The following is a 115,343-nucleotide window of genomic DNA, read 5'->3' on the forward strand; positions in this document are numbered from 1 at the left end:
TTAAGCAATCCTCAGGAGGAAGCGATCATTTATAGCGCTTCCTACCAAGAACGAGTCACAGAAGGGATGACAGAAGGGTTAAAACAATATTTCCGTTAGCAAAAGGAGGCCTCTGCGCCTCTTTTTTATGCCGAAAGAAAAAGACTCTAAACAAACTCACGCATGAGTTTATCTACAGTCTAGGGCAAGTCTATTCTTTGCTATCCATCCAGATGGTGACAGGCCCTGAATTGGTCAATGACACGTCCATCATCGCCCCAAAACGGCCAGTTTCTACACGGATGCCTTTTTCTCTAAGGGTTGCATTGAAACATTCGTAAAGTGAGTTTGCCACGTCCGGCTTGGCGGCTTTCATAAAATTCGGCCGTCTGCCCTTTCTCGTATCACCATAAAGGGTAAATTGAGACACAGACAGGACGCTTCCTTTTACATCCAATAATGAACGATTCATTTTCCCGTTTTCATCTTCAAAAATACGTAAATGTGCAAGCTTTTCAGCTAAGTACAGCACATCTTCTTCTGTATCTTCATGTGTGACACCAACGAGCACCATGTATCCTTCATTGATGGCACCTGTGATCTCATCTTCTACCTTCACAGATGCATTTGTCACACGCTGCACAACAAGCCTCATAGACGATATACTTCCTTTCTAATTCATAAATCGGCGAACAGAGTAAATGTCTTTGATTTGTTTGATACGTTCCACTACTTTATGCAAATGATTGATATTTTGGATAAAGATCGCCATATGGATCGTCGCCACTTTGTTACGATCAGACTTTCCAGAAACAGAGGAAATGTTTGTTTTCGTCTCATTGACTGCTTGAAGCACCTCATTGAGTAAGCCGCGCCTGTCATAGCCTAATATCTCGATTTCCACATTGTATTCTTTACGGTTTCGAGCAGGCTGTTCATGCTCCCACTCTACCGGAATTAACCGTTCCTGTGCTTCCCCTGTCTTCACGTTCGGACAGTCCTCCCGGTGAACAGATACACCTCGGCCTTTTGTTATAAAACCAACAATGCTATCACCCGGAACAGGATTACAGCACTTCGATAAACGAACAAGCAGGTTATCAATCCCTTTGACCCTTACGCCGGCTTCACGTTTTTTCCCGTGATACGGCTTTGATTCCACCGTCACTTCTTGGACCGTTTTCTCTTGTTCTTCCTGATCTCTTTGTTTTCTTTCTTTTTCTGTTAAACGATTCGCTACCTGGAGTGCAGTAATTCCGTTATATCCAACGGCCGCATACATGTCCTCTTCGTTTGAAAAATTAAATTTATCGGCTACTTTTTGCAGGTTTTCAGCTGTGAGAATCTCTTTGACATCAAACTCAAGGTTTTTGATTTCTTTTTCAATGAGTTCTCGGCCTTTTTCGACATTTTCTTCACGGCGCTGTTTTTTGAAAAACTGTCTGATCTTGTGCTTCGCTTGGGAGGTTTGGGCAAGTTTAACCCAATCCTGACTTGGTCCATAGCTATGCTTTGATGTCAGAATTTCAATAATGTCACCTGTTTTCAGTTTATGATCAAGCGTGACCATCTTGCCATTGACCTTGGCGCCGATCGTTTTATTCCCAATTTCCGAGTGAATCCGGTAAGAGAAGTCAATTGGAACTGAACCAGACGGCAGTTCAATCACGTCTCCTTTCGGTGTAAAGACAAACACCATATCAGAAAAGAGATCGATCTTTAACGATTCCATAAATTCTTCTGCATCTGTGGATTCATTTTGGAACTCAAGAATTTCTCTAAACCAAGACAGCTTCTTTTGGAATACGGCTTCTTCCGTTGATTCTGCTGACGCTTTTCCTTCTTTGTATGCCCAGTGTGCCGCAATCCCGTATTCTGCAATTTCATGCATTTCAAATGTACGGATCTGGACTTCAAGCGGATCACCTTTTGGACCAATCACGGTTGTATGAAGGGATTGGTACATGTTCGGCTTTGGCATCGCAATATAGTCCTTAAATCTCCCTGGCATCGGCTTCCAGCATGTATGAATAATACCGAGAACTGCATAGCAGTCTTTGATACTGTCGACCAAAATACGAACTGCCAGCAAATCATAAATTTCATTAAACTGCTTATTTTGCATGACCATTTTACGATAGATGCTATAGATATGTTTTGGTCTACCGGAAAATTCAGCCTTGATGTTGACCTCAGACACGCGGTCTTTTACTTCATTGACAACCTCGTCCAAGTATTCCTCACGTTCAGCTCTTTTGCGCTTCATGAGATTCACAATCCGGTAATATTGCTGCGGATTTAAATAGCGGAGTGCTGTATCTTCAAGCTCCCACTTAATCTTTGAAATCCCTAATCTGTGCGCAAGCGGTGCAAAGATTTCAAGTGTTTCATTTGAAATTCTTCGCTGCTTTTCTTGCGGAAGGTGTTTGAGCGTTCTCATATTGTGAAGACGGTCTGCCAGCTTAATTAAGATCACGCGAATATCCTGTGCCATTGCAACAAACATTTTCCGGTGGTTTTCGGCCTGCTGTTCTTCTTGTGATTTATATTTAATCTTCCCGAGCTTTGTCACACCATCAACAAGCATCGCCACTTCTTCGTTAAAGTACTCTTGTAAATCCTGTAATGTCACATCTGTATCCTCGACGACATCGTGCAGGAAGCCGCCCGCAATGGTCGATGGGTCCATTTCAAGGTCCACAAGAATTCCCGCCACTTGAATTGGATGGATAATATAGGGCTCACCAGATTTCCGGTATTGCTCCTTATGTGCATTCTCAGCATATTCATATGCTCGCTCTATAAATTGAATATGTTCAGCGGACAGGTATTCTCTTGCCTTGTCAATGACCTGCTGCGCCGTTAAAACTTGTTCGTTCGCCATGGAATCACCTTTTTAAATGAAAACTGTATTGTAGTTTATTATCAAGAAAAAATCGATAGATGTAAAGAGAAGAAGTCCGCTAAAAGGTTTTTGATAGGAAAAAAGCACCCTTCTTACTGAGTGCTTTTTCGTAAAACTCCATTAGTATTGCATTAACGTTAAGATATCGTAACCATCAAGCTTCTTTCTGCCATCAAGATACGTCAGCTCAATTAAGAATGCAATCCCTGCCACAACGCCGCCTAATTCCTCTACAAGCTTGATGGACGCTTCAATTGTTCCACCAGTCGCAAGTAAGTCATCTGTAATCAGTACACGTTGACCTGGACGAATCGCATCTTTATGAATCGTTAATACATCTTTACCGTATTCTAAGCCGTAATCGACTTTAATGACTTCACGAGGAAGCTTCCCTTCTTTACGAACGGGTGCAAATCCTATACCAAGCGCGTATGCTACAGGGCAGCCAATAATGAATCCACGCGCTTCAGGTCCAACAATAAGATCAATGTCTCTTTCCTTTGCGTATTCAACAATTTGATCCGTTGCATAACGGTACACTTCGCCTTTATCCATTAACGTTGTAATATCTTTAAATTGTACACCTTCCTTTGGGTAGTCAGGTACAACTGTCACATATTGTTTTAAATCCATCTTTTCCTTTTCCTCCTCGTACGTCAAAGCACCGGTGAGACTTCGCTCATCATGCTGTTCAGCCATTCCTTCAGCTCTTTGGCTGAGGAATATGTTAGTGTTTGATCGAGTTCCATCAATCGTTGTTTTGCTGTATAGGACGCTGATGCGGTTAAATCTTTTTTCGGGGCATCAACTACTATTGACAGCACACCATTCTCTATTTTAACAAAACCGAGTTCAAAAAACACCTTTGTCATAAAAATGATTGTATCTTTTGTCCAACCTCTATGCTTGGCAAGCTCCATCCCTTGTTCTTTGAGAGGAAAATTTCCCCGTTTTAACAAGAACCCATAAAACCATTTGAATTGGTCACGACTAGGGAAAGAAGACATAAAGTGATCTTCTTTTCTTTGAAAGACCGTATAAATTCTTGCTGGCTTTTGATTTTCTAAAAGCAGCTTAAGCAAGTGCTCATCTGCGGGAACATCCGCAAAGACCACATACTTGTCTTGCACATCAAACGTTGAAACATTTTCTGCATGTACATGATGAACCGGGATATTGACTTCATGTTTAGTTTCTTCATCAAAACAGAAAACAAGATATTTTTCTGGATCAAGCGTCGAAACTTTCTTTTCCCAATCCTTTTTCCCGCGTAAATCAAACAGCTGCCATTCATCTACTCGGGCATCTTTTAGCATGAGCTGAGGTTTCTTCCGGTTATTCCATTCATTAATTGACATTTCGCCAATCACGGAAATTCGGCTTCCAGGGACGAGCTCTTCTTTTAATTTACCTTGGTGAAAACCGACACAGTCAAGCAGCTTGTCTTCGTCTTTCAGAGACATTTTAATGTGATGATGATTTGCCCCAATCGTTCGGATGTCTTCAAGCTTGGCATCCTCAATCATAATGAACGGCTTTGGATTGTGCATACCAAATGGTGACAGCATCCCCACTTCTTCAATTGCTTGAACCGTAATTTCGTCTACTTTGCACACTGCATCGACCCGCTGAATCGGAATAAAATCTTCTTCTGTCAACGTTTCATTTGCATATTGATTCAATCTTTCCCTCAGTAAAGGAACATCATCCGCTCGAAGTGTCATACCTGCTGCCATAGGGTGCCCGCCGAAATGCGGCAGGATATCGCGGCATTTGCTCAAATGGAAAAAGAGATCAAAGCCTGGAATACTCCGCGCTGATCCTTTTGCCATTTGCGTGTCTTCATCTATCCCAAGCACAATCGCCGGACGAGAAAATGTATCCGTCAATTTTGAGGCAACAATGCCGACAACCCCTGGATTCCAGCCAGCTTTGGCTACGACGATGGCAGACTGGTCACCGCCTGATTCTTCGACCATTTGAATGGCTTCTTCCGTGATCGTACTCACAATTTTCTGCCGTTCTTTGTTGAGTTCTTGTACAAAACGAGCGAGCTCTTCTGCTTCCTCCATATCCTCTGTCATCAGAAGATGAACAGCCGGATCTGCCTGCTCAATTCGCCCTACAGCATTCAGCCTTGGAGCAATTTGAAAGCCGACCGTTTCCTCGTTTGCTTCTTCGAGAGTGGCTCCAGCTTCTTTCATTAACGCTTTTAGCCCCGGTCTGTTAGACTGGCGAAGCTGCACGAGTCCCTTTTTTGCGAGCCATCTATTTTCATCATGCAGCGGGACAAGATCGGCAATTGTCCCAATCGCAGCAAGATCTAATAGATGAACTGGCAGCTTATCAAGGAGTGCATGCGCCACTTTAAACGCAACACCAACACCGGCGAGTTCTTTAAATGGATACTCACAGCCCGGCTGCTTAGGGTGTACGATCGCAAGCGCCTCAGGCAGCTCATCACTTGGTTCATGGTGATCTGTGATGATCAGGTCTAATCCTATTTCTTTTGCAATACGTGCTTCATTCACAGCAGCAATGCCTGTATCGACCGTGATGACAAGCGATGCTCCTTGCTTTTTGATATATCGAAAAGCCTGTTCGTTAGGCCCATAGCCTTCTTTAAATCGATCTGGAATATAAAAATCTACCTTTGCAGATCGCTCTTTTAATGTATGTAAAAGCACAGACGTACTTGTCACACCATCCGCATCATAGTCTCCGAAGATCACAATCGATTCCTGCTCTTCGATCGCTTTGTTGATGCGCTCTACTGCTTCTTTCATTCCTTTTAATAGGAATGGATCATGAAATTCGGCTTTTTGATCAAATAAAAAAGACCTCGCTTCTTCTACTTCTTCGAGTCCTCTTTTTACAAGAAGCGATGCAGTCAGCGCTGAAATATTCAGATTTTCAGAGAGTGATTTCACTTTTTCTTCGCTTGGATGTTCATATTCCCAGCGCATTTTGGATAATAACATAAATTCACCCCTCAACCACACTATTATACTAGAGTGGCCTGAGGGGTTTCAATTTTTATTTTATGAAATTGTGCTAGAAGATTATTTTTCCTTCCGATCAAAGGACGCTGGCTGTTCGTTTAAAGGCGTGACATTCGATTTCTTTTGAACGTCTTTGTCTGCCTTTTTAGTAGAAACACTAGGTGCAGGCGTAACGGCTGCACGCTCAGCTTTTAATGTTTTTAGTTCACGTTTCAGTTTCACAATTTGGAAAATACCCGCAAACGCCACAATGAGTCCGCCCATTAGAACAGAACCAATAATGACAAGGATCAGTGGCCATTCAGCGGTTCCAAATAAGTAGTCTACTTGCACAGGCCGCACATTGATCACGGCAAATACTGAGACAATTAATACGAAAATAAATGCGAATATGATGGTCCATTGTTGTTTATTCATCTACATATCCCCCAAGCTTTTTCTTTTATTCTTCCCTATTCCTTGTCCTTCTTAAACACAGAAAGAAAATAGCGGGATATAATCTATCAGCATGGGCACGATTAGCTGCTGAGTTTTTCTTTAATGAGGTTTTTTAATTCTTTTCTTTCCCCAGATATAACAAGGGTATCCCCTTCTTCAATGACCGTATCTGGCCCTGGATTTAAAATCTTCTCATGTGATTTTCTCACAATGGCGATGACTGTTACTTGATCATTTTGGCGAACATTGAGGTCTCCGATTGTCTGCTGAGCAGCTGGTGCGTTCTTTTCAATCTTAAACCATTCAATCATCAATTCATCAATTGCTACCTCAACTGTTTCAAGCGCTTTTGGCTTATATACCATGCCGCCCAAAATAGCCGCGATTTGTCTTGCTTCTTCATCGTTTAGCAAGATGCCAGAAATACACTCTTCATGGTCGTTCTCTTGAAAATGATACATTTCTCTTCTGCCGTCATCATGTGTAATGATGGCAAGCTTCTCATTATTTCTTGTGATCATTTCGGCTTTGTGACCGATACCTGGCAGTTCAGTTTCCCGAACCTTCATAACAGCCCCTCCAATGAATAAAACCAAATGCCTCAAATGGACACTTGCTTTCTATACTGATCTAAACGTATGTCATTATAGCAAAAGACCATTTCAAGATCAATGAAACTCGAAATGTTTTTTCAAATCGTCTTATTGTTGTGAAATATACGGGTGATGAAACGAAAAAAAGACAAAGGGCTAAAATAAAGTTCATTTTAGCCCTTTGTCCATAGTCTAAGACTGCCAAACAGGCAGTCTTTCTAGATTAAATATCTTGTTCTGTGTCTATTTTAGCCGGCTTTTTCAGCTCACGGCCTTTCCAGATAAGCCAAATTTGCGCGGCAATATAAAGAGATGAGTACACCCCTGTTAATAAGCCGACAAGTAAGGCGATGGAGAAGTTTGTAATAGACGCTGAGCCAAAGATAAGCAGTGCGACAACCACAACAAATACGGTCAGCACTGTGTTGATAGATCGCGTAAAGGTTTGCTGTAAGCTTAAGTTCACAATATACGATAGATCTTCAATGGTTTTCGGTTTGCGTTTCTTCATTTGTTCACGAACCCTGTCGAAGGTGACGATCGTGTCGTTAATCGAGTACCCGATGACCGTGAGTATCGCGGCAATGAAGGTGACATCCACCTCTAAACGCGTAATACTAAAGAAGGCTACAATAAAGAATGCGTCGTATAGCAGTGAGATGATTGTTGCAATCGCCATTTTATATTCAAAACGGACAGATACATATAAAATGATCCCGATTGAAGCAATAACGATAGCGTATAATGCATTACGGGCAAGCTCTTTTCCGACAGTCGGAGACACTGTACTTACGTTAGGCTCAGTTCCGTATTTATCTTTGAAGTAATCCTTCACTTCAGCGATCTTTTCTTTATTTGGCACACCGACAAATCGAACTGCTGCCTGATTTTCTTTTTGACCCGATAACACAACACTGTCTGTCTCAAGATCTAGCTTTTTGAAGTCTTGCTCCACTTGCTCAGTTGACAGCTTGTGATCGCTTTGGATATCAATTCTTGTTCCACTTGCAAAATCGATACCCGCATTCAGCTTGAAGATAGAAAGCACAATGATTCCAGCAATGGTGATAGCTGCTGAGAAAATCATAAAGCCTTTTCGTTTGCTGACGAAATCCCATTTATCATATGGCGTTTTCGGTTCGGTATTTTCTGTTGTTTCGTGAATATTCATGATGTCTTTTTTGCGAACACCAAACCAGCCTTTTTTGCGGTCAAGATAGCGGCTTTCAACAAGAAGGCCAAGAAGGAATCTTGATAGGAATACAGCCGTGATAAAACTTGTTAAAATCGATAGGATCAGCATCGTTGCAAATCCTTTTACAGAGCTTGTCCCGAAGAAGAACAGAACCCCGCCGGCAATAATACTTGTTAAGTTTGCATCAAAGATGGTCGCAAATGATCTGCGGTTCCCTGACCTGAAAGCAGAACGGACAGATTTACCGAGCTTGAGCTCCTCTTTGATCCGCTCATAAGTGATAATATTGGCATCGACAGCCATCCCTACACCAAGAATCAGTGCTGCAATTCCAGGCAGTGTCATAACCGCGCCCATCCAGTCGAACACTTGCAACGTAATATAGATATAAGCTGAAAGTGTAATGACAGCAATAAGACCAGGTAATCGGTAATAAAGCAGCATGAATAAGAAGATAAATGCGATTCCTACAATTCCTGCGAATACTGTTTCGTTCAGCGCTTGTTTACCAAACTGTGCACTCACAGATGTTGAATATTTTTCAGTTAATTTTACTGGCAATGCCCCGGCATTTAAAATACTTGCAAGATCTTTTGCCTCTTGGACAGTAAAGTTTCCTTCAATTTGTACGTCACTGCTGTTAATCTCTTGATTGACATTCGGTGCAGATACATACTTGTGGTTTGATTTAGAGACTTCTTTTTTGAAGGAATCTCCTTTATGGTAATCAAGCCAAATGACAAGCTGGTTATTCGGTGCCATGGCCGCTACTTTTCTTGTCACGTCACCAAATTTTTTCGCGTCCTTTAGTTTGACAGTGACAATCGGCTCATTCGTTTGATTGAATGTTTGTTTTGCACCATTTTCGACAAGATCAGATCCGTTCAGGAGCTCTTTATCATTCGTATCTCTGAAGGAAAGCTGTGCTTCAGTTGAAAGAATCTCCCTTGCTCTGTTTTGATCTTTTACCCCCGCAAGCTGCACGCGGATACGGTTGTTGCCTTCAATCGAGATGTTCGGCTCACTTACACCAAGCACATTGGCTCTTCGGTTTAAAGCCTCCACCGTACTGACGAGAACACCATTTGTGATCTTGTCCTCTTTTTTCACTGGGTGTACATCATACAGAACTTCAAATCCACCCTGCAAATCCAGCCCTAGCGTCATATCTTTCGCAACAGGCTTTGTCAATAAGCCCACGCCAGTTCCGATTAACAGAACCACTAAGAAAAACGCAAGAATGCGCCCTTTTTTCATTATGTATTTCCTCCTTAAACACCTGAATCCATTAAGATGGCTTATTTCAACAGTTCATCTAGCATATTCTTACCATCTTCACTGTCCAAAAAAGCAGACGTTTTAAACGACTGAACGGTTGCATAGTTCATAAATTCGCCAATTTTCACAGATAAAATATCTGCAACCATTTCATGAATCGGATACTCTTGTTTTTTCTTCCACTTCTTATTCTCTAAGTATGACCATAATTCCTCTAAATCTACATCTTTATAGCCCAAAACGATGAATTCTTCAAGCTTACTGAACAGAAAAGGCTTTAAATGGTCTTTGTATATAGCAGCTGGATGCTGTGTCAATGTGAGGCTCCCCCTTTTCAGTTTTTTATCGAGAGACTTGTCATGCTTGGACGATATACACGCATATCTTATTGTATATGATTCTATGTCGTTTGAGAAGGCAGGTGATCTTTGATTTGACGAAGCAAACGTTTTTAAAAGGGACAATTATTTTAATTTTAGCAGGTTTTATCACGAGAATATTGGGTTTTGTCAATCGAATTGTCATCGCACGGTTCATTGGCGAAGAAGGCGTCGGGCTTTATATGATGGCTGCACCTACTTTTTTTCTAGCCGTGACGCTGACACAATTCGGACTGCCTGTCGCCATCAGTAAGCTTGTCGCAGAAGCAGAAGCCCGGGGTGACAAACAGAAAACAAAACGCATTCTGGTCATGTCCCTTGCGATCACAGGAACACTCAGCCTTATTTTCACACCGCTTTTTTTATGGTTTGCACCAATTATGGCGGAAAATATGCTGACAGATCCTAGAACGGTGTATCCACTGCTTGCCATTACACCAGTCGTACCTGTCATCGCCATCTCCAGTGTGTTAAGAGGATATTTCCAAGGAAGACAGCAGATGAGTCCACTTGCGATGTCTCAAGTACTGGAACAGGTCGCAAGAATTTCCCTTGTGGCGGTATGTACAACAGCTTTCCTTCCTTATGGAATTGAATATGCGGCAGCCGGTGCGATGATTTCATCTGTTATTGGCGAGATGATTTCACTTGCTTACTTACTGATCGCCTTTCGATATAAAAAGACCATCCGTATTCGAAAGCAATTTTTCAAGGCCATTCATGACGGGAAGGACACATTTAAGCAGCTGATGAGTATTGCCCTGCCAACGACAGGCAGTCGTTTCATCGGCAATATTTCGTGGTTTTTAGAGCCGATTGTTGTCGCACAAAGCCTTGCCATTGCTGGATATGCGGCTGTTGAAGCGACAAGACAGTATGGGGAGTTGACCGGTCTTGCACTGACCCTTTTGACACTACCTAGTTTTATTACGTATTCACTCTCCACCGCATTAGTCCCAGCCATTAGTGAAGGAATGGAGCAGAACAAACACAAAACGGTGGAATACCGGCTGAGACAGGCGATGCGCCTTTGTTTACTCAGCGGAGGAATTTCATGTATTATTCTTTTCGTTTATGCAGAAGATTTAACGCTCTTCATGTATGGTTCATCGCATGCGGCCATCTATGTGAAATTCATGGCACCATTTTTTCTTCTATATTATTTTCAAGGGCCGCTCCAAGCTGTCCTTCAAGCATTGAATTTAGCTGGTGCGGCCATGACCAATAGCCTGATAGGTGCTGTTGTGAAAACAGGGATGATCTTCGTCCTTGCTTCCCAGCCGAGCTTTGGCATTATGGGCGCAGCCGTTGCGATACTGATCGGCATTGTCCTTGTCACATTGCTCCATGCGGCAACTGTCGGAAAGGTTCTGCCTATTCATTTACCACTGAAGGAATATGGTATATGCGTCCTTGCGATCATAGGCACGGGAGCTGTCAGCTTATGGATGAAGTCTCAAGTCAGCGGACTCTTTTCTGCCCCTCTTGAGCTTGTGTTGCTGATCTTTGTCACATGCATCTTGTATGTCATTCTATTAATCTGTCTTGGGTTAGTGAAACGAGAAGAGCTGCGCCGCATCCCATTTATCGGGAAGCTGCTATAGCTCATCTCTTCTTGATCACTTCATCTTTCAAATCAATATAAAACGTTTTTTGATTAAAGCTGCAGAAAGAGATTTGGTCAAGATCATAATAGCCTCTTTTGGCAAGCTCACCTTTCAGCCACTGTTCATTTTGATTAATTTGCTTCAGATGGTCATGCTGCACGATACCGTCTGCAATAAGAGGAAGCTCAAGCGCAGCATGTATGTGCTTGTTTTCTTTTTCGACGACGGCGAGCTTTCCTGATGGCTCTAAGATGGCGTATGAGACATCCTGAATACTATCGATGTTATTTTCTCTTAATTGAATGAGCAGATCATCAAAATTGTATCTCTGTTTTCTCATCGCCCCCTCGTCTATTTTCCCATTGATGATGAGCAAGGTCGGTTTGCCGTCAAGAAAGCGCCGGACACCTTGAAACTTTAATGAGAGGTAGGCAAGTGTGATTTGAATGAAGGTTAACAGCAGGATCGGCCATACCGTATGTAACATATGACCCTCTACTTCTTCTATCGCCAGTACCGCAATTTCAGCGATCATCATAAAAATGACAAGATCTAAAATACTAAGTTCTCCAATCTCTCTCTTTCCCATTAAACGAAAGATAAACCAAATGAGAAAATATAAAATGACCGTTCTTATGGAAATGATTAAGATGTCCTGCATGTGATGTAAACCCTCCTTCTCCATCATAGCTTGTGTCAAAACACTTTATTTATGTAGAAAAGAAAGCCTCTGTTTTTATCGTGAGAAACATGTCTATTTTTTCTTCGTCGTGAATACATTTTAGTAAAAGACAAGCTTCGGTCAATTGGAGAGGAGACGAATCACATGCAGGAAACGAAACAAATAGGAAAAGGAATTTTATCCGGCTTAATTGCCATTTTTGTCGTGATGATTGTCACAAGCTTACTTGTGTCACTCATGCTTAGCTTTACAAGTATGCAGGAATCATCGTTTAAATGGATGATTATGATCTTGTCCTTCGTGGCACTTTTTTTAGGAGGGATCATTTCTGGAGGGAAAGCAAAGGAACGAGGCTGGCTCATTGGTGCCGTCACTTCTTTTATCTTTTCTCTTACTGTATTCTTATTTCAGTATTTAGGGTTTGGAGAAACCTTTTCACCAGAGCAATTCATCTATCATGCAGCCTTTTTGGGGATTTGTATGCTTGGGGGAATGATTGGGGTCAATCTCCGTGGCAAATAAAAAAAGAGCGATATGATTCGCTCTTTTTTTATGGCTATGTATTGGAGGATTAGCCTTTGTCAGCTAATTCTCTAATAGCACGACGGTCGAAAGTTAAACGGTTGTTTTCGCTTGTTTTGATGACCACTTTTGATTCATCAATTGAGTCGATTTCACCGTGTAAACCACCGATTGTGACGATTTTATCGCCTTTTGATAAAGATTGCTGCATCTGACGCACAGCTTTTTGTTGCTTTTGCTGTGGACGGATTAATAAGAAGTAAAGCACAGCAAACATGACAACAATCATAATGATTGAACCCATACCACCATCCATTCTATCTCACCCCTTTCTATATGATTGTAAAGCCTTTCGTTTATGCGTTAAAAGTTTTTCGCATTCGGTTTGTTAAAGCCATAACGCTCAAAAAACTCTTCTTTAAAATCACCTAAACGATCCTCACGGATAGCTTCTCTCACTTGCTCCATTAATTTTAACAGAAAATGAAGATTATGATAAGTTGTTAATCGAATTCCGAACGTTTCATTTGTACGGATTAAATGTCTAATATAGGCGCGTGTGTAGTTTTTACATGTGTAGCAGTCACAGTTTTCATCGATTGGTCTGAAATCACGCTCATATTTTGCATTTTTCACAACAAGACGTCCTTCACTTGTCATCAAGGTGCCGTTTCTCGCAATTCTCGTCGGCAGTACGCAATCAAACATATCTACACCGCGAATGGCGCCGTCAATTAATGAATCTGGTGAGCCGACACCCATTAAGTACCTTGGCTTGTCTGCCGGTAAAAATGGCGTTGTGAACTCCAGCACACGGTTCATCACATCTTTTGGTTCACCAACAGATAAGCCTCCGATGGCGTATCCTGGGAAATCAAGTGAAACAAGATCTTTTGCACTTTGTTTACGAAGCTCTTCGTATTCTCCGCCTTGGACAATCCCAAACAGACCTTGATCTTCTGGACGCTGGTGCGCTGTTAAGCAGCGCTCTGCCCATCTGCTTGTCCGCTCCACAGAACGTTTCATGTAATCGTACTCTGCTGGGTATGGAGGGCATTCGTCAAATGCCATCATAATATCAGAGCCGAGCGCATTTTGGATTTCCATGGCTTTTTCAGGAGAAAGGAACAGCTTGTCTCCATTTAAATGATTACGGAAGTGAACGCCTTCTTCTTCGATTTTTCTAAATTCACTCAATGAAAATACTTGGAAGCCGCCTGAATCAGTCAGAATGGCTCGATCCCAGTTCATAAATTTGTGCAGACCGCCCGCCTCTTTGACAATGTCATGACCCGGACGGAGCCATAGATGGTACGTATTGCTTAAGATGATGCCTGCATCCATTGCTTTTAATTCTTCAGGCGCCATTGTTTTCACTGTAGCCAGTGTACCTACTGGCATAAATACAGGTGTTTCAAACGACCCGTGCGGTGTATGAACGCGGCCAAGACGTGCACCTGTTTGTTTGCATGATTTAATGAACTCATAACGTATCGGTAATTGCGACAAAAATGAGCCCTCCTGTCTTTGTTGAATGATGTTATTGAATCAGCATGGCATCGCCAAAGCTGAAGAATCGGTATTCCTCTTTTACTGCCTCATTGTACGCTTTCAGTACGTGCTCTCGTCCAGCTAATGCGCTGACAAGCATAATTAATGAGGATTTTGGCAGATGGAAATTCGTGATCATCCCATCAATTGCCTTGAATGTGTAGCCAGGATAAATAAAGATCGACGTCCAGCCGCTTGACGCTTTGAATTCGCCATCATGTGCACTTGCAATGGTTTCAAGCGTTCGTGTTGATGTTGTGCCAACTGAAATAATCCGCCCGCCTTCTTTGTGCACGCGATTAAGCTCTTGAGCCGTTTCTTCATTCATTTCGTAAAACTCTGCATGCATTTCATGTTCTTCTATGCGCTCCGCACTGACAGGACGAAAGGTGCCAAGCCCTACGTGCAAGGTAATAAAAGCAATATGCACACCTTTCGCTTTCAGCGCATCCAGCAGTTCAGTTGTAAAGTGAAGACCGGCAGTAGGAGCCGCGGCTGAACCAACTTCTTTAGAATACACGGTTTGATATCGCTCACGATCGTCAAGCTGCTCTTTAATATATGGAGGCAGCGGCATTTCTCCAAGGGATTCAAGCACTTCATAAAAAATGCCTGTATACTGAAACTCGACTTTTCTTCCGCCATGTTCCAGCTCCTCTGTACATACCGCTTGAAGCCGTCCATCACCAAATGTGATGACCGTTCCTTTTTTCACACGCTTGGCTGGTTTTACGAGTGTTTCCCATTTGTCTCCTTCTTCTTGTTTCAATAGAAGAAGTTCAACTTTTGCACCTGTATCCTCTTTCATGCCAAACAGACGTGCAGGCAGAACGCGCGTATTGTTTAAAACGAGACAATCACCCTTTTGAAAATAATCCGTGATTTGTGAGAATGTATCATGTGTGATCGTACCCGTTTGTTTATTTAAGACCATCAGTCTTGATGCATCTCGTTTTTCAAGTGGAACTTGAGCAATCAGTCTTTCTGGTAAATCAAAATCAAATAGTTCTAACTTCATTTCCTTCACCTATTCTGTAGTTAACTAGTTAACGTTATTTCATACGTCCAAAGATATTGAGTAAAATGGTTAGTACGATGCTAATGACAATGCACGTAATAACGGGAAAAAAGAACGTCACATTTCCTTTTTTCACAAAAATATCACCTGGAAGCTTACCAACCAATTGAAACACTAAGCCTGCGGCAAAAAGGACACCACCTAAAATCATCAATATTTTAGGGAATTCAGTCACGAATCGGAACCTCCATCTGAAAATGTTCATACGCTTCTCTTGTGACGACCCGGCCTCTTGGTGTTCTTTGCAGGAAACCAATTTGCAGTAAATACGGTTCGTACACATCTTCAATCGTATGTGATTCTTCTCCAATTGTCGCTGAGATCGTATCAAGTCCAACAGGACCGCCTCTAAATTTTTCAATCATACTTAAAAGCAGCTTGTGGTCTATATGATCCAGTCCCAGCCTGTCGACTTGGAGACGTTCAAGGGCATCTTCTGCAATGTCCTGTGTAATGGCATGATTCCCAAGCACCTGCGCAAAATCTCTTACTCTTCTGAGTAAACGATTGGCGACCCTCGGCGTCCCCCGAGAACGTCTCGCTATCTCTTCTGCTGAGCGAACGTCGATCCCAATCTCGAACAGCTCGGCTGTTCTTGCCACAATGTGAGCCAAATCTCTTTGCTCATAGTATTCCAATCTTGCATGTACCCCAAACCTATCACGAAGCGGTGCTGTTAAAAGCCCAACACGGGTCGTAGCACCTACAAGTGTAAATGGCGGTAAATCAAGCCGTACAGAGCGCGCTGTATCTCCTTTTCCAATGACGATATCTAGACAAAAATCCTCCATCGCCGGATATAGCACTTCCTCAATTGAGCGCTGCAAGCGATGAATTTCATCAATAAACAAAACATCACCAGGTTCAAGAGATGTCAGGATAGCCGCCAAATCGCCAGGACGCTCAATTGCTGGTCCAGACGTTGTACGCAGCTGAACATTCATTTCATTGGCAATGATCGACGCAAGCGTTGTTTTCCCTAGTCCAGGCGGTCCATATAAAAGGACGTGATCCAGCGTTTCCTGCCTCATCCGGGCAGCTTCAATAAACACGCTGAGATTATCCTTTACTTTTTGCTGACCGATATATTGGCTAAGTGTCTGCGGCCGCAAACTTTGCTCAATGGCTGATTCATGGTTGTCTGCTTCAGTTGAGACGAGCCGTTCATCCATGAGACATCACCCTATTTCAACATTTTTTGTAAAGCTTTTTTCACATATTGATCGGTTGTGAGATTTTTCTCTTCTTTTAATAAAGGCAGAACCTTTTTGATTTCACGATCACCGTATCCAAGGACACTTAACGCTTCGAGCGCTTCATCTAATGCGGTTTGCTGCGTTTCGATCTGAATATGATCCTCGTGATTAAATAAGTTGCCAATCATTTCTGGCACCACATCTGCAAGCTTTCCTTTTAGATCTAGAATGATCTGACGAGCTGTTTTTTTGCCAACGCCAGGGAATTTAATAAGGAATGCTTCATCCTCACGTTCTATCGCTGAAATGACAGCGCCAGGATCACCGGAAGCAAGGATCGCAAGTGCAACCTTTGGTCCAATCCCTGTGACATTTAACAGTTTTGTGAACAACGCTTTTTCTTCTCTTGTTTGAAATCCATATAACGAAAATGCGTCTTCCTTTATGTAATGATACGTATAAATCGTTTCTTGTTTATTTACTTGATAGATAAACGGGTTTGGGGTATAGACTTGATATCCCACTCCGCCGTTTTGAATGACAACATATTGCGGGCACACATAATCAATGGTCCCTTTCACAAATTCTATCACCGTTTTCACCTCTTTGACTGTTCTTCATTGTAACATAAATCGAAGAGAAAACCGCAATAAAAGTTAACATACGTTCGCTCAGTCCATTTTTACGGTGCAACCATGAAAAACAGCTTGCGGCCCTCACACCAGCAAGCTGTCACACGCTTTAAAATGATATTTCATTTCGGTAAGGTTGCATGACTTCAAGCACATGCTCAAATTCATCCTTTGTTCGAAAAGGAATGCCTTGCTCAAGCTGCTCCTCCACATGGCTTTCTAAACGGGACGTATCAATTTGAAAGAAGAGATGAATAGGCTCCGCCCAGCCGCCTGGCCTTCCATGAAACGTAGAAATGACACCGTCCTCTGATAATCCGATATATCCATTTGCTTTACTTAATGGAGAGATATCATCAATTTGTTTTCTAAAAAGGGCAAAATCCTCTTGTTGTTCTACCAGCGTCCAGCCTTTATACTGCGTCCAAAATGTGTCTTTGTCTTCTAATGATGCCCGGTGTCTTTCAATACTCACATCGCCGTCTAGATAGACTTTTTCAAGCTGCACGGTGATGGTGTTTGACTGCTTTTGCAAGTGTTCTTTTCCTTCCATATCCGCAGCGAAAAAAAGAACACTTGTCATGATAAGTCCTGTAACGAAACGTTTCATCTTCACTTTCACTATTTACACCTCTTTAGAACATAAGATCGATGCATGACATATGTAGTTTGACCCATTTTTCTAAACATTAACCAAACCGATTACACTGACTCGTTTTAAGAGTCTTTCGTTGTATCCTTCATTCGTAAATGTTATGTTTTATACAATCCATTGCTTTATCGAATGAAACGGTTTTTTCATCATTCGTTTTTCAGCCGCATAAACTGAAACCAAAGAAGGTGAAGTCAATGTCAGATATCAAAAGATTAGCCGAATCGATTCAGTATCATGAAGAAAAACGTTTTAATAAGCTCACCTTAAAACCGGCAGAGCTTGAGCTGTGCGGCAAAGGAAGAAGTGCCTATGTATTTTCATATAAAAAAGCTGGCAAGAAAATGGCGCTAAAAGTCTTTTTCCCTTCTTATCAACACATTGCCCGCAAAGAGGCAGCAATTTACGAAAAACTTTCCGGTTCGTCATACTACCCTGAGATTTATGAGTCTGGGGATCAGTATATTTTAATGGAATATATTAAAGGCTACACATTCTATGAATGCCTGACAAAGGGTATTCCGATCAAGAAACAAATGATTGAACAAGTAGATGAAGCGCTAGAAGAAGCACGTGAGAAAGGGTTAAACCCTTCAGATATCCATCTGCGCAACCTGATATTAACAAAGGAAGGCCTCGTTAAGGTGATCGACGTTGCCCGCTTCACCCAAACGAAAACATGTCATCAATGGAATGATTTAAAAGCCGCTTACGCCTATTACCAAAAACCTTTTTTCCCTAAAAAAGCGCCGCGTCTGTGGCTTGAAGTGATTGCCTATTTATATAAAAAGAACTGGCTCTCCCGCGGCCAGCTTAACAACCGAAATGATTTCTCCGCATAACGAAAGCCGCTCTCCTTCCGAGCGGCTTTTCTGTTTTATTCTGTTTCTACATGGATACTATTTACATTTAATAGATTAATGATTTCATTATTCAGCTTAAACCATTGATTGGATTCCTCAATTTTTTTATACACATCGTAGGTAGCTGGACGTTTCAGCTCGAAATCAAGCACTTCCCCATTGTTCATATGAAATGTTACCTTGAATACTTTCATCATAAGATCACCTTCCACTCTTTCTTGTTCGCTAACTGGTAAGGTCAGCTCTTTTCATTCATTCTCTACTCAACTCGTTTCCCCTCCTTCTTTCCTTCCAAACACAAGAAGTTTAAATTTTGTTTAAATTCACACAACATCTCTATCTCTCTAATCTGCAAAGAAGTATATTGTTTAAAAAGGGGGCTGTCTTCATGAAACAGAAAAAGAAAAAGAAAAGAACATCCCCAGAGAGACAAACTGTCTTGTTTCATTTAACAGATGCCCTGATTCCGAGTATGGAAATCATGGCGATTGCAGTAAGAGCACTTTTCCATCTCGTGAGAAAAGCCTTTTCAGCCGTTTTATAAAACCCCGCACAAAAGGAGTGCGAGGTTCTTTTTTTAGGATTGATAGATTTGACTTCCTTGGCTGATAAACTCTTTTGCCTTCTTCTCCATCTCTTTTTTCACTTCTTCTGATTGATTGCGGATATCATGAGAAATTTTCATACTGCAAAACTTCGGTCCGCACATGGAGCAAAAGTGAGCGGTCTTTGCGCCTTCAGCAGGCAATGTTTCGTCATGGAACGCCAAAGCTCTTTCTGGATCAAGTGACAGGTGGAATTGATCCCGCCACCTAAATTCAAATCTGGCTTTCGATAATGCATCATCGCGCTTTTGAGCAGCAGGATGTCCTTTTGCTAGATCAGCTGCATGTGCGGCAATTTTATAAGCAATGACACCTTCTCTCACATCTTCTTTGTTCGGCAAACCTAAATGCTCTTTTGGTGTCACATAGCAGAGCATGGCTGTTCCATACCAGCCGATCATGGCAGCGCCGATAGCGGATGTAATGTGATCATACCCCGGGGCAATATCTGTTGTAAGAGGTCCTAGCGTGTAAAATGGTGCCTCTTTGCAAATCTCCATCTGCTTATCGACATTTTCTTTGATTTTATCCATTGGGACATGTCCAGGTCCTTCAATCATCACCTGTACATCATGTTTCCAGGCGATCTCTGTCAATTCCCCTAGCGTTTTCAGCTCTGCAAACTGCGCCTCATCATTTGCATCAGCGATCGAACCTGGTCTGAGTCCATCTCCAAGAGAAAAAGCAATATCATAGGTTTTCATAATTTCACAAATATCTTCGAAATGGGTATAAAGAAAGTTTTCTTGATGATGAGCGAGACACCACCTTGCCATAATAGCTCCGCCTCTTGACACAATTCCCGTTACCCGATCGACTGTAAGCGGAATATACCTTAATAGTACGCCCGCATGAATCGTGAAGTAGTCTACACCTTGCTCTGCTTGTTCAATTAATGTGTCTCTGTACACGTCCCACGTCAAATCTTCTGCCACTCCATTCACTTTTTCAAGTGCCTGATAAATGGGAACGGTTCCTACTGGGACTGGGCAATTCCGAATGATCCATTCTCTCGTTGTATGAATGTCCTTCCCAGTGGACAGGTCCATCATTGTGTCTGCCCCCCACCTGATCGCCCACGTCATCTTCTCTACCTCTTCATCGATGGATGACGTCACAGCTGAATTGCCAATATTCGCATTGATTTTGACGTGAAAATGCTTTCCAATAATCATCGGCTCACTTTCTGGATGGTTAATATTCGCTGGGATGACTGCTCTTCCGCTAGCTACTTCCTCTCTCACAAACTCAGGGCTCAGCTGTTCTCTCAAAGCGATAAATTCCATTTCAGGTGTGATGATGCCTTTTTTTGCATAATGCATTTGTGTCACACTGGCGCCATTTTTCGCGCGGAGCGGCACATGATGAAAATCAGTATGGACATGATGAAAGGACTCTTTCCCCTTTGAACGATACCCGTTATCTTCTGGTTTCACATGACGACCTTCATAGCTTTCTGTATCTCCTCTTTCTTTAATCCACGCCGCTCTAAGACGCTTTAAACCCTTTGTAACATCAATATGGGCGTTTTCATCTGTGTACGGTCCACTTGTATCGTACACACGGATCGGGTCATTTTGAATGTCGCCCGCCTGTGTCACAGTATTTGAGAGCATAATCTCCCTTTTTGGCACCAAGATGTCAGGTCTTGAGCCCTGCTCATACACCTTTCGACTTCCGTCAAAGCTTGATAGTAAAGATTGGGTTGATGGGACATTTTTCTTTTCTTTCATTTGCTGTTCTCTCCTTCTCTTTTTGTCATCGGACAGGATGGAATCAGCACCAGCAAAAAACCAGGCTCTATGTTGAGAACCTGGTTTCGTCGTCAGAAAAAAACATGAATGTCATTCATATGACACATGTATCATCTTCAACTTCCCCACGCTGGTACGAGCCAGATCAGGTCCAAAGGGTTAAGAAACTTAAGCTTCTCTCTCAGCCCACTTTAGCGGGCACCCCTAGTCACTTTTATTGATTTCCACATCAGTTTATCATAGAGACGATATGAAAAAAAGAAGATTCAGGAAAATAGTTCCTTTCCCCTACAAGCTGTACCGATGAGCATGATATGCAAACTTCTATACAACAGCTTCCCCTTTATTTCGATCAAATCAGAAATCATCATTGATCCTTTTTTCCTACTATGTATAATTAATCTAAATGAAGAATTTTTTATACAAACTACTTGTTCAAAGGAAGTTCTAGTCGATTGCAAACATTTCTAACATTTATCAGTGATGAATCGGACGATGATGAAGTGGACATCCATTATTGCTGGTATTTTATTACTTGGATTTGGCTGTTATTTCTTTTACGAATTTTATATAGGCATCAAGATATTTTTTTAAGAAAAGGCTAGAGTTCGTAATGAACTTTAGCCTTTTTTATTCATTCAACTATCGGGTCATGCCTGTTTGTCCTGTTTCAAATTGTGTTTTTCTCATATCTCTGAAGCGTGTGAATGCTCCTTCATCTTTGATGACTTGGACAGCTCTTCCATCTGCATAACGAGTCGCTGCTTCTTCTACTTGTGATACGCCCTCTTCCGTCAGACGTCCATCCGATTTAATCGCAATATAGACATTTTCATCAGTGACCATAACTTGTGAGTCTGCTACGTGATTCATTTTATTCACGCGGTTCGCAATTTTTCGTGAACGCTGTATGTTCTCTTGTTTATCGTAGCCAGAGAACGACATTTGGTTATGATAATTCATATCTCCATGACTGTAGCGTCCATCTCCGCCAGTAAGCGGCATTCTCACTTGATCCTCCGTAGGACGCGAACGATAATCAACATTCGTTGTATTTTCGTTCATCCCTTCCATAAGCTCAGAAATTGGGCCTTGGTGATCTTGGTTATTGTCTGCCGCCCGTTGATTCGAATGATAACCGACCGGCTGGCCTGATTGATTATAACGAGTATCTACACCCGCATTGTCATTTGTACCACATGCAGTTAAACCAATAGGAAGAAGCACTAATGCGATTGTTTTTTGCCATTTTTGTCTCAAACGAAAAACCCCCTGTACAAATTCAATCTCATGAGCGCGAAACTGGCTCTGTTTTAGCATGTACAGTTCAGGGAAAAATCAAGCTGTCAGTTATAAACAAAAAAAGGAACGATTGAGATCGTCCCTTCTGTCATTAATCTTCTTCGTCTTCTTCTGGTCTTGCAAAAACGGATTGACCCGGATATGGCTGCATATAAGGCTGAGCAGGATAAGCCCCCATTTGACCATAAGGAACAGGATTTGGATAATGTCCAGGCCATGGCTGATGATGATGCTTCATGCCATCATCACAACCGCAGTCTTCCTTGCCATAGGCTTCATTTGAAGCGTTTGGATAAAAGCCTTGATTCACGTTCGCATTCACGTTCGCATTTGCGCCTGTATTTGGATGCATATGGTGGTGCCAGTGATGTCCATCGTTTGCATGATGCTCATGATTTTCCCCGTAGTAAGCTGGCGCTTGATAGGCTGGATAATACGGCTGGGCCGGGTAAGGATACGGCATCATGTGATGGTGATAATAGGGCTGGACCGGATAACAAAGACCTGAACCCGGTAAGATAGGTGAAGCCGGCACCATTTGCTGCGGATATGGATACATCGCAGGCATGTAATGACCATGACCATAATAAGGATCATATGATTCATGATGAGGATGCTGGTGATGATCTTTATTTTCTGCCATTCCTCCTACTGCTGTCCCTCCAACATTCGGCATTTGTGGGAAGTTAGGAAGGTTTGGGTAATTGCTATGCTCCATATCTTTTCCCTCCTCTTTTTGAAGCGGAATATGAATAAACGGATCATATCCCTTTGCCACCTCATCTTTGTGATGATCCTTATTCTCATGATGAAAATAGTCCTTGTGATCTTTATGGTCCTTATTTTCATGATAAAAATGATCCTTGTGATCTTTATGGTCCTTCTTCTCATCATGAACATGATCTTTCTTTTCATAAAAGTGATCTTTTTTCTCATGATGTTCTTTTTTGGGAGGAGGCGTGAATGGCTGGTAGAGATTGGTCTGATAATAGTTCACATCAACTTGCGGAAAAACTGGCTGCTCGATCTTTGGCACTGGCGGTACATAAGGTACCGGTTCATTTGGCTTTTCCTTCGGTTTCGTATCTTGCACTTGCACGACATCCTTTGGCTTTTCTTTCACATACGGATGTTCTTTCTGCTTTGGCATTTCTTTCACTTTTTGGTGATCTGTTTTCACAGGAACACCACTAGATGGAATCTTGATCTTCATACCCGGCATGATCAAATCTGGATTACTGAGCTGTGAATTTAGTTTTTTCAATTCTTGAAAGTCGACTCCGTATTTCTTTGAAATTTTCCAAAGGGAGTCTCCTTTTTGCACAATATGAATTTTCAACGTTTTCCCCTCCTATTGCAAAACGTGAACGTAGCGGTTATGTCAGAAGTACAATATGTTTCAACATAAATTTATGCCTATTTACAAGCCGATATGATAAAAACTTGTTTTCTGATAGGAGGGGCTGATGCTTTATTTAATGGTGAGCATTTTATTTAATGCAAGCAAAGCCTCTTTTGTTATCTCTTCATTGACCTGAATCAAACCAACCGGCTCACCCTTCTCAATACTTTCAAGTGACCATAACAAATGAGGCAGATCAATACGGTTCATGGTCAAACATGGACACATATCTGGGTTAAGGGATTCAATTTGTTTATCCGGGTGCTGGTCTATGATGCGTTTGACTAAATTCATTTCTGTTCCGATCGCCCACTTGCTTCCTGCTGGCGCCTGCTTGATCGTATCAATAATAAATTTCGTTGAACCAGCTAGATCAGAAGCTCTTACCACCTCATGCGTGCACTCTGGATGGACAAGGATTTGAATGTCACGATCTCTTTTTCTCGTTTCTTCAATATTCTGAACGGTAAACTTCTCATGTACGGAGCAATGCCCTTTCCATAAAATCATTTTGATGCGATGGAGCGGCTGATCGGTGATGAGCTTTTCTTCTACTTGATCCCAGACAGCCATTTCTTCTAGCGGGATACCTAAATCAAAGGCTGTATTACGCCCTAAATGCTGATCAGGGAGAAACAGAATCCGCTCTTTTTGTGTAAGCGCCCACTCCAGTACTTTCTTAGCGTTTGAAGATGTGACGGTCGCCCCGCCATGCTTGCCGACAAATGCTTTAATATCAGCTGTTGAGTTGACATAAGTGAGCGGGAGTATCGTATCTCCAAATAGATCAGTGAGCTGTTTCCATGCTCTGTCCGTTTGTTTCATGTTCGCCATATCCGCCATTGAACAGCCTGCTCTCATATCTGGCAACAGGACGTGCTGATTCTTTTTTGACAGCATATCTGCCGTTTCTGCCATGAAGTGAACACCGCAGAACACTATGTATTCTGCCTCCTGATTGTCAGCAGCTATTTGCGCTAGCTGCAATGAATCACCTGTTGCATCTGCAAATTGGATGACCTCATCTTTTTGATAATGATGGCCTGGTATAAAAAGCTTTGATCCAAAAGCTCGTTTAATGTCTAACACACGCTGCTTCATCTCTTCATAAGAGCGGTGTTTATATTCATCTGGCATCATGGCCGAATGTTGATTCGCTAGTACATCAAGCATGGACATGAGTCGTTCCCCCTTTATGGCTGAATTCCATATTCATACTAAAATCGAATGATGGAGCAGAATGTGTCAGAAAACCAAGCGAAATGATGTCTACACCTGTCCCCCGGTAGCTTGGTAATGTCTCTAATGTGATGCCTCCTGATGCCTCTGTCAGGATCGTCTCTGGTGTCATTTGTTTAAAACGCTTTACTTCGGCGGGGGAGCAGTTGTCAAACATGATGACATCTGCTTTTGCATCTATGGCTTCCATGAGCTGTGCTTCTGATTCAATTTCCACTTCAATTTTCACCATATGACCGGCGTATGCTCTTGCTTTTTTTACAGCTTCACGGATAGAACCACATGCGGCAATATGATTATCTTTAATCATCACACCGTCCGATAAGCCGAAACGATGATTCTTTCCACCTCCTACTTTCACTGCGTATTTCTCTAACATACGCAAGCCGGGTGTCGTTTTTCTCGTATCACAGATCGTAATAGACGGATCAGCTAATCGCTGCACTGCTTCATGTGTTAAGGTGGCGATTCCTGTCATGCGCTGTAATATATTCAGAATGACCCGTTCTCCTTTTAGCAAGTCGTTGACTGTGCCTCTTATTTGAGCCAGTACAGCACCTGAATGAATCCAATCACCCTCCTGGAAAAACAGTTCAGTTTGAATCTGTTCACTCAGCAGGCCATACCCCATTTCAATGACTGGTGATCCTGCCAATACACCCGATTGTTTTGCGATGATATAAGCTGTTCCTTTCTTGTCTTCAAAGATGGCATCAGCTGATACATCTCCAAAGCCAATATCTTCTTTTAAAAAATGAGTGAGCATTTGTTTTAACTGTAAACGTTCCATTTGGCACCGATCCTTTCATTTTTCATGATGTGAATGTGGCCTTTTTCATGCACAATCTGTTTCCCTCGCCACAAGGCATCATTCCGCTTTGGATAATCCATTCGATAATGGCTGCCCCTGCTTTCTGTACGGAGTAATGCAGACTTAACAAGGCAAGTCGCTAATGCCCATTGATTGCTTAATTCAATCTGTTTATTTGTGATATCCTTCACATTGATTTGCTGAAAAGAGACTTGTTCTAATTCATCGAGTAAGGTCTGCAAGCCTTTTTCATCTCTAACAATCGCGGCATATGCTGTCATCCATTTTCTAAGCTGAGCCTCTGACATAGTCGGGACAGACCATACTTCTTGTATTGAAAGAGATGGGATTGTTTTTTGCAGTTTTGGCAATTGCTCAATTCGTCTTGCCGCTTTGCTTCCTAAAACGAGACCTTCCAGAAGAGAATTACTTGCCAGTCGATTGGCGCCATGTAAACCTGTACAAGCCGCTTCACCGATGGCAAAAAGCGATTGAACGGTCGTTTCTCCATATTCATTGACCTTGATTCCGCCCATTAAAAAATGCATACCAGGAGAAACTGGCAGCCGGCCGCTTGCCATATCGACTCCCGCCCGCTGACACATCGCATCAATCGCTGGAAAACGAATAGAAAAATGCGGAATATCATGGATGTTGAGATACAGATGATGACCTAATTGCTGCTCATGAAAAATAGCTCTAGCGACCACATCTCTAGGAGCTAAATCTGTCTGTGGATGAATCCCTTTCATGATACGCCTGCCTGTTTCATCTTCTAAATAAGCTCCCTCCCCTCGCACTGCTTCTGAAACAAGACCGACTGCTTTTCCAGCGATCGTCAAAAGGGTCGGATGAAATTGAACAAATTCAAGATCCGCTAATTGTGCTCCGGCTCGGTAGGCCATCATCAGCCCGTCTCCTGTTACAGAAGAATCATTTGTGTTTGTCTCATATAGAGATCCGCAGCCACCAGTGGATAAAACCACTGCATCTGCGGTCATGGTATGTACGTGTCCTTTCTCATCTTTCCACACAACACCGACACATTTCCCTTCATGAACTAATAGATCAATGACATGATGATATTCGTATAAATGAATATGTGAACCAAGCTGACTTTTCAGAAACTGCACGAGGGTTTTACCTGTTTGATCTCCTCCTCCATGCAAAATGCGATTACGGGTGTGTGCCCCCTCTTTACCTAACTGCGGCATTCCCGCTTCATTCCGATCAAATGGACAGCCTTCTGCTTCAAGCTGCTTCACAAGGCGTTTTCCAAGACACACGATCTCCTGTACGATCTGGTCATCATTATGATCACAGCCAGCAGCTAGCGTGTCTTGCACATGTAGATCAACTGAATCATGTGCTGCAAAGGCAGCAGCGATTCCTCCTTGTGCAAGCATGGAATTACTAGAGGAAAATTGTTTTTTTGTCATCATGATGACTTGGCAGTTTTCTGATATGGTTTTCGCAAAGGAAAGCGCTGCAATGCCTGATCCCACCACAATGACTTTTTTAAGTAATGACACAATCGCCCCTCCTGTCATTTACACCTGTCTTGACACATATCATTACACAAGACTACAATAAATACAAGAAAAAATTTTCACACAGGAGATGGATGGTTTGGTCTATTTAGATTATGCAGCTTCTACACCCGTTTCTGAAGAAGCTCTACATGTATTCCAACAGCTGAGCAAAGATTGCTACGGGAATGCAAGCAGCCTTCATGATGCAGGGGGAAGAGCAAATGACATATTGACTTACAGCAGACAATCACTCGCTACGATGCTTAAGGGCGAACCAGACGGCATCTACTTTACAAGTGGCGGAACTGAATCCAATATCCTTGCGATTCAATCGATCATGAACGGGCTGCCCGCACATAAACAGCATGTCATTACCACATCAGTAGAACACCCTTCCGTTCATCACGCGGTTAACGCCTTGCAACGCCTCGGCGTGAAGGTCACGATCATAGAACCGAATGAAGAAGGGATCATCACAAAGGAGATTCTCAAACAAGCTTTATTGCCTGAAACAGGACTAGTATCCATCCAGCATGCAAACTCAGAAACAGGGATTATCCAGCCATTGGCTCAATTAGCGCCTCTTTTAAAGGAAAGACACATTTTTTTTCATACAGATGCTGTGCAAACATTCGGGAAAATTCGTGTTTCCATTAAGGAGCTCGGGGTCGATGCCATGTCCATCTCTAGTCATAAAGTGTATGCACCTAAGGGCGCTGGAGCTGTCTATATGGGTGCACATGTCCCTTGGAAGCCTGTATATGCAGGTGCAGTTCAGGAAAATGGCTTACGCCCTGGAACTGTGAACGTTCCGTGTATCGGTGCTTTTGCCGCGGCGAGTGAACAAATGATGCTTCAGCTCGATGAGCAGCATAAACGAGATGAGCAGCTTCGTGATTATTTTCTTGAGCAGATAAAAAAACGTCAGCTGCCTGTCCGTACGCTTCAGGACAATAACAATTACCGCATGCTGCCTCATATTATTGGTTGTTTTTTTGAAGGGTTTGAAGGACAATATGTAATGTTAGCATGTAACCGGCATGGGATTTGTATATCAACTGGAAGCGCATGTGCTTCTGGTTACCATCACCCTTCCCCTGCTGTGAAGGCATTGCATGTATCAGATCGTGATGCCCTTCAGTTCATTCGAATATCATTTGGACGACGGTCATCAACAGATGACATCGATCAGCTTTTGCATACATTTGAGAACTTGCAAAAGGAGAAGAAAGGAGCATAAGACGTGGAGCAAGAGAGGAAGCTCATTGGCGAAGAAAGAAGAAAGGCCATATTACAGTGGCTGAAAGAAACAGATACACCGCTCACTGGAAGCTTTTTAGCTAAAAAGGCCGCTGTATCACGACAAGTCATTGTACAAGATATATCATTATTAAAAGCAAAAAACGAACCCATTATCGCCACAAGCCAAGGCTATGTGTATATGGCGCCGCTTCATGCGCCAGAAACTGAAATTGAACAAATCATCGCCTGCAAACATGATCCTCTTCGTACAGAAGAAGAACTGACATTGATTGTAGACTTTGGTGTGACGGTGAAAGACGTGATCATAGAACACCCCGTTTACGGAGAGCTGACTGCCTCCATTCGCGTCAGCACACGTAAACAAGTAGCTGACTTCGTTCATCACATTTCTAACACTGGCGCCTCCTACTTGTCAGAGCTAACAGATGGCGTACACTTACATACACTCACTTCCTACAGCCAAAAGCAGCTTGATCAAGCCATTCAAGCGCTAGATGACGCTGGATTTTTGATTAAAGACTAAAAAATAGTGTCCTACACAGGACACTATCAGATTGTTGACAAAGGGCTAAAATGATCTTTATTTTAGCCCTTTGTCCTTCTTTTCAGCGTGTTATGAAAACCCTTGAAGTCTAGGAAGGACGAGTACCGGAGCGGAGCGAATTTGACATTCGTGAGCACCGGCACGCAGACATGACAACGAATGCGAGGGTTTGGCTACACGCTGATAGTGTCCTACACAGGACACTATTTTTCATTCGTTAATTCATATGTTTGGTAGCTGCCGAGCAGCTTGACCTCACAGCCAATCGCTTCTAATTCTTGAATCGCGCCAGGGACAAGGACATCATCCATTTCTTTTTCGATATCAATGATAAATAAATAATGTCCAAGACCTGTTTTGGTCGGGCGAGATTCAATTTTTGACAAGTTCAGATTTCGCCAGGAAAAAGCAGATAGCACGCGATGTAAAGCGCCTGATTGGTCATCCTTTGGCAGACTGACAACAATGGTCGTTTTTGGCTTTGAAGAAAAACCAGAATTCATCGGAAACGACGCCTTAGGATCTTTATGTAAAATAACAAAACGTGTGTGATTGTGCGGATAATCATGAATGTCTTTTTTCGCAATGGTCAATCCGTACGTTTTTGCAGCAATTTCATTGGCAATCGCACCAACAGCTTCATCTGGATGCTCACTGATGTATTTCGCTGCATAGCCTGTTGATTCCACTGGGCGATGCGGAATATGAGGGTAGTGCTTTTTCAAAAATTGATGACACTGGGCAATTGCATGCGGATGTGACTGAATCACATCTAATGTTTCCCAGCTCTCCGCCCTCGATGGATGGACAAGCAAATGCTGCCGAATCGGTGCTGTCATTTCACCAACAATGGATAGTGCTTCTTCATGAATTAAATAATCAATCGTTAAGTTCACAGATCCTTCGAGTGCATTTTCAAGCGGAACGACTGCCAAATCTACTTCGCCCTTTGAAACAGCATCCATACATTGCGGGATCGTTGCATAGGCCCGCTGCACTGCATCTTTAGGAAAGCAAGAGCATACGGCCAAATGAGTAAATGTTGCCTCTGGTCCAAAATAACCTACAGTTAATTGCTTCATCTGCTATAATCTCTCCTTTTACGCTCCAGAACCTAGAATTTCAACTTTTTCGACAAATTCAAGTTTTCTTAATTGATTCATGACGGTATTAATATCATCTGCCATGCCAGCCGTACTGATCGATAGTGTGACATTCGCTCTTCCTTGCAGCGGAATGGTTTGGTGAATGGATAACACATTACAGCCAGAGTCCGCCACAATTTGAAGCAGCCTTGACAGAGCCCCAGACCGATCCTCAAGGTGGAAAAACAATGTGATGATCTGCTCTTTCACCATCGTATAAAATGGAAAAACAGCATCTCTGTATTTATAAAAAGCACTGCGGCTTAAATCCGCTTGTTGAACAGCATCGGCAACTGAATCCGCTTTTTTGCGATCGAGAAGCTTTTTGACTTCAAGCGTTTTTCGCATCGCATCTGGAAGGACATCCTCTCTTACTAAATAGAACGTTTCTTCTTTCACCTGTTTTCTCCCCTTTTAAAAACGGGAGAGCCCATGGACTGGACCCTCCTTTTGATCAATCAATAAATTCAAATTCAAATTCAAGCAGACGAATGATGTCGCCGTCTTTTGCACCGCGCTCACGTAAGGCATCATCGACACCCATTCCGCGCAGCTGTCTGGAGAATCGTTTAACGGATTCATCTCTTGAGAAATCTGTCATCTTAAACAGTCGCTCAAGTGCTTTACCAGTTAAGACAAACGTACCATCAGGATCTCTCGAGATCTCAAATGGTGCATCTCCCTCACCAAACTTGTACATCACACGGTTATCAGACAGCTCTTCTTCATTATAGAGCGGGAATTCTGGTGTCGTTTCAAGCTGATTGGCGATTTCAAATAAGAGCTCACGAAGCCCTTCTCTTGTGATCGCACTAATTGGGAACACTTTATAGTCATCTGTTAGTTTTTCTTTAAATGCGGCTAGATTGTCAGCTGCATCTGGCATGTCCATTTTGTTGGCCACAATGATTTGCGGACGCTCTGTCAATCTCATATTGTATTGCTCAAGCTCTTCATTAATTGTCACGTAGTCTTCGTATGGGTCACGCCCTTCAAGTCCAGACATATCAATAACATGGACAATCACACGTGTACGCTCAATATGACGTAAAAATTGATGACCTAAGCCAACACCTTCGTGCGCTCCTTCGATAAGTCCTGGCAGATCCGCCATAACAAAGCTTCGGTTATCGTCTGTTTCGACAACTCCTAGGTTCGGCACAAGCGTTGTAAAATGATAATCTGCAATTTTCGGTTTAGCCGAAGAGACAATCGAAAGCAGCGTCGACTTCCCGACACTTGGGAAACCAACGAGTCCAACATCCGCAAGCACTTTTAATTCTAAGATGACGTCACGTTCTTTACCTGGCTCACCGTTTTCAGAAAGCTGTGGTGCAGGGTTTGCCGGTGTTGCGAAACGTGAATTTCCACGTCCGCCTCGTCCGCCTTTTGCAATCACTGCACGCTGCCCATGCTCTGTTAAGTCAGCTAGTACTTGTTCCGTCTCTGCATCTGTGACAACCGTACCCGGTGGAACTTTGACGACCATTTCTTCAGCATTTCGTCCATGCTGGTTTTTACTCATCCCGTGCTCGCCGCGATCAGCCTTGAAATGGCGCTTATAACGAAAGTCCATCAATGTTCTAAGGCCTTCGTCCACTTCAAATACAACATCTGCACCGTTTCCGCCGTCGCCGCCTGCTGGGCCGCCTTTTGGCACATATTTTTCACGACGGAACGCCACCATACCGTTTCCGCCGTCACCGCCTTTAACATACACTTTAACCTGATCTACAAACATAACTTCCTCCGTTTCTCTGCATCACATATCTCGTTCTTGCCTCAAACAAAGCTAAATCATGGACTCATGAGACGTCACATGAAATTGCATTATACTCATACATGGATAGTTTGCGTCATGAAACGCATTTAACGCATCCAAACTTGTTAATTTTCCTTTGAAATCAAAATATAAGATCACATCATTCTCTTCATGATCTGTTTGGAACGTGACCGTTAAATGATTTTCAGTTTTTTGGCAAACTGATTGATCGAATATCGAAAACAACTCCCGTGATACCGTTAGCAGCTGCGATTCATATGCTGATAAGTCTCGGGCTTCACCAAGCACTTCATATTCTAGGGTGATAAAATGCGACTCCCAATTAAATGTTAGAAAGTAATAGGCCAATTGGGGAATTTTTAAATTTGAGAGTTTTGATTCATGCTGTGCTTCAATGACCATTTCTTCTATAATTTCAAACACTCGGTCATATTTTTCTAATGTCAAGTTGCCTTTAATCAGCTGCAATTTATTCATCCAGTCATGTCTTGAACGACTGAGCAGATAGATCAATTCATTTGTTAATGCAACGTGAGTTAATTTTTCATTTTGTTTACTTGATATCTCTTCCATTATCGCACTCCCAATCGTTTGGTCTCTCTTTTAGGAGTCTTATCATCAATATGTCTCCCTGAATTATAACAGAGAAGACAGCATAGAAAAACACTAGTTATGTGAGGAAAGGTTGTTTTTTCTGATCGTATAGGAGAAAATGAGGCAAAGTCAGCAAACGTTCTTTGATATTTATGGAGTGCATCTTCTTTTATCATCTTCGGTACCACTTATAAAAAGCGCAAAAGCTCCCTGAATAGTGAAAAAAACTCCAGTCAATGACCGGAGTTTTTAGCAATTATTGTGCCGCAGGATATACGCTCACTTTTTTACGGTCACGACCGAAACGTTCGAATTTAACAGTTCCGTCGATTTTAGCGAAAAGAGTGTCGTCGCCTCCGCGTCCAACGTTTTCACCTGGATAGATTTTCGTTCCACGTTGACGATAAAGGATAGAACCACCAGTTACGAATTGACCATCAGCACGTTTAGCGCCTAAACGTTTAGACTCAGAGTCACGTCCGTTCTTTGTAGAACCTACCCCTTTTTTAGATGCGAAAAATTGAAGATCTAATCTAAGCATGAAGTTCACCTCCTATTTTTTTGTTGATATTCTCACATAATCGTGATAATCTCGTTCGATTGTCTCTAAGGAAACGACCATGCCTTCTAAAAGCAGCTGGGCTTTTTCAAAGGATACTGGATCTGTATCAGCCGGTAATTCAAAAGTGAAATAGCCGCCTTCTTCTCCAATATCAAGCAGTGGATCGATTCCTGTCAGTGCAATAATTGAATTGACTGAGCCGAAAACAACAGCAGATACACCTGCACAAACGAGATCCTGACCTTTTTCAGCAAACTCGGCATGTCCAGTCATCCGAAAAGACGTAATGCTTTCATCTGCCGCTGACCGAGTAATGGTTGCTTTGATCATATCACTCACACGCCTTAAGCGTTGATTTTTTCGATAACAACTTTAGTGTAAGGTTGACGATGACCTTGTTTTTTGTGGTTGTTTTTCTTCGGTTTGTACTTGAACACAGTAATTTTCTTACCGCGACCTTGTTTTTCAACTTTAGCCGTTACTGTTGCTCCAGCAACTGAAGGGTTACCCACTTTGACAGTGTCTCCGCCGACAAACAATACGTTTTCAAAAGTAACTGTTTCACCTGCTTCAGCAGCTAGTTTTTCAACATAAACAGTTTGACCTTCTTCAACTTTAACTTGTTTACCACCAGTTTCGATAATTGCGTACATCTCTGCACCTCCTAATAAACTCAGACTCGCCGAATACAGGGGGCCATAGGCACTTTACACCTGCTCCGCGCGGTTGTAGCACGGGTGCTACATATCCATAACATTAAAAAATATATCAAACTAGACGCAGAATGTCAATGTATTTTCACCATTAGTACGGTAAAAGAAGCTCTTCCATTGAAGAGGTGGTTCTTCGGTCTGAAAAATAAGCATGAAGCAGTTCATTTTCATCAAGCTGACTCATTTTCACGCCATCCCTTTCGATAATAATCGGGTGCTTACAGCCCTTTTGAAATCGAGCCAGCACTTCGTATACTTTTTCTTCAGCACTTGCTCTAAGCGGAATGAGTTTCTCTATCTTTTGCTCTTTTTTACCGTAATACCGTTCTAGTAAAAAGCGGACCGTGACGTAATGCCGCTGCCGGTGTTCCATCACAAGTGAATAAGCTAAAAATGTGAGCAGCACCCAGCCATTGAATTGCAGCGGAGCAAAACAGAGTAACCCTGCTGTCAAAAGACTAAAAAAGACTAGGGAGCCTTTTATCGCGAGGGCATGTGCACGTTGGAAAGGGTAAAAAGCAGATAAGAGCAAAAAGAATAATTTTCCGCCATCAAGCGGCCAAATGGGCAAAAGGTTTATAAGAAAAATGGCCATATTATAAAAGGTAAACATCGTAAAGACGTCGTGCGAGATAAGAGAAGCTTCCATGAGAAGCCATGCCATGAGCTGGAGCGGCACATGCTGAAGCGGTCCGCATAAAATGACCGCCAGCTCTTCTTTTAGCGGGCGGTTCCCATGCTCTTCTACTTCTACCGCTCCGCCAAATGGCAGTAAAAAAATCCGCCGAATGCGCCAATGATAATAGCAAGCAGCCGCTGCATGTCCAAGCTCATGGACACAGACGATAATGAGCAGACAAAGCAGCGGCTTAATTTGACCTGAAAGAATCGCAAACGCCATCACAATCCAAAGAAGCGGGTGAATGTGAATTTTCGTCAGCATGACCAGCCATCTATTCAAAGGTCATCACCTGAATGGGGTCGATGAACTGTTCATTTTGCTTAATGGCAAAGTAATACGTGCCCTTCCCTTGATCATCAAGCGAAATTCGACCAATTTTTTCACCCTTATCGACAAAATCGTATAAGGCCACATCGGCTTCCTTTAATTGACCGTACCAGCTATAGCTGTTATCCGCATGCTGCACAACCACTGTAAGCCCTGTATCGCTTTTCTTTTTCACCTCTACAACATAGCCTTCTTTCATACTATCAATGGCATCTGCCGATGTTTCGACTTTGACGCCTGCACCATTTTGGGTAAATGATTCTTGCACTTTTCCAGAAGCAGGTACAGCCAGTTCATTATTGGCTTGTACGTCTTTTCGGTCTCCCTTTTTCTCAGTTAAAAAGGCAAGCGGGTTCCCAACTGTTTTCTCAAACCAAAGGTTGGCAGCAGCAAACTGAAAATCTTGCTCAAAGGTTTGACTGATCATCGGCTTCAGCTGCTGAAACGGGCCTGCCTGGCCTTTAAACGAAATGGCTGCAATCAACACGAGGGACGCAGATAGTAAACATTTAATCACAAAGGTATTGGGGTTAAATAACGGATGCCGATACTTCGTCGGCTGGTGAGACGTCGACTCATAGGAAGACGATCCAGAATGCTTTTCTTCCTCTGTCAACATAACCCATGGCGGGATATCGTCATTTTTCTTGAAAGCCGCCTTCTTAGAGGCAGCAGCTGGCTGCTTTGTTTTACGGCGCTGCGCTATTTTTTTTCGATACTCGTCCACTCTTTTCATGAGATCACCCTTTACATACAAACAGTTTGTACATTTTATGTGGCGACCTCATGTGATATGCAACAAAAAGACCGATTCTCATCGAATCGGCCTGATCTCACGTGAATGGTTATGCTCTAACACCGAAAAATGCTTTGAGCTTTGCAAACATCCCTTTGTTTTCATCTTCAAATGATTGCAGTGGAACAGATTCACCTAGTACACGGCGAGCAATATTGCGATACGCAATTGATACTTTGTTTTTAGCATCCATCACAATCGGTTCACCATTGTTTGAAGCCTTAATCACGTCATCATCATCTGCCACAATGCCAAGAAGATCAATCGATAAGTGATGTACAACTTCATCCACATCCATTGAATCGCCACTTTTCGCCATGTGTGTACGAATACGGTTGACAATCAAACGAGGCGGTTCGATATCTTCTTGTTCTAATAAGCCGATGATACGGTCCGCATCTCTTACAGCTGAGATCTCAGGCGTCGTGACGACAATTGCCTTGTCCGCACCAGATACAGCATTTTTAAAGCCTTGCTCGATTCCAGCAGGGCAATCGATGACGACATAATCAAAGTCTTGTTTCAATGATTGAATCAATTCTTTGATCTGCTCCGGCTCTACAGCCGTTTTATCGCTTGTTTGAGCAGCGGGTAAAAGATACAAAAGATCCTCGAAACGCTTATCTTTTACAAGCGCTTGGTGAATTTTACATCTTCCTTCTACTACATCGACTAGATCATAAATAATGCGGTTCTCAAGCCCCATCACGACATCTAGATTCCGAAGGCCAATATCGGTATCCACTAGACACACTTTTTTCCCTTGAATTGCTAGTGCTGTGCCTAAGTTTGCAGATGTTGTTGTTTTGCCAACGCCGCCTTTTCCTGAGGTAATCACAATAGCCTCGCCCAATTTCACATTCCTCCCTCAAGCCTTGTCAGATTAGGTCTTATATGAGCCAATTGCTGCAGGCGTTCAATGATCATGTTGCCATCTATATCTAAATAAGCACATTCCATTTCGTTTCCATCTTCTTTTTGATCTGGTGCACGGTTAAACACTTGTGCGATGCGAAGCTGAGTTGGAATCATACGAGATGCCGCAATGACAGCTTGTTTATTCCCATTACATCCAGCATGCGCCACGCCTTTTAATGCGCCGAGCACAAAAATATTTCCCCCTGCACGAATCGTTCCGCCAGGATTCACATCTCCTATTAATAAGAGATCCCCTTCGACATACAGCACCTGTCCAGAGCGTACAATTTTCGCTACAGAGGTGATTTCAGCCTCTGCTTTTAATCGTCTCGCCTCTTCAGTTGACATGACGTCACTTTCAATGGAATGAATGATGAGATGTTCATTCTCAGACACCGCTTCAGTCAAACGCTCCTCCTGATCCTCTGTTAAATACCGAAAACCAAGTTTAATATGCACATTGACCTTATGTCCTTCTCTTCCATCTGTATATTGCTCAAGCAAAAGAACCTCTCGCAAGCCAGAAAGAAGGTCATCAAACGAACAGTCATCATTTAACTGTAATGTTAATCCGTTTTTTGTACCTTTTATTGTCACAAATTGCTGTTTTTGAGTTTTCAAGATGCTCACCTCAACAACATACTCATTTCGCCGTAATTGGACAAACTCCTGCTTTTATTCGTCGATCAGTCCTTGCTTCACATTGATGAAAAAGAGCCTAAGCGGCACAACAAGTATGAGAGACGCAGCAGTATTTAAAAGAATCGTTGGAATAAAGCGTTCGATGACATACGTATTAAAAGGCATAATCCCTGGCTGAATCGTCGCTTGAACGCCGTACACATAAAACTCCATCACGGAAACAGCAATCATCGACAGAAAGACGACCACTAAAATATTCGTCTGAAGGACTTTGAAAGCTTTCGCTAACAAATAGCAAAGCGCCCCAAAGCCAAACATATGAACACCAAGTATGCCTGTATACGAAATATCATATAAAAGTCCAAAGATAAAGCCGTAAATCACACCATATTTTTGATTCACAAAAGCAGTCATAAATACAAGTGCGAGTAAGATGAAATGAGGTGCTAAAATTTGATTATCTGAAACAAATGGGAGCTTCACTAAATCGACAAAAATGCTGTCAAATACGAAGATAAACAACATGACGAAAGCAAGAAGGACACGTTTCACGAGCCTTCCTCCTTCGTCAATTCAGATGCATCTGCCGTACTTGTGCTGCGATTCACAACAATCACGCGGTCTAAATTGTTGAGTTCAGCAGCTGGTTCTACATAAATGATTTTTGTCAGTCCGTAATGGTCAGGCTCGATTTCGCTCACCTTACCAATTGTTAAGCCTTGCGGGAATACGCCCCCTGCTCCAGATGTTTCGACAAGATCTCCTTTTTTGACATCCCCATCAGCATCGGATTTTAGAATATTCATTGTCAGCATTTTTTTCTTGCTGTCATAACCGTTAATAATTCCATTGAGTTCTTCTTTGCCCTTTTTTGCAAAAATTTTCGTTGAAATTCTATTATTTTGGTCTGTAGAGCTTAGCAACCTTACAGTCGAAGTAAAATTGTTGAGCTTATCACTTTCGATTTTCCCGATTAACGCACCACTCTCATTTGTGACCGCCATATCTTTGTCAACGCCTTGTTTTTTCCCTTTATCAATCATCACAAAACTATCCCATAGGGACGGGTTTCTCGCAATAACAGTTGATAGAATTGGCGTATAATCACGAATAGAGTTCACATATCCGAGCTGCTTGCGAAGCTTTTTGTTTTCATCTTCTAGTTCTTGAAGTTTCGCCTCATACTGGGTTTGTCCATCAAGTTTTTTTCGAAGACGCTCGTTTTCATCATATGTGTTCTTTAAATCTTGTACGTTCCCATACATACCGGCAATAAATTGTGATGGTTTATGAAAGACACCTTGAAAAAAGCCTGTCGTATCCCCCACTAATTTTTCCGGCCATGAAGCACCTCTGCCGCTTTTCACTGAAAAACCAATCATGGCCACCAGTACGATGACACAGACAAGGAGCAACATTAATCTTTTATTCATAAAAAACTGCGGCATGTCTTACACCTCTTTATTTACGCCCGATTATCTTTTGATTTTCCTTTGAACAAGTGAATATGTTCTAGTGCTTTCCCTGTTCCGATCGCCACACAGTCAAGTGGGTCCTCAGCAATAATGACTGGCATTTTCGTTTCATCGCTAATGACTTTGTCAAGATTACGCAGCAATGCACCGCCGCCTGTTAAAACGATTCCGCGATCCATAATATCTGCTGCCAGCTCAGGTGGCGTTTTTTCAAGAGTGGCTTTTACCGCATCAACAATTGTTTCCACCGTATCGCGAAGCGCTTTTGCAATCTCTTCTGCCGTAATAGAGATCGTTTTTGGCAGACCTGTTAAAAGGTCACGTCCGCGAATATCCATCTCATCATGCACGTCTGGCTGTGCAGAACCGATTTCCATTTTAATCGCTTCTGAAGTACGGTCACCGATCATCAGATTATACGTTTTACGAATATAGCTGCTGATCGCATCATCCATTTCATCTCCTGCCACACGGATCGATTGAGAAGTCACAATGCCGCCAAGTGAAATAATGGCCACTTCTGTTGTACCGCCGCCAATATCCACAACCATACTTCCTGTTGGCTCCCATACAGGCAGGTTAGCACCGATTGCCGCAGCAAATGGCTCTTCAATAGGGTATGCGTCACGTGCACCAGCTTGTCTTGTTGCATCAATGACTGCTCGCTCCTCTACAGCTGTAATCCCAGATGGCACACATACCATCACGTAGGGTTTACGAGCAAATAGCCCTTTGTTTCTAAGTGCTTGATTAATGTAATATTTCATCATTTTTGCTGTCGTTTCGTAATCTGCAATGACTCCGTCTTTCATTGGGCGAAGTGCCACAACATTACCAGGTGTACGGCCAATCATGTTTCTAGCGTCATTTCCGACCGCCACTATAGACTTCGTATCAGTTTCCAAAGCTACGACCGAAGGTTCTCTCACAACAATTCCTTTTCCTTTAATAAAAACAAGCGTATTCGCTGTTCCAAGATCTATTCCAAGGTCTTTTGTACCAATTCCAAACATATGTATGTATCTTCCTTTCTTAAACCAAAATTCCCTTTAGGGAAAAACTCATAAACTCTATTATATCGTAAAACATCGAAAAAAAAAGTGTTACAAATACCCTTTTTCCTTCAAACTCACAAATTTTTGATCACCTATGACAAGATGATCAAGCAGCTGTATTCCAATCAGCTTTCCACATTCAAAAAGTCGCTTTGTGACTTCAATATCTTCCCTGCTAGGCGTCGGATCTCCAGATGGATGGTTGTGCACACATATAAATGAAGCAGCCGAACGTTTAAAAGCCTCTTTGAAAATTTCACGCGGGTGAACAATCGATGAGTTCAAACTTCCAATAAACACGGTATGTTTATGAAGAACTTGATTTTTTGTATTGAGATAAAGACAAACGAAATTTTCCTGCGTCAAAAATCTCATATCTTCCATCACAAAGTTTGCCCCATCCTCTGGCGTGCGGATGACATAACGGTTGTCCGTCGTTTGATGGTGTAATCTAGTGCCGAGTTCTAACGCAGCTAAAAGAGAGATCGCCTTCGCTTTTCCAACTCCTCGAATCTTCGACAGTTCTTCAATAGAAGCTTCTCTCACAGAACGAAGGCCGCCAAATGTTTGCAGAAGTCTTGCGGAAATTTGAAGAACAGATTCCTTTTTTGTGCCTGTCCTAAAAAGGATTGCGACAAGTTCATGATTTGATAAACTGCTTGGACCATATTTGATAAATCGTTCTCTCGGTTTTTCATCATGAGGGAAATGCTTAAGCAACATAGGGAAATGGTTAATGATATACACTCCTTTTGAATTCCTTCCCGTCATCAAAAAGGGGTAATTCCAAATGTTTCAAGCACTCTAACTGTTTTGGCAATAGGGAGACCTACAACGGAAAAATAATCACCGTCTATTTTTTGAACAAACAGTGCGCCTTTCCCTTGAATGCCATAGCTTCCCGCTTTATCAAGCGGTTCACCCGTTTCGATATAGCGGTTGATTTCATTTTGCGTAAGCATCCAAAATGTCACTTCTGTCTGTTCATAAAATGTTTCTTTTCTATTCTCTGACTGAACCGAGACACCAGTCAAGACTTGATGTGTCTTTCCTGACAATAATTGAAGCATTGAGGCCGCTTCTTCCTTGTCTTTTGGTTTCCCAAGACATTTGCCGTCAATTGCAACAATCGTATCTGCACCAATGATCACAGCTTTGGGATGTATTTTTTGAATATCATTTGCTTTTTGTTCTGCCAACCATTGGACGTTCTCAGCAGGCGAAAGGTTTCGATTTATTTCTTCTTTTAAGTGACTTGCTTGAATGTCATAAGAAAACCCTGCTAGATCAAGCAATTCTTTTCTTCTAGGTGATTGTGATGCGAGAATTAATTGGTTCATGTTCGTTCATCCTTTCAGGGTTTAGCTTAAGAAGTAAGATACCCATTCATCCTATCAAATGTACATCTTACCGACAATTGACGAAAATTCATTTTTCATGTTCCTTCATCATTATGTTGGATACAAAAGAAAAAAACTAGTCATTTTTTGACTAGTTTGCTCTCTTAAAAAATGATTTTACGTGTTTAATTGATCAAGCAGCACTTGCTGAGATTTCCACCCATTTTCAGCCGTTGGGTCATTTAACAGTTGCACCGCTTTCAGCAAACTGCTTTTAGCTGATGCGTCAGTTGTTTTGGCACTTTCCAGCTCAGAGATCAGCTGCGTGACTTCCTTTTTCTCTACTTCATCCCCTGCAATCACCTTTGAAGATAAGACAGAAGCCTTCTCTATTAAACCAGTCAGCTCATCTGGCACTTGAAATGAGAGCTCCTTACCGCCCCATGCTTCAAAGTGCTGATCGATTAGCTTCTTCCCAACAGCACTTGTCATGCCTTGTTCTGTTGCAAGCCCAGCAATCACATAATATCCATCATCCATTGAGACTTTTTTCCCCGCATATCCTGCATCTTTTAAACTGGTAACCAAGTCATCTGCTCCTTTTTCAGAGGAAAACTTTCCAGCCTGTACGACAAAGGTTGAAAAACTGCCAGAGACACTTTTTTCACCTTTGTTCTCTTTTGATTCATCTGTATCTCCCGCCGCTGGCGGCGCATCCCCTCCGGCTTTCATTGCAGATTGGTTTCCGGATGCTGTGACACTGACATGGTCACCACCTGACGGATTTGCTGTACCGTCTTTGCTTAAGCTTAGTGCAAACACGCCGAGGCCTGTCCCAAGAACCACTGCAAATACAATCGTTGTCATCACTCTCTTGAAGGGGCCGCGGTTTTTACTGAACTTCTGATCAAATGAGCCTTTTTTCTTTTGATAAGGCGTGACGACCTTTGGATCAGAGTGGTAAATATGATCAGCTGCATCGTCCCACTGGAAATCTTCTTCTTTTGGTTTAGATGGATCTTCCTGTGAAGCAGCTGTCTCCTGTTCTGATTGCCTCTTTTCCTCCCAATTCGAAAACGTCACATGATCCTCTTGCTGTTTTTTTGGCTGATGATCTTCTTCATGAAGCATTTCTTCCTTGCCATTAATATTGACCTTTAACCCTTGTTTTTTTGCCTGCCTTTTTTTCATTGTCATTCCCCGCTTTCTGACATTGTTTGTAAGAAAGACCTTTTTGTCCAATGAATCAGTGCGAATTTAACCCGTCCTTCTTTCTGTTTCACACTTTAACATAGCAGATAAAAAAAAGAACAAGACTTTTGTCGGCAGGTAAAAAAAGTGTTCGCCAATTTTTTCACCCAAATAATCCGCTGAATGGGCTTAAGACATGAGACCCAAAAAGATAAACCCAAAAAGAAAAAGCGATCGCAGGAACAAAGGGAAATGGCTCGTCTAATCGAAAGGAAAAGACCTTCGCATAGACCATTCCGCCGATAGATGAGAGGAAAAGAATGATGAGGAATGCCTTTAAACCAAAGCAAAACGCAAGCACACCGAACAGCTTCATATCAGCCCCTCCCATGCTGTTTGGCTTAAAACGATCTAAACTATAAAATAAGAGAAAACAAAAAAGCAGAGAAGCCGCTCCTTCCCACCAAATAAGAAATGGTTCTAGCGTGCGGTATATGACGAATAGAGGAAAAAAGAAGAGAAACAGCTCGTTTGGCACCCTCATATAAAGAAGATCGCTCACGACAGCAATCACGAATAAACTACAAAGAATCACAAGAAAAAGGCCTTCAAACGAAAAACCAGCGTTCCTATAAATGAGCAAAAAAAGGCTGCCTGACAGCAGCTCAATCATTGGATATAACAAAAACAATCGGGTGCTGCAATGTTTACACGACCCTCTCAATACAATATACGAAACGAGCGGAATCATGTCATACAGAGATAGTGGTTGTTTACAAACGCCGCAGTGAGAACGCGGAAAGAGTATGGACCGCTTCATTGGCAGCCTTTCACCAACTAGATGAAAAAACGATCCCATGGTGATGCCTGCAAGAAACACAAAAATGTCAATCATATTCAGTGGCTCCTTCCGGGGATAAGATAGACCGGATTGTACCATAGACATTTACGTTGAGCACCTAGTGAAAATATGATTTTATCCCTCATCTACATATCAAAAGAAAAAAGACACAAATGGCTGGGAGCCTTTTGCATCTTTTCATGATCCTAAAATACGATTTCGCATATCTGAAATAAAATAAAGGGAGCCAGTGACAAGTATAACCGCCAAGGGATCAGCGCTTTTTTTCTGAATCCATTCAAGCACAGCACGAGGGTCATCGTCATACGATTTTGTTTCTAAATGACTGCAAGCATAAAGCTTTTCCGCTGATTCAGCTCTTGGAAAATCAAACGAAACAAAATGAATAGATGAACTAATGGCTTCAAGCTTTTCAATCATTTGTTTGTACGGCTTATCTTTTAAAGCGCTAAAACATACATGCACCTGTTTACTGGAAAAATGAGCTTGTACGGTTTCGATTAAACGGTCCATCCCCTCTTCATTATGAGCACCGTCGAGATAGACAGGAGGATGATCTTTGACCTTTTCAAATCTCCCAGCCCATACTGCTTGCCGAATCCCTTCATACAAATGCTCTTCTGTCACGCTGATATGGCCTTCTTGAACCAGCCATTCAATCAATAGAACGGCAAGAGATGCATTTTGCCTTTGGTGCGTTCCAATTAACCCTGTTTCAAGCTCTGGATACTGCCTTTTTGGGGTGCGTAACGTGAAACGTTCACCTGTTTCTGTCGGCTGCTGCTGATCAAAGGTACATGTATCATGTAACGAGATGCATACGGCATTCTTTTCTATTGCAGTGTTTTGAATGACAGCTAGTGCCTCTCGTTGATGAACAGCCGTGATCATTGGAATACCATCTTTTATAATGCCTGCTTTTTCAGCTGCAATCTGTTCAAGTGTATCGCCTAAAATCGCCATATGGTCATGGCCAATTGACGTAATGGCCGTTAAGATCGGCACTGCAACATTTGTTGAATCAAGCCTTCCGCCAAGCCCTGTTTCCAATAGGACAAAGTCTACTTGGCGCACATGGGCAAAATAAGCGAATGCACATGCTGTAATGATTTCAAATTCTGTTGCTGCGCCAAGCTCTGTTCCATCTAATTCATCAACATAAGGCTTTATCTCATTCACCAAACTCAGCCATTCTTCATCCTGAATAGACGCTCCATTTACGCTGATTCGTTCATTGAACGTTAAAATAAACGGAGAGGTGAAAGTTCCAACTGAATAGCCGGCTTCCTGTAAAACGGAACGAGTAAACGCAATCGTTGATCCTTTTCCATTTGTACCAGCAACATGCACCGCTTTTATTTTTTGTTCTGGATGGTCTAGTCTGTTCATTAGCCACTTCATTCTTTCAAGACCCGGTTTTACGCCAAAGGCCAGTCTGCTATGAATCCACTCAATGGCTTCATGATAGGTTGTAAACAATGTCATCTCTCTTTTCATACGAAATTTTCAAAAAAGACGACTCCATTCCGTTAGGAGCCGTCTTTTCAACATTATGCTTTCAGCTCTTCAATCCGCTTTTGAACAGCTTCGCGTTTTGCGACATAATCACGTTCTTTCGCACGCTCTTCTTCTACGACACTTTCAGGCGCTTTTTTCATAAAGCCTTCGTTGCCAAGCTTTTTCTGTACTCGTTCTACTTCTTTTGTCAGCTTATCAAGCTCTTTTTGCAGACGAGCAATTTCTTCATCTAAGTTGATTAAGCCTTCAAGCGGTAGAATGAGTTCTGCTCCAGAAATGACAGCCGTCATCGCTTTATCACTAGCTGGGACATCTGTGCCAATTTCAAGAACACTTGGATTCGTGAAGCGCTCAATATATGAACGATTCTTCTCTAAACGCTCCTGAACATCAGATGTGGATGCTTTGATGTAAAGCTCAACTTGCTTGCTCAATGGCGTGTTTACTTCACTGCGAATGTTACGAACAGAGCGAATGAGTTCAACGAGCAGCTTCATGTCAGCAGAAGCTTGTTCGTTCGATAGCTCCGGCTTCACTTCAGGCCATTTCGCAACGGTAATGGACTCACCTTCATGCGGAAGATGCTGCCAGATTTCTTCTGTTAAGAACGGCATAAACGGATGAAGAAGTCTCATCGTTTGATCTAAGACATACGCAAGGATCGAACGAGTCGTTTTCTTCGCAGCTTCATCTTCTCCATAAAGCGGAAGCTTCGCCATCTCAATATACCAATCACAGAAATCATCCCAAATGAAGTTATATAAATGTCTGCCAACTTCGCCGAATTCATACTTGTCAGCAAGCTGTGTGACACTTTCAATCGTTTCATTTAAGCGGGTTAAAATCCATTGGTCAGCAACTGATTTTTCACCTGTCAAATCAAGTTCATCATACGTTAAACCATCCATATTCATTAAAGCAAAACGGGATGCATTCCAAATTTTGTTCGCAAAGTTCCAAGTGGATTCAACCTTTTCAAAACTGAAGCGAAGATCCTGACCTGGTGAGCTTCCAGTGGCTAAGAAATATCTTAATGAATCCGCACCGTATTTGTCGATGACCTCCATTGGATCAATTCCGTTGCCAAGCGACTTACTCATTTTACGCCCTTGTTCATCGCGGATGAGCCCATGAATAAGGACATCTTTGAACGGTTTTTCTCCTGTGAATTCAAGACCCTGGAAGATCATACGAGATACCCAGAAGAAAATAATGTCATAGCCAGTTACAAGCAGGTTTGTTGGATAGTAGCGCTTAAAGTCTTCACTGTCTGCATCCGGCCAGCCCATTGTAGAGAATGGCCAAAGCGCTGAACTAAACCATGTATCTAGGACATCGTTATCTTGTTCCCAGTTCTCAATATCTTCTGGCGCTTCCAGTCCAACGTATACTTCTTTCGTTTCTTTATGGTACCAAGCCGGAATGCGGTGTCCCCACCATAGCTGACGAGAAATACACCAGTCACGGATATTTTCCATCCAGTGTAAATACGTCTTTTCAAATCGATCCGGAACAAATTGGACTTGGTCATCACCTTTTTGCAGGTTGATGGCTTCATCCGCCAGCGGCTGCATTTTCACAAACCATTGTGTAGATAAATATGGTTCAACTACAGCTCCGCTTCGCTCACTATGACCAACTGAATGCATATGATCCTCAATTTTGAATAAAATACCTTCTTCTTGTAAATCTTTCACCAGCTGTTTACGGCATTCGAAGCGGTCCATTCCTTTGTATTGCAGCGCATTTGCATTCATTGTGCCATCTTCATTCATAACAAGAATTCGCTCTAGCTCATGGCGGTTTCCAAGCTCAAAATCATTCGGGTCATGAGCAGGTGTAATTTTCACAGCACCTGAACCAAACTCCATATCGACATAGTCATCACCGACGATTGGGATCTCACGTCCTGTAATTGGTAAAATGACTGTTTTTCCAATCAAATGCTGATAGCGTTCGTCTTCAGGATGCACAGCTACTGCCGTATCTCCAAGCATTGTTTCAGGTCTTGTTGTCGCAATTTCAATTGAACCTGTTCCATCTGCCAGCGGATATCTCAAGTGATAAAACGCCCCTTGAACATCCTTATAAATCACTTCAATATCAGAAAGTGCAGTCTTTGTTGCTGGATCCCAGTTAATGATGTACTCTCCGCGATAGATAAGCCCTTTTTCATATAATTGGACAAACACTTGGCGTACAGCTTTATTCAGACCTTCATCTAATGTAAAACGTTCACGCGAGTAATCTAGGCCAAGACCCATTTTCGCCCACTGGCTGCGAATAAAATCAGCATATTCTTCTTTCCACTTCCACGTTTCTTCCACAAACTTTTCGCGTCCGAGGTCATAACGGCTCACGCCTTCTTCGCGAAGCTTTGCCTCTACCTTTGCTTGAGTGGCAATACCGGCATGGTCCATCCCTGGAAGCCATAGAACGTCAAAGCCCTGCATCCGTTTCATGCGCGTCACGATGTCTTGAAGTGTTGAATCCCACGCATGCCCAAGATGCAATTTTCCTGTCACGTTTGGTGGAGGAATGACGACTGTATATGGATCTTTCGTTTTATCATTTTGCGCTTCGAAGAATTTCCCTTCAAGCCAGTACGTATAGCGGTCTTTTTCAATCGCATTTGGATCGTACTTTGTTGGCATTTCTTGATTATTTGTTCCCATTTGTGTTACCTCCACATTTTTTCGGCTGATGAAACATAAAAAAAGCCTTTCCATCCTTATAAAAGGACGAAAAAGCTTTTTCGCGGTACCACCTTTTTTCACGGAGCACATACATGTGTCCCGTACACTCTAAAGGATAACGGGGTTCTCCCGAATTTCTCTACTTGTTCATTCAAGAAATTAAGCTCACAGGCGACCTTCCAAACAAGCGCATCCTAGGAAACCTTTCAGCTATTGGTTTCCCTCTCTTTAGGGTCTTGCTCGTACTCTTCCTGGTCCATGCTTACGATATATCACGTTCATCAGCACATACTCATCTTTTATTAATATTACTAAATGCCTTTTGTTTTCGTCAATCATCTTTTCCGCTTTTCTTCTGCTTTATACAAATTGGGCAGGCACCCTTCGCTTTATTGCCCATATGATAATAACAAAATGAAGAAGGAGGGCGTTTGATTTTGAAGAAGTTCAATCCTTACACACTTCCCCCCTGGCTTAGACAAATTCGGGCAGTTGCCTCCCAAGTCGTTCTCCCGATCGCCATATTTCAAGGGTTTCGTACGATCATTTTCCCCACAACATTTGACGTCCTCATCCTAGGTATTCTTATTTTTCTCGCTTGTGCCTTTCACCTTGATTGGTTTTAAAAACTCACGTTTATGTATCGGTCATTCCTTTACAGAGAAATGATAAAGCCAACACAAAAACGCCTCGTCATTCTGCTGATGACGAGGCGTTTTGTTCTTCTTCAAGGCGTCTAGCCTGCTCAATCTCGTGAATCTTCATGACGGTCGGCTCTGAATTTTTCATTTGCCAATACGCTCTTAATAGCTGCTGACAGCTTTCCATCTCATCCTGCCCGCCTGCTTCATAGGCTTTCACCGTATCAAACAGACCTTGCGGATAAGCAAGGTAGCTTAAGAACAAATGAAGCTCTTCCTCCCGAAGAGGATTTCCTTTTTGATACGTATAAAACAAGGAAGTGCATTCAGGACAAGACGTAGGATAGGTTTTGAATGTCCGAAAGTAAAAGGTCAGAAGGTCATAAATGGGGGCGGCCTTTTTGGACCGCTCAAAGTTGGTGAAATGTCCTGTTCCTACATCATTATACAAAAAGTGATGGATCGATAATTGTCCATGATTTAACACAACACGTGTTGTCTCTTGATCTTTCATTTCCTCGTGCCAATCCTCTAATCGTTCAAGCGCAAATTCACTGGCAGACATAGCTTCTGAAAAATACATAGCAGCGGCCAGCTCAAATGGCGACATATACCAAGTTTGCTCTGCCCGCTCTATGAATCGTTCATACATGTCTTTCTCTGTTTCCCATTTGGCCTTGATTTGTGTGTAGTGAGCTTCAATTTCTTGCTCTGTGATGTCCACCATCACTTCAGTTCGTTTATGAAGTCTTGCAATCTCTTGAAATAAATATTCATGTTTATCATCCTGCTCTTCTCTCTTTTCATTCGTCAGCCATGGCATGAGATAATATGCGTACTGGCTTTCCCGATGACTTGAGAAAAAGGAACCGCTCTTCGTCCGATAAATCGGCACAAAGGAGCGATAACCTTTTGATTCTAATTCAAGCATTTGCTCTGTAAACTGCATTTGTCGATTGGCTTTTACTCGCTTTAGTGCAAATACACCCTGCTTTGTATACACCTTGACGACAGCAGGACTGACAGGTTCAATGTATTCAGCCTCAAGCCCGTATTCGTATAGGACAGATTGAATTTCATCCACGTTCACTCACCACATTTTCTCGGTCGGTCATCGCTTGCTATGCATTGCTTTTTTGATATTCAGGAATATAAAGAACCTGCCCTTCTTCAAGCTCCGCATCGACCGATAATGAGTTCGTTCGAAGGAGCTGCTGCACATTCAACTGATATCGCTCACAAATACGATCGACCGTATCTTCTTGCTGAACTATACAAATTTTCATGCGAGAAAAATCTTCCTCCTCCTGCTTAGCGAACAGCTTCGTTAAATAAAGAGAATTCTCACTGCCAGACGTTTCTCTTACTTCATTTTCAGGCTCCTCCGCTTCTTGGGCAGACTCATACACCTTTGGTTCTTCCCGTTCATATAATCGCTCTATTTGGTAAGTGTCATCCCGCTCCTCCTGCACCGGTTCCATATGATAAGCAGGTGGTTCAAATGCCGGATAAGCTGGAATCGTTTCTTCTTGCTCTTCAGCTGCTTCAGGGTCTTTTCTCACTTCCACCTCAAAGAACGTCTCATCTCGCTCCTCTTCTTCTAATAGCTTAGGCGGTTCAAAAAATGGCGGCTCTAGCACCTGAGCTTCGGGGAAGGAGCGATAACCAAGTGTCACTGCTTCTGCTTGGTCCTCCGGTTCTTCCCGTTCTTCCAATTCTTCCGTCTCTTCCTCTTCTTCCATACTCAACTGCTCTATTTCAATTTCTTCCTCTTCTTCCTGATCTTCTTGTTCGGTACGTACGTCTTCAATTTGTAATGCAGCCTGTTCCTCATAGTCCTGACGTTCATCGCTTTGCAGCTCTTCTTGTTCCTCATGTTCCGGCTGCGCCTGATATTCATAGGTCACATCACCATATTCCTCTTCAGTACGATAGACAAATTCATAAGGCTCCTCTACAGGCACTCGAGGCGTTTCTTCATCTAACAGACCTTCAATCGCTAGATCAGCCTGAATGGTGAGCAAACGGCTTTCTGTCAGCTGGTAATCAAACGCATCAATAAACACAAACACATCATTTAAATGACTGATTTTGTTCTTAGGGATGGTGATATCAACTGGAAATTGATGCAGAAGCTCGGCTGTTCCGTCCTCTCTTACCTTCACCTCATCAGCTTGCCTGTATGATGCATAGGAACTGGATTCACCCAATTGCTCCTCTTGATTTATGTTGTATTCTCCTGTTAGCTCGAGTGAACCTCTAATGGAAACATAATCATTCACTTCTTGAACGAGAATGTCAGGATCGAGAGAAATTGACAGCAGCTCACTGACTTCCTGTCCGTTTTTGAAATAAATGGATTCTTCTACCGAAAACTGTAATCGATTGTTTTGAGACAAGTCGGTGTCCTCCTTTCATCTAATCCTTCAAAATAAAATTAGATGTCAATACAGGTGTATGTGGGAGGCGGTGAAAATATGATTGGTTTTATGCAAAGCAAAAAGCCGATATGTCTCCATATCGGCTCTTGTTTATCGACGTAGTTTTTGAAAAACCTTTTCCACTGTCTCAATCGTATATTCGATGTCTTGATCAGTATGAGCAGTTGATAGGAACAGCCCTTCGAATTGAGAAGGTGGAAGGAAGATGCCGTGGTCAGCCATTTCCTTGTAGAATTCAGCGAATAAAGCGAGATCAGCTGTTTTCGCTGTATCATAATTTACGACTTGTTCGTTCGTAAAGAAGAATCCGATCATGGAACCTGCACGGTTAAATGTTAATGGAATCCCATGTGCTTTCGCCGCTTTCGAAATTCCTTCTTCCAAACGATCTCCTTTGCGTCTAAACTCTTCATAAGACTCAGGTGTCAGCTGTTTTAATGTTTCAAGGCCTGCTGTCATCGCAAGCGGGTTACCAGATAACGTTCCTGCTTGATAAATCGGACCGCTTGGCGCAATTTGTCTCATAATGTCCGCTCTTCCGCCATAAGCGCCGACCGGGAGACCGCCTCCGATTACTTTGCCAAGGCATGTAAGGTCAGGCGTAATGCCAAAATAGCCTTGCGCGCAGTGATAATCCACACGGAAGCCTGTCATGACCTCATCAAAAATGAGTAAAGAGCCATATTGCTCCGTGATGTCTCTCAATCCTTGCAAGAAACCTTCTTGCGGAGGGACAACGCCCATATTTCCTGCAACTGGTTCTACAATGACACCTGCAATGTCGTCTCCAAATTCTTGAAAAGCGACTTTGATGCTTTCTAAATCATTGTATGGAACGGTGATCGTATTGCTTGCCGTACCTTCAGGGACACCAGGGCTATCTGGAAGTCCAAGCGTTGCCACACCCGAACCAGCTTTAATGAGCAAAGAATCACCGTGGCCATGATAGCAGCCTTCAAATTTCACAATTTTATTTCTGCCTGTAAAGCCGCGTGCTAGACGAAGTGCACTCATTGTCGCTTCTGTTCCAGAGCTGACCATCCGAATAACCTCAATGGAAGGAACTCGTTCTGATACAAGCTTAGCTAACTCATTTTCAACTAAAGTAGAAGCACCGAAGCTTGTACCTTGTTCAGCTACTCGCTGAATGCTTTCAACCACACGGTCATTCGTATGTCCTAAAATGAGCGGTCCCCATGATAAGACATAATCAATGTATTCATTTCCATCAATATCGTATATCTTTGCGCCTTTACCTCGCTCCATAAAAATCGGGTCTGTGTTGACGGATTTAAATGCACGTACAGGGCTGTTGACACCACCAGGCATTAAATGCTGCGCTTCTTCAAATGCTTGCTTAGATTTTTCATAGCTACGTCCCATTTCAACGTCCTCCTGTCTATCCGTTCTTTATTCTGAGAGCCATTTTGCCGCATCTTTTGCATGATACGTAATGATTAACTCTGCTCCTGCACGTTTCATGCTTGTCAGCATTTCAAGTACAAGCTCTTTTTCAGAAATCCAGCCATTTTGAGCTGCGGCTTTAACCATTGCATACTCTCCGCTCACATTGTAAGCGACAACAGGGAGTGTACATTCATTTTTCACATCACGCATAATATCTAAATAAGAAAGAGATGGTTTGACAATCAGGAAGTCAGCCCCCTCTTCGACGTCAGATTGCGCTTCTCTCAGTGCCTCTAAACGGTTTGCAGGGTCCATTTGATACGTTTTACGATCTCCAAACTGCGGTGTACTATGCGCTGCATCACGAAACGGACCGTAAAAAGCACTTGCGTATTTCACGGCATATGACATCACAGGCACATGAATAAAGCCAGCTTCATCAAGTGCCTCACGGATTGCGATAACAAAGCCATCCATCATGTTTGAAGGAGCGATGATATCTGCACCTGCACGCGCTTGGCTAACAGCTGTTTTTGCTAAAAGCTGAAGAGATTCATCATTTAAAATTTCGCCATCTTCAACGATTCCACAATGTCCATGATCTGTATATTGGCATAAGCAAGTATCTGCAATGACAACAAGCTCAGGGAAATGCTTTTTGATCTCAAGCGTTGCTCTTTGAACAATGCCATGATCGTGATACGCCTCACTGCCCACATGATCTTTATGATCTGGTACACCAAATACAATGATGGATTGAATGCCAAGATCCACAAGCTCTTGCACTTCTTCTTTCACAAGATCCACCGAAATGTGATATACCCCCGGCATTGAAGGCACTTCTTTCCGGACATTTTCTCCCTCAACAAAAAAGATCGGATAAATGAAATCAGATGGTCTTAAAAAAGTTTCTCTGACTAGTTCTCTCATTCCTGCGCTTGTACGCAATCTGCGGTGTCTATTAAATTTCATCATTGGTTCAACTTCCTTTCAGATAGATGGCACATCAAATCCAGCATCCCGTCTATCGTATAAATATCTGGGGTTTCTGATGAAATCCCGTATTGAAGCAGTGCCTCTTTTGTAAGAGGACCTATCGTCACAAAACAAGTGTCAGATGCAGCTAACTTCGCTACATCTGCCTCCATGGCATGCATAAATGAATGAACAGTGGATGAGCTCGTAAATGTAATAAAATCAAATGATTGCTCCATCATTGCCGATTTGAGGGCGGCAATTCCCTCCTCATCCTTGACTGTTTCATATAAAATCCATTCCTTTACTTCTAAGCCAAGCGGAACGAGGGTTTGCTTCACCACATCTCGTGACAGGTGGCCTTTTGCTACAAATACACGCTCTCCCGGGAGCACATGGTCAAGTAAGGCATCTGCCAGCTCTTCCGCTATAAATCGTTCTGGGACCACATCAACCTTGAAGCCATGCTGCTCAAGATAGGCAGATGTTTTCTCACCTACAGCAGCTACTTTCAAGTGGGATAAGCTCTTATGTAAATGATGCTCCTCTATATAACTAAGAAAAAAAGACGCACCATTTACACTCGTGAAAACAAGCCAATGGCTTGCTTCTAAGTCTTTTAAAAATGCCTTCGCTTTTTCTTGTGTGAGCGTAGGCTCAAACCTGATAAGAGAGGTTAAAACTGCATGACCGTTCAGTGCTTCAATTTTCTGCTGAAACACACCCGCTTGACGTTCATTTCGAGTGACAAGCACCGTCTGTCCGTAAAGCGATTTGGCTATCGTCATTGGGAAGACAGATCCTTTTTCACCTTGTCGATCAAATCCTTTGCTCCCTTATCAGCCATCTGCTTCGCGCACGCTGTACCAATTGCCTCAGGGTCAGTGCCTGTTACGGTTTCTTGAATAATCGTGTGCCCGTCAGCAGATGCCACAAGACCCGTCAGTTCAATTTCATCATGCTCATTCATCGTTGCATAGCCAGCGATCGGCACCTGACAGCTTCCATCCATTTGTTTGAGGAAGGCTCTTTCAGCGAGGACCGTTTTCTTCGTATATTCATTCGTAAATTGAGCAAGGAGCTGCAATAGCTCTTCATCATCTCCGCGGCATTCAATCGAGAGCGCGCCTTGTCCAACGGCAGGCAGGCAAGTATCAGGAGATAAAAATTCCGACACGACCTCTTTGCTCCATCCCATTCTGGACAGGCCGGCAGCAGCTAGAATAATGGCATCATATTCTTCATTTTTCAGTTTCTCAAGTCTTGTGTCAATGTTTCCTCGAATCCATTTAATCTCAAGATCTGGTCTCTCCTGAAGAAGCTGGGCACTGCGCCGTAAGCTGCTCGTTCCCACAATGGCTCCCTTTGGCAGTTCATGAAGGCGGAGATGATCCTTTGAAATCAGTGCATCCCGCACATCCTCACGCTCAGGAATACAGCCGATGACTAAACCTTCCGGAAGAGAAGCCGGCATATCTTTCATGCTGTGCACCGCCATGTCAATGTCATGGTTCAGCATCGCCTGTTCAATCTCTTTGACAAATAGCCCTTTTCCGCCAACCTTTGATAAGGTCACATCTAAAATTTGATCACCCTTCGTTACAATTTCTTTAATTTCAAAAGAATAAGAAGGGTTTAGCTCAGACAGCTTTTGAATGACCCATTTTGTTTGTGTAATCGCAAGTTTGCTTCGTCTAGAACCTACTTTAATTGTACGCATTACGTCTTCCTCCCGACAATGCCCTTAAGACTCATCATTATTGAAACCAATGAAAGGTTGATAAGCTACCAAGCAGAAAATAATTGATCATCAGCACAAGAAATGAAGCGACATTCCAACGTGCCACGATTTTGCCCTGCATATTTCTCACCAATCTGATATATAAGTAAAAGCCGTATAAAAACAGCATAATAAACGAACCAAGCACCTTTGCATCTGTCCAGTACAACGTATCATACGAAATATATGCCCAAATAATGCCGAGAATTAAACTAAGCAAAAGCATTGGCACACCAATAATATTTAAGACATACGCCATATGATCAAGCTTGGATAAGTCTTCAATTCTCAAAAGCCATTTTCCCCATTTTTTCTTTTTTAGCAAACGATATTGAAAGAGATAGAGAAGCGAAAAAGCAAATGAAAGAGAAAAGGCACCGTATGATAAAATGGCCATCGTAATATGAATCACGAGCAGTTCACTCGTCAGCTTCCCCGCCAGTTCCGCCGAATGGAGATCAGATGGTGTAAAGGTGTGAATCGCCATCATGGAAAAACCAATTACATTTGTAAAAAAGACAATAAACTCAACGCGCAATACTTTTGTGAGAACGAGTGAAAGTGTCACAAGCACCCACGTATAAAAATATAACCCCTCTGCTACATTCAACACAGGGAATCGGTCTGTTTCCATCATAATATAGAACATGTAGACTGTTTGCAGCAGCCAGACAATAGAAAGCAACCAGAAAGCCATTTTTCCAGCCTTCCGGTTGTGTTGAAGAAAATCTATGAAATAGAACAAGACACTGAGTGCATAGATCAAGATCGTCGCTTCGTTGAGTCTCGCTACAATGGGTTCCATCATCGCTTAATCACTCACTGGCAACTGTAGCAAAGCCTTGTGCCATATTTGGTTTGAACAGCTGAAATGACCCTTGCTCTACCTGTACAGGCTCTTCCTTTTGCTCTTCATCTTCAACCTGTAAATCAAAGATTTCTTTAAAGAGTAAAAGTTTTTCTTCTGCATTCGGCTCCCCGGCAATTTCTTTTGCCTTTAAAATAGGATCTTTCAGCATTTGATTGATGATGCTTTTCGTATGTTTATTTAACAGCTTCATTTCACGGTGTGTGAGGTTTGGAAGCTTTCGTTCAATGCTTTGCATCGTATCCGCTTGAATCGTGAGCGCCTTTTCTCTTAGAGCAGAAATGACAGGAACAACACCAAGTGTATTAAGCCATTGCTTAAATTCCACAATTTCAGCTTCAATTAGGAGTTCCACCTCTTCAGCCACTGCACGGCGCTCTTTTAGGTTGGCTGCCACAATGCCCTCAAGGTCATCAATGTCATACAAAAAAGCACCTTCTACTTCAGAAATGGCTGGATCTAAATCACGCGGTACTGCAATATCCACCATGAATAGAGGTCTGCCTTTCCGCTTTTTATTCGCACCTTCGACCATTTCTTTTGTAATCACAAATTGTTTAGCACCAGTCGAGCTAATCACAATGTCCGCTTCAGATAATGCTTTTTCTAATTGGTTTAAGCTTTTAGGCTCTCCTGAAAAACGTCCGGCCAATTCTTTTGCCTTCTCATACGTTCGATTAATGACCGTCACCTGACCAATTCCTTGGCCTTGAAGGTTTTGTGCTGCAAGCTCGCCCATTTTACCCGCACCAAGAATAAGGACATGCTTATCAGAAAGACGTCCAAAGATTTTTTTGGCAAGCTCGACAGCTGCATAGCTGACAGACACAGCATTAGACGCAATATCTGTTTCCGCATGAGAGCGTTTTGCAACGGTGACCGCCTGCTTAAATAAATAATTGAAAACGGTACCAATCGTCTTCTCCTCTTGAGCTGTTTTAAAGCTGGAGCGCACTTGACCGAGTATTTGTGTTTCACCAATCACCATGGAATCAAGTCCACAGGCCACACGGAATAAATGCTCAACCGCTCCATCGTTTTCATAAAACTTCAAATATGGAGAGACATCCTCTTTTTCTAAACCGAACCAATCTGCTAAAAATCTTTTTATATAAAACCGACCAGTATGAAGCTGATCTACAACTGCGTAGATCTCTGTTCGATTACATGTTGAGATGACGATATTCTCTAGAATGCTTTTTTCTTCTTTAAGCTTGGACATCGCTGCTCCGAGCTCGCTCGGTTCAAAGCTCAGCTGTTCCCGTATCTCAACAGGGGCTGTTTTATAATCTAAACCCACAACAAGAATATGCATAACTTCAGCTTGCACCCCCAACGCCCTGTCTAATTTATAATAATTATAATATAGAATTTATTATTTATAATGATTATAACATATATTCATTTTTAACTGGATAAAAATTGTGAACAGATTTCAAAAATGTTGTGATATAGTAGAAAAATGTTCGACATCGATTATGCCATATCATCACTTCAAGCAATTTACCAGATTTGGCGCGTGCGGACAAATGATCTGCTTAAAAGAAGGTGACATCTTTGAAGAAGAAATCCATTTTGCTGCCGCTCACTTTGCTGGCTGTAGCGCTATATGCCATTCTCTCAGGAGGTCAATTTGACATTTGGAAGGATCAGGAGAAATGGTATACACTTGTACTGCTTTTTGGCCTTGCTTTCTTATATCAAGGAAAGAAGGAGCAGGAAACCTCTCATGTGTTTATCGGTATGCTCATGACAGGCCTTGCGCTACACTTTATCCTTCAGCCGAAATTGGACCATTGGCCAGACACATTTACGATGATTGTGTTCATCGTCGGCCTTGCGCTTTTGATGAAATCATCTCAGAAAAAGGAATACCGTATAGAAAGTGCTGCTTTAATTGCACTCGGTCTGTTTCTTTATTTCTTTCAGCAAATTACAAAACAGCTTAGCTCACTCTCTATCCCTACTTCCGGCTTTGAATTGTACTGGCCCTATGTACTGATTGCTGTCAGTCTCCTCTTATTATTTTTAAAAAGGAAATAACTTATACAATAAAAAGGCATCTGCTATGTGCAGATGCCTTCTTTTAGCTGTTAATCTTTGCAAGGATCGCATTCCAAGCTTCATCTTTTCCCTTTTTCGTTTCAGAAGAGAATAAAATTAATTCATCTGATGGGTCAATGTCGAGCGTCTGTTTGACGACTTTCGCATGTTTTTCCCATTTGCCTTTTGGAATTTTATCCGCCTTTGTCGCAATGATGATCACAGGAACTCCATAATATTTAAGGAATTCATACATGTTCACATCTTCTGCTGATGGCTTATGACGCAGATCCACAATTTGGACGACTGCTTTTAATTCTTCACGCATCGTAATATACGTTTCGATCATTCTGCCCCAAGCTTCACGCTCTGTTTTTGATACTTTGGCAAAGCCGTAGCCCGGAACATCCACAAAATGGAGCATATCATTAATAATGTAGAAATTAAGCGTCTGGGTCTTTCCTGGTTTAGAAGACGTACGTGCTAAATTTTTACGATTAATTAATGAGTTAATGAACGAGGACTTCCCAACATTTGATCGTCCAGCAAGAGCGATTTCCGGTAGTCCCCCGCTTGGGTACTGCTCTGGTTTCACCGCACTAATGACGATATCTGATTTTGTTACTTTCATCTTCCCTCTCCTACTAACGCTTTCTCAAGCACCTCATCTAAATGTGAGACTGGGATAAAGGTTAGTCCTTGTCTCACACTTTCAGGAATATCATCAATATCCTTCTCGTTTTCCTTCGGAAGAATAATGGTTTTCAGCCCTGCGCGATGTGCGCCTAATGCTTTTTCTTTTAATCCGCCAATCGGAAGCACTCTTCCTCTTAACGTAATCTCTCCTGTCATACCAACCTCTTTTGACACAGGACGTCCTGTGAGTGCTGATACAAGAGCCGTCGCAATGGTAATACCAGCTGATGGCCCGTCCTTTGGAACCGCACCCTCTGGAACATGGATATGAATATCATGCTTTTCATTAAAATGAGGATCAATGTTCAGTTCATCTGCTTTCGAACGAATATAACTGAATGCCGCCTGCGCAGATTCTCTCATGACATCACCAAGCTTACCTGTTAACAAAAGCTTGCCTTTACCTGGCGAGAGTGATACCTCAATGGATAAGGTGTCTCCACCAACTGTAGTATACGCAAGTCCTGTGACAACGCCCACTTGATCTGTCGTTTCAGCCTGACCATAACGGTAAAGCCTTTTTCCGAGATATTCAGATAAGTTCTTTTCCGTCACCGTGATGCGTTTGCGGTCTTCAGCCACAATCGCTCTTGCCGCTTTTCGGCAAATTGCCGCAAGCTGACGCTCTAATCCGCGAACTCCTGCTTCTCTAGTGTAATAGCGAATCATATCGTAAATCGCTGCTTCACGAAGCTGTAAGTTCCCTTTTTTTAATCCGTGCTCCTTTAGCTGCTTCGGCAGAAGGTGATCTTTCACAATTTCTGCTTTTTCAACCTCAGTATACCCTGCAATCGTGATAATCTCCATTCTATCACGAAGTGGACCTGGAATGGTTGCTAAATTGTTGGCTGTGGCGATAAATAACACTTGAGACAAATCAAATGTCTCTTCAATATAGTGATCGCTAAAGTTATGATTTTGCTCTGGATCTAACACTTCAAGCATAGCAGATGACGGGTCCCCTCTAAAATCAGAGGACATCTTATCAATTTCATCTAAAAGGAACACGGGATTCATGGTGCCTGCCTTACTCATACCACGGATGATACGGCCCGGCATCGCACCTACATATGTTCTTCTATGTCCACGAATCTCAGATTCATCACGTACACCGCCAAGAGAGATACGGATAAACTTTCGATCAAGTGACTTTGCAATGGATTTTGCAAGTGACGTTTTCCCTACTCCAGGAGGTCCTGCCAAGCAAAGAATCGGTCCTTTTAATGAATTTGTCAGCTTCTGTACAGCAAGATATTCAAGCACACGTTCTTTCACTTTTTCCAGCCCATGGTGCTCATCATCTAAAATTTGGCTTGCAAGCTTTAAGTCTAGACGATCTTCTGTATAGATGCCCCACGGAAGATTGATCAGCCAATCAATATAATTTCGAATCACAGAGCTCTCAGCAGAGCTTGAAGGGATTTTTTCATAACGATTCAGTTCTTTTAACGCAGTCTCACGAACAGAATCCGGCATGCCGGATTCTTCGATTTTAGACATTAATGTACTGACTTCACCTGTTTTTCCTTCTTTGTCTCCAAGCTCTTTTTGAATGGCTTTCATTTGTTCACGCAAATAATATTCTTTTTGCGTTCGTTCCATTGAACGTTTGACACGCTGTCCGATTTTCTTTTCAATCTCCAGCACTTCTTTTTCATTGTGGATCAGGCTGATCACCCGGTTCAGCCGTTTTTTGACATCTACTGTTTCCAGTACTTCTTGCTTGTCTTTTAATTTGAGCGGCAGGTGAGAAGCGACGATATCTGCCATTCTTCCCGGCTCCTCGATATCCGTCACCGTTGCGTATGTTTCAGCTGAGATTTTTTTTGAAATTTTTATGTACTGATCAAAGTGATCTAACAAAGTGCGCATGAGTGCTTCTGCTTCTGCGTCTTTTAATTCTTCTTCTGCCAATTCTTTAATATCGACTGACGTATAGTCCTCTAGCTCCACATATGATTCGATCTGTGCTCGATTTAAGCCTTCAACGAGTACACGAATCGTTCCATTTGGCAGCTTCAGCATTTGTTTAATTTTTGTGTAGGTGCCGACTTTGAAAATTTCTTCTTCACCTGGTTCGTCTATTGAAATTTCCCGCTGCGTTGCTAGAAAAATCATATGATCGTTCATCATTGCCTGTTCTAATGCTTGAACAGACTTCTCGCGTCCAACGTCCAAATGCAAGACCATTGTTGGATAAACAAGCAAACCTCGCAATGGAAGGAGCGGAACATTCTTTTTGATTTCATCTGCCATGTTGATTGACACCTCCGTCACTAGTATGAATCATTATAATATACCTGTTTCAGTCTTGTACAATGTAAAAGACCTGAGAAATGATGATCTTATCGTAGTATACCCTTTCTTTTTATCTTGAAAAAGAAAAAAAGATCTATTTCATTAAAAAATCCCCATATGTGATGGGGATTAAACAGATTTTCTTTTCATTTCTTCTTCTAGTCCATCTTTCTTCTCGTCTGGCGGGTTGACCAGACACTGATCCAGCACCTCTTGGAAGTGCTTCACAGGCACAATGGTGACCCCTTCAATCTCTTTTAAGATCGACTGCTGGTTATCATAAGGGATAATCACTGTTCTGGCACCAGCTTGTTTGGCTGCCTTAATTTTCGGTATCACTCCACCGATCGGCTTCACCTGACCTTGCAATCCAATTTCACCCGTCATGGCGGTTAGATGATCGATCGGGATTTGATGAATGGCTGAGAAAATCGCGGTGGCCATCGCAATCCCAGCAGACGGCCCATCGATAGGGGCACCGCCTGGAAAATTAATATGGATATCATATTCATTTGTGCGTATGCCTAAGTTTCTAAGTACTGTTAATACATTTTCAACCGAGCCTTTGGCCATACTTTTTCGTCTGATGGATTTAGACTGGTTGCCAATGCTTTCCTCTTCTGCAATACCTGTAATGTTGATACTGCCTTTTTCCAGCGCCTTACATATATTCACTTCAATCTCAAGCAGGGCGCCGCTATTTGGTCCATAAACGGCAAGGCCATTTACTACCCCCACTTTTGGCTTTTCCGGTACTTTTTGTTCATACCTTGGCGTCAGCTGGCTTGAATGAATGACCCATTCTACATCAGCTATCGTGATGTCTTTTCGGTTTTCAGTGATAGCCATACCAGCCGCTATCTGCACCATATTGACCGCTTCACGTCCATTTTTCACATAGGAGGTTAACAGGCTTAGCCCTTCTTCACTTAATTCCTTTTGAATTTTTTGGACAGCCTTGGCAGCGACGATTTTCAGCTCATGCTGATCAAGGTCTTTAAAGAATATTTCCAAACATCTTGATCTAATCGCTGGTGGAATTTCGTCCGGCGTTCTTGTGGTGGCACCAATCAATCTAAAATCAGCCGGCAGCCCATTTTGAAAAATATCATGAATGTGATTTGGGATTTGGGTATTTTCTTCACTGTAGTAGGCACTGTCTAAAAACACTTTCCGATCCTCAAGCACTTTCAGCATTTTATTCATTTGGATTGGATGCAGTTCTCCAATCTCATCTATAAACAGAACCCCGCCATGAGCATGCGTGACTGCTCCTTGTTTCGGCTGCGGAATGCCTGCTTGTCCCATTGCCCCTGCCCCTTGGTAAATCGGGTCATGCACGGAGCCAATTAAGGGGTCTGCAATGCCTCGTTCATCGAATCTCGCTGTTGTGGCATCAAGCTCTACAAACACCGCATCTTTCTTAAACGGAGAATCAGCATGACGCTTCGCTTCTTCCATGACTAGACGGGCAGCGGCTGTTTTTCCAACACCCGGCGGTCCGTAGACGATGACATGCTGAGGGTTAGGTCCGCATAGTGCCGCTTTTAGTGCACGAATGCCGTCTTCCTGCCCTACAATATCTTGAAAACCCTTTGGCCGGACTCTCTCTGATAAAGGTTCACTCAATTTGATCGATCGCATCTTTCTGAGTGCTTCCATTTCTTTCTTTGATTCTTTGTCTATCGTCACCTTTTGTGTGCGCTGATTTCTCAGTAAGTTCCAAAAGTACAGCCCGATGACGATACCAAAGAACAGCTGTATGAATAGTACGATTCCTGTCCAGCTCAATCGGTGCTCCCTCCTTCATCTATCGTATGTATGGTTTCTGTCTGCTAGTATTTCCTAGAGCTGGACGGAATAAACACGTCTTCCACGATAAATAAAAAACTCCTGAATCAAAAAGATTCAGGAGTGATCACTTCTCTTATGCAGATGTTTTTGTATCTTTATTAACGACTGTGCCATCCTTTAACACAAGACGCGGCGGTTCAGCATCGGCAACCGTTTCACCAGTGATGACACATTTTTCAATATCATCACGAGATGGAAGGTCAAACATCACATCAAGCATGATGCCTTCAATGATGGAACGAAGACCACGAGCTCCTGTTTTACGCTCAATTGCTTTTTTCGCAATCTCGCTGAGAGCATCTTCTTCAAACTCAAGCTCCACATCGTCTAGCTCAAGCATTTTTGTATACTGCTTGACTAGCGCATTTTTAGGCTTTGTCAAGATTTCTACAAGTGCTTTTTCATCTAACGGCTCGAGACTTGCAATAACCGGCAGACGACCGATGAATTCTGGAATTAAACCGAAGCGAAGCAAGTCTTCCGGCAGTACTTTTGATAGAAGGACTTCTTTTTCAAGGTCTTCGATTTTATTATCCGCACCGAATCCAATGACTTTTTGACCTAGGCGGCGTTTGATGATTTGCTCAATGCCGTCAAAGGCTCCACCACAAATGAAGAGGATATTTGTCGTATCAATTTGAATGAATTCTTGATGAGGGTGCTTACGTCCACCTTGAGGCGGTACGCTAGCAACTGTTCCTTCAAGAATTTTCAAAAGGGCTTGCTGTACACCTTCCCCAGATACATCACGAGTGATAGAAGGGTTTTCTGATTTTCTTGCTACTTTATCGATCTCATCGATGTAGATAATGCCTTTTTCCGCTTTTTCTACATCATAATCCGCTGCTTGGATCAGCTTTAGTAAAATATTCTCTACGTCTTCACCAACATAACCTGCTTCAGTTAATGATGTTGCATCTGCAATCGCAAATGGAACATTTAAAATACGAGCAAGCGTTTGAGCAAGTAATGTTTTACCGCTTCCTGTTGGTCCAATCATAGAAATATTACTTTTCGAAAGCTCAACATCATCAATCTTGCTGTTGGAATTGATCCGTTTATAGTGGTTATAGACCGCTACAGCTAAGGATTTCTTCGCATTCTCTTGTCCGATGACATATTCATCAAGAATCTCCCGAATTTCATGAGGCTTCGGAACATCCTTGAATTCAACTTCTTCCTCAGTGCCGAGCTCTTCTTCAACTATTTCCGTGCAAAGCTCGATACATTCATCACATATATATACGCCAGGTCCTGCGACCAGTTTACGCACTTGATCTTGCGTTTTTCCGCAAAACGAGCATTTTAATTGACCTTTTTCCTCGTTGAATTTAAACATTCTTTCACCCCTTATTCTTCTTCACTTGCCTGTAGCTAGCAGTCAGCTACCTTTCTGGGTCCAGTATGTATGCATTTTACCATACTTTCCTAAAAGACGGTAATGATGTGTTTCTAACACTGCATATTGAGATATGTATGACAGAAAGATGCGACTTACACTATCGTTTCCAAAAGAAGCGATGATAAGTCAAAAATTGTACAAAACAAGGCACGAGTCACTCGCGCCCTGTTTTATTATTATGCACCATATTAACGGTTTTCTACAAGAAAATCAATTGCTTTGCGAACTTTTAGATCTTCTTTCATTGCGTCAGTAGATCCAATCGCTTGTTTGATATTTTCAACTGGCATGTTGTATGCTTCAGCCATTTTTGAAAGTTCTTCTTCCACTTCTTCGTCAGACACTTGTAAGTCTTCTGCAGCAGCAATTGCTTCAAGTGTTAGGTTAGATTTCACGCGTTTAGCAGCATCTTCTTTCATTTGCTCTTTCAGCGCATCTTCATCTTGACCAGAGAATTGGAAGTAAAGCTCAAGGTTCATCCCTTGCATTTGAAGACGTTGTTCGAATTCTTTCATCATGCGGTCTAGCTCTGTGTCAACCATCGCTTGTGGGACGTCAACTTCCGCATTTTCAGAAGCTTTCGCTACTAGCTCTTCACGAAGTTTTCCTTCTGCTTCGTTTTCTTTTGCTTCTTCAAGACGCTTCTTCGTTTTTTCAGTTAATTCAGCAAGAGTTTCTACTTCTTCATCAACATCTTTAGCAAACTCATCGTCAAGTGCTGGAAGTTCTTTTGCTTTGATTTCATGAATTTTCACTTTGAATACAGCTGGTTTACCTGCAAGGTCTTCAGCATGGTATTCTTCTGGGAATGTCACTTCTACGTCTTTTTCAGCGCCAGCTTCAAGACCAACTAATTGCTCTTCGAAACCAGGGATGAATGAACCAGAACCTATTTCAAGAGAGTAGTTCTCAGCTTTTCCGCCTTCGAATGCTTCTCCATCAACGAATCCTTCGAAATCAAGAACAACTGTATCGCCGTTTTCGATTGTGCCTTCTTCTTTGACAACAAGCTCAGCTTGACGATTTTGAAGTGCTTTTAGCTCTTCTTGTACATCTTCATCAGTGACAGTTGTATCGTCTTTTTCTACGTTAAGACCTTTGTAGTCACCAAGTTTCACTTCAGGCTTCACTGTTACTTTTGCAGTGAAGATTAAGCTTTCGCCTTTTTCGATTTTCTCAACATCGATTTCAGGGCGGTCAACTGGCTCGATACCAGCTTCGTCGATTGCTTTTGGATATTCAACTGGAAGAAGAATATCTAATGCATCTTGATAAAGAGATTCTACACCAAAACGCTGCTCGAAAAGACCACGTGGTACTTTCCCTTTACGGAATCCAGGAATAGATACTTGCTTGACCACTTTCTTAAATGCATCATCAAGTGCTTTGTTAAATGTTTCAGCGTCAACTTCTACAGTTAAGACACCTTCGTTACCTTCTTGTTTTTCCCATTTTACTGACATGTGTGTTTCCCTCCAAAAATCTATTCAGATTGTGCGTTGTTACATTCTAAAGCATCATAAAGACTTCGTCCAATCAAAAACCACGCACTCTGCTAAAGAAGCGGTATTATGTATACAACATTTGACTTGATTATACATATCGTCTTTCAACCGTTGGAATCTTACAACTGCACTATATATGCACAAATACAACCATTATATTATAACATAACAAGTCCGTCTTTCAACTAAATCGACAAATTACAAATAAGAAATTTCTTCAATATCTTTCAGCATTGTGCAAGCTTCTCTCAGCTCTCGTTCATTAAAATCATACAATAGATGCAATTCTTCGAGGTCAATCTCAATCCCATGCATTTCATAGCCGACTTTATGAAGAGCCGCAGCCCAAAGATTCGGATCTGTGTATTTAGGAAGAAATGGGTAAAGCACAAATAAGTGCCGGCGCCATAACTCCTCCACGCCTTGATAAAGGGTTGGGTTCTCATTGCCGAGCGTGTCATCGAGCATACGCAGGACCTGCTGAAGAAGCGGCATCTGCTCTGGCTTTACAGCCTCAGAAGGAACAAGTGTTAAAGAATCACCGAATTTCGTCACATGAACCGGCTTTGCCACATCATGATCTGACAGAAGCTGCAGGATCAAGGATTTGACCAAAGGGTTTCCATCCGGTTTTTGTAAGATCGTATTTAATAGACCCATATGCGGTGTAATATTCCGGTCTTTCAATGAATGGATGAACTGCACCTGCTCTTCTGGCCGCTCCAGTATATCATCTATATTGATTTCACCGCGATCACTCTCGTCTTCGTCTAAGATCTCTTCAGGCGATTCAATCATCTTCCTGCTAAATTCGAGCAGCTTGTAAAAATGCTCCGCGCTTTCTGCTGGAAGGTGGTTCTCCTCGAGTACAGCCTCAATCGTCTGTTTGACTTCCTCGTATTCTTTCAGCTGAATTAAGATGGTCATATACACTTGAAGCACGGTGAAATAGTGTCCATACCCTTCATTTAACATCTTTTCACAAACACGCTTTGCATCCTGCAGCTCACCCAGCTCCAGAAAACAAATCGCCATGCCGAGGTGAATATCGGATTCTTCATCGTCATCATAAGATTTCGCTTCTGAAAATAACTGAAGCGCCTCTTGATACTGTTTATCTTTTAATGCTGCCATTCCTTTTTCAATCAGTCTTTCTTTCAGACCAGGAAACAAAATGACATTATCTTTCTTCTTGTCATGTTTCATGCTTACGTTCCTTTCGGGCGCATATTTTTTATCAGTTTACCAACGAAGGTTAGTAAACACAAGTAACGAGAGGTTTTCATGCAAAAAAGAAGCCGTCACACCTCGGTCGGACGGCTTCTCGTTGTTTATGCACGCAGCCAGCTGCTGCGCTTTTCTTCAAATGCCTGAATGTCATCTTCTAATAATAACGTTAATGAAATCTCATCATAGCCATTCAGGAGCATTTCTCTCCAGTGAGGGTCTACTTCAAAAGGGGTCATTTTCCCTTCATGGTCTTGAATCTGCTGTTTTTCCAGATCAACCGTCATCTCATACCCTTTGTACTCATATGATGCTGCGAATGTTTTCCACACATCATAATCAAGACGAATCGGAAGCATCCCATTTTTAAAGCAGTTTTGATGAAAAATATCTGCGAATGATGGTGCGATGACAATTTTGAAACCATAATCATCAAGTGCCCAAGGGGCATGTTCCCTTGATGATCCGCAGCCAAAGTTTTCTCCTGCGATCAAAATGGATGCTCCTTCATAAATCGGCTGATTCAGCTCGAAATCAGGATTTGGGCTGCCATCGGCTAAATACCGCCAGTCGAAAAAGGCAAACCGGCCATATCCTGTTCGTTCAATTCTTTTCAAAAATTGCTTCGGAATAATTTGATCTGTATCTACATTTATACGGTTAAGCACAGCGGCTTTCCCTTTATGAGTGACTAAAGGCTCCATCTATGACAACTCCTTACACGACTGTTTTCTCTTGATTAAACTTCCTGACATCGACAAATCGGCCATGTATTGCAGCCATTGCAGCCATTGCCGGGCTGACAAGATGGGTTCTTGCACCCTTCCCTTGACGCCCCTCAAAGTTACGGTTTGACGTGGACGCGCAGCGTTCGCCTTCTGGCACCACATCATTATTCATACTGAGGCACATACTGCAGCCAGATTCTCTCCATTCAAAGCCTGCTTCAAGGAAAATTTCATGAAGACCTTCTTCTTCTGCTTGCAGTTTGACACTTTGAGAGCCAGGCACCACAATCGCTCTGACATGATCAGCTACTTTTTGTCCTTCAATCATAGAAGCTGCTTGGCGTAAATCAGTCATTCTTGAGTTCGTACAAGAGCCGATAAAGACATGCTCGATCGTAATGTCTTCAATACGCTGATGCGGATGAACACCCATGTACTCGTAAGCTCTGAGCGCTTCTTTTTGATCATCTTCTTGTGCAAAATCCTCAGGTCCCGGGATCGATGCATCCACAGGCAGCACCATCCCTGGGTTAATTCCCCACGTGACCATTGGTGAAATCTCATTCCCATCTAAAACAATCGTTTTATCATAGGTTGCACCCGGATCTGTTTTAAGTTCTTCCCATTCTTTAATGGCTGCTTCGAAGTCTTCTCCCTGCGGTGCATATTTGCGGCCGCGGCAATATTCAAAGGTGACTTCATCAGGTGCAATCAATCCTGCTCTTGCGCCTGCTTCAATCGACATATTACAAACGGTCATCCGCTCATCCATCGTCATGTTTCTGAATACTTCCCCAGTGTATTCAATGACATAACCTGAACCGAACTTCACGCCGTGTGCACCAATGACTGCTAAAATGACATCTTTGGCAGTTACCCCTTTTTGCAGCTTTCCGTCTACTCTAATTTCTAGTGTTTTCGGACGCTGCTGCCAAAGTGTTTGTGTGGAAAGTACATGTTCAACCTCACTTGTACCGATCCCAAAGGCAAGTGCACCAAACGCGCCGTGAGTTGATGTATGACTATCTCCACAAACGATTGTTTTCCCCGGAAGTGTCAAACCAAGCTCTGGTCCAACGACATGGACAATTCCTTGGTCTACACTGTGAAGGTCAGCTAGACGGACACCAAATTCAGCACAGTTGCGCTCTAGAGCACTCACCTGCTTTTTAGCAATCTCATCTTTGATCACAAATCGATTCACAGTCGGGATGTTGTGATCCATCGTCGCAAACGTGTTTTGAGGTCTTCTCACCTTGCGTCCTTTTTGTCTTAATCCTTCAAATGCTTGAGGTGATGTCACTTCATGCACCAAGTGCAGATCAATATACAAAAGGTCTGGTTTTCCCTCGCCGCTTTTGACAACATGCTGATCCCATATTTTTTCGATGATTGTTCGAGGCATAACCCTTTTCCTCCCTCTACCTAATTCAACAAGATTTCTATTTATACAATTGTTTTCGCACGTTTTTTCAGTGCGTCTACAACTGCTGTGGTGATATCGTCAGTCGTTTGATATGTTCCCTCTTTTGCTGCTAAATCCTTTGTGCGTTTGCCAGAGGCAAGAACAGCTTCCACGGCTTCTTCTATTGCAGCCGCTTCATCTTCTAATGCAAAGGATGTTCTAAGCAAGCTGGCTGCTGACAAAATGGTTGCCAGAGGGTTTGCGACATTTTGCCCCGCAATATCGGGTGCTGAACCATGAATCGGCTCATATAAATGAAGGCCTGTGCTTGATAGACTAGCAGATGGCAGCATACCGAGTGAACCAGTAATCATAGAAGCCTCGTCACTTAAAATGTCGCCAAACATATTCTCTGTCACAATGACATCAAATTGAGCGGGCTTATAAATCAGCTGCATGGCGGCATTATCAACGAGCATGTGCTCATATGCAACTTCTGGATATTGGGATGCAACTTCTTCTACCGCATCCCGCCATAGTTTACTGGAAGCAAGAACATTCGCTTTATCCACAGACGTCACTTTTTTCCGTCTCGTTAAGGCCATGTCGAACGCTTCTTTTAATACACGGACAATCTCTTCCTTTGTATAAAGGAGTGTATCAACAGCAGCTTCTTTTCCTTCATCATCCGTATAGCGCTCGCTTGGTTCACCAAAATAGAGGCCGCCTGTTAATTCACGAACGATGACGAAATCTACTCCGCTAATATGATCTTGTTTTAACGGCGACGCCTCGCTTAAGCTATCGAACACTTTGACAGGACGGATATTTGCAAATAAGTCCAGCTGTTTACGAATGGCGAGCAAGCCTTTTTCCGGGCGAAGTTCTGGCGGGTTTTGATCCCACTTTGGTCCGCCAACTGCTCCTAATAAAATCGCATCTGCGCTTTTGCACACATCTACTGTTTCCTTAGGGAGCGGATTATTTTTTTCATCTATCGCTATACCGCCAATGAGCGCAGTTTCGAATTCAAATTCGTGTTGAAATTGAGCCGCTGTTTCTTGCAGGACAGCGACTGCTGATGCTACGACTTCCGGTCCGATTCCATCGCCGGGCAAAAGTGCAATTTTCTTTTTCATGAGGACCTTCCTCCTTTCCTATGAGATCGCGTGATGTTTCTCAATTTCAAACAAATTTGATTTAAAGATTAAATGCCTGTTCACTGCATTGACGTAAGCTTTAGCCGATGCTTCCAGTACATCTTGCGCCACACCTCGGCCTGCTGTTTCTTTTCCTTCTATTGAAACAGTGACATATACTTCTGCTAGCGCGTCTCTGCCTTTTCCATTTGATTGAATACGGTAGTCTAGCAAATGAATTCTTTCCTCCATACAGCGCTCAAGCGTGTTGTACACAGCTTCTACACTGCCTGCACCTGTAGCTGCTTCTTGAATGACTTCCTGCGTTTCTTGATTTTTAAGAGAAACCGTTGCTGTTGGCATTTGTTCTGTACCATAATGTACTTGAAGGCTTTCAAATTCGTAGCCAATTTTTCGGTCTGCTACTTTTTCTTCTAATATAATAGAAATCAAATCATCATCTGTGATTTCTTTCTTCTTCTCTGTTAAGTTCTTGAAGGTTTCGAAGAACTTATTGATTTCTTCTTCAGTTAGCTTAAAGCCTAGTGTTTTCAAGCGGTCTTTAAACGCATGTCTTCCGGAGTGTTTTCCAAGGACAAGCACATCTGTTGTGACGCCTACAAGCTCTGGAGAAATAATTTCATAGGTTGTTTTTTCTTTGAGGAAACCATCCTGGTGAATACCTGATTCATGTGCAAAAGCGTTGTTTCCAACGACTGCTTTATTGCGCGGCACAATCATTCCAGAGTATTTGCTCACTACATCACTTGTACGCTTAATTTCATTCAATTGAATTGTTGATTCGACCTGATAAAAGTCTTTTCGAATATGAAGAGCTACTGCAATTTCTTCTAAAGCGGCATTCCCAGCTCGCTCTCCGATACCGTTGACTGCTGTTTCAATTTGATCGGCTCCATTTTCGATTGCTGCAAGTGAGTTTGCCACAGCCATGCCAAGGTCATCATGACAGTGTGCTGACAAATTCACGCGATCAATATTTGGAACGTGTTCTTTCATGTATTTAAAGATATTTCCGTACTCTTTTGGCGCTAGGTATCCAACTGTATCAGGTAAGTTAATCACACTTGCCCCAGCGTCAATGACCTTCTCTACAATTTCCGCTAAGAAAGCAAGATCTGTACGGCACGCATCTTCTGCTGACCACTGGACAACCGGGAAGCGTTCTTTTGCGTATTTCACCATTGAGACAGCCTGTTCTACAACTTCCTCACGTGTTTTCTTTAGTTTATGCTTCAGGTGAATGTCAGAAGTCGCAATAAAGACGTGAATTCTTGGTTGAGCCCCATCTTTTAATGCTTCCCATGCAGCATCAATATCACCTTTCACACAACGTGCAAGCCCTGCAACTGAACAGTTTTTGATTGTTCTTGCAATTTCTTGTACACCTAAGAAATCCCCTCGGGATGAAGCGGGAAAACCCGCTTCAATGATATTAACCCCAAGGCGCTCAAGCTGCTTTGCAATGATTAGCTTTTCTTGTGCATTTAAGTTCACTCCTGGTGATTGCTCTCCATCTCGAAGTGTTGTGTCAAAAAAATTAATTTTCCGCACCGACGCTCACCGCTTCCTTTTTCTTTCCTTGTTTGACGAAAGGCATCATTTCACGAAGCTTTCTTCCGACGATTTCAATTTGATGCTCACTTTCACTTTCATTAATAGCATTGAAACGTGGACGATTCACTTGGTTTTCAACAATCCATTCTTTTGCAAATGTTCCATTTTGGATGTCGGTCAAGACTGCTTTCATTGATTCTTTTACTTTTGCATCAACAACGCGTGGTCCTGATACGAAGTCACCCCATTGTGCTGTATCAGAGATTGAATATCTCATGCCTTCTAGTCCTTCTTCATACATAAGGTCAACGATCAGTTTTAGTTCATGCAGACACTCGAAGTATGCAAGCTCTGGCTGATAACCCGCTTCTGTTAACGTTTCGAACCCTGCTTTCACTAGTGAAGTAAGACCTCCACAAAGAACTGCTTGCTCACCGAATAGGTCCGTTTCCGTTTCTTCTTTAAATGTTGTTTCAAGTACGCCTGCTCTTGCTCCGCCAATTGCTTTTGCATAAGCAAGTGCTTTGTCTTTCGCTTGACCAGATACATCTTGATAGATGGCAAATAGTGCAGGTACACCAGCGCCTTGCTCATATGTTCTTCTCACAAGATGCCCTGGACCTTTTGGTGCAACAAGATAAACGTCTACGTCACTTGGAGGAACAATTTGATGGAAATGGACGTTAAATCCGTGTGCGAATACAAGTGAGTTGCCAGCTTCTAATTGATCTTTAATTTCTTCGTCATATACTTTCTTTTGCTGTTCGTCTGGAAGTAATACCATCACCACATCTGCTTGTGCTGCTGCTTCTTTTACTGTGAACACTTGATGACCGTCTTCTTGAGCTTTTGTATAAGAACCACCTTTTCTCACACCAACAATCACGTCTACGCCGCTTTCTTTTAAGTTCAGTGCGTGTGCATGACCTTGTGAACCGTAACCAATGATGGCAACCTTTTGACCATTTAATACGTTTTCTTGAATATCACCGTTATAATATACTTTTACCATTTGACTCTCTCCTTTTGTTTAGACAATTGAAATTGTTTTATTTGATTGCGGCTTTTGCTGATTATCTCTCGCAAAGGCCGTGGTGCCAGTTCTGGCGACTTCTTTAATGCCGTATGGCTTAAGTAATTCAATGAGTGCTTCAATTTTTGAAGACTCACCTGTCACCTGAATGACGACACTCTCTCTGCTTACATCTACAATAGAAGCTCTAAACGGTTCAATGACCCCTGTGATCTCCATTCTAGATGATGGTGCAGATACGACTTTTATCAAAGCCAGCTCTCGCTGAACGATTGATTGGTTTGTAATGTCTGTTACTTTGAGGACATCAATTTGTTTGTTCAGCTGTTTTGTCAGCTGTTCGATGTCTTTCTCTTGGTCTACATGGACGACGAACGTGATGCGTGATACATCTTGAATCTCAGAATGGCCGACCGTAATGCTTTCAATGTTGTAATGTCGTTTAGTAAAAAGGCCAGTGATTCGGTTCAGTACGCCTGATCGATTTAATACAGTCAACACAATAATTCTTTTCAAGGTTTCACCCCCACCATCTCATGAAGTCCTTTCCCCGGTGCAACCATCGGGAATACTTTTTCATCTCTCGCTACATTGACATCGATGAAAACAGGCTCTCTAGAGGTTAGCGCTTCTTCAAGCTTTTCTTTCGCCTCTTCGTCTGATGAGATTCTGATTCCTTTAATGCCATAAGCTTCAGATAATTTAACGAAGTCTGGCTGCTCTGAAAATTTAGAATACGAGTAGCGTTCTTCGTAGAAAATTTCTTGCCATTGTCTTACCATTCCAAGGCTGTGATTATTCAGAACAATCACTTTCACTGGAAGGTTCAGCTCACGGATAACGGCAAGTTCTTGCAGGGTCATTTGGAAACCTCCGTCTCCTAAAATGGCCACAACCGTTGCCTCTTGATCAGCTAGCTGCGCGCCAATGGCTGCCGGTAATCCGAAGCCCATCGTGCCAAGCCCGCCAGATGTGACCCATTTATCTGCATTTTCAAATGGATAGAACTGCGCCGCCCACATTTGATGCTGCCCGACATCAGTTGCCACAATGGCTTCACCTTTTGTGAATTGATGAATGTATTCAATCAGCTTTTGAGGCTTAAAGCCTTCTGCTTCGTTTTCGACGTACCAGAGTGGATATTCTTCCTTCCACTGATCTAATTGGTTTTTCCATTCGGCTGATTCCCCTTGCTTCCCGTCCTGCTTGATCAGCTCTTCAAGCACTAGCTTACTGTCTCCAACAACCGGGATATGGGTGTGAATGTTCTTGCCAATTTCTGCAGGGTCGATATCAATATGAGCGACCTTCGCATGTTTTGCAAAATGATTCAGGTTGCCTGTTACCCTGTCATCAAATCTAGCTCCAATTGAAATGAGCAGATCACATTGATGAAGGGCCATGTTCGCTGCATATGTGCCATGCATGCCAGCCATCCCAAGGAAAAGAGGATGCTTTGCCGGGAACCCGCCAAGACCAAGCAGTGTATGAGCGACCGGAATTTGCTGTTGCTCTACATACTGCCTTAATTCTTCCGACGCTTTCCCATGAAGAACGCCAGCTCCTGCTAAAATGACTGGTTTCTTTGCTCTGCTCACAGCTTCTACCAATTTGCGAATTTGCAAATAGTTCGGCTCGATTTTCGGCTGATAACCAGGTAAATCAATGGGCTGATCGTATTCAAACGTTCCTTCAATGCCCGCAACATCTTTTGGAATATCAATCAAGACTGGACCAGGTCTGCCTGTTGTTGCGATATGGAACGCCTCTTTAATGACACCTGGCAACTCTTCTGGACGTCTTACTTGGTAGCTGTGCTTTGTGATTGGCATTGTGATGCCGAGCACATCCGCTTCTTGGAAAGCATCCGAGCCAATGACTGAGGTCGCCACCTGCCCTGTGAATACAACAAGAGGAAGTGAATCAATCATCGCATCTGCAATTCCCGTGACAAGGTTTGTCGCACCAGGTCCTGACGTTGCAATGACAACACCCGGTTTACCAGATATTCTTGCGTACCCTTCTGCTGCGTGAATCGCTCCCTGCTCATGCCTTGGCAGGACATGAAATAAACCAGAATCGTAAATTTTATCGTAAATCGGTAAAACCGCTCCGCCAGGATAACCAAAAATGACTTCTACTTTTTCTCTTTTGAGTGCTTCAATTAACATGAGTGCACCGTTCATCGTTTGTGGTGCTTTTGATGTTTCCGTCTCCACTTGTACATTTGTCCCCATTTGATTTCCTCCTCTTTGTCTTGCTTCAGTCAAGTCCTTTCACCCTTTTCTATTCAAGATCGAGATTTGAGACCATATAAAAAAGCCTTCTCACCCCACAATGACACTACTTTTCACTAGGTCAAAGGGGCGAAAAAGCTTTGTTTTTCGCGGTACCACCCTTGTTCACGGCAAATTCAGCTGCCGTCTCATGGACATCTTTCATCCATTTTGGTAACGAGTGAGCAATGTCACTCGGTCTGCCCTACTATCATTTCAAGCAGACACTCAAAGGTGAGTTCACTTTAGAAAGTAACACCGGTTTCCAGCTACCACCGGCTCTCTGTAGATACTGACTCTAAAGCTACTAGTCCTCTTCAACGTTTATCGATATCTATTTAGCTTGCGTGAATGTTTTCATCTGAAAAAATGACTTTTTCTCCTTCTTCAACCACTCGCTTGCGGAATTGTTCAAGAAGTTTGTTTGTGTGAACTCCAGGTTTCCCTTCACCGATTGTACGGCCGTCAACCTTTACAACGGCGATTACTTCGGCTGCGGTTCCTGTTAGAAAAACTTCTTCTGCTGTATACACATCGTGCCTTGTGAATGGTTCTTCTTTCACTTCGTAGCCTAAGTCTTCTGCAATCTCCATGATGGCATTTCTTGTGATGCCTTCAAGAGCGCCGATATAGCCTGGCGGTGTATAGAGCTTACCTTTTTTATAAATAAACACATTGTCTGCAGAACCTTCTGCCACGTACCCTTGATCGTTCAGCATCAGCGCTTCACTCACACCGGCCATATGGGCTTCGATTCGGACAAGGATGTTATTCAAATAATTTAATGATTTCACTTTTGGACTCAGTACATCGGGACGATTTCGTCTCGTCGGTACCGTCACAATGTCAATCCCTGTTTCATATAGGTGCTTTGGAAAGATGGCCAGCGGCTCTACAATGATCACTGTGTTGGCTCTCCCGCAGTTGTTAGGATCTAAACCAAGATCACCCGCACCTCTTGAGACAACAAGGCGGATATAGGCATCCTTTAGGCCGTTCCTTTCAACTGTATGAATCATTTTTTCCGTGAGTTCCTCAAGTGAATATGGAATGTTCAGCATAATGGATCTGGCGGAATCATACAGGCGATCTAAATGTTCTTTCATTCGAAAGATATTTCCGTTATACACGCGTATCCCTTCGAACACACCGTCACCGTATAAGAAGCCATGATCATAAACTGAAATTTTCGCATCCTCTTTTTTCACGAGTTCATCGTTTAAAAAGATCCACTGTTCCTTTTGGTCTTCCATTTTCAGTGAGCACCCTCTCTTTCAAACAAAAAGTAGTTGAATTTTCAGACATTTTATATTGAAGTGTCTGACGCTTGCTCAGCGTGTTTGTTTTAGCTTTTGTTGAACCCATCTTACGCCGCTTTCCATACAGTGTCAACAGCATTTTTAAAATTATTAGACAATTTAGACTAATCAAAATAAAATGTATACGCTTACACCTTTGCTAGACAAGGAATGAAAAAACTTAAAATTTTTTGTATTTTTTCTTCAATTTATTTACTTTACATGAACAGTTTTGATTTGAACAAACTTTTGTGATATTTTTTCACATGATTTTTGATGAATGTTGTTAGATTTCATTGCGCTTGTTTTTTCCTTCAGTATGCCTTTCTAAAGCGTTTTCCTATGATTTTATGATAGAATGAGACCATCTAATAGAAGGAGGGCAATACATGGCTAACATCAGAGGTTATATCGGAACGTATACAAAGGGAGACAGTAAAGGTATCTATTCCTTTACATTAAATACAGACAAGCAGCAGATTGAACAAGTAGAAGTCGCTGCTGAACTCGAAAATCCTACATATTTAACCGTGTCAGAGGATCAAAAGTTTGTGTACGCTGTGGTGAAAAAAGGGTCGCAGGGCGGTCTTGCTGCGTATCAAATTGATGCTACAACCGGTGCACTGAGTTTCATCAACCAAGAGCTTGCCGATGGCGCTTCTCCTTGTCACGTCAGCTTGGACAGTCAAACAAAAACAGCTTTCACAGCGAACTATCATAAAGGAACAGCAGAGATGTATGAAATCGATGCTGAAAATGGCTCAGTGATCCGCACGCTGTCACAGGCGCAGCATGAAGGAACTGGACCTAACGAAGACCGTCAGGAAAAACCGCACACTCACTTTATGGGTCTGACACCAGATGAAAAATATGCAGTGGCTGTTGACCTTGGAACGGATGGCATTTATACGTATAAGAAAGAAGACGGCAAGCTGGAGCTCGCGCATACATTTGAAACAAAACCAGGCAGCGGGCCTCGTCACATCACTTTCCACGCAACACAGCCAGTGGCATATGTGATGACAGAGCTAAGCTCAGAGGTGATTGTGCTTCGTTACTTTGAAGATGGTCATTTTGAAGAAGTCCAAACGATTGCGACCATTCCAAGCGACTTTACAGAGAACAATCAAGGCAGCGCCATTCATGTCTCTTCAGACGGCCAATTTGTTTATGCGGGAAATCGCGGCCATGACAGCATTGCGATTTTTAAAACAGACGCTGAAGGCCAATTAAGTCTTGTCGAGATTGCTTCATCTGAAGGAAACTGGCCTAGAGACTTTGTGCTTGATCCAACAGAAGAATTCCTCGTCGGATCAAATCAAGAATCTAGCAACCTTGTATTATACAAACGCGACAAAGAAACAGGGCGACTCACTGTCTTACAATCAGACATCACCGTCCCTCATCCAGTTTGCGTGAAATTTTTAGGATAATGAAAAAAGCCTCCGTGTGTGGAGGCTTCAGATTGTTGACAAAGGGCTAAAATGAACTTTATTTTAGCCCTTTGTCTTCTTTTCAGCGTACAGACGGCATACCGCCATCCTCAAGCTTTTGATCTATTAAAGACGTATCGGATTTTTCACCGAACCATTTTGCCAGCCTGTCTTTTGCTTTTCCTTTTACATCGTCATCAATGTACATCGCGACTTGAAGGAGAGCAAATGTAATCGCACCTAAATCATCTGTGTAGCCGACACCGATCAAAGTATCGGGGATGAGGTCAATTGGAAGGATAAAGTATCCGAGTGCTCCAATGATTAGGGTCTTCGCTTTGACAGGTACTTCGGTTTTTTGCAATGTATAGTAAAGTAATAGCACAGCATAGACAAGAGAGACCCCAGCTTTTTGTGCCGTCTTTTTTAACTTTTCCCAAAAGGCATGATCATTAAAATGCTTCTTCGAACGCTTTAATAGTTCCTTTTTCTCAGAACGATTCATCATATCGCCTCCATATTCAGCATATCCCTTTCACCTTAGTTATACAAGATATCCGCCCATTCGACAAACAAAAAGCAGCAGAAAGCCGCTGCATTCTACTGCTCTTTGTAAAACTTTTCGATCGCCTTATCGATATACACCCATCCTTTATAAGACACATGAATCGTATCTTTAAAGAAATAGGGATCATACTCATGTGAAGTCAAATCTGCGACTTCATACCCGTTATCTCGAATTTGACGATTGATTTTTTCATAATACTCTGTACGTCCCTCTTTCGGGAAACCGGTGTAATCATACCATTTTCCGTTTACAGGAATCGTCACAAACAAAGGCTTTGCCCCTGCCTGTTTTAAAATATCCAGCATGATTTGAAAATCTTTGTATTCTGGTGATTCCGCATAAGAGTGATCTTCACGAGAATCTTTCATCTTTTTCATGATCGGTTTCAGCTTGCGCTCAAACAGTTTTTGATTAATATAAAACGGGTTGTTCCCTGCTTTTTTCGCACCTAAGACACTTGCTTCTTTTTCAAGCTCAGTCCATGTTTTTCCTTTGACTGATGGAGACGGATGAAGCTTACGCTCTTTCCCTGATCCAATTGTATAGTACATGTCTTTCTTTTGAAGCATGCCATAATACATTTTTGCAATAGGAGAAATCGCGCCATAAGCGAATTTGTTCCCAGAAAGCTCTGCTTTAAAAAGCTCTGTGATGATCATGTCGTTCTTCACTGCTTTAAACGTCATGATTCTCTTGATCAGCTCTTTTTTCACAGCAGGATCAATTTCTTTATTATAGGCTAGATCAAGTGCTTGAAGCGCTGAATAGTTAGGTGCAAAGTGATTCTCGTCAGATCCCCATTTCACAAACCACTGCGGGGACACGATAAACACAAGCTTTTTCCCTTTTAATTCATCCATATGCGCTGCGAAGTTCATCGCATGAATTAATGATTGCGATCCACCTTTTCCAACAAGGTAAGGTGTGAACCCTTGAGGATTCTCATGAAAGAAATTCGAAGGGTGATATGGATCAAAACGTGATAGTTCAGAAGATCCATAGATCGGCAAATAAGTTGGATCTTTTAGCATTTCATCTTGTAAATAAAGCCCTTGGAACATCCCTGGATCTAATTCTGTAGCTGACTTTTGTAATTTGTCTTTTGGGATCAGATGTGAGAGCCATGCATTTGGTACAAGAAGAACACCAATGAATAGAACAGCCGCTAAAATAAGCGGCCCAAAAAAACGCTTTTTCATTACTTCATCTCTGCCAGCTGCTCAGCAATGTGGCTCGGTGTATCCCATACATCACGATCGAACTCTGTAATCGGAACAGTAATTCCCAGCTGACTTTCAATCGCCATCAGCAGTTCTACTGTACCAAATGAATCAAGAAGACCTTCTTCAAAAATCGCAATCTCTGGATTTTCTTTCACAACGTCGTCCTGACAAACCTCTGCAATAATACCGTATACTTGATTTTTAAATTCCATAATTTTCTACTCCCTTAATCATTAATGATGAAATGGTTTTCCTGAAAAAATATAAAATCCGAAACAAATCACATGGAATGTAATAATGATCGACACAACCATTGTGACCTTATTATCCGGCCACCACTTGTGCTTTTTATTCCATTTCTCGAATAAATTGTAACCGGACATGACAACTGCATGGTATAGTCCGTAAATAATATATTGAAGTGCGAGTCCATGCCAAGCCCCCATCAATAAAAAGAGGACAAAGTACCCAATATTCGATACGGCCATACGGTTCTTGATCCACTTCTTTTTTGTCATAAAGAACACAAATCTCATAAACACGTAGTCTCTGAACCAGAAGGACAAGGACATATGCCAGCGATTCCAGAAGTCTTTAATGTTCCGGCTAATAAACGGTTTATTAAAGTTTTCTGGTGATTTGATGCCCATGATATAACTCACACCCACAGCAAACGCTGTATAGCCAGCAAAGTCAAAGAACAAATACATGCTGTAGGCATACATATACGTCAACTGCTGAACAAAGTGACTGCTGCTAATATGATGAATATTCATCAGAATATACGTGTGAATCAGATAGCCAACAATGAACTTATATAAGAAGCCGATAAAAATTTTATGAATACCTGCGTATAGAAGATCACTGTATGCTCCCTTTTCAGGCGGCGTATCCATATCCTTTTCAAAACGGCGGTAACGATCAATCGGACCTGATGAAATCGTCGGGAAAAAGACAATGAAATAGACCAAACGATGAATCGGCATTTTCTTCTTAATCAAGCCGTCTCTTGTCTCAATAATTAACTGAACACCTTTAAATGTTAAGTACGAGATCCCTAAAAAGCTCAGCCAGTTCATTGGCGGCGGGTGATGCGGCTGATGAGTTAAAAAGAACGGTAAGATCTTTGATAGCACAAGCGGCAAAATAGATGCCACCACTGCTATATAGAATACAGATGCTTGATTCGCTTTTAGCCGGTACGCAAGATACAGGCGTATGATCAAGACTTGCCACACTGTGAATAAGAAGAGCAGCAGTGCGCCATGTGCATCCTTTGAGAAAATAAGCGTGAGCGCCACAACCGTTGCAAACATGTTGTAGCCCTGCATTCTTTTGCCGCGAAGACCAAGAATGATCGTCGGCAAAAGAAGAATACCAATGAGAATGAAGAAAAAGAATGAACTAAACGGAATCATAGAAGAACCTCTTTCGCGATTCTCTTACGGTCAACCTTCCCGTTTGGCGTCATGTACAGCTGCTCAAGATAGACAAACTTTCTTGGAATCATGTACGCAGGCAGTGAATCCGCCATTTCTTTCTTAATCGCACTTGTCAGCTGATATTCTTTTTCAAATGAATGCGCTGCTGGGACAATCGCTGCAATCAAGTACTCCACATGACCGTTGGGCTGGAACGGCACAATCACACAAGCATTGACATAAGTTGTCTCACTCACATGATATTCAATTTCTTCAAGCTCCATCCGGTATCCATGCAGCTTAATTTGATAGTCCAGACGACCGTGGCACGTAATTAACCTAGCCTGTTTCACACCTGCGTCACCTGTGCGGTAAGCAGGACGTCCTTCGTATTCAAAGAACACTTGATCCGTTAAGGCTTGTTCACCTAAGTAGCCTCTCGTGACGCTTGGCCCCACGATGACAATTTCCCCTTTTTCACCATCAGGAAGGCTCTTGCCTTCTTCATCTAAAATGACGATATCTGTATCAGGCTTCGCATAGCCGACTGGTAAAGAATCATGCTGATCAAGAATGGCCTGGGTGACTTCAATTGATGTGATCGCAACAGTTGCCTCAGTCGGACCATACGTATTAAAGACCTGCGCCTTTGGAAAGCGCTCAAGGAGTGCACTTGCTACAGATACAGGAAGTGCCTCTCCGCAGAACAAGAAAACTTTCAGCTCTGGTAAAAGCTCACCTGTAAAGGAAGGATCCATCAAGCACATTTGCACAAAGGAAGGTGTTGATGTCCACACTTCAACGTCAGATTGACCAAGTGCTGCAAACATATCCTTCGGCTTATTCACAAGATCTTTCACTAAACAGTAAAGCGTGCCGCCTGATTGAAGCGCTGGATACAAATCCATCACTGATAAGTCAAAAGAAAAGGGTGCTTGGTTTAAGAACGTGCGTCCCTCACCAATTGGGAAGTCTCGGCACATCCATTCTGTAAAGCTTTCTAAATTATTGGCTGTTACCTGAACGCCTTTCGGTTTTCCGGTACTGCCAGACGTATAAATGATGTAAAAAACATCATCCTGTTGAACCCACTGCGTGGATGGTGGTGCTTCTTTTTCAAGTGCTAAAAGCGATGCCGCACTCTTCACTTCAATGTGTTCTTCTACATCCAGTACTGTCTGCTCATTTGCACAAATCAATAGACTGGCTTTGGAGCTTTCAATAATCGAGACAATACGCTCGACAGGTATTGAGATGTCGACCGGAATATAAGGTCTGCCTGATTTCACACTGCCTAAGAAAGAAATCAGCATCTCTGGCTCCATATGACCGTATACAATGACAGGTGCACTGTCAGTTGCGACTGCATCAATCGAACCAGCCATTTGGTCTGATAGACGCCAAAGCTCATCATATGTGATCGAAGCATCTTGAGAAACAAATGCTGGCTGTGTCGGTTTTGTTTGCTGGTATTCATGAATCGTGTGTAATAGTTTCATAGTCTAATCTCCAATTAAAAATCGTTGTAAATGAATGATCCCGTATTTGCTGTATGGAATCCGTAAATAAAAAACAATAATAGAAAAATAAGTAAGTAAAAACTTGTATATCCTATCCATTTTACAGACTTATTTTCTGATAGCTTTTTGAATAGCATATTGATAACCTCTTTTCTTTTGACATTTATAAAGACGACATCGATCATCTAAAAGTTTCATATCAAAACATAAAAATTTTAAGAAATCATAAAAAAAAGATGTCGAAAATATGAACGTACCTTAGGCAAAGCTGTCTTATTGTAACAAAGATTTAATGTATTTGAAATGAAATGGAAGCTTAAATTTGCCTTAAAATTGGTGAAAGCTGTCGAGGGGTAGCAAAATTCTACTTTAGTCTTGATGTGAATTAGGATACATTGAGATGTATATAAAATAATTAATATCTACTTAGGGAGGTTAACGTATGAAAGGGCTTGTTCATCATATAGAGCTAAATGTTTCAAATTTAAAGAATTCAATTATTTTTTGGAAGTGGTTTTTAGAAGAATTAGGCTACGAGCCTTATCAAACTTGGGAAAGCGGTCGAAGTTGGAGATTGGGTGAAACTTATATCGTTTTCGTACAAACTGAAGAACGATTTATGGACATACCCTATCATAGACGCAGAGTAGGTCTAAACCATTTAGCTTTTCATGCCAGCTCCCGGCAGCAAGTAGATCATATGACTGAAAAGTTAAAAACCAAGGGGGTTAAAATTCTTTATACCGATACACACCCCTTCGCAGGCGGCGATACACACTACGCAGTTTATTTCGAAGATCCTGATAGAATTAAAGTTGAATTGGTAGCACCATGATTCGAATTTAACTCGAAAGAATACTGCATTGGCCTTTTGTACAAATCAACCAATAACAAGTGACCTCATTATTCAAAAAACGGTGCTCATATAGTCCCTTCAAAACCATTAGAATGAATTAAAAGGATGATTAACTATGGAATATAACTCTTTAATAAAAACATTAGATGAAAATGGAGGGAAAGAACTTATATTAGTTTGGGAAAATGGATTAAAGATCGTTGGTAAACCAGACACACTCTATGAATCAGATAACGTTTTAGAGGATGATGATGCAAATTATACAGAATACTATGCTGTTGCATTTAGGGTCATAGAAGTTTTGACCCAGCCTACTCATAATGAAAGTAGTATATATGATTGGATTAGTACAGGAAAAAGCTCATTAGTAGAAATTTCTCTTTATAAAGAGCCGCCAAACGAAATATATTTAGCAGACGGTCAAGAATTATGGGAATTGGACAGCGATGAATCACAATGAAAAGCCCCTCCAAATCGGAAGGGCTTTTCTACTTTGAATATATTTGTTGCTGCCTTCATATATAAGCCTATTTTCATTTTATACATTTTTGATCCATTTACGCTCATGTCATTGAAGAAGCTGATCAGAAATCAGCCACCCATTTCGATAGTTTCTTTGATACAAAAACAGGCAACGGAAATACTTAAAAATAAATCCGCTCCCAAAACCCTAATTTGAAGCGATAAACGAACTTAAGTTCCAACAAACAAAAAAGCCTGAAATCCTTGATAATAAAGGGTTTCAGGCTTTTAATTTAGTACGTCCCAGGAGAGATTCGAACTCCCGACCGACGGCTTAGAAGGCCGTTGCTCTATCCTGCTGAGCTACTGGGACATGTTGTTATGTAGTGCGCTGCGCTCGATTACCTCAGCGACAAGATTTATTATATTACTATTGTTCTTTAAAGTCAACGGTTTTTCGAAAGTTTTTTCATAAGGGGCAGATGCTGCACCCTTATGAAATACCTTCCAATGTCACGGTGTTTTCGAGGTCTTGTATCGCTAGACCTTCGTCCGTGTAAAATTGAACGTTTGCTTCGCTTCCATCTAGTGTCAGTATAGCATAGCTGCGCTCTTTGCGCACTCTTGGCAGGTGCACGCTGCCTGGGTTAATGAGGAGCTTTCCTCTTAGCAGCTCACTGCCTGGGATGTGCGAGTGGCCAAAACAGATAATGTCTGCGCCTAGCTCTTCTGCACGGTAGTAGACTTGAAGTAGGGATTGTTTGATGCCATGCAGATGTCCGTGAGTGAGAAATAGTTTTCCGCCTCCATCAAGGGGGAGCAGGAGCTCTTCTTCAAAATCGCCCATAAAGTCACAATTTCCTTTGACGACTTTGTATCCTTGGAGTGCTGGGTGGTTCGTTTCGAGTTCTGAATCTCCGCAGTGAATCATCATGTCTACCTCAGCCGCATGCCGTTCAGCAATGGTTTGAAGCTCGTCTGTGAGTCCATGACTGTCACTAATGATGAGTATCTTCATGGCTTCATTCCCCCTTATTCATTTGCGTCTAGCAATGATGAAAGCTTTTGAAGCGCGACCGCTCGATGGCTGATCTTGTTTTTCTCCTCTGGTGATAACTCGGCCATCGTCTGGTCTTTGTCTTTGACGATGAAAATCGGGTCGTATCCGAAGCCATTTTCGCCGATTGGTTCTTCTGCGATGAAGCCTTCTACTGATCCTTCTACCGTCTTTGTTTCTTTGCCCGGTGTGCTGACAGCAAGGGCACATCTGAATCTGGCTGTGCGGTCTTCTTTTTCAATTCCTTTAAGCTCGCTCAGCACTTTCCTTACATTCTCGGCATCGTCTTTATGCTCACCAGCGTATCTTGCTGAATAAACGCCAGGTTTCCCGCCCAGATAATCAATCGACAAACCGGAATCGTCTGCAATCACCATTTCACCTGCTTTGGCCTGAATAGCCTCGGCTTTGATGATCGCATTTTCCTCAAAGGTTTGTCCTGTTTCTTCGATCTCTTCTGAGAATCCGATGTCTGCTAGTGTTTTGACCGTGAAACCCTTTGGCTCAAGAATGGCTTTGAATTCTTTCGCTTTGCCCGGATTATGCGTTGCAATGATCGCTGTTTTCATCCTGATCAAACCCTTCTAGTTATTCGATGACTTCTCCTGTCACTGCTTTTTGCTTTTCAATTAATTCTTTGATGCCCTTTTCGGCTAGATCAAGCAGTCCGTTTAGCTGCTCTCTTGAAAATGTCGCTTCTTCGCCTGTGCCTTGAAGTTCAACGAAGCGTCCAGCGCCTGTCATGATGACATTCATATCCACTTCAGCCGAAGAATCTTCTTCATAGTTTAAATCTAACAGAAGCCCCTGTTTAGAATCAATTCCGACGGATATCGCCGCTAAATAATCAGTGATTGGGTTTTCTTTCATGACTCCTTCAGCCCGAAGCTTTTGAATCGCAAGTGTCATGGCCACAAATGCACCTGTGATGGACGCCGTCCGTGTTCCGCCGTCTGCTTGAATCACATCACAATCAATCCAAATTGTGCGTTCACCAAGCTTTTCTAAATCAACGACTGCGCGGAGTGCTCGTCCAATTAAGCGTTGAATTTCCATTGTACGTCCCGTGACTTTTCCTTTAGAAGATTCTCTCATCGTTCTTTGTGCTGTTGCTCTTGGAAGCATGCTATATTCTGCTGTAATCCAGCCTTTTCCTTCTCCTCTTAAAAAAGGAGGTACGCGGTCTTCGATTGATGCGTTACAAATCACCTTCGTATTTCCCGCTGAGATTAAGACAGAGCCCTCTGGATGCGTGATGTAGCCTGCCTCTATTTCAATTTTTCTTAATTCGTCATATTGTCTTTCATCTAATCTCATGATTTACCTCCGTTACGATATACATTCCGCGCGGGTGCCAGCGGGGTTCTCCTACTAACTTAGACAACCTTGATCGGTTCTAATCGCTTGGAATAAAAAAGAGGCAGCGAATATGCATGCCTCTTTTTCTCCATTATATCAATGTGTGACGTTAAAAACTACCTGTATTCACTTGTTCTGGTCTTGAAACTGGCTTTGTGAGCTCTGCCCCTTTTTCATTCACAAGCTCTGCCTTTCCGTTAACCTTCACAGATACGCTTTTCACATCCGGCAGCTCTGTTAATGTGAGGACAATGCTATCAAGAACTTTTTGTGAAATGACCTTTTTCTTTTCATCGGCACTGCCAAAAATGGATTCGTTGAAATCAAGTGTCACATGGCCGTCTTTTACTTTTGGTACATCATTCAGCTTCACGTCTTGATCAAAGTCTGTGAGCAAATGGCTTGTTTTACTTGGTCCAGAGACGAGCTCATCAATGGCTGCTGTAATTGGATCATCCTCGTCTTTTGGCGCTCTTGTTGTGACAGGAACGTAGTACGTCTGCTCGTCAGATTCAGATAAGTAGTAGACGGTCACTGGCTTTGTCGATGTCATATCAGCGGCAGCCTCGTGCTGAATATTAATGCCGTCCTCTCTGCTTAAATCATCTGAGATCGGGGTGCCGTTCACAGGCATTTCTTTTAATTCATGTCCATTCATCTTCAATTTGACTTTGGCTACCGAATCAAACTGTGTTAACGTCCAAGTGACAGATTGCAGGATGCGCTGTTCGTCTTCTTTTTTATAGTTTTTGAATTCATTTGAAAAATCCACAACCGCCGTTCCGTCTTTAATATCGACAGATACATTCGTGTCAGCTGGCAAGACGGCTCTAAATCCATTTGGCATCAGGTTGGAGATGGGTCCTCCATCCACGAGATATTCAAGGGTTTGTTTGGCACTTCCTTCGTTTTTCGGCAGCGGAATGGATTGAGACACGACATAACCGTTTTTATCAATTAAATATAATTCTCTCATAACCGTATCTGCCTGCTTCTCTTCTTTTCCTTCTTTGGCTGTTTGTTTGTCTTCTTTATTTTCTTTCACATATGTGACATTTTGTGGTGGATCAATCTCTGTTTTCGCTTGGTCTGTTTGAAACAATCCGCATCCTGATAAAAGCATGGCTGACGCGATACACGTCACAGCTGCTGTAGTTCCTTTTTTCAGCATACTTCACCCTCCTCTAGTAGTTTGTACTACTATGTATACGAGCTCCCTAAGAGGATTAGACCCTTTTCATAAAAAAATAACCCACTTCATGTAGAAGCGGGTTATTGCTGATATACCTGCTCGAGTGACACGGTCTCGACCTTACCTGGCAGGTAGCCGAACCAGTCACGAGCGATGTTTTGAAAATTTTGCTGCTGCCCTGTTGTGTAAAATGTATGGACAGGCTCTTCCTTAGAAGCATTTAACAGCCCTTTATATGAAAGAATCGTACTTGCTTCTCTAGCTGTCTCATCACCTGATGAAATGATGCTCACATCACTGCCCATAAAACGCTGAATCGGCTCTTTTAAAATAGGATAGTGCGTGCAGCCAAGAATGAGCGTATCAATTCCTGTTTCTTTCATCGGTTCAAGAGAGGCTTTCACCACTTCATCTGCTGTCTGATCTAAAAACGTACCGCTTTCGACAAATGGGACAAGCATCGGGCAAGCCAGACCTTGAACCGTCAGACCTGCTTTTAAAGAAAGCAGTGCTTCTTTATAGGCCTCGCTTTTGATCGTATTGACAGTTCCGATGACACCAATATGCTGATTGCTTGTCACCTTGATTGCTGTGCGGGCTCCGGGCTGGATCACGCCAATGACCGGAATATCGAGCGTTGCTTTAATTTCATCAAGCGCAATCGCCGTCGCTGTGTTGCATGCAATGACAAGCATTTTAATATGATGATGTCTCAATAAGTAATGCGCCATTTCCCATGTATATTGTAGAACCTCTTCTTCTTCCCGAGGGCCATACGGACATCGTTTCGTATCGCCTACGTAAATGATTTTTTCTTTTGGCAGTTGCCTCATGATTTCCTTTGCAACGGTTAAACCGCCAACGCCGGAATCAATGACGCCGATTGGTTGATCCAACAAAATCGCCTCATTTTCTTTTCATTTGCTGCTGTAGTTTCGTTAGAGATTGATTGAAAACGATGGCTTCTTCTTCTGAGAAAGCCCCTAGAAGTTCACTGACGTATTCTTGGCGTTTGACAATCACTTCTTGAATGATCCGCTCGCCTTCAGGCAATAAATGAATGCGAACCACGCGGCGGTCAGAAGGGTCTTTCACCCGTTCGACAAGTTCACTTTTTTCCATTCTATCAATTAAATCGGTTGTCGTGCTGCAAGCCAAATACATCTTTTGTGATAACTCGCCTATTGTCATATCTCCGAATTCATAAAGCCACTGGAGCCCTATAAATTGAGGAGGTGTTATCGTATATTGATTTAGGATTTCTCTGCCTTTTTGCTTAATAATTGCGGCAATATGGCGCAATGATTTTTCAATCTCTGCAACATGGTCGAACTCATTCGTTTCCATTTCATTGATACCTCACTATAGCATCTCACTTTGATTAAAATGTACATTCCTATTTTCCTCGTTTTTCAAAGAAAATGCAAGAAGAGACTCAAGGAAATCAAATAGAAATAACCGGTTCCTCCCCAATGCGGAAGGAAAACCGGCTGACGTTAGAGCTCTAGCTCACCCATACGCAGAAGCTCGACTACGGCCTGTGAACGACCTTTAACTCCTAGCTTTTGCATGGCATTCGAAATATGATTTCGAACAGTCTTTTCGCTAATAAAAAGCTCGCTTGCAATTTCTTTTGTTGTTTTATCTTGGACGAGCAATTCAAATACTTCTCTTTCTCTTTTGGTTAATAGCGGCTTGGATTGAAACTCTTTCTCCTTCAAGTATTGTAACCCTCCTTGCTAAGGTGAGAGCTCTAGTCTCTATAGAATGGGATTCTGTATAGTCGAGATATCATATGCCGCGTACCAGAGGTAGGTGACGTTAAAATCAAGAATTCCCGCAGATCAGCGTCCATTTTCATACACTTAGAGCAGCACAAAAAAGGACGAGTCTCCTATCGAGACATCGTCCTATTCAAACGGGTATTTAAAAAATGGAAATGGCTCCTGTTAACAGAGCGATCAGTGTTGTAAAAAGGGCGGTTAACACAGTCCATAATAGTGCGTATTTTTGCAAATCACCAATATCTTTGTTCAGCATACTGACAAGAAGTAAGGTTGAGGCCACAAGTGGACTTAGTAAATGGACAGGCTGTCCGATAATAGAGGCGCGCGCAATCTCCACCGGATCAATGCCATAAGCTGCGCCCGCTTCAGCCAAGATTGGCAGCACTCCGAAATAATAAGCATCATTTGAAAGAACAAAAGTAAATGGCATACTCGTCAAAGCGACAATCAGCGGGAAAAATGAGCTGTAGGAATCCGGGATTAAGTAGATCACTAAATGGGCAATCGACTCAACCATTTTTGTCCCCGAAAAGATCCCTGTGAAAATTCCTGCTGCAAACACAAGTGTAATGACCGTTAATGCATTTCCTGCATGCGATAAAATTCGCTCACGCTGGTCTTCAACTTTTGGATAGTTGATCATGAGAGCGATGACAAATCCAATTAAAAAGAGGACAGGAATCGGTACGATATCGAAGACAAGTGTGGTCATGACAGCCATCGTCAGGAAAAAGTTGACCCAAATCAGATTTGGTCTCTTCATATCCTCTACGCCATCCTCAATTGACGCAGCCAATTCAGGAGAGATGGATACCTCTTCTTTGTGCTGAATCTCAGCAATACCAATTCGCTTCCGTTCTTTTTTCCCAAGTACATATGCAGTAAAAAGTATAAAAAGAGCGCCCCCTAACATCGTCGGGAGTAATGGAATAAAAAATTCAGCGGCATCTAATCCAAGCGCAGCGATTGCACGAGTAGCTGGCCCGCCCCAAGGCGTCATACCACTCATAATTCCTAATGATAATAATGAAATCGTTCCTAAAATCAGCGGGTTCATCCCAATTCTTAAGAAAAGTGGCAGCATAGCTGATACTGTAATCATGTACGTTGTTGTCCCATCACCATCTAATGCAACAAGCATAGACAAAATCGCTACCCCAAAAGCAATTTTGACAGGATCGCCTTTCACAATACGTAGAATGAGTTTAATCAAAGGATCAAACAATCCAGCATCCAGCATGACACCGAAGAATAAAATCGCAAATAACAATAAAGCAGCAGATGGTGCAACAGTTTTGAGTCCATCAAGCATCATGTCCCCTAATCCGCTGTTAAATCCACCGATCAATGCAAATATGATCGGTATAACGGTTAAAGCCACCACCGGATGCATTCGTTTTGTCATAATGAGAAATGTAAATGTCAAGACCATCAAGATCCCTAAAATAGCTAGCACTCTATATCCCTCCATCCTCTTCTTTACACGATCAACAAGCACCCCTTGCACTTGCGACCGGAATGTTAGCGCTTTCTATTTCAAGGATATAATAGCTTTTTTTATAATGAAAATATTGATTTTTTCGTTTATTCAATAAATTTCTTTTATAATTAACCTTGCTGACTTCTTAAAAACTCAATAAACGCTTTCACAACCGACAAATGAAGCGAGTCTGGCTGGTACATAAGCCATGTATCTCTTAAAACGGGCTGTCCATCTTTATACGAAAGACCTTTTACAAATAGCTCATCACTTGGTCTGAGGCAAATTTCTGGAACTATGGCATAGCCTAAACCATGCTTCACCATTTCTTTCGATGTATCCTGACGGTCTGTCTCCATTGTCACGAGGGGAGGCATTGTGAACGTTTCCTGCCACCATCTGTTAATCAATCGTTTTAATGAGCTGTCCGTATGATAGTCAATGAGCGGCAGCTTCGGCAGGTCCTTTAGCTGTATTTCTGATTTTGAAATGATACAAAGCCGCTCTTTATCGAGCAAAAACCGTTCTCCATTCCAATCGTAATCTCCTCTTAAAATCCCTAAGTGTACACTGGATGTCCCTAACAGATCCATTACCTTTGTGCTCCAGCCTGTGTTCACCATAAATTGAACATGTGGATACTGCTTAGAAAATTCTCTTAAAATTTCTGGCAGTTTATACTGGGCAAAATTACTTGAGACCCCTAACCGGATCGTTCCTTTGACCTTTTTTTGCATATTGAGCATACCATCTTTCGTTTGCTGGAGCTGTTTGAGCATGTCATTTGCGTATTCAGCCAAGTACTCACCCTCTGACGTAAATTCAATCCCTCGTTTTCTTTTGAAGAAAAGCTTCATATCAAACTCCTCTTCAAGCTGCTTCAATCGATAGCTTAAGGCAGGCTGCGAGACAAATAATTTTTCTGCCGCCTTTGTAATGTTCTTTTCTTCATAAAGTACCTTTAGAAATCGCCAATCCTTTTCATCCATTGTATGCCCTCCTTTTTTACTAATTATAAAATATTTTTATCGATTCCTTTCAAAATAATGTATTTAACTTATTTCTTATTATACTTTACCATTTTGGTTAGATAAACAGTTCATTAAAAATTGAGGGTGAGAGCAATGAGAAAAGTTCCAATCACTATTATGCGAGGCGGTACAAGCAAAGGGGTATTCATTCAAGCAAACGATGCACCATATGAACACGATGAGCTCGAGGCATTTCTTTTAGACATTATGGGCAGTCCTGACCGGCTGCAGGTCGATGGAATCGGCGGCGGTAATTCTTTAACAAGCAAAGTAGCGATCATCGACAAAGCGACTCGTCCAGATGTGGATGTAAACTATACATTTGCACAAGTCAGTATTAATGAAAGATATGTAGACTTTAAAGGAAACTGCGGGAATATCTCATCAGCTGTAGGTCCATATGCCATCATTAAAGGATTTGTTCAAGCGGTTGAGCCCATCACGACTGTACGTATCCTCAATACCAACACGAATAAAATTATTGTGGCAGAGGTAGAAGTCGAAAATGGTGAGGTTAAATTTGAAGGACATGCAGAAATTCCAGGAGTAAAAGGGACTGGTTCTCCCATTTATTTATCTTTTGAGAAACCTGAAGGCGCTGTCACAGGTAAAACCTTTCCGACTGGAAACAAAATTGATACGATTCAAACAAAGTTTGGAGAGATTCCAATCTCGATCGTTGACATTGCAAATCCAATTGCCTTTATCCGTGCCAAAGATATTCATCTAAAAGGAACTGAATTGCCTGAGGAGTTTACAGACGATTTACTGAATGATTTAGAAGAAATTCGTTCCATCGCTGCTGAAATGTGTCTCTTTGCACCAAAGGAAATGGCCACATTACAGTCTCCAGCTGTTCCAAAGCTTGCAATCATAAGCGAGCCTGCTGATTATGTAGATACAAATGGAATCTTGAGACGAGCAGCAGATATGGACATCATCGTTCGTATGCTATCGATGCAAAGACCACACCAAGCACTTGCCATTACCGGCTCTGTCTGCGTGTCAGCAAGCTGCTTTATGGAAGAAACGCTTCCTGCACAGCTTTATCATGGTCAACATGATACGCTTCGAATTGGGCATCCTGCTGGTATTATGCAAACTGAAATTGACGTGTCTCAAAACAGAGTCAAGGTCATTCGAACCGCAAGAGAAATTCTGGACGGGGTGGTCTTTACGAAACAAGACTATATGATTCAGCATCATATTAAAAAAGAAGCTTAAAGCAGACGAGAATATCGTCTGCTTTTTTATTTTTGCATAGGGGCATCAATATCACCGGCAGAATGGGCTTTTATATGTCCTTGGTCATCTTTTAGCTGGAGATGACCATAGCGGTTCACACCGCAGCAAATCCCTTCCTGCCATGTTTGTTTTTCTCGATCTAATGAGATGCGAAGCGGTTGATTCAGACGAAATAATCGTTTGTTGTAGAGGGCAGTAAGTGCTTCAAATCCTTCATTCTGCCAGCGTGTATGGTATTTTTCAAAAGCCACTGCCAGTTCTTTCACAAGCTGATCGGCTTTCACCTCTGAAAGCTCTGATAAGCAAATGGTTTTGTACGGGACATGCTCCGGCTTTGTCTCTACATTGATGCCAACACCGATATAGATGGCGCTGCGGTCCGCTTCAATCAATGTGCCCGATACCTTTGCTTCATTAATGAGAATATCATTTGGCCATTTGATCGCCAGCTGATCCCCAGCTCTCATGAGTGGTTTGAGTACATCATAGATTGCTAGTGCCGTCAGCGGGGCAATCGTTGACTGGGTGGAGAGTTCTGCTGGCGGTAAGACTGTCATGGTCACCGCCACATTCCCTAAAGGTGTTTCCCACGGCCTGCCGAGTCTGCCTCTTCCTGCTGTCTGCTGGCGTGCATAGACAGCAAATGAGGGATTCTCTCCTTTTTGCATAAGCCTTTTTGCTTCATTATTTGTACTATCAATGGTGTCATAACGAAAAATGTCCATGTTTACCCCTTCTTAATAAATTATTCATAACAAATTTCACTATAATTTAGACTGCCAAAAAATCTTGACTAAAAAGAAATAAAGGTATACTCCGTTTTAAAAAAATGCTAATATAAATAGAACACACGTTCCTGTTTATCATATTGTAAAATTTTAGTATAATTATAAATACGTCCTAGGAGGGCTAATTGATGAGAAGTCCATTGTGGTACAAAGTTATGTTACTGTTTTCTGCATATACACCCTTGTTTCTAATATTATTTGTTAAATTTTTCGATTTCAAAAACACTTACTCATTCTTTCTTTATCTTAAAAGGCTACAACTGAATCAGTTATTTAATACTGAGCTTTACAATTATTTGTTATCAATGAGTTCCCTCTTTATGTTTGTAATATCAATTTTATGTTCTCTTTATATTAGATTCGAAATTCAACAGACATTAAAAAAAGAAATTGCAAGAATTGATATACACATTAAAACTATTCATTCTAGAGATAAAGATGTACTAGTATATCTCGTAACATATATTTTACCACTGTTAAGTTTAAGCACAAATACTATAAATGATTTTTTAATTTTTATAATTTTAATAATTTTAATTTTTTGGTTATCTATTTTTAGCGATCTACTATATATAAATCCCTTGCTATTCATTCTTGGAAAACGCCTATACGAAATAGAAAGTACTAATAGAAAGTATCTAATCATTACAGACAAAAATCATACTAGTAATATCAGAATTGGAAAAAAAATCATAAGTTATCGTTTAGATTCAAACGAAATTTTAATCTCAAAGGGGCAAATTGCGGATGATTGATAGACTAACTCAAATAAACAATTATTTAGATACCTTAAGCGCAACACCCAATTTTCAGTTATTTATAATTGGCTCTATACTAAAAGAAGGAACTACCACAATATATGATGATACAGAACCAGCTGAAATATTAACAGACGTTTCTGTTAGGGACTGGGTGTTTACTGGAACTAAAAATATATTGAATACTCTTAAAGAGTATGAACTAATTAATATTAACGATACAGATGAACCTGGAGAGTATTTCAAAAGATATTTACAATTAGATACTCTAAGCCAGCTAGAACAATGGAAAAGTCACATCGAAAACGAAGTTGACCATGAAAATGCTAGAGACTATATAAACAATGATAAATTCAAACCAAAATGTATTATCGCTAAGCTCACAGTACTAGAAGAAGATATTTATTTTATTAAAGTTATAAACGAAAGTGTTTTGTTAAAGAAAAGAACAATTCTTAAATATTTAGCAACACGGGATGGTTATGTTATAGATGAGAACAGGGATAAAAAGTTATTTCTTGATGACCAGTGGGACGGTATTATTTTTAATCAGCATGTTATTTTACTTAAGGAAAACAAGATTTTAAATCTCTTCAGATATTATGAGAAGTTTCGTGAAGCAGCACAAACAGTAGTTAGTCAATTAGAATCTTTAAATTTACTCTCTGGTACTGAAAATTTGAATGAATTTATTCAATCAACTGTTAGCCTTCAGAAAAAACTTGCTAAAGCTGCCACTTATCAAATTGATCAAATTCGTACTGATCGAATCAGCGAGTTAATTAACCAGGGCATGATAAATTTAAATTTAAATTCTGAAGGTAAAATCGAATGCACGACTAAAGAGGAAGCAAGAGTAGTAATTGATGTTCTATTGGATAATTTTGTTGCTTCGTTAATTACTGATGAAAAGTATAGAGTTCATAACAAATCTAAAATTCAATCTTGATGATTATGAGTTGAATATCGAAATGAATAGTTATGGATTGCATTAATCCATAACTATTCTATAACAGGTATGATATATATTTTAAAGTAAAACTATTATAAATGTCTCTTCTCAAATTGATACATTCGAGTTTCGGATAACAATTTAAATTACTTAAATTGATCTAATCCACACATATATTTAGGCTATTTAATGTACAGCTTAAACACCTCTTTTTCTTCCTCTGTAAACGGGACAGATGCGCCTGTGTCTTTACTAATTTGCACCATGGTGACTGAGCCTGTAAAGCAAGGTTCCTGCTGCTCATTTTCTCCTAAATAATGAAGGATGAGTGAGCTTGATCCGACCTTTTCCGGCTTGACATACACACGAAGCCTCTCCCCAATCTCTACCTGCTTGATGTAATCACATTGCAGGTTTGCGACGACTGTCATGGTCTCCCTCACACGTTTCATCCGTTTATCAACAATTCCCGTCTTTTGAAAAAAGGCAATTCGTGCCTCTTCAAAATACACAAAAGGGGTGACATTGTTCATATGGCCAAACATATCCGTTTCTGAAAAACGAACGGTGGTTTCGACATAAAATCGAAAGGATGCCCTCCACTCTTCAAACGGTTCTTCAATATATGACGGCAGTCTCACTTGATCATCTCCTTATTTGGAAACAAAACGCCTCTCCCGTATTGGAAGAGGCGTTTGTTTATATGTTGCATCCAGCCTCTTTAAACACTCATCATGATTGGCAAAGAGGACTGAATGTGATGTTATTCTGCGTGATCGCTTCCGAAGAAGTTACGGAAAGCTTGTAATGTTGTATCTCGGTTTAGTGCTGCAATTGACGTTGTCAGCGGGATTCCTTTCGGACAAGACTGCACACAGTTTTGGGAGTTCCCGCAGTTCGCTAGACCGCCATCACCCATAATTTCTTCTAGACGGTCAGACTTATTCATTGCACCTGTCGGATGTGCGTTAAATAAACGAACTTGTGAAAGCGGTGCAGGGCCCATAAAGGAAGACTTATCATTCACGTTTGGACAAGCTTCAAGGCAGACACCACATGTCATACATTTAGAAAGCTCATACGCCCATTGACGTTTTTTCTCAGGCATTCTTGGTCCAGGTCCAAGGTCATATGTGCCATCGATTGGCACCCATGCTTTGACTTTTTTCAAGGAATTAAACATACGGCTTCTATCAACCTGCAAGTCTCTCACAACAGGGAATGTCTTCATCGGCTGGAGACGGATCGGCTGATCTAACTTGTCAATTAAAGCTGTACATGACTGGCGCGGTGTTCCATTAATGACCATGGAACAAGCTCCACACACCTCTTCAAGACAGTTCATATCCCAGTTGATGGCCGTTGTTTTTTCACCTTTTTTATTGACCGGGTTACGTCTAATTTCCATGAGGGCGGAAATGACGTTCATATTCGGACGGTAAGGGATTTCGAATTCCTCATCATAAGGCTTTCCATCTGCTGTATCTTGACGTGTGATAATGAATTGAATCGTGTTTTTTTCACTCATCTTATTTCTCCACCTTTTTCTTCGAGTAATCTCGTTTACGAGGTGCAATTAACGATACATCGACGTCCTCATAGTGGAATGCAGGCTTTTGATTCTTCCCTTTGAACGTAGCCATCGTTGTTTTTAGGAATTCTTCATCGTGTCTTTCTGGGAATTCCGGTTTATAGTGTGCGCCTCGGCTTTCATTCCGGTTGTATGCCCCGATCGTAATGACTCTTGCCAGCTGAAGCATGTTGTCAAGCTGACGCGTGAAGGCAGCGCCTTGGTTGCTCCATGATGCTGTATCGTTGATGTTGATATGCTTATAGCGCTCCATCAGTTCTTCAATCTTCTGATCTGTTTTTAAGAGTTTGTCATTGTAACGAACCACTGTCACGTTATCCGTCATCCATTCTCCAAGCTCTTTATGAAGCACGTACGCATTTTCTGTGCCATCCATGCTGAGGATGTTGTCCCATTTCTCCTGCTCTTTCTTCACGGCGCTGTCAAATGTTGCAGAAGAGAGGTCTTCCGCAGACTTTTCAAGACCGCTAACGTACTTCACAGCATTTGGTCCTGCGACCATTCCGCCGTAAATCGCAGAAAGCAAGGAGTTCGCTCCAAGTCTGTTTCCGCCGTGCATAGAGTAATCACATTCTCCGGCAGCGAACAAACCTTTGATATTGGTCATTTGATCATAATCCACCCATAATCCGCCCATTGAGTAATGGACAGCAGGGAAAATTTTCATCGGAAGCTTACGAGGGTCATCACCCATGAATTTTTCATAGATTTCAATGATTCCGCCAAGCTTAATATCAAGCTCTTTTGGATCTTTGTGAGAAAGATCAAGGTATACCATGTTCTCTCCGTTGATGCCGAGCTTTTGCTCGACACATACGTCGAAGATTTCACGCGTTGCGATATCACGCGGTACAAGGTTCCCGTATGCTGGGTATTTTTCTTCAAGGAAGTACCAAGGCTTCCCGTCTTTATATGTCCAAACACGTCCGCCTTCACCACGAGCTGATTCACTCATGAGACGAAGCTTGTCATCTCCTGGGATCGCTGTTGGGTGAATTTGAATGAATTCTCCATTTGCATAATGAGCACCTTGCTGATAAACGATTGATGCAGCTGATCCAGTATTAATCATGGAGTTCGTTGATTTACCGAACACGATTCCAGGACCGCCTGTCGCCATGATCACAGCATCTGAACGGAAGGATTCAATTTCCATTGTCGTCAAGTTCTGCGCGACAATGCCTCGGCATACTTCCTCGTCATCTAAAACAGCGCCAAGGAATTCCCAGCCTTCATATTTCGTGACAAGCCCTGCTACTTCATAGCGGCGAACTTGCTCATCCAGTGCGTATAATAGCTGCTGTCCCGTTGTGGCACCAGCAAATGCTGTACGGTGGTGCTGTGTTCCCCCGAAGCGGCGGAAGTCCAGTAATCCCTCTGGTGTTCTGTTAAACATCACACCCATACGATCAAGTAAGTGGATAATGGACGGCGCTGCTTCACACATTGCCTTTACTGGCGGCTGGTTGGCTAAGAAATCTCCGCCATATACTGTGTCATCAAAATGCTCATAAGGTGAATCCCCTTCACCTTTTGTATTCACCGCTCCGTTAATTCCGCCCTGTGCACATACAGAATGCGAACGTTTCACAGGTACGATTGAAAATAATTTAACAGCTGTTCCCGCTTCTGCTGCTTTTATAGTTGCCATGAGACCTGCTAAGCCGCCTCCGACAACGATGATGCTAGAATTACTCATTGTAGCCCCTCTCCCTCTTCTACTAATCTATTTCCTCTTAAACAAAAGCGAAAATTGCTCTTAGCCCTACATATGAAAGCGCTATAAATATACCTAATGTCACATATGTGGAGATTCTTTGTGAGCGTGGTGAAACGGTAATTCCCCAGCTGACAGCAAATGACCACAAGCCATTAGCAAAGTGGAAAATAGTAGATAAAACGCCGACAATATAGAAGCCTAGCATAAATGGAGAGCTTAAAATATTCGCCATCATGTCATAGTTTACTTCAGCTCCAAGCTGAGCTTGAATTCGTGTTTCCCATACGTGCCAAGTGACAAAAATCAATGTGATGATACCTGTAATCCTTTGCAGTCTGAATAACCAGTTTCTTAAGTAACTGAAGCGTGACGTGTTGTTTTGTGCCGTAAAGGCTATGTACACCCCATAAACAGCATGATAGATCAGTGGTAAGAAAATCACGAACAGCTCAAGTGCATATCTGAATGGAAGCTGTTCCATAAAGTGTGCAGCTTTGTTAAACGCCTCTGGTCCATTTGTCGCAAAGTGGTTAATCACTAAGTGCTGTACTAAAAATAGACCGACCGGAATGACGCCAAGCAAAGAATGCAATCTCCGATAAAAAAATTCTTTGTTCCCCGACATTACTTTACCCCCTAGTAAAAAAAGTGCAATTGCTTGAAAATTGTCTTACCCCCGCTTCTTTCAAATGTAAGCACTTTATTCAAATTTATTGACAATTTCATTTTACTCCTATGTCAAAAAAGCGTCAAGAAACCGCGTACATAAATTAAAATTTTCCGAAATTTAAAAGTTTTAAATCAAAATTCGTTTTACTACAATAAGAATTTCTTAGACTTCAGGGAAAACTCTGTCATCATATGCCCACATAAGCTATAATAAATTGTTGAAAGAGGGGAGCCGTACAATGAATAAATTTGAATCTAACTTAGAACAGCTAAAAGAGATTGAAGTCAATGGATTTGCCTACGAGCTGATACGCGAAGTTCTGCTGCCTGACATTCTTGGTCAGGATCATTCATCTATGATGTATTTTGCGGGTAAGCTGCTTGCTCGTAAATTTCCTCAAGAGTCATGGGAGAATATCCCCGAATTTTTCCATGATGCCGGATGGGGGACTCTCACGATGGTCCATTCTAAAAAACAGGAAATTGAGTTTGAGCTCGAAGGTCCACTTGTATCGAATCGACTCACCTATCAAAAAGAGCCATGCTTTCAAATGGAGGCCGGTTTTATTGCTGAACAGATTCAGCTTCTCAATGAGCACGTTGCTGAATCCTATGAGCAAGTGAAAAAGCGTGCTGATAAAGTCATTTTAACCGTTAAATGGGATTTAAGAGACCCTAGCTAACACTGCTTATGAAAGGCGAGGACTTCGCGTCACGCCTTTTTTATATGCCTTCTTCTATCATAGCATACTTAGTGAATGGGTTTATGCACGTGTGTTCCTTTTAATATGCGGCCGATTCAAATATAAAAAAGAGGTGCACTCTTTCATGAGATACACCTCTTTTTATTTTTTAAGAATGAGCAGCTGCGCTCACTTTCGATAATTCAAATGCATCATGCAGGGCTTCCACCGCTTTGACCATATCATCACGGCCAACCACTGTGGAAACTTTGATTTCAGACGTACTGACCATTTTCACTTGTATATCTTTTTCAGCTAACACAGCGAACATTTCAGCAGCTACACCTGGATTTGAGACCATACCAGACCCAACGATGGATACTTTGGCTAATTTGCTTTCTGTCTCAATCTGCTCATAGCCAAGCGCCCCTTTATATTCTTCTAGTACTTCAACTGCTTTGGACAAATCATCCGTTTTCACAGAGAAAGAGATGGAAGTCTGATTTGTGCTTGTGACGGACTGAATGATGATATCAACATTGATATTTTGCTTAGCAAGCGTCGTAAAAATGGTCGATAATGTTGTTAAACCGCTTGAAAGGCCGCACACCGTCACGCGTGTCATCTGATCTTCAAATGCAATTCCTCTTACGACTAAATTTTGTTCCATGGATGATTCCTCCTCAATTAACGTACCCGATTCATTTACAATACTAGAACGGACTTCTAGTGGGACTTGATAATTTTTCGCAAACTCAACGGCTCTCGGATGCAAGACGCCTGCCCCTAAATTGGCCAGCTCGAGCATCTCATCGTATGAAATACCCGCAAGTTTTCGCGCGGACGGTACATAACGCGGATCTGTCGTAAACACACCTGGTACGTCCGTGTATATATCACATTTGTCTGCTTTTAATGCAGCAGCAAGTGCCACAGCCGTCGTATCTGATCCCCCGCGTCCAAGTGTTGTGATATGTAGGTCATCTGCAATTCCTTGGAAGCCTGCTACAACAACGACTTTCCCAGCACTTAGTTCCTCTTTGATTCTTGATTCATCGATGTCCACGATTCTTGCATTTCCGTGCACCTGCTCTGTTTTCATACCAGCCTGCCAGCCTGTAAAGGAAATGGCATCATAGCCTTTTGCTTGCAGCGCCATCGCCAATAATGAAATGGTCACTTGCTCCCCAGTTGTTAGCAGCATATCCATTTCTCTCTTGCTTGGATCATCTGTGAGTTCTTTGGCAAGGTCTACTAGAACATCCGTTGATTTTCCCATCGCCGACACAACCACGACCACATCATGACCTGCCTTACGTTCAGCGATGACTCTCTCTGCGGCTTTGCGAATTTTTTCTGTCGATCCAACAGATGTTCCGCCAAATTTTTGTACAATTAGTCCCATGTCTACCACCCTTTTTCAAAAGATCACGTGTGAGAGAAGAGCAAGAAGCGGCTTTGGAGACTGCCCACTCACTGCAAATAAAAAAAGCAATGAGAGAACAAATCTCCCATTGCTTTGAAATCATCATTAAAAGATGCAAACAATGAGATAGCCCTCCAAGAAATAAATTCTTGACAGCCCTACATTTCTTCAATGTACAGCCAGCGAATAAAATGAGTGGATTTTATTCACTTCGGCGACGCTCCCCTTTCAGCCCTCTTCCTAGATCCCATCGATCTCTGAAGGCCTACTCTTGAAGTTCGCACCTCTATCTTCAACAAACAACACGCTCATTTATTAAATTAGTCACATCTTAACAGACTTTTGGAAAAAGTACAATCTATTTTTTTAATGCCTCCATTAAAAGTTCGGCCGTTTGTTTCGGAATGCCAGCCTCCTGAAAATCTTGGACAGAGGCTTCTTTCATCTTTTTCACAGAGCCAAAATGTTTGAGGAGCTGTTTTTTTCGCTTTTCTCCAATACCTGGTACATCATCTAAAATAGACTGGAATGCATTTTTTCCGCGCAGCTGCCGGTGAAAGCTAATGGCAAACCGGTGCACTTCATCTTGAATACGCTGCAATAAATAAAAGGCCTGACTGTTACGCTCTAGCGCAACAATTTCAAGTGTATCACCCATCATGAGATTCGATGTCCGATGTTTTTCATCTTTCACAAGACCTGCCACTGGAACAGACAGATTCAATTCATTTTCGAGCACGTCTATGGCTGCGTTGATCTGTCCTTTTCCTCCGTCAATTAAAATTAAATCTGGCAGCGGCAGCTCATCTTTTAACACGCGTGTATATCGTCTTCTGATAACTTCACGCATGGATGCATAATCATCTGGTCCTGCGACAGTTTTGATTTTATATTTCCGGTATTCCTTTTTATATGGCTTCCCGTCCTGAAAGACAACCATGGCGGAAACAGGATCTGCTCCTTGAATATTTGAGTTATCAAATGCCTCGATCCGGTATGGCATATAAATATTAAGTGCGTCCCCGAGCTGCTTCACCGCTCCAATTGTCCGTTCTTCATCGCGCTCAATGAGCGAGAATTTTTCTTTCAGGGCGATTTTGGCGTTTTGGTGTGCAAGTAAAAGTAAATCCTTTTTCTTTCCTTTTTTCGGCTGGTGAACGTTCGTCTCAAGCAACTGCTCGATCATCTCTTGATCTACGCTGTCTGGCACCAAAATTTCTTTCGGCAGGAAGTGGTTGTTTTTTTCATAAAATTGCCCTAAAAATGTAAGGAATTCTTCCTCGGGGTCTTGATACATAGGGAACAAGCTGACATCACGTTCAATCAATTTCCCCTGTCTGATGAAGAAGACTTGGACACACATCCAGCCCTTATCATAGGCATAGGCAAATACATCTCGATCTGATAAGTCACTCATCGTCATTTTCTGCTTTTCCATTGTTGAGTCGATGTAAGCGATTTGATCTCTCAGTTCTTTTGCCCGCTCAAACTCTAATTGTTCGGACGCTTCCTGCATCTTTTCGGTTAGTTCTTTCTTGATTTGCTGGTGCCCTCCATTAAGAAACCTGGTGATTTCATCCACGAGCTGTTTATTCGTTTCTTCAGAAATGTCATACACACATGGTGCGAGACATTGTCCAAGATGATAATAAAGACAGACACGATCAGGGAGTGTCGCACATTTTCTTAGAGGATATAAGCGGTCAAGCAGCTTTTTGGTTTCTCTTGCTGCTTGTACGTTAGGGTATGGACCGAAGTATCTCCCTTTATCCTTTTTCACATTGCGGGTGACGATCAGCTTAGGATGCCGTTCATTCGTAATTTTAATAAAAGGATACGTCTTATCATCCTTGAGCATAACATTGTATTTTGGGTCATACTTTTTAATTAAATTCAGCTCTAAAATCAGTGCCTCAATGTTAGATGAGGTCACAATGTATTCAAAGTCCGCAATTTCACTGACAAGCCGCTGCGTTTTGGCATCATGAGATCCAGTGAAATAAGAGCGCACTCTATTTTTTAATACCTTTGCCTTCCCCACGTAGATGACCGTATTTTGTCTATCTTTCATTAAGTAACAGCCTGGTCGATCAGGCAGGACTGACAGCTTTTCTTTGATCAGTTTGTTCATATTTTCATCCGTCCTTGTTTTCCTCTTTCACTCCTTCTAGTGTATCACGAACATTTGTTTTATACCATATTGAAAGAAAAGCGGCTCTCGTCTATACGAGAACCGCTTCAGTGGTCATACCGCAATGGCATGGTTGTGTTTATAGATGTTTGTTGACAAGCTCAGCTAGTGCTTCTTTTGGTTTGAAACCAACAGACGTTTCTACGACTTCACCGTCTTTTAAAACAAGAAGTGTTGGGATACTCATCACGCCGTATTTACCAGCAGTTTCTTGGTTATCGTCTACATCAATTTTTACAATTTTCATTTTATCGCCCATTTCTTGATCAAGTTCTTCAAGAACTGGAGCAATCATTTTACAAGGTCCGCACCATGGTGCCCAAAAGTCTGCAAGAACAACACCTTCTGCCGTTTCTTGTGAAAATGTTGCGTCAGTAGCTTTTACGATTGCCATTATTCATTCCTCCAATGTAAATTATGCTTTTTAGTATAGCATCTACCAATGTGACTTGCGAATGAAATGCTTACGAATCATTTTTTATGAAATGAATTAAAAAACAAACCGTATAATCGCACCAATAACAACAATCGCACCGATGATCATCAGAATGGTTCTAAGCATATGACATAACTCCCTTTCCGCTTCATTTACAATGTATGATGCCCCAACATTCTTCTCATCAAACATCAAAATATGCAATCAAGTCAGATCGACAGTCATCATGACAACCGACATAGGCGGGAGATCTATGGTTAATTCGCCGGGCTTTACAGCAAATTTCTCGAAGTTCGCAGGCTGAATGGAATGAGGATCATCGAATGTATTGTGCGCATTCATCCGTTCAGCTGTCAGCACGCGGCCAGTGGCAGTCGTTTGTGGATCAATCCCATCTATTGCAAGGGATACCTCTGCTTTTTCATAAGGGTTCAGGTGACAGAAACTAATATGCATCTTGTCAGAGGAACGTGAGGCTGACACGCTGACCTGAGGAATTTTTTCACCTCGGCGTTCATACGGCGGTGAATCAAACTCCACTTCAAGTGCTTCTTCCTCCTGATGCACTTGAAACATATGAAATACATGATAGGTAGGGGTCAGGATCATCTTTTCGTCCTTCGTTAACACCATCGCTTGCAGGACATTGACCGTCTGGGCAATATTCGCCATGTGAATCCGCTGGCAATGACGGTGGAATATATGAAAATGCAGGGCACAGACAAGGGCGTCTCTCAGTGTGTTTTGCTGATATAAAAACCCTGGATTGGTCCCTGGCTCTGGGTCATACCATGTCCCCCATTCATCAATAATCATCCCGATTCGCTTGTCTGGATCATAACGATCCATGATCTTTCCATGATCCATGACAAGCTGCTCCATCTCATAGGCCTTTTTCAACGTTGTAAACCATTCATCCTCATCAAAATCAGTCGCAGACCCTTTCTTCTCCCATGTACCAGGAACGGTATAGTAATGCAAACTGAGCCCATCCATCCATGGTGCAGCCCGTTCCATTAATACTTTTGTCCAATTCACATCATTTGAATTCGCTCCACAAGCTATTTTATAAATACGGTTACCAGCAAACTCTCTCACATACGTTTGATAGCGTTTATATAGGTCTGCATAGTATTCAGGTGTCATATTCCCGCCGCAGCCCCAGCTTTCATTGCCTACGCCAACATAAGTCAGCTTCCAAGGTTTTTGTTTTCCATTTTGAATGCGCCAATCGGACATAGGTGTCCCCTTAGGAAATGTGATGTATTCTACCCATTCCGCTAATTCTTGAACAGACCCGCTTCCAACATTGCCGCAAATATAAGGCTCACATTCAAGTAACTCACACAATCGCATAAATTCATGTGTGCCAAACGCATTTGATTCAATGGTACCTCCCCAATGAGTGTTCACCATCGGCTTTCGTTCACTCAGATCGCCAACGCCATTTGCCCAATGATACTCGTCTGCAAAACAGCCGCCCGGCCACCTAAGCACCGGGATATGTAATGCTTGAAGCGCCTTTAGCACATCGGTTCGAATTCCTTCAATATGGTCAATTGATGAGTCTTCTCCTACCCAAATCCCGTCATAAATTCCTCTTCCTAAGTGCTCTTGAAAGTGTCCATAAATGTGTTTAGAAATGCGTCCGATCACGTCATTGACTTTTACTGTACCCTTCACTTGTCATCCGCCCCTTTGTCTCATAATGACATACAAAAAAACCCAGAATACCTAGGCATTCTGAGTGTATGAGCGTTACGAGTGGATATTCATCTTTTTTAACTCTTCATTCAAAAGTGGAACCACTTCGAACAAGTCACCAACAATTCCGTAATCGGCGATTTTGAAGATTTCAGCTTCTGGATCTTTGTTAATCGCCACAATGACTTTACTGTTAGACATTCCGGCTAAATGCTGAATCGCGCCTGAAATCCCGCAGGCAATATAAAGGTCAGGTGTGACGACCTTACCGGTTTGACCAATTTGCAGGGCATAATCACAGTAGTCTGCATCGCAAGCTCCACGCGAGGCACCGACTGCTGCGCCTAGCGTTTGGGCGAGTTCTTTCAGCGGTTCAAAACCTTCTTTGCTCTTGACCCCCCGCCCTCCAGCGACAATAACTTTTGCTTCGGATAAGTCTACACCTTCTGACGTTTTTTTAATGACTTCCTTCACGATCGTTCGCAGGTTCTGAATATCGACAGAAACTGGAGTGACTTCTCCGCCTCGTGACGCATCTCGCTCCAGCGGTGCCACGTTGTTTGGCCGAATGGTCGCCAAAAGTAGGCGATCCGTCGAGATGACTTTTTCGAAGGCTTTTCCAGAGTAAATCGGTCTAGTGAAAACGAGATGTTCTCCGGTAACGCTGACATCGATCGCATCTGAAATCAAGCCTGTCTGCAGGCGTGCTGCTATTTTGGGTGACAAGTCTTTTCCGATAGACGTATGGCCAAAGAGCACTGCATCCGGATTGACTTGATCTAATATGGCTTGAAGCGCCTGCGCAAAACCATCTGACGTATAATATGAAAGGTGCGGATGTTCCACTATCATGACATGATCCGCTCCATAGTAAAGCAGTTCATCGGCTTGTTCTTTGACTTGATCCCCTATTAATACGCCAATGACCTCACCGCCATCAGCCACTTGATGAGCGGCAGCAATCGCTTCAAATGTCACATTTCTTAATTTACCGTCACGACTTTCTCCAAGTACAACAACTTTTTTACTCATCTTTCAAGCTCCCCCTTGTTCTCGTGATATCGTAAAGTGGATGTTTAGATGACTTTTGCTTCATTTCTTAGTAGATCTGTCAGTTCTTTGACTTGATCCTGAAGCTCACCGCTCAGCACCTTGCCACCCTCTTTTTTCTCCGGTAAGAAACGTTCAATTGTTTTGATTTTATATGGCACATCGTCTTCATCGAGATCTAAATCATCTAGTTCCAATTCTTCTAGAGGCTTTTTCTTTGCCTTCATAATGCCTGGTAATGATGGATAACGAGGCTCATTAAGACCTTGCTGCGCTGTGACAACAAGCGGGAGCTGGGCGGAAATCACTTCCACGTCACCCTCTGCATCTCGTTCAATTGAAGCGGAATCACCATCAATTTGAATGCTTGTAATCGTTGTGACATATGAAAACCCAAGTAATTCAGCAAGGCGCGGGGCAACCTGTCCAGACCCGCCGTCAATCGCCACATTTCCTGCTAAGATCAAGGAAGCATCTTTCTCCTTGAAATAGTGATATAGAATGGTAGAAGCTGAATATTGATCCCACTCTTCCAAGTCATCTTCAACATTTAACAAAACGGCCTGATCGCAGCCCATAGCAAGCGCTGTTCTCAGCTGTTTCTCCGCATCCTCGCTGCTCACTGTGACAACGGTCACTTCTCCTCCGTGCTCATCCCGAAGCTGAATCGCTTCTTCTATTGCATACTCGTCATAAGGATTAATAATGAATTCTGCCCCATCTTCTTGAATTGCACCAGACTGAATGGAAATCTTCTCTTCCGTGTCAAACGTACGCTTCATCAAAACAAATATATTCATTCATTTCTCCCCCTTGTGTCGTACTAATCCCTTATTCCCCTTTAAAGTTCGGTTTGCGCTTTTCGATAAAGGCTTGGATGCCTTCTTTGGCGTCATTTGATTGGAATACCTCACCAAACTTTTTGGCTTCCAGCTTCATTCCGCCATCATATGAGTACACTTTTGCCGCATTCAATAACTCAAGCACATACTCGAGCGTTTTAGGGCTTTTCGCTGCAAATTTCATCGCAAGTGTTTTGGCTGTATCCAGCGCTTCTTCCTCTGTTTCTGCAAGCTTTGAAACAAGCCCGCAGGCAAGTGCCTCTTTTCCTGTAATCGGCTCAGCTGTTCCCATCATTTCAAGTGCTTTAGCAGACCCAACATAGCGAGGCAGGCGCTGCGTGCCGCCGAATCCTGGAATGATGCCGAGGTTTAGTTCCGGCAGCCCAAGCTTCGCCTCTTTTGTTGCAATTCGAATATCACATGACATCGCCAGCTCAAGACCTCCGCCTAGTGCTGCTCCGTGAATAGAGGCAATGACTGGTTTTGGACATTGCTCAATTCGTTCAAAGACTTGCTGTCCTCTGTCTGCAAGACTCGCATAATCTGACTCTTTCTGTAAGGTCGTAAATTCTTTAATATCAGCACCTGCTGAAAAGAACCTGCCTTCTCCGTGGATCACAATGGCTCTCACTTCTTCGTTTTGTTCGAGCTGGTCAAACATATCATTGAGCTCAGTGAGAAGCTGAGAAGATAAGGCGTTTGCAGGTGGATGTTGAATCGTGATGAGCGCTATTTGTTCTTCTTGATGTAAGCTGAGTATCTTTTCCATGTCAATCATCCTTTTTCAATTGTCTTTAAGATTGATGTATTCCGTTTAAAAGAAGATCATGTACGTTTTCTGCAAGTGCAGTCAGATCATACTTTTGATCATTCATGACCCATGTTGTAGCGGTTTCATCAATCGTCCCAAATACCATTTGTCTCGCTAAGCGAACATCCAAATCTTGTCTGAATTCTCCTGTTTTCTTTCCCTCTGTTAAAATCGTCTCGAGCATATTTAAATACCCTTTCAGCACCTCATTGATTTTTTGCCGCAGCTCAAGGTTTGACTGCCTGAGTTCAAGCTGTGTCACAAGAGCCAAATGATGATCTTGCGAAAGCAGGCGAAAGTGCTCCTGAATCAGCAGAAGAAGTTTTTCTTTGGCAGACGGTTTCTTTTGAATATCTGTTTCCATCCGTTCGATGAATTGTCCCATTTTTTCTTTGAATAATGAGATCAGAATATCCTCTTTGTTTTTGAAATAGAGATAAATCGTTCCGTCTGCTACCCCTGCTTGTTTGGCAATCTTTGAAACTTGTGATTGATGATAGCCGTTCTCTGCAATCACCACAACTGCTGCATCAATAATTTGCATGTACTTCGGTCTTTTCTGCTTCAATGTGCTTCGTCCCTTTCTAAATTGAATGAGCATTCATTCATAACTTCATGTTAAAAAGAAACGAGTGATTTGTCAAGTGCTCTTCTTCTTTCTTTTCAACCTTTAGCATACCAGAGCAGACAGTCACAATTCAAATCATCCGGCCGCTGGACCGGATGATGCAGGTTATTTTTTAAATTGGTCAACTGGCGCTTCAAAAGAAGATGATTGCTTTCTTTTTTCTTCTTCAATCAACACTCTGCGCAAGATTTTCCCTACGGCCGTTTTAGGCAGTGACTCTTTAAATTCATAGACACGCGGCACTTTAAATGAAGCAATTCTCGTTCGGACAAAACGATCGAGCTCATCCTCAGTTAAATAGGCATCCTTTTTTGGGACAACAAATGCTTTCACTGTTTCTCCCCTGTACGGATCTGGAATACCTGCAACGACGACTTCTTGTACAAGCTCATGCTCATAAAGGGCTTCCTCGACCTCTCTTGGATAAATATTATAGCCGCTCGCAATGATGACATCTTTTTTCCGGTCTACTATATAGAAGAAACCGTCTTCATCCATATATCCAATATCTCCGGTGAAAAACCACCCGTCCTTTAACACAGCCGCTGTCTCTTCTGGCTGATTCCAGTACCCTTTCATAATTTGCGGCCCTTTGACAATAATTTCACCATGCTCATATGGCTCTTTGAGTCCCCCAGTTTCATCGCAATAAATGCCGGCATCTGTATTGGGCCAAGGACAGCCAATACTGCCAGTTTTGTTCGCTCCCCATAAGAAATTGGCATGGGTAACTGGTGAGGTTTCTGAAAGACCATATCCCTCCACTAAACGTCCTCCTGTTAATTTTTCAAAGCTTTGTTTGACTTCAACAGGAAGAGCCGCAGAGCCGCTTAAACAAGCCGTAATGGACGACAGGTCATACTTTTCAATATTCGGGTGATGCAGCAGGGCGATATACATCGTTGGTGCTCCTGGAAACAACGTTGGCCTCTGTTTTTCAATGGTTTTGAGAGTGTCAGCCACGTCAAAACGAGGAAGAAGAATCATTTGATGACCTTCTTTGACTGCAAGGTTCAACACAGTGGTCATTCCGTACACATGAAAAAACGGAATAATGCCAAGAATCCGTTCTTTTCCCCCGTTCGTTTTATACATCCAGGATGCACACATTTCTGTATTGGCTAAAATATTTTCATGCGTGAGCATGACCCCTTTCGGTAAACCGGTCGTTCCCCCTGTATACTGCAAAACAGCGACATCCTCTTTCGGTTGAAAGGCCTGCTGTGGAATCTGTTCTCCTGACGACTCTTTCATCACCTGCGAGAAGTGATGAATGGTATCACTTTTCTCGACTTGGATGACCATTTTGTTTTTTCTTCTTTGGACAATGGGGAAAAGAATGTTTTTCGGAAATGGCAAATAATCTTGTAGTTTGGTGATGATTAAGTGCTCCATACTTGTCAGCGCTTTCATTTTATAGGCCTTTGGATACAAAAGATCGAGTGTGATCAGCACTTTAGAGCCACTGTCCTCCATTTGATACTCGAGTTCTTTCTCTGTATAAAGCGGGTTCGTTTGAACAACAATGCCGCCTGCTATCAAAACAGCATAATAAGAAATAACCGATTGAGGGCAGTTTGGCAGCATAATAGCCACTCGGTCGCCTTTTTTTACGCCAATTTTCATCAGGTGATTGGCTAGTTTAAGTGCCTCTTCTTGTAACTGTTCATAGGTGATGTTTTTTCCTAAAAAATGAATGGCTGTATGCTCAGGTGCTGCCTCTGCGGAGCTGAATAAGTAAGATTGTAACGTTTCATTTGGGATGGTGAGTTCGTGGGGAATTTGATTCGGGTAATGCAGAAGCCAACGTTTATCTGACTGCATAAAAACCCTCCTTCCTGAACTTTCGTACTATTTTATTATAGCAAACTTTTCCTTATGGCAGTTTCCTTTTTTCAAATAGAGCTTGGTTCAAAATTGCACACCTTCATTTTTTCGCCTGTGCTTCTATAGATGCTCTTTTTCCTTCGTGATGCCACTTCTCATATAATCCCCCAACCGCACGGAACGCCTCATTGACTCTTTCCACGATCTGTTTATGGATACTAGGGTCATGAGGTAAATGTGTATGGATGTTGTCGACTTGATACTGCTTCAGCATGTCTATGTAAACAGTGAGAAAGATGGTGTCTTCTAAACCCAATAAATGACTTCATCCGCCTCTGTTGTTCTTTTATGAAGCACTTGCACTCCTCGTTCATATTGAATGAGGATATAGTCATTTCGATCAATCTGAATATATGGACTCAAATCATCAAAAAAACCAGTCGTTTGAAATGGACGTGCGATATACGGTTCATATATGTCTCGGGGAAGTGATGTTTTTTGGAGACAAGTATCAATTCGCTTCATCAGTTCGTCTTTTTGTAGAATTTGCTTCATCATGATTCGCCGCCTTTAATGAGATAAAAGCTGTCAAGGGGTTCCCTGACAGCTTTCTAACATTGTATTCTTCATTTCACAGGAACATGTAAACGGCGCCAATGACCGCAAAAGTGCAGGCAACTACAATTAATACTTTTGCTAGCTTTTCCATGTCGTCTCCTTAAATGCCGGCTGCTACTACGTAAGACAGCCCAACTGAAATAATGAGTGAAATAAACCCAACTGCTCTATTATCATTCTCAATCTCTTTATCTACTTTAAATCTTGGTGTTAAAAATTCAAAAATGAAATAGCTGACAAGCAGCATCACAAAGCCGTATACGCCCCATCCAACCATTTGAAGAAGGGAGTTGTGCTGTGCGATGGAATGCTGAAACACATTCGCAATCCCAAAGATCTTCCCGCCGGTTGCCATGGCAACCGCTAAGTTCCCACGCTGGATCTCTTCCCAGTTTTTATAGGAGGTCACGAGTTCAAAAATGGTTAGAAATAAGACAAGACATAGGACGGCCACGCTGTAATAGGCGGCGATTTCCACAAGTTCATTTTCCCAAAAGGCTTTCATGCGTTTTCTCCTTTTTACTTTAATTCGACGATGGTGACACCTGATCCTCCCTCGCCTTGTTCGCCAAAACGAGCATTTTTCACACTTCTGTGCTGCTTTAATAATTCCTGGACCCCTTTTCTTAGGGCGCCAGTTCCTTTTCCATGAATAATCGACACGCGCGGATAGCCAGCTAATACAGCATCATCTAAATATTTCTCGACCCTGCTTAAGGCATTCTCATAACGCTCTCCTCTTAAATCAAGCTCAAGCGATACATGATAATCTTTCCCTTTGACCGCTGTAATGGCTTTCTCTTGTTTAAATTCGGGTGCTGATTTGATAAATTCCATGTCTTTTTCTTTTACTTTCATTTTCAGAATGCCCATTTGGACACTCCATTCTTTGTCACCTGTTTGTTCGAGCAGCGTTCCTTTTTGTCCGAATGTGAGCACTTTGACTTCATCGCCTGGTTTTAGTTGTCTTTCTGCTTTTTTCGCTGGCTCTGGTTTTTTCTTCCGGTCAAACTCAGGGACAGCTTCTTCAAGACGCTTTCTCGCATCGATGAGTTCATGTTCTTTGAACGAGCGATGCTCACTTTTAATGGACCGCAGCTCTTGAATGATGTCTTCTGCTTCTTTGGCTGCTTGTTCGATTTTTTCTTTCGCTTTTCGTTCGGCCTCTTCAAGCAGCTTGTCTCTTTGCTCATTCCATTCAAGAATTTGTCTTTGCAGTTCCTTATGTAGCTTCTCTGCTTCTTTTCGATAGGCTTCTGTCTCATGCAGTTCTTCTTCCGCTTGTTTCTTACTGTCTTCTAATGAAGCAATCATTTGGTCTACTTCATTATGCTCTGCATGCATGTCCGCTTTTGCCCGGTCAATCAGATGGTCAGGCAAACCAAGACGTTTGGAAATTTCAAACGCATTACTTCGTCCCGGCACACCGATGAGCAAACGGTACGTTGGTGATAGGGTTTCAATATCAAACTCGACGCTCGCATTTGTGACACCTTCTCGGTTATACCCATATGCCTTCAGCTCAGGATAATGAGTCGTTGCGATGACGCGTGCATTTGTTTGATGAACTTCATCTAAGATGCTCATCGCAAGTGCTGCACCTTCAGCAGGGTCTGTGCCTGCCCCTAATTCATCAAATAACACAAGTGAATCCGAGGTTAGATGCTTTAAGATATCCACAATATTGACCATATGTGATGAGAACGTACTCAAGCTTTGTTCAATGGACTGTTCGTCTCCAATATCAGCAAAGACTTGGTCGAATACAGCCACTTCTGATCCTTCTTCAACTGGAATATGAAGGCCCGCCTGTGTCATGAGTGTCAGCAGCCCAAGTGTTTTTAAGGTGACTGTCTTACCACCTGTATTTGGTCCAGTGATCACGATCGTTGAAAAATCCTTACCAAGCTCAATGTCATTTGCCACGACCTGATCCCGAGGCAACAGGGGATGTCTTGCTCGTTTTAAATAAATTTCTCCTTGATCGTTTACAGAAGGCTTTGTTGCTTTTTCTGCCTTTGCATATTTGGCTTTGGCAAAGATAAAGTCTAACGTCTGAAGTTCCTTTACATTATGAAGCAGTTCATGAATATGCTCTGACACGCTCTCTGTCAGCATTTGCAGGATCTTTTCGACTTCTTGCTTTTCTTTTAAACGAGTTTGCTGCAAGGTGTTATTTAGATCCACGACCACTTGAGGCTCAATAAAAAGTGTTGCCCCGGAAGAAGACTGATCGTGAACAATCCCACCGTAGTTCGAGCGGTACTCTTGTTTCACCGGAATAACAAAACGATCATTACGAATGGTCACAATCGTGTCTGAAAGCATTTTTGAAGCAGATTGTGAACGAATCATCGATTCTAATTTATCACGTACTTTTGATTCTAGTGAGCGTAATTGGATGCGTAACGAACGAAGTGCAGGGGTTGCATGATCAAGTACTTCTCCATTATCACCAATACAGCTCTCGATTTCTTTTCTGACTTCAGGAAGTAAAATAAGCGTTTCTGCATATGTATGAAGGCGTGGTATGTCTACACCATCTTCATACATGGACGTGAGAAAGTGCTTCATATTCTTCACAGCATACAATAGTCCTGCAATTTCCATCAGCTCAGAAGGGTTTAATGTACTGCCGATTTCTGCCCGTTTGACCGCGCGTCTAATATCCGTTAACCCGCCAAACGGCGCAGACCCCTTTAAACGGATCACATCTTGTGCTTCTGCTACCTCTTCCAGCAAATGCTGAATGGTGTCTATATCCGTGAGCGGCGTTAAATCCTGCGCTCTTTCTTTTCCTAAAGTGGATGCGGTATAGGACATGACTTTATCTTTTACTTTATGAAATTCTAATGATGCTAACACTTTTTGTTGCAGCATTGTACAGCCTCCTAACGACTACCTGTCACGCGTTAAAAACTTTTTCATCTCGTTAAGAGAAAAAGTATTCACGACATTTGCTTTTGGTGTCCAGCCTTTTCTTGCAGCTGTTACACCGACTTCCATATGATCCAGCATGGCGATGTTGTGCGCATCTGTGTTGATCATGATGTTCACTCCCGCTTCGTTTGCTTTCATTAAATGCTCTGTTTTCAAGTCAAGTCTTGACGGGTTGCTGTTGAGCTCTAGTGCAGTGCCCGTTTTCTTCGCAAGCTCTATGAGCTGATCAATATTTAAGGCATAGCCGTCTCGTCTCTCGATCAAACGTCCTGTTGGATGTGCAATTAAATCCACATGCTGATTTTGCAGGGCATTTTCAAGGCGCTTCATAATGACTTCCTCCGGCTGAGAAAAGCTAGAATGGATAGAGGCAATCACAAAATCCATGTCTGCTAAAAAGTCATCATCATAATCTAACGATCCATCCGGCAAAATATCCATCTCGACTCCTTTGAAAATGTGAAAATGCTCGAATTCCTGGTTGAGCTTGTCAATTTCTTTTGCTTGCAGACGCAGCCGTTCTTTTGTTAAACCGTTTGCGACTTTTAAGTATTGCGAGTGATCCGTTATAGCCATGTATTCGTAGCCTTTAGCGATACATGCCTCTGCCATTTCACGAATAGAGAATGCTCCGTCACTCCATGTCGAGTGCATATGAAGGTCGCCTTTGATATCTTTCAATTCTACAAATTGCATACTTTCTTTATACGTATCAATCTCTGCTCCGGTTTCACGAATTTCTGGCGGAATGAGCGGAAGTTGAAAATGGGCGTAAAAAGCGCTTTCGTCTTCGAATGTTTTCACTTCACCTGTTTCAATCGTTTCAACACCATATTCGCTAATACGCTCTCCGCGTTCCTTCGCAAGCTGCCGCATTCTAATATTATGATCTTTTGAGCCAGTGAAATGATGCAGCGTTGTAGCAAATTGCTCTGTTGTCACAAGACGGAAGTCCACACTGATCTCAAAATCAAGCGTAAGATTCACAGATACCTTCGTATCACCACTTGCAATGATGTCTTTTACATCATCAAGTGCAACGAGCTGCTCTCTGACCTGTTCTGTGTGATCTGTTGCAATGATATAATCTAAATCTTTGACCGTTTCACGTGCACGTCTTAAACTGCCAGCTCTTGAAAAACGGATGATCCCCTCCATATGTTCCAGCGCATGGTCAATT

At 42.2% G+C, this 115,343-nt stretch carries 114 protein-coding genes, 1 tRNA gene, 2 riboswitches and 3 other annotated features (2 of these 120 only partly in view); of the genes, 15 read left to right on the plus strand and 100 right to left on the minus strand.

Annotation, left to right across the window (positions count from 1 at the left end):
- On the plus strand, positions 1-99 hold the 3' end of the coding sequence (locus tag ACYH0L_RS12410) for an N-acetylmuramoyl-L-alanine amidase family protein (RefSeq protein ID WP_482354487.1). The gene continues 1,461 nt to the left of window position 1, outside the view; only the last 99 of its 1,560 coding nucleotides appear in the window; its start codon lies off the left edge, out of view; its stop codon occupies positions 97-99.
- Between the two features lie 91 nt (positions 100-190).
- Here the strand turns inward: ACYH0L_RS12410 and dtd are convergent, their stop codons facing one another.
- The 8 genes from dtd to ACYH0L_RS12450 form a co-directional block, all read right to left on the minus strand.
- A complete protein-coding gene (dtd, locus tag ACYH0L_RS12415; RefSeq protein WP_099727760.1) occupies positions 191-634 on the minus strand; it encodes a D-aminoacyl-tRNA deacylase in 444 nt (147 codons plus the stop codon).
- Between the two features lie 18 nt (positions 635-652).
- Positions 653-2,863: a RelA/SpoT family protein gene (locus ACYH0L_RS12420; RefSeq protein WP_099727761.1), complete on the minus strand. Its 2,211-nt coding sequence runs from the start codon at positions 2,861-2,863 to the stop codon at positions 653-655.
- Between the two features lie 141 nt (positions 2,864-3,004).
- On the minus strand, positions 3,005-3,517 hold the full coding sequence (locus tag ACYH0L_RS12425; RefSeq protein WP_034321337.1) for an adenine phosphoribosyltransferase: 513 nt from the start codon (positions 3,515-3,517) through the stop codon (positions 3,005-3,007).
- Between the two features lie 23 nt (positions 3,518-3,540).
- A complete protein-coding gene (gene recJ, locus ACYH0L_RS12430) occupies positions 3,541-5,865 on the minus strand; it encodes a single-stranded-DNA-specific exonuclease RecJ (protein WP_099727762.1) in 2,325 nt (774 codons plus the stop codon).
- A gap of 81 nt (positions 5,866-5,946) precedes the next feature.
- Positions 5,947-6,303 carry a LapA family protein gene (locus ACYH0L_RS12435; RefSeq protein WP_099727763.1) on the minus strand — a complete coding sequence of 119 codons (357 nt, stop codon included), beginning with the start codon at positions 6,301-6,303 and terminating at the stop codon, positions 5,947-5,949.
- A gap of 101 nt (positions 6,304-6,404) precedes the next feature.
- A complete protein-coding gene (locus ACYH0L_RS12440; protein WP_099727764.1) occupies positions 6,405-6,893 on the minus strand; it encodes a cation:proton antiporter regulatory subunit in 489 nt (162 codons plus the stop codon).
- Between the two features lie 247 nt (positions 6,894-7,140).
- Positions 7,141-9,369, minus strand: a complete 2,229-nt coding sequence (gene secDF, locus ACYH0L_RS12445; RefSeq protein WP_099727765.1) for a protein translocase subunit SecDF — start codon at positions 9,367-9,369, stop codon at positions 7,141-7,143.
- A 41-nt stretch (positions 9,370-9,410) separates the two neighbouring features.
- Positions 9,411-9,707 (minus strand): post-transcriptional regulator, encoded by a 297-nt coding sequence (locus ACYH0L_RS12450; protein WP_003216788.1) that lies wholly within the window; start codon positions 9,705-9,707, stop codon positions 9,411-9,413.
- Between the two features lie 116 nt (positions 9,708-9,823).
- On the opposite strand from ACYH0L_RS12450, the gene spoVB reads away from it, so the two are divergent.
- Entirely contained in the window at positions 9,824-11,374 is a 1,551-nt protein-coding gene (gene spoVB, locus ACYH0L_RS12455) for a stage V sporulation protein B (protein WP_099727766.1), read from the plus strand.
- Between the two features lies 1 nt (position 11,375).
- Here spoVB and ACYH0L_RS12460 read toward each other — a convergent pair whose 3' ends face one another.
- A complete protein-coding gene (locus ACYH0L_RS12460) occupies positions 11,376-12,038 on the minus strand; it encodes a DUF421 domain-containing protein (protein ID WP_230030509.1) in 663 nt (220 codons plus the stop codon).
- Between the two features lie 165 nt (positions 12,039-12,203).
- Between ACYH0L_RS12460 and ACYH0L_RS12465 the strand changes: the two genes are divergently transcribed.
- Entirely contained in the window at positions 12,204-12,581 is a 378-nt protein-coding gene (locus ACYH0L_RS12465; RefSeq protein WP_230030510.1) for a TIGR04086 family membrane protein, read from the plus strand.
- Between the two features lie 49 nt (positions 12,582-12,630).
- Here the strand turns inward: ACYH0L_RS12465 and yajC are convergent, their stop codons facing one another.
- The 7 genes from yajC to ACYH0L_RS12500 all read right to left on the minus strand — a co-directional run bounded on the left by yajC (position 12,631) and on the right by ACYH0L_RS12500 (position 17,648).
- Positions 12,631-12,897 carry a preprotein translocase subunit YajC gene (yajC, locus tag ACYH0L_RS12470; RefSeq protein WP_008360993.1) on the minus strand — a complete coding sequence of 89 codons (267 nt, stop codon included), beginning with the start codon at positions 12,895-12,897 and terminating at the stop codon, positions 12,631-12,633.
- 47 nt (positions 12,898-12,944) lie between these two features.
- Positions 12,945-14,090, minus strand: coding sequence for a tRNA guanosine(34) transglycosylase Tgt (gene tgt / locus ACYH0L_RS12475; protein WP_034321314.1), 1,146 nt, complete (start codon positions 14,088-14,090; stop codon positions 12,945-12,947).
- Positions 14,091-14,121: 31 nt separating this feature from the next.
- Positions 14,122-15,150, minus strand: coding sequence for a tRNA preQ1(34) S-adenosylmethionine ribosyltransferase-isomerase QueA (gene queA / locus ACYH0L_RS12480; RefSeq protein WP_249705012.1), 1,029 nt, complete (start codon positions 15,148-15,150; stop codon positions 14,122-14,124).
- Positions 15,151-15,184: 34 nt separating this feature from the next.
- Positions 15,185-15,385, minus strand: coding sequence for a DUF2905 domain-containing protein (locus tag ACYH0L_RS12485; protein ID WP_012010741.1), 201 nt, complete (start codon positions 15,383-15,385; stop codon positions 15,185-15,187).
- Positions 15,378-16,382, minus strand: coding sequence for a Holliday junction branch migration DNA helicase RuvB (gene ruvB / locus ACYH0L_RS12490; RefSeq protein ID WP_099727770.1), 1,005 nt, complete (start codon positions 16,380-16,382; stop codon positions 15,378-15,380). The genes ACYH0L_RS12485 and ruvB overlap by 8 nt, the downstream gene beginning before the upstream one ends.
- 11 nt (positions 16,383-16,393) lie before the next feature.
- Positions 16,394-16,999, minus strand: coding sequence for a Holliday junction branch migration protein RuvA (ruvA, locus tag ACYH0L_RS12495; protein ID WP_249705011.1), 606 nt, complete (start codon positions 16,997-16,999; stop codon positions 16,394-16,396).
- A 148-nt stretch (positions 17,000-17,147) separates the two neighbouring features.
- The gene (locus ACYH0L_RS12500; RefSeq protein ID WP_180275528.1) at positions 17,148-17,648 is read right to left on the minus strand and encodes an intercompartmental signaling factor BofC; all 501 of its coding nucleotides are present in this window, start codon (positions 17,646-17,648) and stop codon (positions 17,148-17,150) included.
- A gap of 239 nt (positions 17,649-17,887) precedes the next feature.
- Between ACYH0L_RS12500 and ACYH0L_RS12505 the strand changes: the two genes are divergently transcribed.
- A complete protein-coding gene (locus ACYH0L_RS12505) occupies positions 17,888-18,532 on the plus strand; it encodes a protein kinase family protein (RefSeq protein WP_249705010.1) in 645 nt (214 codons plus the stop codon).
- A 35-nt stretch (positions 18,533-18,567) separates the two neighbouring features.
- Here ACYH0L_RS12505 and ACYH0L_RS12510 read toward each other — a convergent pair whose 3' ends face one another.
- Positions 18,568-18,750, minus strand: coding sequence for a hypothetical protein (locus tag ACYH0L_RS12510; RefSeq protein WP_078061691.1), 183 nt, complete (start codon positions 18,748-18,750; stop codon positions 18,568-18,570).
- Between the two features lie 191 nt (positions 18,751-18,941).
- On the opposite strand from ACYH0L_RS12510, the gene ACYH0L_RS12515 reads away from it, so the two are divergent.
- On the plus strand, positions 18,942-19,097 hold the full coding sequence (locus ACYH0L_RS12515) for a hypothetical protein (protein WP_180275525.1): 156 nt from the start codon (positions 18,942-18,944) through the stop codon (positions 19,095-19,097).
- Positions 19,098-19,130: 33 nt separating this feature from the next.
- On the opposite strand, the gene thiC is transcribed toward ACYH0L_RS12515, so the two are convergent.
- The 6 genes from thiC to nadB all read right to left on the minus strand — a co-directional run bounded on the left by thiC (position 19,131) and on the right by nadB (position 27,198).
- Complete coding sequence (thiC, locus tag ACYH0L_RS12520) at positions 19,131-20,891, minus strand: phosphomethylpyrimidine synthase ThiC (RefSeq protein ID WP_249705009.1); 1,761 nt, start codon at positions 20,889-20,891, stop codon at positions 19,131-19,133.
- A gap of 126 nt (positions 20,892-21,017) precedes the next feature.
- Positions 21,018-21,128: riboswitch (TPP riboswitch) on the minus strand.
- A gap of 426 nt (positions 21,129-21,554) precedes the next feature.
- Positions 21,555-22,172 (minus strand): YhcN/YlaJ family sporulation lipoprotein, encoded by a 618-nt coding sequence (locus ACYH0L_RS12525; RefSeq protein ID WP_099727775.1) that lies wholly within the window; start codon positions 22,170-22,172, stop codon positions 21,555-21,557.
- A 133-nt stretch (positions 22,173-22,305) separates the two neighbouring features.
- Entirely contained in the window at positions 22,306-23,553 is a 1,248-nt protein-coding gene (safA, locus tag ACYH0L_RS12530; protein WP_099727776.1) for a SafA/ExsA family spore coat assembly protein, read from the minus strand.
- A gap of 132 nt (positions 23,554-23,685) precedes the next feature.
- A complete protein-coding gene (gene nadA / locus ACYH0L_RS12535) occupies positions 23,686-24,795 on the minus strand; it encodes a quinolinate synthase NadA (RefSeq protein ID WP_482354080.1) in 1,110 nt (369 codons plus the stop codon).
- Complete coding sequence (nadC, locus tag ACYH0L_RS12540) at positions 24,782-25,645, minus strand: carboxylating nicotinate-nucleotide diphosphorylase (protein ID WP_482354081.1); 864 nt, start codon at positions 25,643-25,645, stop codon at positions 24,782-24,784. The genes nadA and nadC overlap by 14 nt, the downstream gene beginning before the upstream one ends.
- On the minus strand, positions 25,627-27,198 hold the full coding sequence (nadB, locus tag ACYH0L_RS12545; RefSeq protein WP_099727779.1) for an L-aspartate oxidase: 1,572 nt from the start codon (positions 27,196-27,198) through the stop codon (positions 25,627-25,629). The genes nadC and nadB overlap by 19 nt, the downstream gene beginning before the upstream one ends.
- A gap of 97 nt (positions 27,199-27,295) precedes the next feature.
- On the opposite strand from nadB, the gene ACYH0L_RS12550 reads away from it, so the two are divergent.
- Both ACYH0L_RS12550 and ACYH0L_RS12555 read left to right on the plus strand, forming a co-directional pair.
- Complete coding sequence (locus ACYH0L_RS12550) at positions 27,296-28,438, plus strand: IscS subfamily cysteine desulfurase (protein WP_180275526.1); 1,143 nt, start codon at positions 27,296-27,298, stop codon at positions 28,436-28,438.
- 3 nt (positions 28,439-28,441) lie between these two features.
- A complete protein-coding gene (locus ACYH0L_RS12555; protein WP_099727781.1) occupies positions 28,442-28,984 on the plus strand; it encodes a transcription repressor NadR in 543 nt (180 codons plus the stop codon).
- 224 nt (positions 28,985-29,208) lie between these two features.
- Here the strand turns inward: ACYH0L_RS12555 and pheA are convergent, their stop codons facing one another.
- From pheA to ACYH0L_RS12655, 20 genes are all read right to left on the minus strand, one after another.
- Complete coding sequence (gene pheA / locus ACYH0L_RS12560; protein WP_099727782.1) at positions 29,209-30,087, minus strand: prephenate dehydratase; 879 nt, start codon at positions 30,085-30,087, stop codon at positions 29,209-29,211.
- Between the two features lie 18 nt (positions 30,088-30,105).
- The gene (locus tag ACYH0L_RS12565) at positions 30,106-30,549 is read right to left on the minus strand and encodes an ACT domain-containing protein (protein WP_003216269.1); all 444 of its coding nucleotides are present in this window, start codon (positions 30,547-30,549) and stop codon (positions 30,106-30,108) included.
- Positions 30,550-30,604: 55 nt separating this feature from the next.
- Positions 30,605-31,891, minus strand: a complete 1,287-nt coding sequence (obgE, locus tag ACYH0L_RS12570; RefSeq protein WP_482354082.1) for a GTPase ObgE — start codon at positions 31,889-31,891, stop codon at positions 30,605-30,607.
- A 51-nt stretch (positions 31,892-31,942) separates the two neighbouring features.
- Positions 31,943-32,506 carry a Spo0B C-terminal domain-containing protein gene (locus ACYH0L_RS12575; protein WP_482354083.1) on the minus strand — a complete coding sequence of 188 codons (564 nt, stop codon included), beginning with the start codon at positions 32,504-32,506 and terminating at the stop codon, positions 31,943-31,945.
- A 277-nt stretch (positions 32,507-32,783) separates the two neighbouring features.
- Positions 32,784-33,068, minus strand: a complete 285-nt coding sequence (gene rpmA, locus ACYH0L_RS12580) for a 50S ribosomal protein L27 (RefSeq protein WP_003216586.1) — start codon at positions 33,066-33,068, stop codon at positions 32,784-32,786.
- Between the two features lie 12 nt (positions 33,069-33,080).
- Positions 33,081-33,419, minus strand: a complete 339-nt coding sequence (locus tag ACYH0L_RS12585; protein WP_256498850.1) for a ribosomal-processing cysteine protease Prp — start codon at positions 33,417-33,419, stop codon at positions 33,081-33,083.
- Between the two features lie 14 nt (positions 33,420-33,433).
- Positions 33,434-33,742, minus strand: a complete 309-nt coding sequence (gene rplU, locus ACYH0L_RS12590) for a 50S ribosomal protein L21 (RefSeq protein ID WP_003216781.1) — start codon at positions 33,740-33,742, stop codon at positions 33,434-33,436.
- 12 nt (positions 33,743-33,754) lie between these two features.
- Positions 33,755-33,827, minus strand: a sequence feature (ribosomal protein L21 leader region).
- A 66-nt stretch (positions 33,828-33,893) separates the two neighbouring features.
- Positions 33,894-34,763 carry a M50 family metallopeptidase gene (locus ACYH0L_RS12595; RefSeq protein ID WP_099727786.1) on the minus strand — a complete coding sequence of 290 codons (870 nt, stop codon included), beginning with the start codon at positions 34,761-34,763 and terminating at the stop codon, positions 33,894-33,896.
- Positions 34,756-35,547 carry a M23 family metallopeptidase gene (locus ACYH0L_RS12600; protein WP_099727787.1) on the minus strand — a complete coding sequence of 264 codons (792 nt, stop codon included), beginning with the start codon at positions 35,545-35,547 and terminating at the stop codon, positions 34,756-34,758. The genes ACYH0L_RS12595 and ACYH0L_RS12600 overlap by 8 nt, the downstream gene beginning before the upstream one ends.
- Before the next feature lie 109 nt (positions 35,548-35,656).
- Positions 35,657-36,460, minus strand: coding sequence for a septum site-determining protein MinD (gene minD / locus ACYH0L_RS12605; protein WP_003216504.1), 804 nt, complete (start codon positions 36,458-36,460; stop codon positions 35,657-35,659).
- A 2-nt stretch (positions 36,461-36,462) separates the two neighbouring features.
- The gene (gene minC / locus ACYH0L_RS12610; RefSeq protein ID WP_099727788.1) at positions 36,463-37,146 is read right to left on the minus strand and encodes a septum site-determining protein MinC; all 684 of its coding nucleotides are present in this window, start codon (positions 37,144-37,146) and stop codon (positions 36,463-36,465) included.
- 54 nt (positions 37,147-37,200) lie between these two features.
- Positions 37,201-37,719: a rod shape-determining protein MreD gene (mreD, locus tag ACYH0L_RS12615; RefSeq protein ID WP_230030517.1), complete on the minus strand. Its 519-nt coding sequence runs from the start codon at positions 37,717-37,719 to the stop codon at positions 37,201-37,203.
- A complete protein-coding gene (gene mreC / locus ACYH0L_RS12620) occupies positions 37,716-38,615 on the minus strand; it encodes a rod shape-determining protein MreC (protein ID WP_099727790.1) in 900 nt (299 codons plus the stop codon). Before mreC ends, mreD begins: the two co-directional genes overlap by 4 nt.
- 17 nt (positions 38,616-38,632) lie before the next feature.
- Positions 38,633-39,655: a rod shape-determining protein gene (locus tag ACYH0L_RS12625; RefSeq protein WP_034321249.1), complete on the minus strand. Its 1,023-nt coding sequence runs from the start codon at positions 39,653-39,655 to the stop codon at positions 38,633-38,635.
- Positions 39,656-39,745: 90 nt separating this feature from the next.
- Entirely contained in the window at positions 39,746-40,420 is a 675-nt protein-coding gene (gene radC, locus ACYH0L_RS12630; protein ID WP_099727791.1) for a RadC family protein, read from the minus strand.
- Between the two features lie 47 nt (positions 40,421-40,467).
- On the minus strand, positions 40,468-41,037 hold the full coding sequence (locus ACYH0L_RS12635) for a Maf family protein (RefSeq protein ID WP_099727792.1): 570 nt from the start codon (positions 41,035-41,037) through the stop codon (positions 40,468-40,470).
- A gap of 177 nt (positions 41,038-41,214) precedes the next feature.
- Entirely contained in the window at positions 41,215-42,228 is a 1,014-nt protein-coding gene (locus ACYH0L_RS12640) for an SPOR domain-containing protein (protein ID WP_257213856.1), read from the minus strand.
- 163 nt (positions 42,229-42,391) lie between these two features.
- The gene (locus ACYH0L_RS12645) at positions 42,392-43,123 is read right to left on the minus strand and encodes a prepilin peptidase (RefSeq protein ID WP_099727793.1); all 732 of its coding nucleotides are present in this window, start codon (positions 43,121-43,123) and stop codon (positions 42,392-42,394) included.
- Between the two features lie 144 nt (positions 43,124-43,267).
- Positions 43,268-44,575: a bifunctional folylpolyglutamate synthase/dihydrofolate synthase gene (locus ACYH0L_RS12650; RefSeq protein ID WP_482354488.1), complete on the minus strand. Its 1,308-nt coding sequence runs from the start codon at positions 44,573-44,575 to the stop codon at positions 43,268-43,270.
- Positions 44,576-44,640: 65 nt separating this feature from the next.
- A complete protein-coding gene (locus ACYH0L_RS12655) occupies positions 44,641-47,283 on the minus strand; it encodes a valine--tRNA ligase (RefSeq protein ID WP_482354084.1) in 2,643 nt (880 codons plus the stop codon).
- Between the two features lie 59 nt (positions 47,284-47,342).
- Positions 47,343-47,572 (minus strand) — a binding site (T-box leader).
- Positions 47,573-47,741: 169 nt separating this feature from the next.
- Here ACYH0L_RS12655 and ACYH0L_RS12660 point away from each other — a divergent pair.
- Positions 47,742-47,930, plus strand: a complete 189-nt coding sequence (locus tag ACYH0L_RS12660; protein WP_264007688.1) for a hypothetical protein — start codon at positions 47,742-47,744, stop codon at positions 47,928-47,930.
- A gap of 67 nt (positions 47,931-47,997) precedes the next feature.
- On the opposite strand, the gene ysxE is transcribed toward ACYH0L_RS12660, so the two are convergent.
- From ysxE to hemA, 8 genes are all read right to left on the minus strand, one after another.
- Positions 47,998-49,029 (minus strand): spore coat protein YsxE, encoded by a 1,032-nt coding sequence (gene ysxE, locus ACYH0L_RS12665; RefSeq protein WP_367307794.1) that lies wholly within the window; start codon positions 49,027-49,029, stop codon positions 47,998-48,000.
- 37 nt (positions 49,030-49,066) lie between these two features.
- Positions 49,067-50,344, minus strand: coding sequence for a LysM peptidoglycan-binding domain-containing protein (locus ACYH0L_RS12670; RefSeq protein WP_249704998.1), 1,278 nt, complete (start codon positions 50,342-50,344; stop codon positions 49,067-49,069).
- 132 nt (positions 50,345-50,476) lie between these two features.
- On the minus strand, positions 50,477-51,769 hold the full coding sequence (gene hemL, locus ACYH0L_RS12675; protein ID WP_230030520.1) for a glutamate-1-semialdehyde 2,1-aminomutase: 1,293 nt from the start codon (positions 51,767-51,769) through the stop codon (positions 50,477-50,479).
- Positions 51,770-51,796: 27 nt separating this feature from the next.
- Entirely contained in the window at positions 51,797-52,768 is a 972-nt protein-coding gene (gene hemB / locus ACYH0L_RS12680) for a porphobilinogen synthase (protein ID WP_099727798.1), read from the minus strand.
- The gene (locus tag ACYH0L_RS12685) at positions 52,765-53,556 is read right to left on the minus strand and encodes a uroporphyrinogen-III synthase (protein ID WP_099727799.1); all 792 of its coding nucleotides are present in this window, start codon (positions 53,554-53,556) and stop codon (positions 52,765-52,767) included. Before ACYH0L_RS12685 ends, hemB begins: the two co-directional genes overlap by 4 nt.
- Positions 53,553-54,488 (minus strand): hydroxymethylbilane synthase, encoded by a 936-nt coding sequence (gene hemC / locus ACYH0L_RS12690; RefSeq protein ID WP_249704997.1) that lies wholly within the window; start codon positions 54,486-54,488, stop codon positions 53,553-53,555. The genes ACYH0L_RS12685 and hemC overlap by 4 nt, the downstream gene beginning before the upstream one ends.
- A gap of 37 nt (positions 54,489-54,525) precedes the next feature.
- On the minus strand, positions 54,526-55,356 hold the full coding sequence (locus ACYH0L_RS12695) for a cytochrome c biogenesis protein (protein ID WP_099727801.1): 831 nt from the start codon (positions 55,354-55,356) through the stop codon (positions 54,526-54,528).
- Between the two features lie 7 nt (positions 55,357-55,363).
- Positions 55,364-56,731, minus strand: coding sequence for a glutamyl-tRNA reductase (gene hemA, locus ACYH0L_RS12700; protein WP_099727802.1), 1,368 nt, complete (start codon positions 56,729-56,731; stop codon positions 55,364-55,366).
- Positions 56,732-56,973: 242 nt separating this feature from the next.
- On the opposite strand from hemA, the gene ACYH0L_RS12705 reads away from it, so the two are divergent.
- Positions 56,974-57,459 carry a hypothetical protein gene (locus ACYH0L_RS12705; protein WP_256498856.1) on the plus strand — a complete coding sequence of 162 codons (486 nt, stop codon included), beginning with the start codon at positions 56,974-56,976 and terminating at the stop codon, positions 57,457-57,459.
- Positions 57,460-57,502: 43 nt separating this feature from the next.
- Here ACYH0L_RS12705 and yihA read toward each other — a convergent pair whose 3' ends face one another.
- The 14 genes from yihA to ilvE all read right to left on the minus strand — a co-directional run bounded on the left by yihA (position 57,503) and on the right by ilvE (position 75,850).
- Complete coding sequence (gene yihA, locus ACYH0L_RS12710) at positions 57,503-58,090, minus strand: ribosome biogenesis GTP-binding protein YihA/YsxC (protein WP_099726970.1); 588 nt, start codon at positions 58,088-58,090, stop codon at positions 57,503-57,505.
- Complete coding sequence (lon, locus tag ACYH0L_RS12715) at positions 58,087-60,411, minus strand: endopeptidase La (RefSeq protein WP_099726969.1); 2,325 nt, start codon at positions 60,409-60,411, stop codon at positions 58,087-58,089. Before lon ends, yihA begins: the two co-directional genes overlap by 4 nt.
- Positions 60,412-60,582: 171 nt before the next feature.
- Positions 60,583-62,244, minus strand: a complete 1,662-nt coding sequence (gene lonB, locus ACYH0L_RS12720; protein WP_249704996.1) for an ATP-dependent protease LonB — start codon at positions 62,242-62,244, stop codon at positions 60,583-60,585.
- A gap of 136 nt (positions 62,245-62,380) precedes the next feature.
- Positions 62,381-63,646, minus strand: a complete 1,266-nt coding sequence (gene clpX, locus ACYH0L_RS12725; RefSeq protein WP_256498860.1) for an ATP-dependent protease ATP-binding subunit ClpX — start codon at positions 63,644-63,646, stop codon at positions 62,381-62,383.
- A 251-nt stretch (positions 63,647-63,897) separates the two neighbouring features.
- The gene (tig, locus tag ACYH0L_RS12730) at positions 63,898-65,172 is read right to left on the minus strand and encodes a trigger factor (RefSeq protein ID WP_256498861.1); all 1,275 of its coding nucleotides are present in this window, start codon (positions 65,170-65,172) and stop codon (positions 63,898-63,900) included.
- A 240-nt stretch (positions 65,173-65,412) separates the two neighbouring features.
- Positions 65,413-66,420 (minus strand): DNA damage checkpoint antagonist DdcA, encoded by a 1,008-nt coding sequence (gene ddcA, locus ACYH0L_RS12735; protein WP_099726965.1) that lies wholly within the window; start codon positions 66,418-66,420, stop codon positions 65,413-65,415.
- Between the two features lie 125 nt (positions 66,421-66,545).
- Positions 66,546-67,145 carry a 3-isopropylmalate dehydratase small subunit gene (leuD, locus tag ACYH0L_RS12740; protein WP_099726964.1) on the minus strand — a complete coding sequence of 200 codons (600 nt, stop codon included), beginning with the start codon at positions 67,143-67,145 and terminating at the stop codon, positions 66,546-66,548.
- A gap of 13 nt (positions 67,146-67,158) precedes the next feature.
- Positions 67,159-68,574, minus strand: coding sequence for a 3-isopropylmalate dehydratase large subunit (gene leuC, locus ACYH0L_RS12745; protein ID WP_099726963.1), 1,416 nt, complete (start codon positions 68,572-68,574; stop codon positions 67,159-67,161).
- A gap of 41 nt (positions 68,575-68,615) precedes the next feature.
- A complete protein-coding gene (leuB, locus tag ACYH0L_RS12750; RefSeq protein WP_099726962.1) occupies positions 68,616-69,713 on the minus strand; it encodes a 3-isopropylmalate dehydrogenase in 1,098 nt (365 codons plus the stop codon).
- An 18-nt stretch (positions 69,714-69,731) separates the two neighbouring features.
- Positions 69,732-71,285 (minus strand): 2-isopropylmalate synthase, encoded by a 1,554-nt coding sequence (locus ACYH0L_RS12755; protein ID WP_099726961.1) that lies wholly within the window; start codon positions 71,283-71,285, stop codon positions 69,732-69,734.
- Positions 71,272-72,300 carry a ketol-acid reductoisomerase gene (ilvC, locus tag ACYH0L_RS12760; RefSeq protein WP_099726960.1) on the minus strand — a complete coding sequence of 343 codons (1,029 nt, stop codon included), beginning with the start codon at positions 72,298-72,300 and terminating at the stop codon, positions 71,272-71,274. Before ilvC ends, ACYH0L_RS12755 begins: the two co-directional genes overlap by 14 nt.
- A gap of 18 nt (positions 72,301-72,318) precedes the next feature.
- Positions 72,319-72,837, minus strand: coding sequence for an acetolactate synthase small subunit (ilvN, locus tag ACYH0L_RS12765; protein ID WP_034321175.1), 519 nt, complete (start codon positions 72,835-72,837; stop codon positions 72,319-72,321).
- Entirely contained in the window at positions 72,834-74,558 is a 1,725-nt protein-coding gene (gene ilvB / locus ACYH0L_RS12770; RefSeq protein WP_256498865.1) for an acetolactate synthase large subunit, read from the minus strand. Before ilvB ends, ilvN begins: the two co-directional genes overlap by 4 nt.
- Before the next feature lie 122 nt (positions 74,559-74,680).
- Positions 74,681-74,927, minus strand: a binding site (T-box leader).
- 8 nt (positions 74,928-74,935) lie between these two features.
- Positions 74,936-75,850: a branched-chain-amino-acid transaminase gene (ilvE, locus tag ACYH0L_RS12775; protein ID WP_256498867.1), complete on the minus strand. Its 915-nt coding sequence runs from the start codon at positions 75,848-75,850 to the stop codon at positions 74,936-74,938.
- A gap of 434 nt (positions 75,851-76,284) precedes the next feature.
- On the opposite strand from ilvE, the gene ACYH0L_RS12780 reads away from it, so the two are divergent.
- A complete protein-coding gene (locus ACYH0L_RS12780) occupies positions 76,285-77,328 on the plus strand; it encodes a lactonase family protein (RefSeq protein WP_256498868.1) in 1,044 nt (347 codons plus the stop codon).
- Between the two features lie 82 nt (positions 77,329-77,410).
- On the opposite strand, the gene ACYH0L_RS12785 is transcribed toward ACYH0L_RS12780, so the two are convergent.
- The 6 genes from ACYH0L_RS12785 to ACYH0L_RS12810 all read right to left on the minus strand — a co-directional run bounded on the left by ACYH0L_RS12785 (position 77,411) and on the right by ACYH0L_RS12810 (position 82,203).
- Positions 77,411-77,833, minus strand: coding sequence for a YkvA family protein (locus ACYH0L_RS12785; RefSeq protein ID WP_099726956.1), 423 nt, complete (start codon positions 77,831-77,833; stop codon positions 77,411-77,413).
- Positions 77,834-77,928: 95 nt separating this feature from the next.
- Complete coding sequence (dltD, locus tag ACYH0L_RS12790; RefSeq protein WP_230031010.1) at positions 77,929-79,095, minus strand: D-alanyl-lipoteichoic acid biosynthesis protein DltD; 1,167 nt, start codon at positions 79,093-79,095, stop codon at positions 77,929-77,931.
- Positions 79,095-79,331 (minus strand): D-alanine--poly(phosphoribitol) ligase subunit 2, encoded by a 237-nt coding sequence (gene dltC, locus ACYH0L_RS12795; protein ID WP_044331457.1) that lies wholly within the window; start codon positions 79,329-79,331, stop codon positions 79,095-79,097. The genes dltD and dltC overlap by 1 nt, the downstream gene beginning before the upstream one ends.
- Before the next feature lie 21 nt (positions 79,332-79,352).
- Positions 79,353-80,537 (minus strand): D-alanyl-lipoteichoic acid biosynthesis protein DltB, encoded by a 1,185-nt coding sequence (gene dltB / locus ACYH0L_RS12800; RefSeq protein ID WP_099726954.1) that lies wholly within the window; start codon positions 80,535-80,537, stop codon positions 79,353-79,355.
- Positions 80,534-82,039 carry a D-alanine--poly(phosphoribitol) ligase subunit DltA gene (gene dltA, locus ACYH0L_RS12805; protein WP_256498869.1) on the minus strand — a complete coding sequence of 502 codons (1,506 nt, stop codon included), beginning with the start codon at positions 82,037-82,039 and terminating at the stop codon, positions 80,534-80,536. Before dltA ends, dltB begins: the two co-directional genes overlap by 4 nt.
- A 14-nt stretch (positions 82,040-82,053) precedes the next feature.
- Complete coding sequence (locus tag ACYH0L_RS12810; protein WP_223251640.1) at positions 82,054-82,203, minus strand: teichoic acid D-Ala incorporation-associated protein DltX; 150 nt, start codon at positions 82,201-82,203, stop codon at positions 82,054-82,056.
- Between the two features lie 299 nt (positions 82,204-82,502).
- Here ACYH0L_RS12810 and ACYH0L_RS12815 point away from each other — a divergent pair, with 299 nt between their 5' ends.
- Both ACYH0L_RS12815 and ACYH0L_RS12820 read left to right on the plus strand, forming a co-directional pair.
- Positions 82,503-82,895, plus strand: coding sequence for a VOC family protein (locus ACYH0L_RS12815; protein WP_099726952.1), 393 nt, complete (start codon positions 82,503-82,505; stop codon positions 82,893-82,895).
- A 136-nt stretch (positions 82,896-83,031) separates the two neighbouring features.
- Positions 83,032-83,376 carry a hypothetical protein gene (locus ACYH0L_RS12820; RefSeq protein ID WP_099726951.1) on the plus strand — a complete coding sequence of 115 codons (345 nt, stop codon included), beginning with the start codon at positions 83,032-83,034 and terminating at the stop codon, positions 83,374-83,376.
- A gap of 301 nt (positions 83,377-83,677) precedes the next feature.
- Here the strand turns inward: ACYH0L_RS12820 and ACYH0L_RS12825 are convergent.
- The 10 genes from ACYH0L_RS12825 to ACYH0L_RS12870 form a co-directional block, all read right to left on the minus strand.
- Positions 83,678-83,751, minus strand: a tRNA-Arg gene (locus ACYH0L_RS12825).
- Between the two features lie 120 nt (positions 83,752-83,871).
- Positions 83,872-84,396, minus strand: a complete 525-nt coding sequence (locus tag ACYH0L_RS12830) for a YfcE family phosphodiesterase (RefSeq protein WP_482354085.1) — start codon at positions 84,394-84,396, stop codon at positions 83,872-83,874.
- Between the two features lie 14 nt (positions 84,397-84,410).
- Positions 84,411-85,013: an XTP/dITP diphosphatase gene (locus ACYH0L_RS12835; protein WP_180275499.1), complete on the minus strand. Its 603-nt coding sequence runs from the start codon at positions 85,011-85,013 to the stop codon at positions 84,411-84,413.
- Between the two features lie 10 nt (positions 85,014-85,023).
- Complete coding sequence (gene rph / locus ACYH0L_RS12840) at positions 85,024-85,752, minus strand: ribonuclease PH (RefSeq protein WP_099681411.1); 729 nt, start codon at positions 85,750-85,752, stop codon at positions 85,024-85,026.
- A 151-nt stretch (positions 85,753-85,903) separates the two neighbouring features.
- Entirely contained in the window at positions 85,904-86,965 is a 1,062-nt protein-coding gene (locus ACYH0L_RS12845; RefSeq protein ID WP_099726946.1) for a GerMN domain-containing protein, read from the minus strand.
- 101 nt (positions 86,966-87,066) lie between these two features.
- Complete coding sequence (gene racE / locus ACYH0L_RS12850) at positions 87,067-87,885, minus strand: glutamate racemase (protein ID WP_268254812.1); 819 nt, start codon at positions 87,883-87,885, stop codon at positions 87,067-87,069.
- A gap of 7 nt (positions 87,886-87,892) precedes the next feature.
- Positions 87,893-88,333 carry a MarR family winged helix-turn-helix transcriptional regulator gene (locus ACYH0L_RS12855; protein ID WP_099726944.1) on the minus strand — a complete coding sequence of 147 codons (441 nt, stop codon included), beginning with the start codon at positions 88,331-88,333 and terminating at the stop codon, positions 87,893-87,895.
- Between the two features lie 149 nt (positions 88,334-88,482).
- Positions 88,483-88,707 (minus strand): spore germination transcription factor GerE, encoded by a 225-nt coding sequence (gerE, locus tag ACYH0L_RS12860; protein ID WP_003184172.1) that lies wholly within the window; start codon positions 88,705-88,707, stop codon positions 88,483-88,485.
- A gap of 205 nt (positions 88,708-88,912) precedes the next feature.
- The gene (locus ACYH0L_RS12865; protein WP_099726943.1) at positions 88,913-90,229 is read right to left on the minus strand and encodes a CitMHS family transporter; all 1,317 of its coding nucleotides are present in this window, start codon (positions 90,227-90,229) and stop codon (positions 88,913-88,915) included.
- A 152-nt stretch (positions 90,230-90,381) separates the two neighbouring features.
- Positions 90,382-91,242, minus strand: coding sequence for a LysR family transcriptional regulator (locus tag ACYH0L_RS12870; RefSeq protein ID WP_099726942.1), 861 nt, complete (start codon positions 91,240-91,242; stop codon positions 90,382-90,384).
- 135 nt (positions 91,243-91,377) lie between these two features.
- Between ACYH0L_RS12870 and ACYH0L_RS12875 the strand changes: the two genes are divergently transcribed.
- A complete protein-coding gene (locus ACYH0L_RS12875) occupies positions 91,378-92,508 on the plus strand; it encodes a 2-methylaconitate cis-trans isomerase PrpF family protein (RefSeq protein ID WP_099726941.1) in 1,131 nt (376 codons plus the stop codon).
- 26 nt (positions 92,509-92,534) lie between these two features.
- Here ACYH0L_RS12875 and ACYH0L_RS12880 read toward each other — a convergent pair whose 3' ends face one another.
- A complete protein-coding gene (locus tag ACYH0L_RS12880) occupies positions 92,535-93,254 on the minus strand; it encodes a biotin--[acetyl-CoA-carboxylase] ligase (protein ID WP_256498880.1) in 720 nt (239 codons plus the stop codon).
- 810 nt (positions 93,255-94,064) lie between these two features.
- Here ACYH0L_RS12880 and ACYH0L_RS12885 point away from each other — a divergent pair.
- Entirely contained in the window at positions 94,065-95,024 is a 960-nt protein-coding gene (locus ACYH0L_RS12885; RefSeq protein WP_256498881.1) for a Kiwa anti-phage protein KwaB-like domain-containing protein, read from the plus strand.
- A 185-nt stretch (positions 95,025-95,209) separates the two neighbouring features.
- Here the strand turns inward: ACYH0L_RS12885 and ACYH0L_RS12890 are convergent, their stop codons facing one another.
- The 4 genes from ACYH0L_RS12890 to ACYH0L_RS12905 form a co-directional block, all read right to left on the minus strand.
- Complete coding sequence (locus ACYH0L_RS12890) at positions 95,210-95,668, minus strand: acyl-CoA thioesterase (protein WP_256498882.1); 459 nt, start codon at positions 95,666-95,668, stop codon at positions 95,210-95,212.
- A 122-nt stretch (positions 95,669-95,790) separates the two neighbouring features.
- On the minus strand, positions 95,791-96,555 hold the full coding sequence (gene sdhB / locus ACYH0L_RS12895) for a succinate dehydrogenase iron-sulfur subunit (protein WP_099726939.1): 765 nt from the start codon (positions 96,553-96,555) through the stop codon (positions 95,791-95,793).
- 1 nt (position 96,556) lies between these two features.
- Positions 96,557-98,317: a succinate dehydrogenase flavoprotein subunit gene (sdhA, locus tag ACYH0L_RS12900; protein WP_099726938.1), complete on the minus strand. Its 1,761-nt coding sequence runs from the start codon at positions 98,315-98,317 to the stop codon at positions 96,557-96,559.
- 37 nt (positions 98,318-98,354) lie between these two features.
- On the minus strand, positions 98,355-98,963 hold the full coding sequence (locus tag ACYH0L_RS12905; protein ID WP_007501622.1) for a succinate dehydrogenase cytochrome b558 subunit: 609 nt from the start codon (positions 98,961-98,963) through the stop codon (positions 98,355-98,357).
- Between the two features lie 283 nt (positions 98,964-99,246).
- On the opposite strand from ACYH0L_RS12905, the gene ACYH0L_RS12910 reads away from it, so the two are divergent.
- Entirely contained in the window at positions 99,247-99,690 is a 444-nt protein-coding gene (locus tag ACYH0L_RS12910; RefSeq protein ID WP_099726937.1) for a YslB family protein, read from the plus strand.
- Between the two features lie 169 nt (positions 99,691-99,859).
- Here the strand turns inward: ACYH0L_RS12910 and ACYH0L_RS12915 are convergent, their stop codons facing one another.
- The 14 genes from ACYH0L_RS12915 to polX all read right to left on the minus strand — a co-directional run.
- On the minus strand, positions 99,860-101,095 hold the full coding sequence (locus ACYH0L_RS12915; RefSeq protein WP_249704982.1) for an aspartate kinase: 1,236 nt from the start codon (positions 101,093-101,095) through the stop codon (positions 99,860-99,862).
- Between the two features lie 140 nt (positions 101,096-101,235).
- Positions 101,236-101,413: riboswitch (Lysine riboswitch) on the minus strand.
- A gap of 61 nt (positions 101,414-101,474) precedes the next feature.
- On the minus strand, positions 101,475-103,247 hold the full coding sequence (uvrC, locus tag ACYH0L_RS12920) for an excinuclease ABC subunit UvrC (RefSeq protein ID WP_256498883.1): 1,773 nt from the start codon (positions 103,245-103,247) through the stop codon (positions 101,475-101,477).
- A gap of 139 nt (positions 103,248-103,386) precedes the next feature.
- Complete coding sequence (gene trxA, locus ACYH0L_RS12925) at positions 103,387-103,701, minus strand: thioredoxin (RefSeq protein ID WP_007501629.1); 315 nt, start codon at positions 103,699-103,701, stop codon at positions 103,387-103,389.
- A gap of 246 nt (positions 103,702-103,947) precedes the next feature.
- Complete coding sequence (locus ACYH0L_RS12930; RefSeq protein WP_256498885.1) at positions 103,948-105,426, minus strand: alpha-N-arabinofuranosidase; 1,479 nt, start codon at positions 105,424-105,426, stop codon at positions 103,948-103,950.
- Positions 105,427-105,501: 75 nt separating this feature from the next.
- Positions 105,502-106,479: an electron transfer flavoprotein subunit alpha/FixB family protein gene (locus ACYH0L_RS12935; protein WP_249704979.1), complete on the minus strand. Its 978-nt coding sequence runs from the start codon at positions 106,477-106,479 to the stop codon at positions 105,502-105,504.
- Positions 106,480-106,523: 44 nt separating this feature from the next.
- On the minus strand, positions 106,524-107,297 hold the full coding sequence (locus ACYH0L_RS12940; RefSeq protein ID WP_249704978.1) for an electron transfer flavoprotein subunit beta/FixA family protein: 774 nt from the start codon (positions 107,295-107,297) through the stop codon (positions 106,524-106,526).
- Between the two features lie 31 nt (positions 107,298-107,328).
- The gene (locus ACYH0L_RS12945) at positions 107,329-108,108 is read right to left on the minus strand and encodes an enoyl-CoA hydratase (RefSeq protein WP_249704977.1); all 780 of its coding nucleotides are present in this window, start codon (positions 108,106-108,108) and stop codon (positions 107,329-107,331) included.
- A 25-nt stretch (positions 108,109-108,133) separates the two neighbouring features.
- On the minus strand, positions 108,134-108,718 hold the full coding sequence (locus ACYH0L_RS12950) for a TetR/AcrR family transcriptional regulator (protein ID WP_099726930.1): 585 nt from the start codon (positions 108,716-108,718) through the stop codon (positions 108,134-108,136).
- A gap of 165 nt (positions 108,719-108,883) precedes the next feature.
- On the minus strand, positions 108,884-110,602 hold the full coding sequence (locus ACYH0L_RS12955; RefSeq protein ID WP_249704976.1) for an AMP-binding protein: 1,719 nt from the start codon (positions 110,600-110,602) through the stop codon (positions 108,884-108,886).
- Between the two features lie 103 nt (positions 110,603-110,705).
- Positions 110,706-110,921 (minus strand): hypothetical protein, encoded by a 216-nt coding sequence (locus tag ACYH0L_RS12960; RefSeq protein ID WP_482354086.1) that lies wholly within the window; start codon positions 110,919-110,921, stop codon positions 110,706-110,708.
- Complete coding sequence (locus ACYH0L_RS12965; protein ID WP_482354087.1) at positions 110,912-111,163, minus strand: hypothetical protein; 252 nt, start codon at positions 111,161-111,163, stop codon at positions 110,912-110,914. The genes ACYH0L_RS12960 and ACYH0L_RS12965 overlap by 10 nt, the downstream gene beginning before the upstream one ends.
- Before the next feature lie 160 nt (positions 111,164-111,323).
- The gene (locus tag ACYH0L_RS12970) at positions 111,324-111,728 is read right to left on the minus strand and encodes a DUF350 domain-containing protein (protein WP_007501637.1); all 405 of its coding nucleotides are present in this window, start codon (positions 111,726-111,728) and stop codon (positions 111,324-111,326) included.
- Positions 111,729-111,742: 14 nt separating this feature from the next.
- Complete coding sequence (locus ACYH0L_RS12975) at positions 111,743-114,100, minus strand: endonuclease MutS2 (RefSeq protein ID WP_099726976.1); 2,358 nt, start codon at positions 114,098-114,100, stop codon at positions 111,743-111,745.
- A gap of 21 nt (positions 114,101-114,121) precedes the next feature.
- Positions 114,122-115,343 carry the 3' portion of a DNA polymerase/3'-5' exonuclease PolX gene (gene polX / locus ACYH0L_RS12980; RefSeq protein WP_482354088.1) on the minus strand. Its footprint extends 491 nt past the window's final position, so 1,222 of the gene's 1,713 nt are visible here — the last part of the coding sequence; its start codon lies beyond the right edge, outside the window; the stop codon is at positions 114,122-114,124.

It is taken from the genome of Bacillus sp. MC1252 (genome assembly GCF_056838025.1).

Bases quoted from the DNA above. Each gene is read 5' to 3' on its own strand.
- dtd (WP_099727760.1), bottom strand. From the start codon at position 634: ATGAGGCTTGTTGTGCAGCGTGTGACAAATGCATCTGTGAAGGTAGAA.
- ACYH0L_RS12420 (WP_099727761.1), bottom strand. From the start codon at position 2,863: ATGGCGAACGAACAAGTTTTAACGGCGCAGCAGGTCATTGACAAGGCA.
- ACYH0L_RS12425 (WP_034321337.1), bottom strand. From the start codon at position 3,517: ATGGATTTAAAACAATATGTGACAGTTGTACCTGACTACCCAAAGGAA.
- recJ (WP_099727762.1), bottom strand. From the start codon at position 5,865: ATGTTATTATCCAAAATGCGCTGGGAATATGAACATCCAAGCGAAGAA.
- ACYH0L_RS12435 (WP_099727763.1), bottom strand. From the start codon at position 6,303: ATGAATAAACAACAATGGACCATCATATTCGCATTTATTTTCGTATTA.
- ACYH0L_RS12440 (WP_099727764.1), bottom strand. From the start codon at position 6,893: ATGAAGGTTCGGGAAACTGAACTGCCAGGTATCGGTCACAAAGCCGAA.
- secDF (WP_099727765.1), bottom strand. From the start codon at position 9,369: ATGAAAAAAGGGCGCATTCTTGCGTTTTTCTTAGTGGTTCTGTTAATC.
- ACYH0L_RS12460 (WP_230030509.1), bottom strand. From the start codon at position 12,038: ATGCAGGACATCTTAATCATTTCCATAAGAACGGTCATTTTATATTTT.
- ACYH0L_RS12465 (WP_230030510.1), top strand. From the start codon at position 12,204: ATGCAGGAAACGAAACAAATAGGAAAAGGAATTTTATCCGGCTTAATT.
- yajC (WP_008360993.1), bottom strand. From the start codon at position 12,897: ATGGATGGTGGTATGGGTTCAATCATTATGATTGTTGTCATGTTTGCT.
- queA (WP_249705012.1), bottom strand. From the start codon at position 15,150: ATGAAGTTAGAACTATTTGATTTTGATTTACCAGAAAGACTGATTGCT.
- ruvB (WP_099727770.1), bottom strand. From the start codon at position 16,382: ATGGATGAACGGCTCGTCTCAACTGAAGCAGACAACCATGAATCAGCC.
- ACYH0L_RS12500 (WP_180275528.1), bottom strand. From the start codon at position 17,648: ATGAAACGTTTCGTTACAGGACTTATCATGACAAGTGTTCTTTTTTTC.
- ACYH0L_RS12505 (WP_249705010.1), top strand. From the start codon at position 17,888: ATGTCAGATATCAAAAGATTAGCCGAATCGATTCAGTATCATGAAGAA.
- ACYH0L_RS12510 (WP_078061691.1), bottom strand. From the start codon at position 18,750: ATGATGAAAGTATTCAAGGTAACATTTCATATGAACAATGGGGAAGTG.
- ACYH0L_RS12515 (WP_180275525.1), top strand. From the start codon at position 18,942: ATGAAACAGAAAAAGAAAAAGAAAAGAACATCCCCAGAGAGACAAACT.
- thiC (WP_249705009.1), bottom strand. From the start codon at position 20,891: ATGAAAGAAAAGAAAAATGTCCCATCAACCCAATCTTTACTATCAAGC.
- nadA (WP_482354080.1), bottom strand. From the start codon at position 24,795: ATGTCCATGCTTGATGTACTAGCGAATCAACATTCGGCCATGATGCCA.
- nadC (WP_482354081.1), bottom strand. From the start codon at position 25,645: ATGGAACGTTTACAGTTAAAACAAATGCTCACTCATTTTTTAAAAGAA.
- pheA (WP_099727782.1), bottom strand. From the start codon at position 30,087: ATGAAGCAATTAACTGTAGGTTATTTTGGACCAGAGGCAACATTTACT.
- obgE (WP_482354082.1), bottom strand. From the start codon at position 31,891: ATGTTTGTAGATCAGGTTAAAGTGTATGTTAAAGGCGGTGACGGCGGA.
- ACYH0L_RS12575 (WP_482354083.1), bottom strand. From the start codon at position 32,506: ATGGAAGAGATATCAAGTAAACAAAATGAAAAATTAACTCACGTTGCA.
- rpmA (WP_003216586.1), bottom strand. From the start codon at position 33,068: ATGCTTAGATTAGATCTTCAATTTTTCGCATCTAAAAAAGGGGTAGGT.
- ACYH0L_RS12585 (WP_256498850.1), bottom strand. From the start codon at position 33,419: ATGATCAAAGCAACCATTACTCGGTCAGCGGCAGATGAAAGCATTACG.
- rplU (WP_003216781.1), bottom strand. From the start codon at position 33,742: ATGTACGCAATTATCGAAACTGGTGGTAAACAAGTTAAAGTTGAAGAA.
- ACYH0L_RS12600 (WP_099727787.1), bottom strand. From the start codon at position 35,547: ATGAAAAGAGTGGACGAGTATCGAAAAAAAATAGCGCAGCGCCGTAAA.
- mreC (WP_099727790.1), bottom strand. From the start codon at position 38,615: ATGCCGCAGTTTTTTATGAATAAAAGATTAATGTTGCTCCTTGTCTGT.
- ACYH0L_RS12625 (WP_034321249.1), bottom strand. From the start codon at position 39,655: ATGTTTGGAATTGGTACAAAAGACCTTGGAATAGATCTTGGAACAGCG.
- radC (WP_099727791.1), bottom strand. From the start codon at position 40,420: ATGTTGCTTAAGCATTTCCCTCATGATGAAAAACCGAGAGAACGATTT.
- ACYH0L_RS12635 (WP_099727792.1), bottom strand. From the start codon at position 41,037: ATGAACCAATTAATTCTCGCATCACAATCACCTAGAAGAAAAGAATTG.
- ACYH0L_RS12640 (WP_257213856.1), bottom strand. From the start codon at position 42,228: ATGAAAAAAAGGCAGGCAAAAAAACAAGGGTTAAAGGTCAATATTAAT.
- ACYH0L_RS12645 (WP_099727793.1), bottom strand. From the start codon at position 43,123: ATGATTGACATTTTTGTGTTTCTTGCAGGCATCACCATGGGATCGTTT.
- ACYH0L_RS12650 (WP_482354488.1), bottom strand. From the start codon at position 44,575: ATGACATTGTTTACAACCTATCATGAAGCCATTGAGTGGATTCATAGC.
- ACYH0L_RS12655 (WP_482354084.1), bottom strand. From the start codon at position 47,283: ATGGGAACAAATAATCAAGAAATGCCAACAAAGTACGATCCAAATGCG.
- hemL (WP_230030520.1), bottom strand. From the start codon at position 51,769: ATGGGACGTAGCTATGAAAAATCTAAGCAAGCATTTGAAGAAGCGCAG.
- hemB (WP_099727798.1), bottom strand. From the start codon at position 52,768: ATGATGAAATTTAATAGACACCGCAGATTGCGTACAAGCGCAGGAATG.
- ACYH0L_RS12685 (WP_099727799.1), bottom strand. From the start codon at position 53,556: ATGACGATAGCCAAATCGCTTTACGGACAGACGGTGCTTGTCACTCGA.
- hemC (WP_249704997.1), bottom strand. From the start codon at position 54,488: ATGCGTACAATTAAAGTAGGTTCTAGACGAAGCAAACTTGCGATTACA.
- ACYH0L_RS12695 (WP_099727801.1), bottom strand. From the start codon at position 55,356: ATGATGGAACCCATTGTAGCGAGACTCAACGAAGCGACGATCTTGATC.
- hemA (WP_099727802.1), bottom strand. From the start codon at position 56,731: ATGCATATTCTTGTTGTGGGTTTAGATTATAAAACAGCCCCTGTTGAG.
- yihA (WP_099726970.1), bottom strand. From the start codon at position 58,090: ATGAAAGTAACAAAATCAGATATCGTCATTAGTGCGGTGAAACCAGAG.
- lon (WP_099726969.1), bottom strand. From the start codon at position 60,411: ATGGCAGATGAAATCAAAAAGAATGTTCCGCTCCTTCCATTGCGAGGT.
- clpX (WP_256498860.1), bottom strand. From the start codon at position 63,646: ATGTTTAAATTCAACGAGGAAAAAGGTCAATTAAAATGCTCGTTTTGC.
- tig (WP_256498861.1), bottom strand. From the start codon at position 65,172: ATGTCAGTAAAATGGGAAAAACAAGAAGGTAACGAAGGTGTCTTAACT.
- ddcA (WP_099726965.1), bottom strand. From the start codon at position 66,420: ATGAAACATGACAAGAAGAAAGATAATGTCATTTTGTTTCCTGGTCTG.
- leuD (WP_099726964.1), bottom strand. From the start codon at position 67,145: ATGGAGCCTTTAGTCACTCATAAAGGGAAAGCCGCTGTGCTTAACCGT.
- leuC (WP_099726963.1), bottom strand. From the start codon at position 68,574: ATGCCTCGAACAATCATCGAAAAAATATGGGATCAGCATGTTGTCAAA.
- leuB (WP_099726962.1), bottom strand. From the start codon at position 69,713: ATGAAAAAGAAAATTGCACTTTTGCCCGGCGATGGAATCGGACCGGAA.
- ilvC (WP_099726960.1), bottom strand. From the start codon at position 72,300: ATGGTAAAAGTATATTATAACGGTGATATTCAAGAAAACGTATTAAAT.
- ilvB (WP_256498865.1), bottom strand. From the start codon at position 74,558: ATGGGGACAAATGTACAAGTGGAGACGGAAACATCAAAAGCACCACAA.
- ilvE (WP_256498867.1), bottom strand. From the start codon at position 75,850: ATGGAAGACCAAAAGGAACAGTGGATCTTTTTAAACGATGAACTCGTG.
- ACYH0L_RS12780 (WP_256498868.1), top strand. From the start codon at position 76,285: ATGGCTAACATCAGAGGTTATATCGGAACGTATACAAAGGGAGACAGT.
- ACYH0L_RS12785 (WP_099726956.1), bottom strand. From the start codon at position 77,833: ATGAATCGTTCTGAGAAAAAGGAACTATTAAAGCGTTCGAAGAAGCAT.
- dltD (WP_230031010.1), bottom strand. From the start codon at position 79,095: ATGAAAAAGCGTTTTTTTGGGCCGCTTATTTTAGCGGCTGTTCTATTC.
- dltC (WP_044331457.1), bottom strand. From the start codon at position 79,331: ATGGAATTTAAAAATCAAGTATACGGTATTATTGCAGAGGTTTGTCAG.
- dltB (WP_099726954.1), bottom strand. From the start codon at position 80,537: ATGATTCCGTTTAGTTCATTCTTTTTCTTCATTCTCATTGGTATTCTT.
- dltA (WP_256498869.1), bottom strand. From the start codon at position 82,039: ATGAAACTATTACACACGATTCATGAATACCAGCAAACAAAACCGACA.
- ACYH0L_RS12815 (WP_099726952.1), top strand. From the start codon at position 82,503: ATGAAAGGGCTTGTTCATCATATAGAGCTAAATGTTTCAAATTTAAAG.
- ACYH0L_RS12820 (WP_099726951.1), top strand. From the start codon at position 83,032: ATGGAATATAACTCTTTAATAAAAACATTAGATGAAAATGGAGGGAAA.
- ACYH0L_RS12830 (WP_482354085.1), bottom strand. From the start codon at position 84,396: ATGAAGATACTCATCATTAGTGACAGTCATGGACTCACAGACGAGCTT.
- rph (WP_099681411.1), bottom strand. From the start codon at position 85,752: ATGAGATTAGATGAAAGACAATATGACGAATTAAGAAAAATTGAAATA.
- ACYH0L_RS12845 (WP_099726946.1), bottom strand. From the start codon at position 86,965: ATGCTGAAAAAAGGAACTACAGCAGCTGTGACGTGTATCGCGTCAGCC.
- ACYH0L_RS12855 (WP_099726944.1), bottom strand. From the start codon at position 88,333: ATGGAAACGAATGAGTTCGACCATGTTGCAGAGATTGAAAAATCATTG.
- ACYH0L_RS12870 (WP_099726942.1), bottom strand. From the start codon at position 91,242: ATGGATGAAAAGGATTGGCGATTTCTAAAGGTACTTTATGAAGAAAAG.
- ACYH0L_RS12875 (WP_099726941.1), top strand. From the start codon at position 91,378: ATGAGAAAAGTTCCAATCACTATTATGCGAGGCGGTACAAGCAAAGGG.
- ACYH0L_RS12880 (WP_256498880.1), bottom strand. From the start codon at position 93,254: ATGGACATTTTTCGTTATGACACCATTGATAGTACAAATAATGAAGCA.
- ACYH0L_RS12885 (WP_256498881.1), top strand. From the start codon at position 94,065: ATGATTGATAGACTAACTCAAATAAACAATTATTTAGATACCTTAAGC.
- sdhB (WP_099726939.1), bottom strand. From the start codon at position 96,555: ATGAGTGAAAAAAACACGATTCAATTCATTATCACACGTCAAGATACA.
- sdhA (WP_099726938.1), bottom strand. From the start codon at position 98,317: ATGAGTAATTCTAGCATCATCGTTGTCGGAGGCGGCTTAGCAGGTCTC.
- ACYH0L_RS12905 (WP_007501622.1), bottom strand. From the start codon at position 98,963: ATGTCGGGGAACAAAGAATTTTTTTATCGGAGATTGCATTCTTTGCTT.
- ACYH0L_RS12910 (WP_099726937.1), top strand. From the start codon at position 99,247: ATGAATAAATTTGAATCTAACTTAGAACAGCTAAAAGAGATTGAAGTC.
- ACYH0L_RS12915 (WP_249704982.1), bottom strand. From the start codon at position 101,095: ATGGGACTAATTGTACAAAAATTTGGCGGAACATCTGTTGGATCGACA.
- uvrC (WP_256498883.1), bottom strand. From the start codon at position 103,247: ATGAACAAACTGATCAAAGAAAAGCTGTCAGTCCTGCCTGATCGACCA.
- trxA (WP_007501629.1), bottom strand. From the start codon at position 103,701: ATGGCAATCGTAAAAGCTACTGACGCAACATTTTCACAAGAAACGGCA.
- ACYH0L_RS12935 (WP_249704979.1), bottom strand. From the start codon at position 106,479: ATGAGTAAAAAAGTTGTTGTACTTGGAGAAAGTCGTGACGGTAAATTA.
- ACYH0L_RS12940 (WP_249704978.1), bottom strand. From the start codon at position 107,297: ATGAATATATTTGTTTTGATGAAGCGTACGTTTGACACGGAAGAGAAG.
- ACYH0L_RS12945 (WP_249704977.1), bottom strand. From the start codon at position 108,108: ATGGAAAAGATACTCAGCTTACATCAAGAAGAACAAATAGCGCTCATC.
- ACYH0L_RS12955 (WP_249704976.1), bottom strand. From the start codon at position 110,602: ATGCAGTCAGATAAACGTTGGCTTCTGCATTACCCGAATCAAATTCCC.
- ACYH0L_RS12965 (WP_482354087.1), bottom strand. From the start codon at position 111,163: ATGATGAAGCAAATTCTACAAAAAGACGAACTGATGAAGCGAATTGAT.
- ACYH0L_RS12970 (WP_007501637.1), bottom strand. From the start codon at position 111,728: ATGAAAGCCTTTTGGGAAAATGAACTTGTGGAAATCGCCGCCTATTAC.